At 57.8% G+C, this 110,583-nt stretch carries 113 protein-coding genes and 2 tRNA genes (2 of these 115 cut by a window edge); 62 read left to right on the forward strand and 53 right to left on the reverse strand.

Annotated features, from left to right (window positions below):
* Window positions 1-984 carry the 5' portion of a pyridoxal phosphate-dependent aminotransferase gene (locus AC2FI9_RS13095; protein ID WP_496768410.1) on the reverse strand. 117 nt of this gene lie to the left of the window's left edge, so only the first 984 of its 1,101 coding nucleotides appear in the window; the start codon lies at window positions 982-984; its stop codon lies off the left edge, out of view.
* Window positions 985-1,079: 95 nt separating this feature from the next.
* Between AC2FI9_RS13095 and AC2FI9_RS13100 the strand changes: the two genes are divergently transcribed.
* From AC2FI9_RS13100 to AC2FI9_RS13110, 3 genes are all read left to right on the forward strand, one after another.
* Window positions 1,080-2,150, forward strand: a complete 1,071-nt coding sequence (locus AC2FI9_RS13100; protein WP_496768177.1) for an SMP-30/gluconolactonase/LRE family protein — start codon at window positions 1,080-1,082, stop codon at window positions 2,148-2,150.
* 65 nt (window positions 2,151-2,215) lie between these two features.
* On the forward strand, window positions 2,216-2,998 hold the full coding sequence (locus tag AC2FI9_RS13105; RefSeq protein ID WP_496768179.1) for a crotonase/enoyl-CoA hydratase family protein: 783 nt from the start codon (window positions 2,216-2,218) through the stop codon (window positions 2,996-2,998).
* Window positions 2,995-3,366 carry a VOC family protein gene (locus AC2FI9_RS13110; protein WP_496768181.1) on the forward strand — a complete coding sequence of 124 codons (372 nt, stop codon included), beginning with the start codon at window positions 2,995-2,997 and terminating at the stop codon, window positions 3,364-3,366. Before AC2FI9_RS13105 ends, AC2FI9_RS13110 begins: the two co-directional genes overlap by 4 nt.
* Here AC2FI9_RS13110 and AC2FI9_RS13115 read toward each other — a convergent pair.
* The 4 genes from AC2FI9_RS13115 to AC2FI9_RS13130 form a co-directional block, all read right to left on the reverse strand.
* Window positions 3,363-3,695 (reverse strand): DnaJ family domain-containing protein, encoded by a 333-nt coding sequence (locus AC2FI9_RS13115; protein WP_496726024.1) that lies wholly within the window; start codon window positions 3,693-3,695, stop codon window positions 3,363-3,365. The two genes, AC2FI9_RS13110 and AC2FI9_RS13115, sit on opposite strands and share 4 nt — an antisense overlap.
* A 39-nt stretch (window positions 3,696-3,734) precedes the next feature.
* Window positions 3,735-4,898 (reverse strand): benzoate/H(+) symporter BenE family transporter, encoded by a 1,164-nt coding sequence (locus tag AC2FI9_RS13120; protein WP_496768183.1) that lies wholly within the window; start codon window positions 4,896-4,898, stop codon window positions 3,735-3,737.
* A 139-nt stretch (window positions 4,899-5,037) separates the two neighbouring features.
* Window positions 5,038-8,193 carry a valine--tRNA ligase gene (locus AC2FI9_RS13125; protein ID WP_496768186.1) on the reverse strand — a complete coding sequence of 1,052 codons (3,156 nt, stop codon included), beginning with the start codon at window positions 8,191-8,193 and terminating at the stop codon, window positions 5,038-5,040.
* Window positions 8,194-8,270: 77 nt separating this feature from the next.
* Window positions 8,271-8,588: a hypothetical protein gene (locus tag AC2FI9_RS13130; RefSeq protein WP_496768188.1), complete on the reverse strand. Its 318-nt coding sequence runs from the start codon at window positions 8,586-8,588 to the stop codon at window positions 8,271-8,273.
* A 108-nt stretch (window positions 8,589-8,696) separates the two neighbouring features.
* Here AC2FI9_RS13130 and AC2FI9_RS13135 point away from each other — a divergent pair, with 108 nt between their 5' ends.
* Window positions 8,697-10,988: a xanthine dehydrogenase family protein molybdopterin-binding subunit gene (locus AC2FI9_RS13135; protein WP_496768190.1), complete on the forward strand. Its 2,292-nt coding sequence runs from the start codon at window positions 8,697-8,699 to the stop codon at window positions 10,986-10,988.
* Window positions 10,966-12,042 carry a T6SS phospholipase effector Tle1-like catalytic domain-containing protein gene (locus tag AC2FI9_RS13140; protein ID WP_496768192.1) on the forward strand — a complete coding sequence of 359 codons (1,077 nt, stop codon included), beginning with the start codon at window positions 10,966-10,968 and terminating at the stop codon, window positions 12,040-12,042. The genes AC2FI9_RS13135 and AC2FI9_RS13140 overlap by 23 nt, the downstream gene beginning before the upstream one ends.
* A 3-nt stretch (window positions 12,043-12,045) precedes the next feature.
* On the opposite strand, the gene AC2FI9_RS13145 is transcribed toward AC2FI9_RS13140, so the two are convergent.
* Both AC2FI9_RS13145 and AC2FI9_RS13150 read right to left on the reverse strand, forming a co-directional pair.
* A complete protein-coding gene (locus AC2FI9_RS13145) occupies window positions 12,046-12,663 on the reverse strand; it encodes a hypothetical protein (RefSeq protein WP_496768193.1) in 618 nt (205 codons plus the stop codon).
* Window positions 12,664-12,915: 252 nt separating this feature from the next.
* Complete coding sequence (locus AC2FI9_RS13150) at window positions 12,916-13,491, reverse strand: GcrA family cell cycle regulator (RefSeq protein WP_496768195.1); 576 nt, start codon at window positions 13,489-13,491, stop codon at window positions 12,916-12,918.
* 126 nt (window positions 13,492-13,617) lie between these two features.
* Here AC2FI9_RS13150 and AC2FI9_RS13155 point away from each other — a divergent pair, with 126 nt between their 5' ends.
* Window positions 13,618-14,421: an ABC transporter permease gene (locus AC2FI9_RS13155; RefSeq protein WP_496740531.1), complete on the forward strand. Its 804-nt coding sequence runs from the start codon at window positions 13,618-13,620 to the stop codon at window positions 14,419-14,421.
* On the opposite strand, the gene AC2FI9_RS13160 is transcribed toward AC2FI9_RS13155, so the two are convergent.
* Complete coding sequence (locus tag AC2FI9_RS13160) at window positions 14,418-15,653, reverse strand: MFS transporter (protein WP_496740529.1); 1,236 nt, start codon at window positions 15,651-15,653, stop codon at window positions 14,418-14,420. The genes AC2FI9_RS13155 and AC2FI9_RS13160 overlap by 4 nt on opposite strands.
* 112 nt (window positions 15,654-15,765) lie before the next feature.
* Complete coding sequence (locus AC2FI9_RS13165) at window positions 15,766-16,650, reverse strand: DMT family transporter (protein WP_496768198.1); 885 nt, start codon at window positions 16,648-16,650, stop codon at window positions 15,766-15,768.
* Between the two features lie 292 nt (window positions 16,651-16,942).
* On the opposite strand from AC2FI9_RS13165, the gene AC2FI9_RS13170 reads away from it, so the two are divergent.
* Genes AC2FI9_RS13170 through AC2FI9_RS13180 form a run of 3 tightly spaced genes read left to right on the forward strand, consistent with a single transcriptional unit; the run spans window position 16,943 to window position 19,445 of the window.
* Window positions 16,943-18,130, forward strand: a complete 1,188-nt coding sequence (locus tag AC2FI9_RS13170) for an aspartate aminotransferase family protein (protein ID WP_496768199.1) — start codon at window positions 16,943-16,945, stop codon at window positions 18,128-18,130.
* Between the two features lie 28 nt (window positions 18,131-18,158).
* Window positions 18,159-19,085, forward strand: coding sequence for an ornithine carbamoyltransferase (argF, locus tag AC2FI9_RS13175; RefSeq protein WP_058276981.1), 927 nt, complete (start codon window positions 18,159-18,161; stop codon window positions 19,083-19,085).
* A gap of 12 nt (window positions 19,086-19,097) precedes the next feature.
* Window positions 19,098-19,445, forward strand: a complete 348-nt coding sequence (locus AC2FI9_RS13180; RefSeq protein ID WP_496768202.1) for a 5-carboxymethyl-2-hydroxymuconate Delta-isomerase — start codon at window positions 19,098-19,100, stop codon at window positions 19,443-19,445.
* Window positions 19,446-19,477: 32 nt separating this feature from the next.
* Here AC2FI9_RS13180 and AC2FI9_RS13185 read toward each other — a convergent pair whose 3' ends face one another.
* A complete protein-coding gene (locus AC2FI9_RS13185) occupies window positions 19,478-20,035 on the reverse strand; it encodes a ferric reductase-like transmembrane domain-containing protein (protein ID WP_496768204.1) in 558 nt (185 codons plus the stop codon).
* 47 nt (window positions 20,036-20,082) lie between these two features.
* Entirely contained in the window at window positions 20,083-20,571 is a 489-nt protein-coding gene (locus AC2FI9_RS13190; protein WP_058272225.1) for a peptidase associated/transthyretin-like domain-containing protein, read from the reverse strand.
* Window positions 20,572-20,758: 187 nt separating this feature from the next.
* Here AC2FI9_RS13190 and AC2FI9_RS13195 point away from each other — a divergent pair, with 187 nt between their 5' ends.
* The 3 genes from AC2FI9_RS13195 to AC2FI9_RS13205 all read left to right on the forward strand — a co-directional run bounded on the left by AC2FI9_RS13195 (window position 20,759) and on the right by AC2FI9_RS13205 (window position 23,711).
* Window positions 20,759-21,607, forward strand: a complete 849-nt coding sequence (locus AC2FI9_RS13195) for a phytanoyl-CoA dioxygenase family protein (RefSeq protein ID WP_496768205.1) — start codon at window positions 20,759-20,761, stop codon at window positions 21,605-21,607.
* A 111-nt stretch (window positions 21,608-21,718) separates the two neighbouring features.
* Window positions 21,719-22,669, forward strand: a complete 951-nt coding sequence (locus AC2FI9_RS13200; RefSeq protein ID WP_496768207.1) for a pirin family protein — start codon at window positions 21,719-21,721, stop codon at window positions 22,667-22,669.
* A gap of 67 nt (window positions 22,670-22,736) precedes the next feature.
* On the forward strand, window positions 22,737-23,711 hold the full coding sequence (locus AC2FI9_RS13205) for a 2-dehydropantoate 2-reductase (RefSeq protein WP_496768209.1): 975 nt from the start codon (window positions 22,737-22,739) through the stop codon (window positions 23,709-23,711).
* Between the two features lie 11 nt (window positions 23,712-23,722).
* Here AC2FI9_RS13205 and AC2FI9_RS13210 read toward each other — a convergent pair whose 3' ends face one another.
* The 3 genes from AC2FI9_RS13210 to hrpB form a co-directional block, all read right to left on the reverse strand.
* Window positions 23,723-25,201 carry an inorganic phosphate transporter gene (locus tag AC2FI9_RS13210; protein ID WP_496768210.1) on the reverse strand — a complete coding sequence of 493 codons (1,479 nt, stop codon included), beginning with the start codon at window positions 25,199-25,201 and terminating at the stop codon, window positions 23,723-23,725.
* A gap of 92 nt (window positions 25,202-25,293) precedes the next feature.
* Entirely contained in the window at window positions 25,294-25,752 is a 459-nt protein-coding gene (locus tag AC2FI9_RS13215) for an NUDIX hydrolase (RefSeq protein WP_496740516.1), read from the reverse strand.
* 110 nt (window positions 25,753-25,862) lie between these two features.
* Window positions 25,863-28,298 (reverse strand): ATP-dependent helicase HrpB, encoded by a 2,436-nt coding sequence (hrpB, locus tag AC2FI9_RS13220; RefSeq protein ID WP_496768412.1) that lies wholly within the window; start codon window positions 28,296-28,298, stop codon window positions 25,863-25,865.
* A gap of 225 nt (window positions 28,299-28,523) precedes the next feature.
* Between hrpB and meaB the strand changes: the two genes are divergently transcribed.
* From meaB to AC2FI9_RS13250, 6 genes are all read left to right on the forward strand, one after another.
* The gene (gene meaB, locus AC2FI9_RS13225; protein WP_496768414.1) at window positions 28,524-29,501 is read left to right on the forward strand and encodes a methylmalonyl Co-A mutase-associated GTPase MeaB; all 978 of its coding nucleotides are present in this window, start codon (window positions 28,524-28,526) and stop codon (window positions 29,499-29,501) included.
* 146 nt (window positions 29,502-29,647) lie between these two features.
* On the forward strand, window positions 29,648-30,790 hold the full coding sequence (locus AC2FI9_RS13230; RefSeq protein WP_496768212.1) for a Hint domain-containing protein: 1,143 nt from the start codon (window positions 29,648-29,650) through the stop codon (window positions 30,788-30,790).
* 158 nt (window positions 30,791-30,948) lie between these two features.
* A complete protein-coding gene (locus AC2FI9_RS13235) occupies window positions 30,949-31,713 on the forward strand; it encodes an alpha/beta hydrolase (RefSeq protein ID WP_496768214.1) in 765 nt (254 codons plus the stop codon).
* A 139-nt stretch (window positions 31,714-31,852) separates the two neighbouring features.
* Entirely contained in the window at window positions 31,853-32,140 is a 288-nt protein-coding gene (gene rpmB, locus AC2FI9_RS13240; RefSeq protein ID WP_058272217.1) for a 50S ribosomal protein L28, read from the forward strand.
* 408 nt (window positions 32,141-32,548) lie between these two features.
* Complete coding sequence (locus AC2FI9_RS13245) at window positions 32,549-32,899, forward strand: hypothetical protein (protein WP_496768216.1); 351 nt, start codon at window positions 32,549-32,551, stop codon at window positions 32,897-32,899.
* A 45-nt stretch (window positions 32,900-32,944) separates the two neighbouring features.
* Window positions 32,945-33,418: a copper chaperone PCu(A)C gene (locus AC2FI9_RS13250; protein WP_472724685.1), complete on the forward strand. Its 474-nt coding sequence runs from the start codon at window positions 32,945-32,947 to the stop codon at window positions 33,416-33,418.
* Window positions 33,419-33,505: 87 nt separating this feature from the next.
* Here AC2FI9_RS13250 and AC2FI9_RS13255 read toward each other — a convergent pair whose 3' ends face one another.
* Window positions 33,506-34,114 carry an HdeD family acid-resistance protein gene (locus AC2FI9_RS13255; RefSeq protein WP_496736821.1) on the reverse strand — a complete coding sequence of 203 codons (609 nt, stop codon included), beginning with the start codon at window positions 34,112-34,114 and terminating at the stop codon, window positions 33,506-33,508.
* Window positions 34,115-34,182: 68 nt separating this feature from the next.
* The gene (locus AC2FI9_RS13260) at window positions 34,183-34,878 is read right to left on the reverse strand and encodes an NAD-dependent deacylase (RefSeq protein WP_496768218.1); all 696 of its coding nucleotides are present in this window, start codon (window positions 34,876-34,878) and stop codon (window positions 34,183-34,185) included.
* Between the two features lie 28 nt (window positions 34,879-34,906).
* Here AC2FI9_RS13260 and AC2FI9_RS13265 point away from each other — a divergent pair, with 28 nt between their 5' ends.
* Window positions 34,907-35,350, forward strand: a complete 444-nt coding sequence (locus tag AC2FI9_RS13265) for a low molecular weight protein-tyrosine-phosphatase (protein ID WP_496768416.1) — start codon at window positions 34,907-34,909, stop codon at window positions 35,348-35,350.
* On the opposite strand, the gene AC2FI9_RS13270 is transcribed toward AC2FI9_RS13265, so the two are convergent.
* Both AC2FI9_RS13270 and AC2FI9_RS13275 read right to left on the reverse strand, forming a co-directional pair.
* Window positions 35,347-36,288 (reverse strand): LysR family transcriptional regulator, encoded by a 942-nt coding sequence (locus tag AC2FI9_RS13270; protein ID WP_496768220.1) that lies wholly within the window; start codon window positions 36,286-36,288, stop codon window positions 35,347-35,349. The two genes, AC2FI9_RS13265 and AC2FI9_RS13270, sit on opposite strands and share 4 nt — an antisense overlap.
* Before the next feature lie 63 nt (window positions 36,289-36,351).
* Window positions 36,352-36,660 carry a hypothetical protein gene (locus AC2FI9_RS13275; RefSeq protein ID WP_496768221.1) on the reverse strand — a complete coding sequence of 103 codons (309 nt, stop codon included), beginning with the start codon at window positions 36,658-36,660 and terminating at the stop codon, window positions 36,352-36,354.
* Between the two features lie 175 nt (window positions 36,661-36,835).
* On the opposite strand from AC2FI9_RS13275, the gene AC2FI9_RS13280 reads away from it, so the two are divergent.
* Together AC2FI9_RS13280 and lepA are read left to right on the forward strand one after the other, a co-directional pair.
* On the forward strand, window positions 36,836-37,198 hold the full coding sequence (locus AC2FI9_RS13280) for an RNA ligase family protein (RefSeq protein WP_496768223.1): 363 nt from the start codon (window positions 36,836-36,838) through the stop codon (window positions 37,196-37,198).
* A 347-nt stretch (window positions 37,199-37,545) separates the two neighbouring features.
* Window positions 37,546-39,345 (forward strand): translation elongation factor 4, encoded by a 1,800-nt coding sequence (gene lepA / locus AC2FI9_RS13285; RefSeq protein ID WP_496768225.1) that lies wholly within the window; start codon window positions 37,546-37,548, stop codon window positions 39,343-39,345.
* 100 nt (window positions 39,346-39,445) lie between these two features.
* On the opposite strand, the gene AC2FI9_RS13290 is transcribed toward lepA, so the two are convergent.
* The gene (locus AC2FI9_RS13290; RefSeq protein ID WP_480840553.1) at window positions 39,446-39,619 is read right to left on the reverse strand and encodes a hypothetical protein; all 174 of its coding nucleotides are present in this window, start codon (window positions 39,617-39,619) and stop codon (window positions 39,446-39,448) included.
* Between the two features lie 926 nt (window positions 39,620-40,545).
* Between AC2FI9_RS13290 and AC2FI9_RS13295 the strand changes: the two genes are divergently transcribed.
* The 3 genes from AC2FI9_RS13295 (at window position 40,546) to AC2FI9_RS13305 (ending at window position 41,866) form a co-directional block, all read left to right on the forward strand.
* Complete coding sequence (locus AC2FI9_RS13295) at window positions 40,546-40,899, forward strand: hypothetical protein (RefSeq protein WP_496726052.1); 354 nt, start codon at window positions 40,546-40,548, stop codon at window positions 40,897-40,899.
* 83 nt (window positions 40,900-40,982) lie between these two features.
* Window positions 40,983-41,303 carry a hypothetical protein gene (locus AC2FI9_RS13300; protein WP_058272206.1) on the forward strand — a complete coding sequence of 107 codons (321 nt, stop codon included), beginning with the start codon at window positions 40,983-40,985 and terminating at the stop codon, window positions 41,301-41,303.
* 110 nt (window positions 41,304-41,413) lie between these two features.
* Window positions 41,414-41,866 carry a hypothetical protein gene (locus AC2FI9_RS13305; protein ID WP_496707118.1) on the forward strand — a complete coding sequence of 151 codons (453 nt, stop codon included), beginning with the start codon at window positions 41,414-41,416 and terminating at the stop codon, window positions 41,864-41,866.
* A gap of 1,092 nt (window positions 41,867-42,958) precedes the next feature.
* Here AC2FI9_RS13305 and AC2FI9_RS13310 read toward each other — a convergent pair.
* Window positions 42,959-43,096 (reverse strand): entericidin A/B family lipoprotein, encoded by a 138-nt coding sequence (locus AC2FI9_RS13310; RefSeq protein ID WP_199913560.1) that lies wholly within the window; start codon window positions 43,094-43,096, stop codon window positions 42,959-42,961.
* A gap of 214 nt (window positions 43,097-43,310) precedes the next feature.
* On the reverse strand, window positions 43,311-43,652 hold the full coding sequence (locus tag AC2FI9_RS13315) for an ArsR/SmtB family transcription factor (RefSeq protein WP_108861784.1): 342 nt from the start codon (window positions 43,650-43,652) through the stop codon (window positions 43,311-43,313).
* Between the two features lie 328 nt (window positions 43,653-43,980).
* Between AC2FI9_RS13315 and AC2FI9_RS13320 the strand changes: the two genes are divergently transcribed.
* The 6 genes from AC2FI9_RS13320 (at window position 43,981) to AC2FI9_RS13345 (ending at window position 47,745) form a co-directional block, all read left to right on the forward strand.
* Window positions 43,981-44,613 carry an ATP-dependent Clp protease proteolytic subunit gene (locus AC2FI9_RS13320; RefSeq protein ID WP_108861785.1) on the forward strand — a complete coding sequence of 211 codons (633 nt, stop codon included), beginning with the start codon at window positions 43,981-43,983 and terminating at the stop codon, window positions 44,611-44,613.
* 134 nt (window positions 44,614-44,747) lie between these two features.
* A complete protein-coding gene (gene clpX / locus AC2FI9_RS13325; protein ID WP_058272201.1) occupies window positions 44,748-46,013 on the forward strand; it encodes an ATP-dependent Clp protease ATP-binding subunit ClpX in 1,266 nt (421 codons plus the stop codon).
* A 63-nt stretch (window positions 46,014-46,076) separates the two neighbouring features.
* Window positions 46,077-46,451, forward strand: coding sequence for a RidA family protein (locus AC2FI9_RS13330; protein WP_496736832.1), 375 nt, complete (start codon window positions 46,077-46,079; stop codon window positions 46,449-46,451).
* Window positions 46,452-46,530: 79 nt separating this feature from the next.
* On the forward strand, window positions 46,531-46,914 hold the full coding sequence (locus AC2FI9_RS13335) for an NADH:ubiquinone oxidoreductase subunit NDUFA12 (RefSeq protein ID WP_058272199.1): 384 nt from the start codon (window positions 46,531-46,533) through the stop codon (window positions 46,912-46,914).
* Between the two features lie 13 nt (window positions 46,915-46,927).
* The gene (gene mlaD / locus AC2FI9_RS13340) at window positions 46,928-47,380 is read left to right on the forward strand and encodes an outer membrane lipid asymmetry maintenance protein MlaD (protein WP_496740500.1); all 453 of its coding nucleotides are present in this window, start codon (window positions 46,928-46,930) and stop codon (window positions 47,378-47,380) included.
* A complete protein-coding gene (locus tag AC2FI9_RS13345; protein WP_282169164.1) occupies window positions 47,377-47,745 on the forward strand; it encodes a DUF2155 domain-containing protein in 369 nt (122 codons plus the stop codon). Before mlaD ends, AC2FI9_RS13345 begins: the two co-directional genes overlap by 4 nt.
* Here the strand turns inward: AC2FI9_RS13345 and aat are convergent.
* From aat to AC2FI9_RS13365, 4 genes are all read right to left on the reverse strand, one after another.
* Window positions 47,700-48,332 (reverse strand): leucyl/phenylalanyl-tRNA--protein transferase, encoded by a 633-nt coding sequence (aat, locus tag AC2FI9_RS13350; RefSeq protein ID WP_496768228.1) that lies wholly within the window; start codon window positions 48,330-48,332, stop codon window positions 47,700-47,702. The two genes, AC2FI9_RS13345 and aat, sit on opposite strands and share 46 nt — an antisense overlap.
* 48 nt (window positions 48,333-48,380) lie before the next feature.
* Complete coding sequence (accC, locus tag AC2FI9_RS13355) at window positions 48,381-49,730, reverse strand: acetyl-CoA carboxylase biotin carboxylase subunit (protein ID WP_058277013.1); 1,350 nt, start codon at window positions 49,728-49,730, stop codon at window positions 48,381-48,383.
* A gap of 9 nt (window positions 49,731-49,739) precedes the next feature.
* Entirely contained in the window at window positions 49,740-50,231 is a 492-nt protein-coding gene (accB, locus tag AC2FI9_RS13360) for an acetyl-CoA carboxylase biotin carboxyl carrier protein (protein WP_058272194.1), read from the reverse strand.
* Between the two features lie 150 nt (window positions 50,232-50,381).
* The gene (locus AC2FI9_RS13365; RefSeq protein ID WP_058272193.1) at window positions 50,382-50,918 is read right to left on the reverse strand and encodes a LuxR C-terminal-related transcriptional regulator; all 537 of its coding nucleotides are present in this window, start codon (window positions 50,916-50,918) and stop codon (window positions 50,382-50,384) included.
* 204 nt (window positions 50,919-51,122) lie between these two features.
* On the opposite strand from AC2FI9_RS13365, the gene AC2FI9_RS13370 reads away from it, so the two are divergent.
* The 5 genes from AC2FI9_RS13370 (at window position 51,123) to AC2FI9_RS13390 (ending at window position 57,036) form a co-directional block, all read left to right on the forward strand.
* On the forward strand, window positions 51,123-52,418 hold the full coding sequence (locus AC2FI9_RS13370; RefSeq protein ID WP_496768230.1) for a short-chain fatty acyl-CoA regulator family protein: 1,296 nt from the start codon (window positions 51,123-51,125) through the stop codon (window positions 52,416-52,418).
* Between the two features lie 76 nt (window positions 52,419-52,494).
* Window positions 52,495-52,875 carry a response regulator transcription factor gene (locus AC2FI9_RS13375; protein WP_113788253.1) on the forward strand — a complete coding sequence of 127 codons (381 nt, stop codon included), beginning with the start codon at window positions 52,495-52,497 and terminating at the stop codon, window positions 52,873-52,875.
* The gene (locus AC2FI9_RS13380) at window positions 52,872-53,174 is read left to right on the forward strand and encodes a hypothetical protein (protein ID WP_282169166.1); all 303 of its coding nucleotides are present in this window, start codon (window positions 52,872-52,874) and stop codon (window positions 53,172-53,174) included. Before AC2FI9_RS13375 ends, AC2FI9_RS13380 begins: the two co-directional genes overlap by 4 nt.
* Window positions 53,174-55,852, forward strand: a complete 2,679-nt coding sequence (locus tag AC2FI9_RS13385) for an ATP-binding protein (RefSeq protein WP_496768233.1) — start codon at window positions 53,174-53,176, stop codon at window positions 55,850-55,852. Before AC2FI9_RS13380 ends, AC2FI9_RS13385 begins: the two co-directional genes overlap by 1 nt.
* Window positions 55,853-55,929: 77 nt before the next feature.
* Window positions 55,930-57,036 carry a FliM/FliN family flagellar motor C-terminal domain-containing protein gene (locus tag AC2FI9_RS13390; protein ID WP_496768235.1) on the forward strand — a complete coding sequence of 369 codons (1,107 nt, stop codon included), beginning with the start codon at window positions 55,930-55,932 and terminating at the stop codon, window positions 57,034-57,036.
* Between the two features lie 18 nt (window positions 57,037-57,054).
* On the opposite strand, the gene AC2FI9_RS13395 is transcribed toward AC2FI9_RS13390, so the two are convergent.
* Genes AC2FI9_RS13395 through AC2FI9_RS13410 form a run of 4 tightly spaced genes read right to left on the reverse strand, consistent with a single transcriptional unit; the run spans window position 57,055 to window position 59,245 of the window.
* The gene (locus AC2FI9_RS13395; protein ID WP_108861797.1) at window positions 57,055-57,486 is read right to left on the reverse strand and encodes a protein tyrosine phosphatase family protein; all 432 of its coding nucleotides are present in this window, start codon (window positions 57,484-57,486) and stop codon (window positions 57,055-57,057) included.
* Between the two features lie 9 nt (window positions 57,487-57,495).
* The gene (locus AC2FI9_RS13400) at window positions 57,496-57,927 is read right to left on the reverse strand and encodes a DUF6691 family protein (protein ID WP_496768238.1); all 432 of its coding nucleotides are present in this window, start codon (window positions 57,925-57,927) and stop codon (window positions 57,496-57,498) included.
* A complete protein-coding gene (locus tag AC2FI9_RS13405) occupies window positions 57,927-58,349 on the reverse strand; it encodes a YeeE/YedE family protein (protein WP_496768240.1) in 423 nt (140 codons plus the stop codon). The genes AC2FI9_RS13400 and AC2FI9_RS13405 overlap by 1 nt, the downstream gene beginning before the upstream one ends.
* Window positions 58,350-58,381: 32 nt before the next feature.
* Window positions 58,382-59,245 (reverse strand): MBL fold metallo-hydrolase, encoded by an 864-nt coding sequence (locus tag AC2FI9_RS13410; protein ID WP_496768242.1) that lies wholly within the window; start codon window positions 59,243-59,245, stop codon window positions 58,382-58,384.
* A 245-nt stretch (window positions 59,246-59,490) separates the two neighbouring features.
* Between AC2FI9_RS13410 and AC2FI9_RS13415 the strand changes: the two genes are divergently transcribed.
* A complete protein-coding gene (locus AC2FI9_RS13415; protein WP_496726068.1) occupies window positions 59,491-59,706 on the forward strand; it encodes a hypothetical protein in 216 nt (71 codons plus the stop codon).
* A gap of 9 nt (window positions 59,707-59,715) precedes the next feature.
* Here AC2FI9_RS13415 and AC2FI9_RS13420 read toward each other — a convergent pair whose 3' ends face one another.
* Entirely contained in the window at window positions 59,716-59,934 is a 219-nt protein-coding gene (locus AC2FI9_RS13420; protein WP_170565420.1) for a hypothetical protein, read from the reverse strand.
* A gap of 161 nt (window positions 59,935-60,095) precedes the next feature.
* On the opposite strand from AC2FI9_RS13420, the gene AC2FI9_RS13425 reads away from it, so the two are divergent.
* Entirely contained in the window at window positions 60,096-60,362 is a 267-nt protein-coding gene (locus tag AC2FI9_RS13425) for a DUF2312 domain-containing protein (protein WP_058272185.1), read from the forward strand.
* A 13-nt stretch (window positions 60,363-60,375) separates the two neighbouring features.
* Here AC2FI9_RS13425 and AC2FI9_RS13430 read toward each other — a convergent pair whose 3' ends face one another.
* A complete protein-coding gene (locus AC2FI9_RS13430) occupies window positions 60,376-61,251 on the reverse strand; it encodes a hypothetical protein (protein WP_496768243.1) in 876 nt (291 codons plus the stop codon).
* Between the two features lie 184 nt (window positions 61,252-61,435).
* Between AC2FI9_RS13430 and AC2FI9_RS13435 the strand changes: the two genes are divergently transcribed.
* Window positions 61,436-61,511: transfer RNA gene (locus AC2FI9_RS13435), tRNA-Thr, on the forward strand.
* A 206-nt stretch (window positions 61,512-61,717) separates the two neighbouring features.
* Here AC2FI9_RS13435 and AC2FI9_RS13440 read toward each other — a convergent pair.
* Window positions 61,718-62,200, reverse strand: a complete 483-nt coding sequence (locus tag AC2FI9_RS13440; protein ID WP_496768245.1) for a hypothetical protein — start codon at window positions 62,198-62,200, stop codon at window positions 61,718-61,720.
* A 236-nt stretch (window positions 62,201-62,436) separates the two neighbouring features.
* Here AC2FI9_RS13440 and AC2FI9_RS13445 point away from each other — a divergent pair.
* Window positions 62,437-62,522: transfer RNA gene (locus tag AC2FI9_RS13445), tRNA-Leu, on the forward strand.
* An 8-nt stretch (window positions 62,523-62,530) separates the two neighbouring features.
* On the opposite strand, the gene AC2FI9_RS13450 is transcribed toward AC2FI9_RS13445, so the two are convergent.
* Both AC2FI9_RS13450 and AC2FI9_RS13455 read right to left on the reverse strand, forming a co-directional pair.
* The gene (locus AC2FI9_RS13450) at window positions 62,531-63,028 is read right to left on the reverse strand and encodes a hypothetical protein (RefSeq protein ID WP_108862396.1); all 498 of its coding nucleotides are present in this window, start codon (window positions 63,026-63,028) and stop codon (window positions 62,531-62,533) included.
* Complete coding sequence (locus tag AC2FI9_RS13455) at window positions 63,021-63,770, reverse strand: helix-turn-helix transcriptional regulator (RefSeq protein ID WP_496768247.1); 750 nt, start codon at window positions 63,768-63,770, stop codon at window positions 63,021-63,023. The genes AC2FI9_RS13450 and AC2FI9_RS13455 overlap by 8 nt, the downstream gene beginning before the upstream one ends.
* Before the next feature lie 604 nt (window positions 63,771-64,374).
* Between AC2FI9_RS13455 and AC2FI9_RS13460 the strand changes: the two genes are divergently transcribed.
* From AC2FI9_RS13460 to AC2FI9_RS13485, 6 genes are all read left to right on the forward strand, one after another.
* A complete protein-coding gene (locus AC2FI9_RS13460) occupies window positions 64,375-66,567 on the forward strand; it encodes a hypothetical protein (RefSeq protein WP_496768249.1) in 2,193 nt (730 codons plus the stop codon).
* Window positions 66,568-66,695: 128 nt separating this feature from the next.
* Window positions 66,696-68,636: a type I secretion protein gene (locus AC2FI9_RS13465; RefSeq protein ID WP_496768252.1), complete on the forward strand. Its 1,941-nt coding sequence runs from the start codon at window positions 66,696-66,698 to the stop codon at window positions 68,634-68,636.
* Window positions 68,637-68,854: 218 nt separating this feature from the next.
* Window positions 68,855-70,966, forward strand: a complete 2,112-nt coding sequence (locus AC2FI9_RS13470; RefSeq protein ID WP_496768254.1) for a type I secretion system permease/ATPase — start codon at window positions 68,855-68,857, stop codon at window positions 70,964-70,966.
* Window positions 70,963-72,315: an HlyD family type I secretion periplasmic adaptor subunit gene (locus AC2FI9_RS13475; protein ID WP_496768256.1), complete on the forward strand. Its 1,353-nt coding sequence runs from the start codon at window positions 70,963-70,965 to the stop codon at window positions 72,313-72,315. Before AC2FI9_RS13470 ends, AC2FI9_RS13475 begins: the two co-directional genes overlap by 4 nt.
* A gap of 72 nt (window positions 72,316-72,387) precedes the next feature.
* Window positions 72,388-72,759 (forward strand): rhodanese-like domain-containing protein, encoded by a 372-nt coding sequence (locus AC2FI9_RS13480; protein ID WP_496739760.1) that lies wholly within the window; start codon window positions 72,388-72,390, stop codon window positions 72,757-72,759.
* Window positions 72,760-72,859: 100 nt separating this feature from the next.
* Complete coding sequence (locus AC2FI9_RS13485; RefSeq protein ID WP_496768258.1) at window positions 72,860-73,048, forward strand: hypothetical protein; 189 nt, start codon at window positions 72,860-72,862, stop codon at window positions 73,046-73,048.
* On the opposite strand, the gene AC2FI9_RS13490 is transcribed toward AC2FI9_RS13485, so the two are convergent.
* Window positions 73,049-73,807: an alpha/beta fold hydrolase gene (locus AC2FI9_RS13490; RefSeq protein WP_496768261.1), complete on the reverse strand. Its 759-nt coding sequence runs from the start codon at window positions 73,805-73,807 to the stop codon at window positions 73,049-73,051.
* Between the two features lie 92 nt (window positions 73,808-73,899).
* On the opposite strand from AC2FI9_RS13490, the gene AC2FI9_RS13495 reads away from it, so the two are divergent.
* Window positions 73,900-74,274, forward strand: a complete 375-nt coding sequence (locus AC2FI9_RS13495) for a hypothetical protein (protein ID WP_496768263.1) — start codon at window positions 73,900-73,902, stop codon at window positions 74,272-74,274.
* A 63-nt stretch (window positions 74,275-74,337) separates the two neighbouring features.
* On the opposite strand, the gene glyA is transcribed toward AC2FI9_RS13495, so the two are convergent.
* Window positions 74,338-75,633 (reverse strand): serine hydroxymethyltransferase, encoded by a 1,296-nt coding sequence (gene glyA / locus AC2FI9_RS13500; protein ID WP_058274229.1) that lies wholly within the window; start codon window positions 75,631-75,633, stop codon window positions 74,338-74,340.
* Between the two features lie 168 nt (window positions 75,634-75,801).
* Here glyA and AC2FI9_RS13505 point away from each other — a divergent pair, with 168 nt between their 5' ends.
* Window positions 75,802-76,563: an NAD kinase gene (locus tag AC2FI9_RS13505; RefSeq protein ID WP_496768265.1), complete on the forward strand. Its 762-nt coding sequence runs from the start codon at window positions 75,802-75,804 to the stop codon at window positions 76,561-76,563.
* 258 nt (window positions 76,564-76,821) lie between these two features.
* Here AC2FI9_RS13505 and AC2FI9_RS13510 read toward each other — a convergent pair whose 3' ends face one another.
* The 3 genes from AC2FI9_RS13510 to AC2FI9_RS13520 form a co-directional block, all read right to left on the reverse strand.
* Window positions 76,822-78,255: an amidase family protein gene (locus AC2FI9_RS13510; RefSeq protein WP_496768266.1), complete on the reverse strand. Its 1,434-nt coding sequence runs from the start codon at window positions 78,253-78,255 to the stop codon at window positions 76,822-76,824.
* 91 nt (window positions 78,256-78,346) lie between these two features.
* Complete coding sequence (gene prpE / locus AC2FI9_RS13515) at window positions 78,347-80,236, reverse strand: propionate-CoA ligase PrpE (RefSeq protein WP_496768267.1); 1,890 nt, start codon at window positions 80,234-80,236, stop codon at window positions 78,347-78,349.
* Between the two features lie 274 nt (window positions 80,237-80,510).
* On the reverse strand, window positions 80,511-82,784 hold the full coding sequence (locus AC2FI9_RS13520) for an NADP-dependent malic enzyme (RefSeq protein WP_496768269.1): 2,274 nt from the start codon (window positions 82,782-82,784) through the stop codon (window positions 80,511-80,513).
* A 185-nt stretch (window positions 82,785-82,969) separates the two neighbouring features.
* Here AC2FI9_RS13520 and AC2FI9_RS13525 point away from each other — a divergent pair, with 185 nt between their 5' ends.
* From AC2FI9_RS13525 to upp, 7 genes are all read left to right on the forward strand, one after another.
* Window positions 82,970-83,674, forward strand: a complete 705-nt coding sequence (locus tag AC2FI9_RS13525; protein WP_496768271.1) for a hypothetical protein — start codon at window positions 82,970-82,972, stop codon at window positions 83,672-83,674.
* Window positions 83,637-84,740, forward strand: coding sequence for a cupin domain-containing protein (locus AC2FI9_RS13530; protein ID WP_496768273.1), 1,104 nt, complete (start codon window positions 83,637-83,639; stop codon window positions 84,738-84,740). The genes AC2FI9_RS13525 and AC2FI9_RS13530 overlap by 38 nt, the downstream gene beginning before the upstream one ends.
* Window positions 84,741-84,843: 103 nt before the next feature.
* On the forward strand, window positions 84,844-85,236 hold the full coding sequence (locus tag AC2FI9_RS13535; RefSeq protein ID WP_108860194.1) for a cytidine deaminase: 393 nt from the start codon (window positions 84,844-84,846) through the stop codon (window positions 85,234-85,236).
* Window positions 85,237-85,240: 4 nt separating this feature from the next.
* Window positions 85,241-86,548 (forward strand): thymidine phosphorylase, encoded by a 1,308-nt coding sequence (locus AC2FI9_RS13540; RefSeq protein WP_496768275.1) that lies wholly within the window; start codon window positions 85,241-85,243, stop codon window positions 86,546-86,548.
* Window positions 86,545-87,756: a phosphopentomutase gene (locus AC2FI9_RS13545; protein WP_496768277.1), complete on the forward strand. Its 1,212-nt coding sequence runs from the start codon at window positions 86,545-86,547 to the stop codon at window positions 87,754-87,756. The genes AC2FI9_RS13540 and AC2FI9_RS13545 overlap by 4 nt, the downstream gene beginning before the upstream one ends.
* On the forward strand, window positions 87,753-88,739 hold the full coding sequence (locus tag AC2FI9_RS13550; RefSeq protein WP_496768279.1) for an adenosine deaminase: 987 nt from the start codon (window positions 87,753-87,755) through the stop codon (window positions 88,737-88,739). Before AC2FI9_RS13545 ends, AC2FI9_RS13550 begins: the two co-directional genes overlap by 4 nt.
* The gene (upp, locus tag AC2FI9_RS13555; RefSeq protein WP_058274218.1) at window positions 88,736-89,368 is read left to right on the forward strand and encodes a uracil phosphoribosyltransferase; all 633 of its coding nucleotides are present in this window, start codon (window positions 88,736-88,738) and stop codon (window positions 89,366-89,368) included. Before AC2FI9_RS13550 ends, upp begins: the two co-directional genes overlap by 4 nt.
* A gap of 5 nt (window positions 89,369-89,373) precedes the next feature.
* On the opposite strand, the gene AC2FI9_RS13560 is transcribed toward upp, so the two are convergent.
* Complete coding sequence (locus AC2FI9_RS13560) at window positions 89,374-90,387, reverse strand: hypothetical protein (RefSeq protein WP_496768281.1); 1,014 nt, start codon at window positions 90,385-90,387, stop codon at window positions 89,374-89,376.
* Window positions 90,388-90,540: 153 nt separating this feature from the next.
* Here AC2FI9_RS13560 and AC2FI9_RS13565 point away from each other — a divergent pair, with 153 nt between their 5' ends.
* Both AC2FI9_RS13565 and AC2FI9_RS13570 read left to right on the forward strand, forming a co-directional pair.
* The gene (locus AC2FI9_RS13565) at window positions 90,541-91,476 is read left to right on the forward strand and encodes a DMT family transporter (protein ID WP_496739742.1); all 936 of its coding nucleotides are present in this window, start codon (window positions 90,541-90,543) and stop codon (window positions 91,474-91,476) included.
* A gap of 322 nt (window positions 91,477-91,798) precedes the next feature.
* Window positions 91,799-92,557 (forward strand): Hint domain-containing protein, encoded by a 759-nt coding sequence (locus AC2FI9_RS13570; RefSeq protein ID WP_496768283.1) that lies wholly within the window; start codon window positions 91,799-91,801, stop codon window positions 92,555-92,557.
* Between the two features lie 63 nt (window positions 92,558-92,620).
* Here the strand turns inward: AC2FI9_RS13570 and AC2FI9_RS13575 are convergent, their stop codons facing one another.
* From AC2FI9_RS13575 to AC2FI9_RS13610, 8 genes are all read right to left on the reverse strand, one after another.
* Window positions 92,621-94,822: a 3-hydroxyacyl-CoA dehydrogenase NAD-binding domain-containing protein gene (locus AC2FI9_RS13575; protein ID WP_496768286.1), complete on the reverse strand. Its 2,202-nt coding sequence runs from the start codon at window positions 94,820-94,822 to the stop codon at window positions 92,621-92,623.
* Window positions 94,815-95,303, reverse strand: coding sequence for a cupin domain-containing protein (locus tag AC2FI9_RS13580; RefSeq protein WP_496768287.1), 489 nt, complete (start codon window positions 95,301-95,303; stop codon window positions 94,815-94,817). Before AC2FI9_RS13580 ends, AC2FI9_RS13575 begins: the two co-directional genes overlap by 8 nt.
* Window positions 95,303-96,514: an acetyl-CoA C-acetyltransferase gene (locus AC2FI9_RS13585; protein ID WP_496768289.1), complete on the reverse strand. Its 1,212-nt coding sequence runs from the start codon at window positions 96,512-96,514 to the stop codon at window positions 95,303-95,305. Before AC2FI9_RS13585 ends, AC2FI9_RS13580 begins: the two co-directional genes overlap by 1 nt.
* 11 nt (window positions 96,515-96,525) lie before the next feature.
* On the reverse strand, window positions 96,526-97,164 hold the full coding sequence (locus AC2FI9_RS13590; RefSeq protein ID WP_496768290.1) for a glutathione S-transferase family protein: 639 nt from the start codon (window positions 97,162-97,164) through the stop codon (window positions 96,526-96,528).
* Between the two features lie 135 nt (window positions 97,165-97,299).
* A complete protein-coding gene (locus AC2FI9_RS13595) occupies window positions 97,300-97,512 on the reverse strand; it encodes a hypothetical protein (RefSeq protein WP_058274212.1) in 213 nt (70 codons plus the stop codon).
* Between the two features lie 54 nt (window positions 97,513-97,566).
* Entirely contained in the window at window positions 97,567-99,348 is a 1,782-nt protein-coding gene (locus AC2FI9_RS13600) for an acyl-CoA dehydrogenase C-terminal domain-containing protein (protein ID WP_496768292.1), read from the reverse strand.
* 49 nt (window positions 99,349-99,397) lie between these two features.
* Entirely contained in the window at window positions 99,398-99,799 is a 402-nt protein-coding gene (locus AC2FI9_RS13605) for a MerR family transcriptional regulator (RefSeq protein WP_058274210.1), read from the reverse strand.
* A 282-nt stretch (window positions 99,800-100,081) separates the two neighbouring features.
* Window positions 100,082-100,450, reverse strand: a complete 369-nt coding sequence (locus AC2FI9_RS13610; protein ID WP_496768294.1) for a MerR family transcriptional regulator — start codon at window positions 100,448-100,450, stop codon at window positions 100,082-100,084.
* 117 nt (window positions 100,451-100,567) lie between these two features.
* On the opposite strand from AC2FI9_RS13610, the gene AC2FI9_RS13615 reads away from it, so the two are divergent.
* From AC2FI9_RS13615 to AC2FI9_RS13625, 3 genes are read left to right on the forward strand one after another with little or no spacing between them, the layout of a single operon-like run.
* On the forward strand, window positions 100,568-100,987 hold the full coding sequence (locus AC2FI9_RS13615) for a PaaI family thioesterase (RefSeq protein WP_058274208.1): 420 nt from the start codon (window positions 100,568-100,570) through the stop codon (window positions 100,985-100,987).
* Complete coding sequence (locus AC2FI9_RS13620; RefSeq protein WP_496768296.1) at window positions 100,987-101,505, forward strand: PaaI family thioesterase; 519 nt, start codon at window positions 100,987-100,989, stop codon at window positions 101,503-101,505. The genes AC2FI9_RS13615 and AC2FI9_RS13620 overlap by 1 nt, the downstream gene beginning before the upstream one ends.
* 6 nt (window positions 101,506-101,511) lie before the next feature.
* A complete protein-coding gene (locus tag AC2FI9_RS13625; RefSeq protein ID WP_496739735.1) occupies window positions 101,512-102,828 on the forward strand; it encodes an MATE family efflux transporter in 1,317 nt (438 codons plus the stop codon).
* Here the strand turns inward: AC2FI9_RS13625 and arsC are convergent.
* The 4 genes from arsC to AC2FI9_RS13645 are packed head-to-tail and all read right to left on the reverse strand — an operon-like array spanning window position 102,825 to window position 104,984.
* Complete coding sequence (gene arsC, locus AC2FI9_RS13630) at window positions 102,825-103,166, reverse strand: arsenate reductase (glutaredoxin) (protein ID WP_496726102.1); 342 nt, start codon at window positions 103,164-103,166, stop codon at window positions 102,825-102,827. The genes AC2FI9_RS13625 and arsC overlap by 4 nt on opposite strands.
* Window positions 103,163-104,221, reverse strand: a complete 1,059-nt coding sequence (locus AC2FI9_RS13635) for a quinone-dependent dihydroorotate dehydrogenase (protein ID WP_496768298.1) — start codon at window positions 104,219-104,221, stop codon at window positions 103,163-103,165. Before AC2FI9_RS13635 ends, arsC begins: the two co-directional genes overlap by 4 nt.
* Complete coding sequence (locus AC2FI9_RS13640) at window positions 104,218-104,649, reverse strand: DUF1330 domain-containing protein (protein ID WP_496768300.1); 432 nt, start codon at window positions 104,647-104,649, stop codon at window positions 104,218-104,220. Before AC2FI9_RS13640 ends, AC2FI9_RS13635 begins: the two co-directional genes overlap by 4 nt.
* A complete protein-coding gene (locus tag AC2FI9_RS13645) occupies window positions 104,646-104,984 on the reverse strand; it encodes a DUF952 domain-containing protein (RefSeq protein WP_496768302.1) in 339 nt (112 codons plus the stop codon). Before AC2FI9_RS13645 ends, AC2FI9_RS13640 begins: the two co-directional genes overlap by 4 nt.
* A gap of 108 nt (window positions 104,985-105,092) precedes the next feature.
* Between AC2FI9_RS13645 and AC2FI9_RS13650 the strand changes: the two genes are divergently transcribed.
* From AC2FI9_RS13650 to mnmH, 3 genes are all read left to right on the forward strand, one after another.
* Window positions 105,093-106,670, forward strand: coding sequence for a bifunctional metallophosphatase/5'-nucleotidase (locus AC2FI9_RS13650; protein ID WP_496768305.1), 1,578 nt, complete (start codon window positions 105,093-105,095; stop codon window positions 106,668-106,670).
* A 140-nt stretch (window positions 106,671-106,810) separates the two neighbouring features.
* A complete protein-coding gene (locus AC2FI9_RS13655; protein ID WP_496768307.1) occupies window positions 106,811-107,476 on the forward strand; it encodes an SOS response-associated peptidase in 666 nt (221 codons plus the stop codon).
* Window positions 107,477-107,518: 42 nt separating this feature from the next.
* Complete coding sequence (mnmH, locus tag AC2FI9_RS13660) at window positions 107,519-108,571, forward strand: tRNA 2-selenouridine(34) synthase MnmH (RefSeq protein ID WP_496768309.1); 1,053 nt, start codon at window positions 107,519-107,521, stop codon at window positions 108,569-108,571.
* Here mnmH and selD read toward each other — a convergent pair.
* A protein-coding gene (selD, locus tag AC2FI9_RS13665; RefSeq protein ID WP_496768311.1) for a selenide, water dikinase SelD crosses the window boundary here: on the reverse strand, window positions 108,562-110,583 show its 3' portion. 138 nt of this gene lie beyond the right edge of the window; 2,022 of the gene's 2,160 nt are visible here — the last part of the coding sequence; its start codon lies off the right edge, out of view; its stop codon occupies window positions 108,562-108,564. The two genes, mnmH and selD, sit on opposite strands and share 10 nt — an antisense overlap.

Below are 110,583 nucleotides of genomic sequence, written 5' to 3' on the forward strand. Positions count from 1 at the left end.
CACGAAAATGCCCTGCGCAACCAGCGAGTCCAGAACCGCCTTGGCAAAGGCTCCATCCTTCCCGCAATCAATGGCAACGAAGTTGGTGGCCGAGGGCAAGGGCGCTAAACCATTCTCTCGTGCAATATGGCCAATCCGGTCACGCGCTTCGGTAATCTTGGTCTGAACATGATTTAGCCACTCGGCATCCTTCAGTGCGGCCAGCGCACCGGCCTGCGCGGCTCGGTTCATTCCGAAATGGTTGCGCACCTTGTTGAAGGCTGAAATCAGGCCGGGTGCGCCGATGGCATAGCCAACCCGCGCGCCCGCCATGCCGTACACCTTGGAAAATGTTCGCATCCGGATCACCCGCGGATCGTCTGCTGCCACAGGGGCGGCGGTACCATCAGGCGCACATTCCACATAGGCCTCGTCCAATACAAGCAAACACCCGTTGGGCAGATCGTCTAGCGCCGTCACGATATCCGCTCCGGAATGCCAGCTACCCATCGGGTTGTCAGGATTGGCCAGATACACCAGCGTGGCATCCACTTCACGTGCCTTGGCAAACAGCGCCGCCGGGTCCTCGTGGTCGTCGCGATACGGCACTTTGTGGAGCGTTCCGCCGAACCCTGCCACATGGTAGTTGAAGGTCGGGTATGCCCCATCTGAGGTGACAACCGCGTCCCCGGATCCGACCAGTAGCCGCACTAGGTAGCCCAACAGCCCGTCAATGCCTTCGCCAACCACGATGTTTTCCGACCCGACCCCATGGTGATCCGCCAATGCGGCACGCAGATCGTGGTTTTCCGGATCGCCATACATCCAGATCCCCGTTTCTGTCATTGCCGCTATGGCGCGCGGAGAGGGCCCAAACACGCTTTCATTTGCGCCCAGCCGCGCCACAAATGGCGCGCCACGCTGGCGTTCCTGCGTTTCGGGGCCAACAAACGGCACAGTTGCAGGCAGGGATTGGGCAAGCGGGGTATAGCGTGGCTCTGTCATGGGGGCAGATAAACGTAAGGTCATACGACAGGCAAGCTTGCGTTGCAGGATGCTGCTCCGCATTGTTCGCGTAACGATTAAAGGGAGGAGCGCGCATGCGCATTGTTTTGGGCTTGTTGATTGTCGGCCTCGCCTATCTGGTTTTCTGGCCGGTCCCGGTTCAACCGGTGGCATGGACCCCACCCGAAGCACCGGGTTTCACTGGTGACTTTGCGGAGAACAATGCGTTGGACCAGCTGGAGCTGATCTCGTTGCCTGACGGTGAGAAAGGCCCCGAAGACATTGCCATCATGCCCGACGGGTCCGTCTACACGACCAGCCTGTCCGGGGCTCTATACCAGATAGACGGCGAGGTCCCGGTGAAAGTTGACGACCTCGGTGGTCGGCCCTTGGGCCTGACGGTCGGTCCGGATGGGGTGCTTTACATCGCCGACAGCTTCCGCGGCATCATGCGATGGACCGGCCCCGGAACGCTGCAGCCAGTCGTGTCCGAGATAGACGGCGCGCCAGTGATCTATGCCAATCAATTGGACGTGGCGCAGGACGGGGCGATCTATTTCTCAAACTCGTCTGATCGGTTCGATCCAGAAACGATGGGTGGAACCAAACCGACCTCGGTTCTGACCATCTGGGAGCAATCGGACACAGGTTACGTTGCCCGCCACGCGCCCGATGGCACGACCGAGAAACTGGCCGAAGGCTTTGTCTATACGAACGGCGTCGCATTGTCGCCGAGTGAGGATTTTCTGCTGATCGCCGAAACCGGGCGCGCCAGAGTGCACAAGCTTTGGCTGACAGGCCCGAAGGTCGGGCAGCAAGAGGTCCTGATGGACAATCTCCCAGGCTATCCCGACAACATCGAGGCACAGGGCGATGGTACGTATTGGATGGCATTTGCCAGCCCGCGCGTGCCGAGCGAGGCACTGATGCCATACCCGTTCTTGCGCAAGGTGATCTGGCGACTGGGGCCGACGGTGCGGCCTGCGCCGATCCATCGCGGGATGATGGTGCAGTTTGACGGCGACGGGAACATCCTGCAGACCTTGCAAGACCCCGGGGGTCGGCTGGGCATCACCACGGGTGGCAAGTTGGCCGGGGGACATTTCTACGTCATGACATTGGATTCGCCCTGGTTCGGGCGCATGCCTGCGTCAAATCTGCCCTAACGTTGAGGTGGAACTGCCTGATCCATCGGGGCATTGTACCCCTAACCGGAATTGAGAGGCCTGAGATGTCACGAGTATCCGTCGAATACAAAAATCACATCGCGCACGTAACTCTGACGCGCGGCGACAAGATGAATGCGCTGGATGATGCGATGATAAAGGCCATCATTTCTGCGGGGCAGGAGGTCGCTGCCTCGGATGCGCGCGCGGTGGTGCTGTCGGGTGAAGGCAAAAGCTTTTGCGCGGGTCTGGACATGGCCAGCTTTGCGAGCATGGCGCAAACGGACCCGACCGAATGGTTGATGACCCGCAGCCACAACGACGCCAATGAGGTGCAGGAAGTTGCCTTGGTTTGGCAACGCGTGCCCGTTCCCGTCATTTGTGCCATTCAGGGTGTTGCTTATGGCGGCGGTTTGCAACTTGCGCTGGGCGCTGACATCCGGATAGCACATCCCGAGGCTAAACTCGCCGTGATGGAGATGAAGTGGGGTCTGATCCCCGACATGGGCGGGATGGTTCTGCTGCCCAAGCTGGTCCGGTCGGACGTCTTACGCCTGTTGACCTATTCGGCCCGCCCCATCGGTGCCGCGCAGGCGGCGGACTGGGGGCTGGTTACCAAACTGTCGGATGACCCACTGACCGAGGCATTGGCCTTGGCCGAAGACATCGCTGGTCAAAGCCCTTCGGCCATCCGCGCGGCCAAGCGCCTGATAGAGGTTGCGGAAGCCAAGCCTCGCACAGAGGTGCTGCTGGAGGAGTCATCAGAGCAGGCGGAGCTGATCGGCAAACCGGATCAGATGGAGGTCATTGCGGCGAATTTGCAAGGTCGCAAGCCAGAGTTCAAATGATCTCGGCGCCTGTCACACGATTGATCCTGTACGCCAAGGATATCGACAAGATGGTGCATTTCTATGAGACGCATTTTGGCTATGTAGCGCGCCGACTCAAAGGGGACCGGATTGTAGATCTTGTGCCTGACGGTGACGGGTTGCGCCTGTTGTTGCATCCGGCCAGCAAGGCCACCCGTCAGGGGCAAGCGGCGGTCAAAATCGTTTTTGATGTCGCGGACGTTGCCGAGTTTTGCAGACAAGCCGCGCAGCACGGGCTGAAATTCGGTCCGATCCACAAGGCGGATGGCTACAGTTTCGCGAATGCCAAGGATCCGTCGGGAAACTCGATTTCCGTGTCAAGCAGGGCATTTGCGCCCGGCAATTAACGCATAAAAGCCCGTCGTGCATCACGGGCCATATTGTATCGCATCTCAAGCTCGGCGATCTTTGCCATAGTCACCTTACGCTCGTCAGCGTCGGACTGCGACGCATAGGTTTTGCGCGCGGCATCCAACTCTTTCTTGATGCTGAACTCTTCGGGAAGAACGCCTGCTTGCGCCATGATCCGATGACCGGCGGCGACGGCCGGATCGGTCTGTGCCTCGGACGAACGGTCAGGCAGCGGCTGGCCTTCGCCCTCCAGCCCCTCTAACTGACCTTCGGCTCGCGCCTTTTTGATCTGGCGTTCGACCAGTTTTCCGAGCGATCCAAACATAGGTTCATACTACTCGACCAGCACAGCGGGGGAAAGCTGTCATCTGGATCGGTTGGTAACCAGATAGGCGATACCACCTGCGGCCAAACCCCAGACTGCAGCGCCCAGGCCGAAGACGGTGATTCCTGATGCGGTTATGGCGAATGTCAGAATCGCCGCTTCGCGTTCGGCGGGAACTTCTAATGCAGCAAAGGTCGCATTTGCCATCACACCAATCAGGGCAATGCCGGTCAGAGTGCCCATGAGCAATGGGTCGGCGTGGGCCGCGAACCCGGTGATCGCCACGGCAAAGACGCCAAAGACGCAGTAAAATAGGCCTGCCATAACCGCTGACCAGTAACGCTGGTTCGGGTCCGGGTAGCTGTCTTCGTTTGAACACATCGCAGCGGTAATCGCGGCAAGGCACGTGGCCGGAGCGCCAAAGGGGGCAGACAGAATACTGGCTCCTCCGACGGCTGAGAACAACTTGCCAGCAATTGGCGCATACCCAAAGCTGCGCATGACGGCGATGCCGGGTATGTTTTGCGTAGCCATGGTGACGATGAACAGCGGGATGCTGATCCCGATCGCCGATGCGACCGAGAATGTTGGAATGGTCCAGACAGGGGCGGCGACCAGATGTTCGGGCTGGACCGAACCGTCAACGGCGTTCAATACAACGACGATTGCCGCGGTAACCACTGCGGCAGGAACTGCGATCAACCGATTGATCCGCCCGGCGATAAACCACGTCAGAATGACCGGCAGCGCTTGCCAGGGCAGCTCAACTGCCGCCTTGAAGGGAATGATGCACAAGGGCAGCAAAACCCCGCCCAGCATGGCCTGCGCAAGTGTTGTCGGGATAGCGGCCGCAAGCCGTCCAAGTGGACGCCACATTCCGGCAACAACCGTCAGGGCTCCGGCGCAAAGAAATGCACCAACCGAATCAGAAAATCCGACCAATGGGGTCGCCGAAACCGCCAGAAGGGCGGCACCGGGTGTTGACCATGCCACGCTGATCGGCTGCCGGTACCAAAGGCTGACCACGATCGCCGTCACACCCATTGCAACTGCTGCCATCATCAAACCGGATGCAGCCTCAGCTTCTGAAGCACCCATTGAAACAAGGCCCTGCAGCACAATCGGGAAAGAGCTGAAAAACCCTACGACCGCCACCACAAGCCCGGTCGAAATTGTCTGCACAGGAGGGAAAGGGCGCGCCATGAAGTCCTCGGAGCTGTCTGCAGAACTTGCTAACAATTGGAAGCGGATGAAAACAAGTTGAAATGCGTCACCGCATAACAAAAACCCGCCGAGCAAACGGCGGGTTTGGGGAATTCGAGAACCTACAAAAAGAGGAAAATCAGGCGATCTCGGCCAGACGGGCCAGCGCCTCGTCCAGTTTCGCCTCTTCCTCTTCGCGGGCGGCAAGGTTGGCTTTGGCTTCCGCGACAACCTCTTCCGGGGCCGAGGCCACGAATTTCGGGTTGTTCAGACGCCCGCGCAGACCGCCCAGTTCCTTGGCCAGTTTGCCCTTGGCTTTCTCCAGCCGTTCCTTTTCCGCGCCAATGTCGATGATATCCGCCAATGGTAGGCCGAAAGATGCGCCGGGGGCGGCAATCGAGATCGTACCTTTAGGCAGCTCATCCGCTTTGGTCAGGCTGTCGATCCGCGCCAGACGTTTAATCAGCGCCTCGTTGCGGTCCCACGCGGCTTGGCCATTGGCGTCGATCTCGGTCACCAGCATCGGCACATAGAGGCCGGCTGGAACCCGCATCTGTGCACGGGCCGAGCGGGTGTTTTCGATCACCGAGATCACCCAGTTCATCTCGCGATCCGCATCCGCGTCGATCAGGTCGACCGCAGAATAGGTTGGCCAATCGGCGTGGACAGCCATTTTGGCGCGGTCGCCGGTCAAGCCCCACAGCTCTTCGGTGATGAACGGCATGATCGGGTGCAGCAGGACCATGCATTGGTCCAGAACCCAACGCATCGTGGCGCGGGTTTCGGCCTGAGCCTCGGCATCGTCCCCTTGCAGCAGTGGCTTGGACAGCTCCACGTACCAGTCGCAAACCTTACCCCAGACAAAGGCATAAAGCCCGTTGGCCGCGTCGTTGAAGCGATAGCTTTCCAGCGCCGCGTCGACCTCTTCCCGCACACGTGCGGTTTCGCCGATGATCCAGCGGTTCACCGCAGCTTTGGGCTTCAGGTCAGCCACGTTCAGTTGAGGAACGGCGTCGGTGAAGACCTCGTTCATCTCGGCAAAGCGGACAGCATTCCACAGCTTGGTGCCAAAATTGCGATAGCCGGTGATGCGTTCACGGGACAGCTTCAGCACACCGCCAATTGCTGCCATCGAGGCGTTGGTGAACCGTAGCGCGTCGGCGCCGAATTCGTCCACGATCTCAAGCGGGTCGATGACGTTGCCGGTGGTCTTGGACATCTTCTTGCCCTTCTCGTCGCGAACGAGCTGGTGCAGGTAGACGGTATGGAACGGTATCTCGTTTACCACGGCCAGTTGCATCATCATCATCCGGGCGACCCAGAAGAACAGGATATCTGCGCCGGTGATGAGCACATCAGTCGGGAAATAGCGCTCCATCTCTTCGGTCTGTTCGGGCCATCCCAGCGTGCCGATCGGCCAGAGGCCGGAGGAGAACCAGGTGTCGAGGACGTCGGGGTCGCGCCAGACCGGATAGATCAGATTGGTTGGGTCTTGTTCGACCGCATACTGAGCGAGACTTTCAGCAAACCGATGGATCGCCTCGTGTTTGTCTGAAACTTCAACAACAGATGCGTGGCTCAGCGGGCTGGGAATGTTGGCGTTGTCGTCCAGGAATTTCTCGGTGACTGCATCCAAGCTGGTTGCGCATTCCATGACATTGCCACGGTGCAGCATGCCACCTTCATTCAGCAACCGGCCCAGTTCAACCAGATCCAGGTCACCATCATCTTCGTCATCGATGAAGTCTTCTGCGGACAGGTCGAGACCATACCAAACCGGTATCTGGTGCCCCCACCACAACTGGCGCGAGATGCACCAGGGCTCGATGTTTTCCAGCCAGTGGTAATAGGTCTTCTCGCCCGACTCAGGGATGATCTTGACCGTGCCGTCCTTAACCGCATCCAGCGCGGGGCCGACGATCTTTTCGGCATCCACGAACCACTGATCGGTGAACATTGGCTCGATCACAACTTTCGAGCGGTCGCCGAAGGGCTGCATAATCGGCTTGCTCTCGACCAGCGGCACCAGTGCAGACGGGTCGTCATCTTCGCCCAGCTTGGTGCCCAGAACCGGGTCATCCGCACGGGTCATCACAGCCAGACCGTCGGCGTTGATCTCTTCGACCACTTTCGCGCGCGCCTCGAACCGGTCGAGACCCCGCAGATGGTCGGGAACGAGGTTAATCGCGTCGATCTCGTTCTCGGTGAACGCGCGACCACGTGCGTATTCCTGCGCCTTGTCCGCCTCTTCGGCGTAAGGCGCGCCATCTGCCCGCATCGCACCTTTGGTGTCCATCAGGCGGTACATCGGAATGCCGCCGCGCTTGGCGACCATGTTGTCGTTAAAGTCATGCGCGCCAGTGATCTTCACCGCGCCCGAGCCGAAATCGGGATCGGGGTAGTCATCGGTGATGATCGGAATCTGGCGGCGATGCTCTTTCGGACCAACCGGGATTTCGCAGAGTTTCCCAACGATTGGCGCATACCGTTCATCCGACGGATGAACGGCCACCGCGCCGTCGCCCAGCATGGTTTCAGGGCGGGTCGTGGCGATCGAGATGTAATCGCGCTCCTCTTCGAGGATGACGTTCCCATCCTCGTCCTTTTCGACGTAGGTATAGGTCTCACCACCAGCCAGAGGGTACTTGAAGTGCCACATATGACCGGGCGTCTCAATATTCTCGACCTCAAGGTCCGAGATCGCGGTCTCAAAATGCGGATCCCAGTTGACCAGCCGCTTGCCGCGATAGATCAGGCCCTTTTCGTACATATCGACGAAGACCTTGATGACGGCATCGTGGAAGTTGGCCGAGTTCTCGTGCCCGGTCCGCGGATCACGCGGTGCGCCCGCCATGGTAAAGGCGTTTCGCGACCAGTCGCAGGATGAGCCGAGACGTTTCAGCTGCTCGATGATCGTGCCGCCGTATTCGCCCTTCCATTCCCAAACCTTGTCAAGAAACGCCTCACGTCCCAGCTCGTTTCGGCTGGGCTGTTGGGTGGCGGCCAGCATCTTTTCCACCTGCATCTGGGTGGCGATACCGGCATGGTCCTGACCGGGCTGCCAAAGCGTGTCGAAGCCGCGCATCCGGTGCCAGCGGGTCAGGATATCCTGCAAGGTGTTGTTGAACGCGTGGCCCACATGCAATGCGCCCGTTACGTTGGGCGGCGGGATCATGATGGTAAAGCTTTCGTCGCGCGATCTGTTCGCGCCTGCCTTGAAGGCCCCGGCCTGTTCCCAGGCCTCATAAATGCGGGCCTCGGCCTCGGCCGCGTTGAATGTCTTTTCCATCGCCATAGGATGCGTCCTGCGTCAACAAATTCGGGTCAGCGCCTGCAATAGCGAATGCGTAAGGGAAGGGGAAGGGTTGTATGTTATTCAGCCCGGGCAAAGCGCGCGCGAAAGTAGACCTGAACACGCTGGTAGGCCGGTTCATGGAAATCCAGCGTCAGCAATGAGTGGTCGTTGCCGTCAAATTCCACCGTCTCAAGATGATCATCGAAAGCATCCTTCAGGGCGCCTATATGCCTTTCTGAGGCAAGTTTGTCATCGGTGTAGCGCATGACTAGGCCGTGGCCTTTCCGTGCCATGCCCGCGCGGACGTCGCCACCGACATTCACGTCGTGGGTGGCTTCGCTGCCTCTAGTCAGCAGGGCGGTGAACGGAAATACGCTGTCATGTGCCCTTGTCATGACCTGTAGGTTAACCAAAAAATGACTGGCAAGATACGGGGAAGCTGTCTGTTCGACTGGACATCGCCTTGGGCTGGGCTACGGTCGCCATCGCAGGAGGATCATCGCATGGAAAAGTTCGGCAAAAGCCAGCCCGTCAAACGGACAGAAGATCAGCGGTTTCTGACCGGGCACGGACGATACATAGACGATGATGTACCCGAAGGCGCTCTGTTCGCGGCCTTTTTTCGCAGCCCGGTTGCCCATGGTCGGATCACGGCGCTGGATCTGGATGCCGCGCGTGAGGCGGAAGGGGTGCGCCTTGTCATGACGCTGGATGATCTCTCGACTGCGGGGATCGACACTGTGATGAACGCAGCAACTGTGCAGAACCGCGATGGCTCTCAGACCCTTGCGCCTGACAGGCATATGCTGGCCCAAGACCGCGTCCGATTTGTCGGCGAACCTGTGGCTGTCGTGATCGCAGACACGCTATTGCAGGCGCGAGATGCGGTTGAGATGATCTGGATGGACACGGATGATCTGCCGGCAAAACTGGATGTCGTAGCCGGTGGCGAACCACTGCATGATCAGGTCGCCGACAATCGTGCTTTTGATTGGGGGTTGGGCGATGAAGCAGCAACCGATGCCGCCTTTCAGGCTGCCGCGCATACCGTTTCGCTGGATGTGGCCGACAACCGCGTGATCATCACCTCAATCGAGCCACGGGGATGTCAGGCCAATTGGGTCGATGGACGTTTGCACTTTGCCTATGGTGGGCAAGGCGTCTGGGCGATGCGGGGGCAGTTGGCGCAAAAGCTAAAACTGGAACCCGAGGCGATCCGTGTTACCACCCCCGATGTGGGCGGCGGGTTCGGCATGAAAGTCATGCCATATCCTGAGTATTTTTGCGTCTCAGTTGCTGCGATGAAACTCGGGCAGCCTGTTCATTGGATGTCTGACCGATCCGAGGCGATGCTGTCGGATCATCACGGTCGCGACCTGACCTCATTGGCTGAACTCGCCTTTGACGAGGACCTGAAAATCACGGCTTACCGGGTGCACAGCAAGGTAAATCTGGGTGCGTATAGCAGTCATTTCGGGCAAGCGATCCAGACCAGTCTTTTCAGCAAGGTGTTAATGGGGGTTTACGACGTTCAAACGACGTATCTGCGGGTTGAGGGGTTCTATACCAACACCACGCAAGTCGACGCCTATCGGGGGGCAGGGCGGCCCGAGGCAATCTATGTTCTGGAACGTGTCATGGATCGCGCCGCGCGCCAACTGGACGTCGATCCTTGGGATTTGCGCCGCAGGAATTTCATCCGGCCGGAAAACTTCCCCTACAAAACCGCGACCGGCGAAATCTATGACGTGGGTGATTTCGATATGGTCCTGTCCCGTGCATATGCCCAGACCCAAGGGTTCACGACGCGAAAAACTGCAGATGCGGAACGTGGTCTGATCCGGGGGCGCGGCTTGTGTTACTATATCGAAAGCATTTTGGGTGACCCTTCGGAAAACGCGAAAGTCGAGTTCTGCGAGGATGGCACGGTGAACCTTTATGTCGGCACCCAATCGAACGGGCAGGGGCATGAGACGGTCTATGCGCATTTCCTGTCAGACCAGACCGGAGTTCCGATGGACCAGATCAATGTGGTCCAGGGTGACAGCGATCAGTTGCCACATGGTGGCGGGACTGGCGGGTCACGTTCAGTCACGGTGCAAAGTACGGCCACGCTGGCGACAATTGACGTCATGATCGCCGCATTCACGCCGTATCTGGCGGATAAAATGGGAGAGGAGGAAAGTGATGTGCGTTTCGACCATGAAACCTTCCGCGCACCGGGATCAAACCTGACGCCGACGCTCACCGAGGCTGCGGAGATGGCCCGCGCCGATGGGCGCGCCGACCTGCTGAGCCATGAGGCCAGCGCCAATCTGGATGCGCGGAGTTATCCCAATGGCGCACATGTTGCCGAAATCGTGATCGATTCTTTCACAGGCGAAACATGGGTGGATCGTTATACTATCGTTGATGATTTTGGTAACCTTATCAATCCGATGCTGGCCGAGGGGCAAGTGCATGGCGGGGTGGTGCAGGGCATTGGTCAGGCGCTGACGGAACACGTTGTGCATGATGCGCAGGGGCAACTGCTCACGGCTTCGTTGATGGATTACGCCTTGCCCCGCGCGGCCGAGATACCCATGATTAAGTTTACCTCGGCGCCGGTTCCGTCAACTTCCAACCCGATGGGGATGAAAGGATGCGGAGAGGCCGGCACCGTCGGCGCGCTGGCCGCTGTGGCAAACGCGGTTCAGGATGCGCTCTGGGATTACGGGGTGCGGCAGGCGGATATGCCTTTCACACCTCATAAAGTATGGGAATTGCTGAACGATGGTTCTAACGCGGCTGAGTAAAAAGGTTCTGGGATGGCTCGGGCGGCCTTTACGGTCCGAGCACTCCGCCGAGGCGCTTCACCGCGAACCCGTCAGCCATGTGATTATCTTGGACGGCACCATGTCGACGCTTGAGCCGGGCTACGAAACCCATGCGGGCCAGACCCTGCGACTGTGCCGCGAAATGGGCAGCAAAGTGTCCGTCTTCTACGAATCCGGTGTACAGTGGGAAAGCTGGAAATCCTCGCTGGACGTGATGATGGGGCGCGGGATCAACCGCCAGATCCGCCGCGCATATGGCTATCTCGCCTCACGCTACAAACCCGGCGACCGTATCTATTTCATCGGCTATTCACGCGGCGCTTACGGTGTGCGCAGCCTTGCTGGCGTGATCGATATGATCGGTCTGCTCAAGGCTGAACATGCGACCGTTCGCAACATCAAGCAGGCCTATCGGCACTATGAATGCAATGCCAGCGGCTCGGCCGCGGCCGAATTCCGGCGGCAGTTCTGCCACGAGGATGTGGCGATCGAGATGGTCGGGGTTTGGGACACGGTCAAAGCGCTGGGCATGCGTCTGCCGCTGCTGTGGCGCTGGGCCGAGGAGCGTCACGCCTTTCACACTCACCAGCTTGGCCCGGCGACGCGCCACGGCTATCACGCCATGGCACTGGACGAGACCCGTGAGGTGTTCGAGCCGGTGTTGTGGAAATGTACCCCGGAATTCAAAGGTCATGTCGAACAGGTCTGGTTTCGCGGCACACATGGCGATGTCGGTGGCCAGTTGAACGGGTTCGAAGAGGCGCGTCCGCTGAGTAACATCTCTTTGGTCTGGATGCTGGATAAGGCAGAACTGCATGGTCTGCCGCTACCCGAAGGCTGGCGTGATCAGTTCCCGACGGATACCTCTGCCCGTTCTGTTGGAACTTGGCGTGGTTGGGGCAAGATTTTTCTGCTGCGGAAGCATCGGAAGGTGGGCCGCGACCGGTCAGAGAAGCTCCATGTCTCGGTCTCGCCGGATGAATTACCACGCTGGGTGCCGATGCCGGATTTGCCGTCGCACCCTGCGCAGTAGAACTTACTTTGGAACGCAGACGTTTCTGACCGGTTCGATCGGTGCATCCGGGCGTTCTACAAGATCGAAACGCCAATGTCTTGGAGACCAATTGTAAACCCTTTGATCGTCGGGATGATCTACGATCATCAAACCGTGAAAGTACCATTCAGACGTCGATTTGTACCCGGTTTTTGTTGTGTAGAATGAGAATCCACGTAGCCCGTGCAGGGCTTCTATCGGAGAATTCTCTGAATGTTCGGCGATGCAATAGGGTGAACCGTCCGTGATCAACCGTGCTTGCAACAAGAGCATCGGAATCGTCAGCAGGGACCAGAACGCGATCAGCGTTGAGATCGATATCCCGATTTTTGCAATCCATGATGGGTTTGGCTTCCCATCACGACCCGACCAAATGAGAAAACTCGATGCAATTGCGATCGTTAAGCTGATCCCATGTAATAGCTGAGTGTCCGAAGATAGGGCGAGCACACCGGATGCCAGTGTCAGCAGCAATCCAATCACAACTGACGAGATCGCCAGAAATACCGCTAGAGGACGCGGGATTGGACACAGTCCCAGCAAGGCAAGTCCGCCAATGCATATGGGTGTGGCGGGGATGAACCAAACGAGCAGAAACAAGCCTTGAATGAACAATAGCAGGGAATTTCTGTCCGTGTTTGGTTCGAACAATTGCGGATCTAACGGCTGCATATAGGCAGTAAAGATCAGCACAGCATAGGCGAAGAATAGGGCCTTGTATCTCAACCTTGGTTGAATAGCAGAATCTCTCGGGTTAAAAAATAACTGACCACGCGCCTTGCGATGGGTGGTCAGTTAAGAAATCAAGTTGTCAGTGCTACGCCGCAAATACCTGCGTTCACCACAAAGCACCTACCGCCGACGATCTCGACGCGAGCTCATTGGCTGGAACGCCACGCCAACATGCGCTTCGCAATAAGGTTTACCCGCTTCAACCGGCAGGCCGCAGAACCAGAAATCCTCGGTCGCGGGGTCGCCTACAGGCCATTTACAGGTCTTTTCGGTCAGTTCCATCAGCGTCAGCTTCTTGGCCTTTTTCTCGACCTCGTTGACCTTGGCCAATGCCTCGGGGCTGATTTCATTGGCAGATGGTTGTGGCGGCAGCGGTTGACCGGCCGGAATGATCTGGCGGCGGGCCGGAACAGCAGGCTTTACCTCAGCAGTAGGTGCCGGGGCCGGGCGCGCCGGTTCGGTTTTGGGCGCGGGCCTCGGCTTGGCCTCGGCCTTGGGCACGGGTGCCGGTTTTTCCTTGGGTTCGGATTTAGCCGGCGAGGCACCGGTTGCGCGATTTGACAGACCCAGACGGTGTACCTTGCCGATCACCGCGTTGCGGGTTACGCCACCCAGTTCTTTGGCGATCTGGCTGGCCGACTGGCCCTCGCCCCACATTTTCTTCAGCAGTTCTACGCGCTCGTCAGTCCAGGACATCATTTGCCTTTCAAAAGCGGAAAGCGGCCCCGGATTCGGGCCGCCTTGGGAATTCGTCTCAGCCCCCTATTCTAATCACTGCGGGCCGAGTTACAAGCGGTTCTCGAATCAGGATGAGGGCAGGTGATGCAGATTTCCGCAGATCAGAGCGAACGGCGTTTCGGAACAGTTAACTGGATGGGGCTTTACACGTTGGCCCAGCGTGAAACTCTGCGGTTTCTAGCGGTCTGGACTCAAACCCTGTTGGCGCCGCTTGTGACGGCAGGGCTGTTCCTGCTGATCTTCAATATCGCCATCGGTCCGGGGCGTCCGGATGTGATGGGGGTGCCGTTCCTGACCTTTCTGGCGCCGGGCATCATGATGATGACCGTGATCCAGAATGCGTTCGCCAACACCTCATCCTCGATGGTGATCGCCAAAGTGCAGGGAAACATCGTCGATACGTTGATGCCACCTTTGTCCCCGCTTGAGATACTGCTGGGCTATCTGGCAGGTGGGGTCGCGCGTGGTGTTCTGATCGCATGTGTGGTTGCAGTCGCACTTGCGCTGGTTTTGGGAATTTACCCGCAGAATCTGTTGTTTGCCATGATCTTCGTAGTGCTGGGCGGCGCATTCATGGGGGCCTTGGGCCTGTTCGCCGGGATTTTTGCCAACAAGTTTGATCAGATGGCGGCCATCACGAACTTCATCGTGACGCCATTGGCTTTCCTGTCGGGTACGTTTTATTCGGTCCAGGCGCTGCCTCCGGTTTTGAACCGCCTAAGTCACGTGAATCCAGTTTTCTATCTTATTGACGGCCTGCGGTACGGGATGATCGGTGTGTCCGACAGCTCACCTTGGTTGGGAATAGCAGTATGCACCGGTGCCACGCTGTTAGTCGGTGCGCTGACCTGGCAGATGCTGCGAACGGGGTATCGCCTTAAGGCTTAACTTGTCTCGGCCAGTGAACCGGGTTGAAAAGTCATTCTGGGCTTTCCCAATCGGGGGTGCAGGTTTGCGGCCACGGCCCAGGCCCCGAACAAGGCCAAGCCTCCGACTGCGAATACCCCGGCGACCGGTGAGATCAGAAGGACCAGTGATGCAACTCCGGGTGTCAGAATGCCGGAAACGTCGCGGTAACTGGAGTAGATCGCCGACATCTCAGTGCGTTCGGATGGTTTCACTGCCATGAGGAAAGGCAGACCGGCGCAAATGTCCAGAACGATAAGCCAGATGGACCCAAGAACCAACGCCGCAACCGCCGCGACCGGCCAACCCGCGATTGCCCCAGCGGTGACAAAGCAGGCTCCGCAGGCAGCAAAGCCAACGCGAACAGCCGTGCGAATCGAACGCCCCTGCACCCAGCGCAGAATAAGCGGAGCCGCGAACAGCATGGCATTGGTTGTGGACAGAAGGATACCGCCCAGTTGCTCACCCAGCCCGTTTTGAATGGCAAAGATGGGTAGGTACACCACGTAGATCCACCAGCCGCAGGATCGGATCATGGCAAAAAGATATCCCGCGACCAGACGGGGTTGCGCAAAGAAGCGCGGCAGAAAAGCCAGCGGGTTTTTCGCGGCGCCCCGCGCCTTGGTGATCAACTTTCCATTACCCAACCGCATGCGCCAGAACTGGATCAGCATGACCGCACCTGCCACCGCGCTGATGACAAACGGGGCAGGGGGCCATACCTCCAGCAATAAGACGCCGGCCATCGGGCCGCCTGCCCAGCCGAGGGCGCTGTAAAACATGCGGCTGGTCTCGCATTTGCCCAGCTCGATTTTGCTGATGTAATCTAGGACATAAGCATTGAAGCAAATGAACGTGACCACTGTCGCGACCGTGTTCAGGGCAAGCGCACCGACCACCGCCGCCGGGCTGCCCTCAATCGCCAGAAGGGCACCGCCGATGAACATGAGGCAACCGGCGGTGTACGCCCATCTGCGCGGTATGAAGCGGATCAGGAACGGCACCATCAGCCCCGCAATCAACGAGATAACGCCGACCAGAAAATACAGGAACGATACCGAAGACGCATCACCCAGCGCGCGATACATGGCCAGTGGAAAGACCGATATCAGAATGCCGCGGACAATCGCCTCGAACCCGGCAAGGATACCAAAGTCGCGGACTGACGGTGCTGGGGCATGGCGCACCCATTCGGGGATACGGCGTTCGTGCATGGGTAAACTCTCAAATCAACTGAGACCACATTGCGCCGGATAAATCCGCATTCTTCGGGGTTTGCGACATGCAGGTCGCCCCCGGGCCATGTCAGGAAAACTTTTTAGAGTTTCAGGCCTGCCGCGCCCGCGCTTCACGCCAGACAAGAATAAGTCCGCCAGTCAGAATTATGGCCGAGCCGATCATGCTGATCCCGTCCGGAATCACGCCGAATATCGCGAAATCGTAGAAAGCGGCAAAAATCAGCGTCGCATAGCTGATCGGGGCAACAAATGAGGCGTCCGCCCGCGCCATACCGTTCACAAAACACGCCTGTGCGCAGGCCATCAGCGCGCCAATACCCGCCAGCGCCGCCCATTGTTCTGAGGTGGGCATCTGAAAAACAAAGCTCACCGCGACAGAGGCAATCGTCAGGCCCATTGCGTTGTTGATTAGCAGGATCTGGATTGGGATTTCACGACCCGAGAGTTTCTTAATGAATATCAACTCCATCCCGATGACTGCGGCTGCGGTCAGTGCCAGAAGAGCGGCAGGTTGAAAGCTATCGGGTGTCGGGCGCAACAGTATCAACGCCCCAGCCAGCGCCACCGCTGCCGCCAGCCACCGCCAAGGGCCGACGCCTTCTTTCAGCAGCGGGATTGCCAACACCATTGCAAAGACCGGGTTCAGAAATGAAATCGCCGTCGCATCCGCGATCGGGATGAATGCGACCGAGGCGAACATCAGCGTAATGCCGACCCAGCCGAAACTTGTACGCCCAATATGCAGGCCCCAATGCGGACGCTGCAGGCGCGGCCGCATCACGCCGACGGCGGTGACGATCACGATAAAGGCAAACAGAAACCGCCCATGGCTGATCTGCATTGGATGCAGCGCGGGACCCAACGTGTCCGTTCCCAAGGCTTTGGCCAGCAGGGTGGTCCCGGCCAGCAACGCACTGGCGGCGGTGATCAGCACGGCCGCAAGAGGCGGATTGTGGGCTTTGGCGACAAACATATGTCAGCGGTGCGTCAGCGCATGTCAAATGGCAAGCGGCAAATGCGTCGCGCCAAGTATTTTCACTGGTTGTCAATTTCAGGGTTTTCAGGGGACGGTCGCACAGCTATACGGCTTTTCATGATCAAAAACGCACATATCCTGCGACTCCGACGCCGACGCTTCGCCGCGTAACCGGCCTCTTTGATCTATTTGCGCTGTTCAAATCGGCGCAATTTCCACCAAATCAGTTGACGAACACAGGCCGAGTGTATCACTCACAAGGCTCAAACTACCTGAAAAGGATGATCCCATGATCCCGTCCGTTCTGCCGACCTATAACCGCGCGCCCCTGACTTTCGTGAAGGGTGAAGGCGCCTGGCTGACCGAGGCGGATGGCCGACGTTTTCTGGACCTGGGCGCGGGGATCGCGGTGAATGCGCTGGGCCATGCCCACCCCGCACTGGTCAATGCCCTGACCGAACAGGCGCACGCGCTGTGGCATGTTTCAAACCTCTACCACATCCCGCAGCAGCAGGCGCTGGCCGACAAACTGGTCGAGCACACCTTTGCCGATACCGTGTTCTTCACAAACTCGGGCACTGAGTCTTGCGAACTGGCCGTGAAAATGGCCCGTAAGTACTTCTATGACAAGGATCAGCCTGAACGGGTCGAGATCATCACCTTTGATGGCTCGTTCCACGGCCGGTCGTCGGCTGGTATTGCCGCTGCCGGGTCTGAGAAGATGACCAAGGGCTTCGGTCCACTGCTGCCGGGCTTTGTTCATGTCACGTTTGGCGACCTCGATGGCGTCACCAATGCGATCACCGATAAAACCGCCGCGATCATGATCGAACCCGTGCAGGGCGAGGGCGGCATCCGTCCCGTCCCTGACGCGGAGCTCAAAGCCTTGCGCCAGATTTGCGATGACAACGGCCTGCTTTTGATCCTCGATGAGGTGCAATGTGGCGTAGGTCGTACCGGCAAGCTGTTCGCCCATGAATGGGCTGGAATTACCCCGGACATCATGATGGTCGCCAAAGGCATCGGCGGCGGCTTCCCTCTGGGTGCTGTTCTGGCCACGGAAGACGCCGCCAGCGGTATGACGGCAGGCACGCATGGCTCTACCTATGGTGGCAACCCGCTGGGCTGTGCCGTGGGTTGCGCCGTCATTGATCAGGTGGCAACGCCTGCATTCCTAGAGGGCGTCAACCGCAAGGCCGGGATGCTGCGCCAGAAGCTCGAAGGGCTAATCGCCGAGCACCCGGAGGTTTTCGAAGAAGTGCGCGGAACAGGACTGATGCTGGGCCTGAAGTGCAAAGCGCCCAATATCGACATGGTCAACGCCGGTTATGACAATGAGGTCATTACCGTCCCCGCTGCCGATAACGTGATCCGCCTGCTTCCGCCCCTGACATTGACAGAAGACGATATCGCACAAGCCCTGATCCGCCTCGACAAAGCCGCTGCGCAGGTCGAAGAGTCAATGGCCTCGGCCTAAGACACACCCGAATGAAAAGTGAACTGAAATGAACCATTTCCTCGATATCCATAAAACCGACGCGGGCGATCTGCGGACCATGATTGATCAGGCGGGCGCTATGAAACAGGCGCGCCTGGGTCGCCCAAAGGCAGCACTTGATGACGAACAGCCTCTGAAAGACCGTATGGTCGCGCTGATCTTCGAAAAACCGTCTACCAGAACGCGCGTGTCATTTGACGTAGGCGTGCGTCAGATGGGGGGGCAGACCATGGTGCTGTCGGGCAAAGACATGCAGTTGGGCCACGGTGAAACCATCGCTGACACCGCCCGCGTCCTGTCGCGCTATGTCGACATGATCATGATCCGGACCTTCGATGAGACCATTCTGACCGAGATGTCTGAATACTCGGACGTGCCAGTCATTAACGGCCTGACTGACCGCACCCATCCCTGCCAGATCATGGCGGATGTGCTGACGTTTGAGGAACACCGCGGTCCGATTGCGGGCAAGAAAGTAGTCTGGACCGGCGACGGCAACAATGTTTGCGCCTCGTTCCTACATGCTGCGGGTCAGTTCGGGTTTGATTTCACTTTCACCGGCCCGGCCCAGCTTGATCCGGAAGAAGAGTTTATGGGGCTTGCCCGTCAAAAGGGCTCGAAAATCGTGGTCGAACGAGACCCGTATAAAGCGGTTGAGGGTGCCGATCTGGTGGTCGCCGATACCTGGGTTTCAATGCACGATTCCCAGTCCGCCAAGGAACGTCGCCACAACATGCTGCGCCCCTATCAGGTCAACGCCGAGCTGATGTCACATGCAAAATCGGACGCGCTGTTCATGCACTGCTTGCCTGCCCACCGCGAAGAAGAAGCGACATCCGAAGTGATGGACGGCCCCAACTCGGTCATCTTCGATGAGGCCGAAAACCGCCTGCACGCGCAAAAGGCCGTGATGCGCTGGTGTCTGGGCGTCTGAACGGAGCCCACCATGCCTCATGTCACGCTGGAGTTTTCGCAAGGCATAGAGCAGGTCCATGATGTTCAGGCAATTTGCGATCAGCTATTTGCCTTGCTGGCTGAACATCGTGAATTCGACGCTGAAACGATAAAAATCCGCGCCATTCCGGTAGAATACTACCGTATCGGCACTGATCCCCAAAGCTTTGTCCATGCCACGCTTCTGCTGATGCAGGGTCGTGACGAGGCGACGCGCTCTGAGCTTAACGCCGACATTCTCAAGGTTTTGTCGGCGGCCTTGCCCGAGGTTGGCAGTATCACAGTGCAAGACGTTCAGATGAACCGCGCTTCCTACGCGAAACGGCTCGCCGGACCATAGCCAGTGTCGGGTTGGCACAGGCCCTGTGTTGTTCAGGTGGGTCGCCTGATATGCCAAATCCGCAATTTGGCGAGCGTCGCGACGCTCGCCAACACGACCAGACTGCACAATACCCACTTGGTCATGACCTCCATGGTACCTTCAATCATCAGGGCATGTACGACGCTGCCAATAATGGTGATAATCGCAAGGCTCGCATGACCCAACCTCCAGACACGAAACCTTAAGCCAAGGCGCTTGCGAAAAAGACCCAGAAACGCGGCTCCGAACGCGGCCCACATCGCAATCACACCCCAAGCCGAAAACGGTGTCGGTGAAACAAATAACAGAGCGTCAATAACGTCGGGCGGGCTGGTGACCCACAAACCACCGACATGGATCAGAATGGCTGCAACTAATGCCAGCCCACACCACCTATGCCAATGGCGGCTGGCAACCGGGGTCAGTCCCGGCAACAAACGGCCCGCAAGTAGCGGCTGCAACAACAGCAGACACATTGAAATAACACCGGCAAATCCGGCCGTGATGTAGATCGGTTCACGCCATGCCAGCAGAGGGCTGGCTGCGGCCGCGATAATCGGTACGGCCATGGCAAGGATCACAAAGGTCCAGATTACTAGGCTTCGACGCACTGTGGTTAGGCAGGCTGCAGAACGAAATGCGCGGCCAAGGTTTTGTCCTTGGAGCTACCCATGATTGGGCGCAGGAAAACCGTTTCGAATTCACCACTGTCATAAGCTAGATGGCCGTGTGGTTGGCCGAAGGCGGGTACGATCTGCGGCATCTCCAGTCGGAACTCACCATTGGCATCGGTCAGAGTTGCGCCGTGGCTCTGCGGGTCGCGTTCGTGGCCTTCCGTCGTATGCGCCCAGATCTGGATGCGTTGACCTGGCAGGGGGGCACCGTCACCGGCGCGTCGCACCGTGCCAGTCATCCAGAAGCCGCCGCCGCCAATCCGGTCAACGATGGGCGCGCCGGGACGGTAATTGTTGGACCCTCCGCGCATGGATGCGGTGGGGGCCACGCCACTTGCGCGCGCCGGCACCAAAAAACCTGTCGCACCCGTTGCCAGAACAGCCCCAGACGCCAAAACCAAAGAACGACGAGAGAACGTAAGACCAGGCATGCAAACCTCTCTTTTCAAGTGTTTCACCACGCCTCGACAATGCCGGGCATCCTTTCAGCGGAAAGATAGCACGATTGTTTCAGTTTCCGAGGGGTCGCGCGGCGGGGGTGACAAATTGTGAATTCCTTTGACCGTGCCCCCGCGCGAGTGCCATCCTGAAATCCGTCAGTTCGGGGAGTCCTGCACTATGATTGTCGAAGACGTTGTCTCAGACGAAGAAATCAAGGCGTTCAAGCGCGACGGTGCGGTTGTGCTGCGCTCCAGGTTCTCAGAGGATTGGCTGGCACTTTTGCGAGCCGGCATCGACGCGGATTTGGCCCGCCCAACCGATAATTTCACCCGCCATACCAAGGACCCTCGCGCACCTGCCTATTTCGAGGACTACTGGGCTTGGAATAAAATCCCGCAATTCACGCAATTCGTTCACAACTCACCTTGTGCTCCGCTTGCCGCACAGTTGCTGGGTGCACCATCGATCAATCTTGTCATGGACAACTGGTTCCTGCGTGAGGCTGGATCAACTTCGCGTCCACCGTTTCATCAGGACCTGTCCTATTTCGACTTTGAAGGAACGATGTGCGTCCTGTGGTTGCCGCTTGAGCCGGTTACCAAAGAAAACGGTATCGCCTTCGTCAAAGGCTCGCATCTGTGGGACAAGTTGTTCATGCGGGTCAGGTTCGCCGACGGGCATCCCAGCTACGAACCCACCGAGGTTGCAGGGTTGACCTATCACCCGCCGCCTGACGTCAATGCCGATCCGGGTGCATTCGATCTTTTGCAATGGGATATGAATCTGGGCGACTGCATCTTCTTCGACATGCGCACCTTGCACGGTGGGCTGTCATCAGTCATCCCAACGGAAACGGTACGCAGGTTTACGCTGCGGATGACCGCTCCGGATGGCAGGATCCGGTATCGGGGGGATTGGGCCAAGGATGAACGGGCGCAGTTCGAAGCCGAAGGATATCGCGAAGGTGATCGAATTGATGGGGCGTTTTTCCCGCAGCTTTGGCCGCGCGGGCTGGGTCTTGTCTGAATTAAGGACCGGGCTCGCACCAGTTCTGTGCATTCCTGCAAATTGAATGGCTGGTTTATCAATCCTACTCTGTATCAGTGAACTGAACGGACCGATCACAGGAGAGCAGTCATGAGTTGGAACCCCACCCAACACCCTGAGGATTCGCCTCTGGAAACGCTGATTATTCCCCGTGCCCGCGATTTGGGCGGGTTCGAAGTGCGGCGTGCGCTGCCTTCGGTCAAACGGCAACTGGTCGGCCCGTTCATCTTTTTCGATCAGATGGGACCCGCCGAGTTCATCACAGATGGTGGCATCGACGTGCGGCCGCACCCTCATATTGGCTTGGGTACGGTGACCTATCTGTATCAGGGTGAGTTCGAACATCGCGACAGTTTGGGCACCCATCAGATGATCTATCCCGGTGAGGTCAATTGGATGGTGGCTGGGCGCGGCGTGACCCATTCGGAACGCACCAGCGAAGAAACGCGCGGCAAGCGGCACAGCCTGTTTGGCATCCAGACCTGGATCGCGCTGCCCGAGGCGCATGAAGATATGCCTCCCGATTTCGAACACCACAAACAGGGCGCATTACCGCATATCCAAGACAACGGTGTCAGTGCCCGGTTGATCCTTGGTTCGGCATATGGCGAAACCAGCCCGGTGACGATGCTGTCGGATACCTTCTATCTAGACGTGCAGCTTGAACCCGGCGCCGCCTTTCCACTGCCCGACGATCATGAAGATCGTGGCGTCTACGTCACTCAGGGTTCGGTCGAGATTGCTGGTGACATGTTCGAGGAAGGTCGCATGATGGTGTTCCGCCCGGGCGACCACCTGTCGGTTAAGGCCGGTCCACTTGGCGCGCGATTGATGTTGTTGGGCGGTGCGACGTTAAACGAAGAACGGTACATTTGGTGGAACTTCGTGTCGTCGTCGAGGGAAAAGATTGAAAACGCGACGCGCGAATGGAAAGCCGCCGATTGGGCCAATGGTGCCTTCCATCTACCGCCCGGCGACGATCAGGAGTTTATTCCGATCTCAGAAGACTTGGAGCGCACTAAGCCAAGACGGGCGCGTTGACCAAGCGTCAGGGGGCCTTGTCCGAACCCGCGATACCGGCAATCCTCGTCTCAATGGGAGGGGCGCAATGAAGATCGTTATCGCAGGTGCCGGCAGCATTGGATGCTATTGCGGGGCTTTCCTGACTGATGCCGGACACTCGGTAACCCTGTTGGGCCGTCCTCGCATTCTGAACCCGATCCGCGAGAATGGCCTGACCGTTACCGATTTTTCCGGCCTGCATCTTTATGTGGCGGCCGAAAATCTAACGACGTCGGAAAACCCTGATTGCCTGATAGATGCTGAGTTGGTGATCGTTACTGTCAAAACGGCGGCCACGGCGGGTATGGCAGGTCAGATTGCGCAATTCGCGCCAACGTCTGCGCCGGTTCTGTCGTGGCAGAACGGAATGGAAAACGCCCGCGTTCTGCAGGCAGTATTGCCGGATCATGATGTTCGCGCAGGAATGGTGCCCTTCAATGTTGTGCCGCCCGAACCTGCTACTTTCCACCGCGCGACGTCCGGCGAAATCGTGATCCAATCCGGCCCGGGTGACTTGGGGCAGGCACTCAGTTCAACCAATCTGCCAGTGATCGAAAGTGACGAGATCGAAGCCGTGCAATGGGGCAAGCTGGTCATCAATCTGAACAATGCGCTGAATGCGTTGTCGGGGCTGACATTGAAGGATCAACTGCTGGACCGCAAATGGCGCTGTTTGATGGCCGATCAGATGTCCGAGGCTTTGGGCGTGCTAAAGGCCGCTGGTCATCCTGTCACGTCGACGACCCCGTTGCCTGCTTGGGTTACACCACATATCCTACGTCTTCCAACGCCATTGTTTTCCCGGATCGCCGCGCGGATGCTGACCATCGACCCCAGCGCGCGAACGTCGATGGCCTATGATCTCATGGCGGGGCGCGTTACGGAAATCGGCAGCCTGCAAGGCGAGATTGTCCGACTGGGTGCGCAACATGGGCGGCGTACGCCGATCTGCGCAAGGGTTCAGGAATTGATTGAACAGAAGCTGGACGAGAGCTTGTCACCCGATCAGATTATCCAGTGATCCGACCGCGTTCAGGTGAACGCAGTCAGGATCCAGAAGATCACCGCCGACATTGTCGCCGCCGCCGGGACCGTGATTACCCATGCGGCCACAATGGTCATGAAATGCGACCGCCGAACCAGTTTGCGCCGCCGCTGCTCTTCGCGAGCAATGCGCTGCTCGGGCGGACGGCGATCATTGCTTTTCTTGCGCCGGCGATCCTGATTCCATTCCCGGTAAAACCCAACGCCGAACACTGCGCCGACTGCAATGTGGGTCGAACTGACCGGTAGCCCAAGCCAACTTGCGACAATCACCGTGATGGCTGCCGACAAGGCGACGCAGAATGCGCGCATCGGATTTAGCTTAGTGATCTGGCTGCCCACCATCCGGATCAGTTTGGGGCCAAACAGGAACAGGCCAAACGAAATGCCAAAGGCTCCGATCACCATCACCCATGTCGGGATCGTGACTTTTGAGGCGAAATCACCGAACTCGGCGGCATGCACGATTGCCGCCAGTGGGCCAACTGCATTGGCAACGTCATTGGCGCCATGGGCGAAGCTCAGGAACCCGGCCGAGATCACCAGAGGCAATCCAAACAGTGTTTTCAGCGATTTGGTTCGGTTCTCAAGTCCTTCGGATTTGCGCCGAACCCATGGCACAGTCACGGCCCAGGCAAGAAAGCCTGAGGTCAGACCAATCAAAAGCGCAATTTCCAGATCGATTTTCACGATCCGCTTCAAGCCTTTCACCGACAAATAGGTGGCAAATGCACCAGCCATCACGGCCACAAGAATGGGTACCCAGCGGCGGGCCGCGGCGATCTTGTCGTCCTGATATTGAATTTTGGCCTTGATCAGCGCCAGAAATCCCGCAGCAATCGCGCCGCCCAAAACCGGAGAGATCACCCAGCTAGCTGCAATCGCGCTCATTGTGCCCCAGCTAACCGCGCTGAGACCCGCTGCAGCAATGCCAGCGCCCATCACACCGCCCACGACCGAGTGTGTGGTGGAAACAGGCGCGCCGACCCATGTGGCCAGATTGACCCACAGCGCTGATGAGATCAGCGCCGCCATCATCGCCCAGATAAAGACATTACTGTTCTGGACCGAAGCTGGGTCGATAATGCCCTTGGAGATGGTCGAGACGACGTCGCCGCCCGCCAGCAGAGCCCCCGCGCTTTCCGCGACGGCCGCGATGGCGATTGCCCCGCCCATGGTCAGTGCGTTCGCGCCAACCGCAGGGCCCATGTTGTTCGCAACGTCGTTGGCACCGATGTTGATTGCCATATAGGCCCCAAAACCGGCGGCCGCGATGACGATCAGCCCGCCATCGGCCCGACCGAACAGAATTGCCGCGATAAGCCCCGCCATGACAATGAATGCCAGCGCTATACCTGGTGCAAGAAGCGGTCGTGCCACGTGCACGTTTGCATGCTCAAGGCGCGAAATTCGGTGCAGATCGCTGTCCAGAGCCTGCCAGCGGTTTTTTTCGTTCGTGTTCGACATCGGTTTTCTGTGGGTGATACGGTTTAACCGGCGCGGTTAACGGTTGCCCGGTCACGTTGCAACCGGCCTCACAGAAGTTTGTTGCGAAAGCGTTACATTTGACGCAGCATTTCGCGCAGTTCTGGCTCTTGCACCAGCTCTGCGGCCTCATGCGGCGAAAACCAGCACCGTTCACGCTCGCTGACTTCGGGGAATTCCTCGGCCAGATCTTTGACATCTATGCGATACACATTGGTGCGTACGGGCTGGGCTGTGCCGTCATCCAGGATCTTGTCATAGGTGAAATGTCCGACGGCCTTGCGGCCAAGGTGTTTCACTTTCACCCCGGCTTCTTCCCATGCTTCTTCTTTGGCAGTCTCGGCCCCGTCCATGCCGTCAATCGGCCATCCCTTTGGGATGACCCAACGGCCTGTGCCACGGCTGGTGATCAACAGGACTTGCTTGTCGTCGCCGGTCCCGCGTACGCACAAGGCTGCAAACTGGACCCTGTGAGGGCGCTGGAAGAAGGGTTTGCCAACTTCTTCCCAGATATTGTTCAGCCAAGATGCCATCGATTAAGTGCCAGTACTTTTCTTAGGTTCAAGGAAAAGTGACATAACAACTATAAACCGAGGCTTCAATGCATCTATTGAACGAACGCATTTTCTGAAGCAAACGAACGTCAGGTCCGCCGCTTGGCCCGCAAGGTTGGATCGGCCTGGGTCGGATCCTCGGGCCAGGGGTGTTTTGGATATTGCGCCCGCATGTCCTTGCGCACATCCGCGTAAGATCCGGCCCAAAATCCGGGCAGATCGCGCGTGATCTGGATTGGTCGCCGCGCAGGGGACAGCAGAGTGATCTTGAGCGACTCGCCCCCGATAACCGGATGCCGGGTGACACCGAACAGTTCCTGCAGGCGGACCGAAATCTCGGGCACCGCTCCGCCATAATCAATCGGCACCTTGCGGCCCAGCGGTGTTTCAAACGATCCCGGCGCGCGACGGTCCAATTCCTGCGTTTGGGCCCAATCCAGCCGGGCACGCAGGGCAGGCAGCAGGTCAAACTTTTTCCAGTCGTCTGCACTGCGCTGACCTGACAATATGGGCAGCAGCCAGTCGTCCAGCGTTTCCATTAACCCATCCATTGAAAAGTCCGGCAGGTCGATCCCTTCGGCGCGCACCAATTCCACCCGCGCGGCCAATCGCGCAGAGGCGCCTTCCAGTCGTAACCCCAGATCACGCACTCCGTCCAGCATGGCGCGGGCGATGGCCTCGTCCGGCGCGTCCTTCCAGATACGGTCATCCAGAGTGATCGCGCCAAGGCGTTCCTGCGTGCGCGCAATGACCCGGCGTTCGCGTTTCGACCACGCGCAGCTGTCTACCCATTCGATCTGATCCGCGAACAGGTCCCGGATTTCACGCTCTGAGATTTGTGCGGCCATGCGCACCTTGGCCTCGCGCGGGTTTCCGTCCGTATCTGTCACCACAAGATAGGGCGCGGCCGCCAATGTGTCACCGTTGTCCAGCACGACGCCCTTGCCGCCGGACAGAACGTAACGTGGCACATCGCCTTTGCGACGTTGTCCAATTCGGTCGGGATAGGCCAAGGCGGCCATCGCGGCAGGGCTCAGGTCTGTCTCGTTGCTTCGTGTTTTCAGCCGCTTGCTCTCGGCTCTGATCCGTTCCAGCGCGCCCATGTTGATCTGCCACACCCGGTTGCGTTGAAAGGCGCGGGTATCGCGCAATGCCTCGAGTCGCAGCAGCAGATCTACCGGGGCACCTTTCAGTGGATCGCGTTCTGCCATCAGCGCTGCCAGCGGAGCGGCGCTTGTCCCGGCCGTCACCAGCATATGCCCCAGCCGAGGATGCAGGGGCAGGGCAGCCAAGGCCCGTCCGTGGTCGGTGATCCGCCCTTTGACATCCAACGCACCCAGCATGTTCAGCAATGTGCGGGCCTCGGCCATCGTTCCTTCGGGTGGTGGTGTCAAAAAGGCCAGGTCATCCGGTTCGGCCCCCCAAAGTGCCAGTTCCAGCGCAAGGCCCGTCAGGTCGGCGGCTTCGATTTCGGCAGGGGGGTAGGCGGCCAGCGCGCCTTCTTCCCCCTTGGACCACAGCCGGTAACACACGCCCTCGGCCACGCGCCCTGCACGACCTGCGCGTTGGGTTGCTTCGGCCCGCGTCACCCGTTCCATGACCAGACGCGACATGCCAGAACCCGGATCGAACCGCGCCCGGCGCGCCTGGCCCATGTCCACGACCACACGAATGTCGGGAATGGTCAGCGAGGTCTCGGCGATTGAGGTCGCAAGAACCACCTTTCGCCCAGTTTCTGCCGGGGCAATCGCCGCACGTTGGGCGGCAAAGGGCATTGCGCCGAACAGAGGTTTAATTGCGCAATCGCCAGGCAATCGTTTGGATAATGCGGCTTCGGCTCTGCGAATTTCGCCCTCGCCGGGCAGAAACACGAGCATGCCGCCCTCGGTTTCATGCTCGGCCTGGACGACCAGATCAATCAGAGCATCCAACCGTCTTGCCTGCGCGCCCAATGGCCGGTCCAGCCAACGGGATTCAACCGAGTAACTGCGTCCTTCGGATGTCACCACCGGCGCGTCCATCAGTTGGCCGACGGGTTCGGCGTCCAGGGTTGCGGACATCGCCAGCAGGATCAGGTCGTCGCGTAGTGCGCCCGTAACCTCAAGGCACAGGGCAAGTCCCAGGTCCGCGTTCAAAGATCGTTCGTGGAACTCGTCAAAAATCACCGCGCCGACGCCTGGCAGATCCGGTTCAGATTGCAGCATTCGGGTCAGAATGCCTTCGGTCACCACTTCGATGCGGGTTGTCTTTGAGGTTTTCGCATCGCCGCGCACGCGGTAACCGACGGTTTCACCCGCACGTTGCCCCAAAGTTTCCGCCATCCGCTCTGCCGCGGCCCGCGCAGCAAGCCTGCGGGGTTCGAGCATAATGATCTTGCCATTGCACAACCCGGCCTCAAGCATCGCCAGAGGTACCCGCGTTGTCTTGCCCGCGCCCGGAGGGGCTTGCAAAACGGCCCGGCCATTGGCCTTCAGGGCGTTAAGCAATTCGGGGATGGCGTCATCGATGGGCAGGCGTGTTGTCATTGGCGCTTTATCAGCCAACCACGGCGCAACGTCCAGTTCCGCTGTTTCCCAATGACGATGATCGCGCCGCTGCGGCATAGAGCCAGCGGCGGTCCGGTCAAAGAGGATCAACAGCAACACATAGGTGCAAAATGCAGGTTTTAGGCAGGTTTCCTGCGCGGTCCGGTCTGGACAAACCACCCGTTGGGGCGGCAAGTAGTCGTGCCGCAAAAGATCGGGGTCGGAATGGATATGGACAGCCTAGGTGATAAGATTTTGAACGGAGACCGGCGTGCGCTGGCCCGGGCAATCACTCTGGTCGAAAGTGGTCGCGCGGATCATCGGGCACAGGCGTCTGAATTGCTGGCGCATGTGGCCAAAGCCGGGCGGCAATCCCTGCGCGTTGGGTTGTCCGGTACTCCGGGGGTGGGCAAATCCACCTTTATCGAAAGCTTTGGCATGATGCTGATCGAGCAGGGCCTCCGCGTTGCGGTCCTGGCTGTCGACCCCAGTTCGACCCGTTCAGGTGGTTCTATTCTGGGTGACAAAACCCGGATGGAGCGGTTGAGTCGTGAGAAGAACGCCTTTATCCGTCCGTCCCCCAGCCAATCCCATTTGGGCGGCGTGGCCCGCCGCACCCGCGAGGCGATTGCCCTGTGCGAGGCGGCAGGGTTCGACGTGGTGCTGATTGAAACTGTAGGAGTCGGGCAGTCCGAGACCGTCGTTTCCGAAATGTCGGATCTGTTCCTTCTGTTGCTTGCGCCTGCGGGCGGGGATGAGTTGCAGGGGGTTAAACGCGGAATCATGGAAATGGCCGACATGATCCTTGTGAACAAGGCGGATGGAGATCTGAAAGCCACGGCCACCCGCACCTGTGCTGACTACGCGGGGGCTTTGCGCCTGCTGCGAAAACGCCCGCAGGACCCCGAGGGTTTTCCCAAGGCGATGACTGTTTCCGCGGTCGAGGAACATGGGCTTGACCAAGCCTGGGACGAAATGACCACTCTGTCAGGCTGGCGGCGTGAAAACGGCCATTGGGATGGCAACCGCGCGGCGCAGGCGCGGTTCTGGTTCGATCAAGAAGTGCGATACGCGCTGCTATCTCGGTTGGATACGCCGACCGCCCGCGCAGAAATGGATCGCCTTGGATCCGATGTTGGCGCAGGCAATCTTAGCCCGACGGCGGCTGCGGAACGAATGCTTAGTATCCTAGCAACACACTAGACGCCTTTTAGCGTCAGAGGTGGAGGGTGCGCCAAAATCATGTATTATGGGCAAAGATACAATTTTTGATTGTGCTGCTTCGAGGGGAAGTCGATAGTCTCGATGGTGCGCAAGTCAACAAATGAACGCGTCGGAGATAGCCGTGCATGCCCAATATCCGTGGGACAAATGGTGACGACGATATCGAAGTCACCGGCGACGAAGGTACGCTGAACGGTACGCCCCAGGGCACGCCCATTGATGATATTCGCGCCCGTGGCGGTGACGATGAGATCACGATTGTAAGCAGTACTATTTCCGGGAGTGTACGCGGCAACGCCGGAAACGATGAAATCACCGTGTTCAACGCCCAGATCGATGGGCAGATCAATGCGGGTCGCGATGCGGATACCGTCACGGTTTTTGACGTAGGCGTCGGCAATATCCGTTTGGGGCAGGGCAATGACACCCTGAACTTTATCCGAACCCAAGTCACCGGGGATGTTCAGGGCGGCGGCGGGCAGGACGCGCTGAACCTTCCGGTGGGCACAGTTGTAACCGACGCAAATTTCGGAACGTTCACCGTTGTTGTCGGGCAATCCTATTCGCTTTCCAGCGGCAGCTTCGAATTGCCCTCAGGGATCGTGGTCAACTATAGCGGGTTTGAATCCGGCACAGGGTTTTTGTGCTTTACCCGCGATACAGTAATTCAGGCACAACGTGGTCCGGTCCTTATTCAGGATCTCCGACAGGGGGATATGATCCCAACGCGGGGCAACGGGATGCAACCGATCCGCTGGATCGGGCGCCGTAAATTTGACTCGGTGGCATTGGCGGGCGACCCGAAACGTCGCCCCGTCCGCATATTGGCAGGCGCCTTGGGCAATGGGTTGCCCAAACGGGATCTGTTGGTATCACGGCAGCACAGAATGCTGGTGCAGTCGAAAATCGCAGAACGAATGTTTGGCGAGCCCGAAGTTCTGATTCCGGCGATAAAACTGACCGCGCTGCCAGGGATATTCGTTGATGCTACGGTGGACAGCGTCGAATATTACCACCTGCTTTTTGACCGTCACGAGGTTATCTTTGCCGAAAACGCCCCAAGCGAAAGCCTGTTTACCGGGCCTGAGGCGCTCATGACCCTTAGCCTGGAAGCCCGACGTGAAATATTCGATATCTTTCCGGAATTGGCGGATGTGAACCACAATCCCAACCCGGCCCGGTACATCCCTAAAGGCCCCCAACAAGCGCGCCTCGTGGCTCGGCACCTAAAGAATGAAAAACCACTGCTGCAGGGCTATAACGTATAGGGGAACGCCCCTCGGATGTTTAAATCCCCAAAAAAGCAGTTATGTAGAACCCGCCCTGAATACGTGATTGAATGAAATAGCCCGATCAGGCAGGCGATACTGGTCAAAAAAAGCGCAGTTGAAGAATGTAGCAATGTCGGATTTTTGATGGAAGTCGAATGCGTGCCACGCTTTTCAATCCAGGTCAGCCTCGCTTGTATTTCACCTTTCGCCACCGGGTGTCTGATCCGGGGCGGTTTCCGGAACCGCGGCCAGCGGCAACCTTCATACAGGCGGGATATGCGCATTTGCATGTGCAGGCTCGGCTGAATGATTGGTATGTAAACTCTGAAACACCTGAACTTGAGGCCTGCCTGTCGCGGCTGACCCAGGGAATGGAACACGTCGCGGCGATGGGCTTTTTAATGCGTGGTTACGCCGGTCTCCGCTTGGCGCGAGAGCTAAACTTGAAATATCTTCTTGCTGTTTCACCGCAGTTCTCAATTTCTGAACATCACGTGCCATTTGACCCGCGTTTCAAAAAGTGGGCGACAGACTTCGATCCTGATCTTGGGGCGCTGCCGAGTCGCTCTTATCCTGTGCGCGGCCTCATTCTGATTGATCCGTTCAACCGTGCCGATTTATTGAATGCCCGCATGGTCCAAGACGCCTTTCCCACAATGAATATCGTAAGGCTTTGCTTCACTGGTCATCCTGCGACAAAAGTTATAAGGCAAACCGGTGGATATGGCAGGCTACAGAAAATGCTGCTTCGTCAGCGGTTGTCACCGGAAAGAATGGTCCGTGTGCATCGTGCTGCGCGACTAAAAAGCCCCCGGTACTGGGCGCGTCTGGCGGCCGCAGCGGCAAAAACAGGTCGTCCTGAATTGGAAAATCACGCCCTGAAACGGCTGGGAGAATTAAATGAAAACTTGGTGCTGTGAATCCTTGGCATATGGCTTGACCCCGTCTGTGATTCCCACTACATGCATCCAACCAGTTTTCGGGCGCGACTTCGGGTTGTGCCCCTTGTGATTTGGCCGAGGGTGTAATGCCTGGCCTCCAGAAACAAAGGAAGAAACCATGTCGCGCCGTTGCGAACTGACCGGAAAAGGCCCGATGACTGGCAACAATGTCAGCCATGCCAAAAACAGAACTCGTCGTCGTTTTCTGCCCAACCTGAACGACGTTACGCTGCAGTCGGAAACGCTGGGCCGTGGCGTCAAGCTGCGCATCTCGGCGGCTGCCCTGCGTTCGGTGGACCACCGTGGTGGTCTGGACGCGTTCCTGGCGAAAGCCAAGGACGATGAGCTGTCCAACAACGCATTGAAAGTGAAAAAGGAAATCGCCAAGGCGCAAGCTTCGGCCTAAGACCTTTTTCCTGCGAGAATTCAGGCCCTGTACCTTTTGGTGCAGGGTTTTTTCGTCTTGCGCAGAGTGCTGTTCTCAATTTGGAATAAAATTTCCGCGTTGGGTGAAATTGTTCACATACCGTTTGCTCTACCCGTATTATGTTTAGGCATATTCATCTGGCGGAGTTCAACCTCATGTCGTTCAAATCATTACCTTCTTTCTCCCTACTGGCCGACTTTTTCGGCAAAACGTTTGGGGCATGTCTGCGGATGCAGCGTCGGGTGAATCGGCTGCATACGAGCCTGACAAAAGGGTCCGTCAAGCGCCCGGAACCGGATCGCTGACATTGTCCTCCCGGCCCTGGGCTTCAAGCGTGTCTGATTGCGCTTGAAGCCCGTTTTGTCTCTGGCCTATATCGGGGACAGGATGAAACCCGTTCTGAACAAAGTTCTGCCGTTTGTGCTGTCGCTGCTGGTCGTTTTGACCGGGCAGGGCGTTGCTGCATCGCGCGGTGTGGACCGGGCGGTGGGGCATATGGTGCTGTGTACCGGATCTGGTCCGGTCGTGGTCTATATGGATGCCGAAGGGCAGCCGACAAAGGCCCCGCACTTCTGTCCGGATTATGCGTTGAACCTGTTGGGCGCGGTGAGCATTGACGAACCGTCCCTGCCAGTTGCCCCGGACACCGATCGACCCATGCCATCGCGTATCGCGGAGAATCTGATCGCTCTGCCTATACCGTTTCAGCCAGCCCGGGCACCTCCTGCAAGTGTTTGATTCATTAACAATTCTTATCAAACACCAAACTACAGGAGAGGCGCTATGTCCCTCACATCCAGACTGCTGACCACCCTTGCCGCCGCAACTATTGCTACGGCTGCTTTTGCGCAGGACACGATCACCGTCGATGACGCTTATGCCCGATCATCGGGTAAAACGGCCAAAGCTGGCGCGGCCTTCATGATGATCCAGAACACCGGCGCGACCGATGACCGTTTGATCGGCGTGGAATCCGACGCTGCGGCTCGGGTCGAGCTGCACACCCATATTGTCGACGAAAATGGCGTTGCCAAAATGACCCATGTCGAAGAGGGCATTGCCATCCCGGCGGGTGAAACGCACATGCTGAAGCGCGGTGGCGACCACGTGATGTTCATGGGCCTGACAGCCCCGTTTGAGCAGGATGCAATGGTTCCCGTTACGCTGATCTTCGAGACAGCAGGCGAAGTCGAGATCGAAATTCCGGTGGATTTGGAGCGTAAGGACACCGGCGGTCACGGTTCGCATTCGAACTAGAGCTGCGCCTGAATTCGGGCCGCGCTGCGACCGTCATCTATGCGTCAGGCCGGGATATTCCCGGCCTGTTGTCGTTGTGGAAAAGGCTCAGCGGTTGACCACCCGCATCGCCACGCGGTCATGGGCGCGTTTGAAGCGCATGGCCAGCCAGAGCATTACTGCGGCAAAGGCCAGCGCCGAGAAAGCAATCGCCCAGCCGAGCGCCACCATGCCGCTGCCCGGCCAGAACAACAAAACAAGGCCGATCAACAGCGCGACAATGCCGGAGTTGCGCATGGTGGATGCGTCCGGATGTGCATCGGGCAATTGCCGCCACGCCATCAGCGAGCCTATCCCGACAATCAAAGCCCAGGCTCCCAGCAGGAAGAACGCGAGGCGCGCGACGCCTTCCGGCCAGATCAGCAGGATCAGTCCGATCAGAAGCGCCCCGATGCCGAAACCGCCAATCAGGCCACGTCGACCAAACCCCAGCAGCGTCAGGCCACCATCGAGGACCAGCAGCAGGCCCACCAGACGGATCAGCAAAGAGATGCTGCCCGTCGGCCAGAATAGCGCTGCGATCCCGAGCGCACCGGCCAGGAGTCCGCGCAGCAAGAATGTCCACCACAGGTCCGTTAGCTGATCACCAAGGGCGCCACGCGTGTCGAGGCTGTCATCATCAAGGATTTCACCTTGTTGGTTTTTTGGGTCTGTCATGGGGACCTCTCGGGTTGTTAGGGCACTAGTATAGCAAGGAAATTCGCCTCTTGTCTGCGGGTTTCGCCCTATTGCGATTTTAGGATCTGATCGACCCAGCGCGGAATGGTTTCTGTTGCGGGGCCCAGTATGACATCGTCGAAACTGGATGCGCCGGTCGACGGCTCGAGGTTCAGTTCGACAGTTCTTGCCCCGGACATCATGGCCTCGTGCACGAAGGCCGCGGCGGGATAGACCTGACCCGAAGTGCCAATGGCGGCGAAGATACTTGCGCCTGCCAGATGATCATAGATGGCGTCCATGTGATAAGGCATCTCACCAAACCACACCACATCCGGGCGCGCGGTGGGGGCTGCGCAGGCAGGGCAGGGCTCGCCCACGGCCATCTCGAGCGGTGCCGCCCAGCGGTGGCCACAGGCCGCGCAAAGCGCCCCGGCCAGCGTTCCGTGCATGTGGATCACGCCTTGCGCGCCACCGGCCTCGTGCAGGCTGTCGACGTTTTGTGTGACGATCACAACCTCGCCGGGCCAGTCCCGCTGTAGTCGGGCAAGTGCATCGTGGGCCGCGTTAGGTTGCGCTTCGGCGGCCTGTACGCGGCGGGCATTATAAAACCCGTGCACCAGCGCGGGATCACGCGCGAACCCCTCGGGCGTGGCGACGTCCTCAATTCGATGCTGCGCCCACAGGCCGCCCTCGTCACGAAACGTACCCAACCCGCTTTCCGCGGAAATACCGGCCCCTGTCAGAATGACGATCTTTTCCATCTTGGCCGTTCGCGTTACACCGTTGTTCATGACCCACCGTATCTTGTTCGTCTGTCTGGGCAATATCTGCCGTTCTCCCGCCGCCGAAGGTGTCTTTCGCACCCGCGCGCCGCATCATACTACCGATAGTGCGGGGACGTCGGGCTGGCACATCGGTGACCCTCCTTATGGGCCGATGCAAAAGGCAGCTCAGTCGCGCGGCATTAAACTGGATGATTTACGGGCGCGGCAATTCACGGCCAGGGATTTCGACAGGTTCGATCTGATCATAGGGATGGATGCCGACAACATCGCGAACATCGAGGCACTGCGGCCAGCCGGGAACGAAACCCCAGTGCGTCTGTTGACGGATTTTGCGCCACATATCGGCACAGACCACGTCCCGGACCCATACTATACACGTGACTTCGATGGAGCATTGGATCTAATCGAGGCAGCGGTCGAAGGTCTCGACGCGCATCTGCGCAGCTAGCTCATCAGCTTTAGGCGAGTGTTCAACCACGGCAATTGTGCAAGGGCAGGGTCAACAATCTGGCTTCCCATTAGGCGGCGCATCATGCCTGCGACCTCTTGCGGAACCTGACCCGACCAGTCGGTGCGAGTGAACAAGGAAATCGTCCGCGAAACGTCTCCGATCGGGGCGGGGTGCGCCTCAAGACCGTCATGGAATCTCGCCGCCCGCATATAGCCCAGCGGCGTCGTAATCGCCCAGCCGAGGCCGCGCGCGACCATCGCCATCAGCGCCAGATGAGAACCGATTTCGAACCGTTCTTCAAATTCCAGCTGCTGGCGCGCCAGATGGGCCTCAATCTGGCGGCTGATCAACTGCTCGCGGGCATAGCGCAGGAAGGGCAGATCCTGCATGGCGTTTTCGGCCCCTTTGGGCGTCACCAGAATGAAGGGATCGCGAACCAATGGGTATTCGACCACGCCTTCCAGCACCTCGCCGCTATGGGCTGACACCACAAGCTGCAGGCGCTGCGCCTCAAGTTCTTCGAACAGGTCGAGGCTAGGCAGTGTGATCAGTTTGAACTTTGACCGCGTCAGACTTTCGGCCAACAGAGTGGCCAGTCGCGGGGTCAGGTCATTGTCGAAATCGTCAATCAGGCCGATGGACAGGGTTGCAAGGTGACCCAAATCCATCACGGTCAGCTCGCTTTGGGCGATTTGCAACTCGGCCAGAACCGCCTGCGCGCGGGCCAGAAAGCTGCGCCCGGCCTGGGTCAGGCGCATCGGGCGCCGTGTGTGATCCACCAGATCGGTGCCCACTGCGTTTTCCAGATTGCGCAATTGCTGGGACACCGACGGCTGGCTGAGCCCCGTGATTTCGGCAGCCTGCGCCACCGATCCCGTCCGCGCCAGCGCCTCGAATACTTCGAGGCCGCGCAGGGTCAGCCCTTTCATAACCATCAGATATCCCTTTCGCTGCGCCTTTCTGGGGCGCAGTTCAGGTCAGGTCAAGGATTGATCAGCCTAGTTGCAGATCGCCTGCGCCATCTGACCGAAGTTCCGATACCGGTCCCACAGCGCATCGTCGCGCTGGGTCTTCGACATCTTGAGCTCTTGCGCCTGATGCGGGTCGCGGAACCACTTGGCAACGGTCTTCTGATCGCTGCGGGTCAGCGCCTGATTGGCCACCCGCTGAATGCAATTGCAGCGATCTCGCGTCGCCGCTGAGCGATCCGACGCCAAACAGGCGCGTTTGATCTGTGCTGCGTCCACTACCGGAGCCACCGCTGTCAGCGACGTGGCACAGAATGCGATTAAGAGGAACTTTTTCATGCTCATGCCTCATGTTTGCCTGCCCGGAGGGGTCTTATGCCCCTCTCGGTCTTCGCAGGAGTATGAATCAAACGGGGAAAGGGATCAATCAAACGTTGAGAAAAAGTGATTGCACGGTTTGCGAATGTCGCGTTGTCTAACCCGACTTTGCTTAGAAACCCCTCATGAGACCACTATGCTTAAGAAATACGGACGCACATTTCACTTGCCGCAATCTCCTGGCGCCACGAGTGATGACAAAATCATGTCTAGCGTTGCCGTGTTAGAGATGGCTGACGAAGTGGTGTTCACTGAAAAGATGGACGGTGAGAATACCACGATCCATAGCCTAGGCTGTCACCCCCGCAGCCTCGACGCGAGATATCATCCGTCGCGAGATTGGATGAAGGCATTTGCAGCCGGTATAGCGCCTCTACTTGCCGAGGGTGAACGAATTGTGGGCGAGTATTTGTTCGCGCGTCATTCCATCACTTATTCAGAGCTGCCGACATATTTTCTGGGATTTGCTTGGATCAAGGCTGAGGAAGTTCAACCTTGAGACGCGACGCTTTCGCGCTTTGTCGAACTTGGGGTCACAGCGGTTCCTGAACTTTATCGCGGGCGGTTTTCGGCACAGATCGCAAAGGATGTAATTGCGGGTCTCGATCTCGAAAAACAAGAGGGGTTTGTCGTTCGCACCACTGGGGCCTTCAAGGAAGAAGACATGCCCATACACCTTGCTAAATACGTACGTGAGGGCCATGTGCAAAGCGAGACGCATTGGATGAATGCAGCGCTGGTCAAAAACGGTTTGGTCTGACTGGGCCGAGAGCTTGGGAACAAAGGGTTTCCCCGCATGTCGTCCCACCTTGACCACAGCCCAATTCCGACGCATATCCCCAACCCATGACAGACCTCGCTCATATCCGCAATTTCTCCATCGTCGCGCATATCGACCATGGCAAATCCACCCTTGCTGACCGGCTCATCCAAGAGACCGGAACGGTCAAGGATCGTGACATGAAGGAACAGCTGCTCGACAGCATGGATATCGAGCGCGAGCGCGGCATCACCATCAAGGCCAACACCGTCCGCATCGACTATACCGCCGACAATGGCGAGCAATACGTGCTAAACCTGATCGACACACCCGGCCACGTGGACTTTGCCTATGAGGTCTCGCGGTCCATGCGCGCGGTCGAAGGATCGCTGCTGGTTGTGGACTCGACCCAAGGGGTCGAGGCGCAGACGTTGGCGAATGTGTACCAAGCCATCGATGCAGATCATGAGATCGTGCCGGTACTCAACAAGATCGACCTGCCTGCGTCCGACTGTGACCGCGTGGCCGAACAGATCGAGGATGTGATCGGCATCGACGCGTCCGAGGCGATTCAGGTTTCGGCCAAGACCGGGCAGGGCATCCACGAAACGCTGGAATCTATCGTCACCCACTTGCCTGCACCGCAGGGCAATCTGGACGCGCCGCTCAAGGCCATGCTGGTCGACAGTTGGTATGACGCCTATCTCGGCGTCATCGTTCTGGTCCGCATTATGGACGGCACGCTGAAAAAGGGCATGCGGGTCAAGTTCATGTCGAACAACACCCTGCACCATGTGGACCGCGTTGGCGTGTTCCGCCCTGAGATGGAGATGGTCGACAGCCTCGGCCCCGGTGAGATCGGCTTTCTCACCGCATCAATCAAACAGGTCCGCGACACTCGCGTTGGCGACACCATCACGAATGACCGCAACGGGACCGAAGAGGCTCTGACAGGCTTCAAACCCGCGCAGCCGGTGGTCTTCTGTGGCCTCTTCCCCGTCGACAGTTCCGAATTCGAAGACCTGCGCGATGCGATCGACAAACTGGCACTGAATGACGCCAGCTTCAGCTTTGAAATGGAAACCTCGGCGGCACTTGGCTTTGGCTTCCGCTGCGGCTTCCTTGGCCTGCTACACCTTGAGGTCATCCGCGACCGCATCGAACGCGAATATGATATCGAACTCATCACTACCGCGCCGTCGGTGATCTATCACGTCTACATGAAAGACGGCGAGATGATCGAGCTGCACAACCCCGCCGACATGCCCGACCCGTCCAAGGTCGACCATATCGAGGAGCCGCGCATCAAGGCGACCATCTTGGTTCCCGATGAATTCCTCGGCGACGTGCTGAAACTCTGCCAGGACCGTCGCGGCATCCAGATGGACCTGACCTATGCGGGCAGCCGCGCCATGGTCGTCTATGACCTGCCGCTGAACGAGGTCGTCTTTGACTTTTACGACCGCCTGAAATCGGTGACCAAAGGCTATGCCTCGTTCGATTATCAGATGACCGGCTATACCGAGGACAATCTGGTCAAGATGTCGGTGCTGGTGAATGACGAGCCGGTTGATGCGTTGTCAACCATGGTTCACCGCGACCGGGCTGAGATGCGGGGCCGTGCGATGTGCGAAAAGCTCAAAGACCTGATCCCGCGCCACATGTTCAAAATCCCGATCCAGGCCGCCATCGGAGGTAAGGTCATCGCGCGCGAGACCCTCTCGGCCCTGCGCAAGGACGTGACCGCCAAATGCTACGGCGGCGACGCCACGCGGAAACGCAAACTGCTGGACAAGCAGAAAGCGGGTAAGAAGAAGATGCGTCAGTTCGGGAAGGTCGATATCCCGCAGGAGGCGTTTATTAGCGCCTTAAAAATGGACAGCTAAAAGCTGGCCATTTTTACGGCGGGTGGGCGAAAGCGGTTGGCGTAGCCAACCGCGTGCCCACACCTTGAGGTAGGGAGAGCGACCTTGGCCGCTCACCCCATTACTTTTCCTTCCGAACGCCTTTGAAGGGCTTCTTGCTGGAAGTCTTGACGTCCATGAAGCGTCCGGTTTCGGTGTCACGCTTCACATAGTGACCGGATGGCGTTTTAGTTTGCGAACGGCCTTTGACCATTCCGTTGCGACGTCCATCACCTGATGGTGGGTTAGTAGCCATATTATCCTCGTTATCGAGTGTGACAGTATGGTACGCAATAAGCACAACCATCCGACAGGAAGTACCGTTGCCGCGCAGCCGCCACCGCGCTTTGGCAAGTCGAATGCCACCCAAGCGGTATGCGATTTGCTAGAAGCGGGGGGTGAGTGCATGTTCCATCATCAACATGCACTTCGTGATAGCCATCAGGCTGTGGGTTTTGGTTAACGTAATAGTTTGGCATAACGCTGCCTCGTTCAAAGTTTCAACGAGGGGCGCCTTGACTGTTTTTTGTGAATCCGTCAGGATTCACGCGTTGCAAACTGACCGCGGCAACCCCCCAAGGTTGGTGCGGTACTACAACGAAGCGCCGTCTTGGTCTGACCACCTTGGCGGCGCGATTCGTTTGTAGCTCATACCTCAGCATGGCTCGACCAAATACAATATGCAAGAGAACAAACGCAGAAACATCACCATTGGCGGTATAATCGCCCTAGATGTGCCGTTTGGAACATGTTGTGCCCCAATATAGGGGGGTTGTCAACAGATTCCTCCACAGGAAACTCCCAATTTTTCTGTATGTCGAAAAAATATGATGTTCTGCCACTATATGTAGAATCGATGGCCGGGCTAGTTGAGGAAGTATAGAGTTGACGCCGTTTCACATTTCACTTTGATCAACCCTCCCGCCCGGCGGCACCGCCGGACCGCGCCGACCCGCCCCCGTCAAACCGAAGGTTTGCCCCCGGCAAAACGGGCGGCGCGTTTGCGCCCCGGGGCTCCGCCCGTTCGGTCCTGAAACGGTCCACTGGACCGTTTCCGAGACGGGCCTCACCCCCTCGGGCCAGCGCTGCCCTCAGTCCAGCCCAGCCCCCAAATTTCTGATATCCCGCAAAAAGTGATACACTCCCTTCATTCCAAACAAGTTTTTCAAAGGGGGAAGAGTTATGGACCCACAGCTGCGTTCTCAGATTTCGATGAGCCGTCTCGACCACTATTACGACATCATGCGCACCTCGATCTTTGCCTATGTCGCTATCGCCGCGATCATCGGGTTTGGGCCCGTAGGGCTTGCTCTGCCGTTGATTGTGTTGGTGATTGCGGTGACAGCCTATGGCGTTCTAGCGGGCAAGACCGCGTTGGAAGACGTTGAAAACCTTCGGGACGACATGACCGAGGAGTTTGCGCAGACCAGTTTCGCCCGCGGGCTAAAGGCGCGGAATTTGAAAGGGTTGGTCCTGACGTCGAATGCACTGCTCTGCCTGATCGGACTGGCTGAACTCATCGCGATTGTGTTCTAGCCGAGGGTTGTGACCCACCTCACAGCCTCAACCTTCCCCACCTGCTACACTTGACCCAACGGCAACCTCGGCAGGAGGCGCAGATGTCCACATCCATGATCCCCCTTATCGCCCTCGGGTCGGCGGGTCTCTATTCCGTGGCCATGATCGCGATGAAGTTCTGGTGGAAACTCCCCGGTGTGGGTCTCGGCCTGCTGATCGTCGCGACCCTGCTGGCAGGGGCGACGCTGGAACTCGCCGCGCTGCGCGAGGAACGGCTGGGCATCATCTATACCGGCATTCTGGGGGCCGAGGTTGTTCTGATCGCCATCGCCTCATTCTTTCTGTTCGGCGAAAACTTTTCGTATCGCGAGGCGGCAGGCATCGGTCTGGTGATCCTCGGTACCGCGCTGGCCTGGGCATAAGGCAAACATTACCGGTTTGTGAAGTTTCCCTTAGGTAAGTTGCAACCTGCGCACTCCCTTCCAATCTGTACAACAGGCCAGCAACGGCCCTGAACTTTGGAGGAGAGCCCATGACCAGATATATGACTGCCGGAGCAGCCGCTCTGGCGACAAGCCTCAGCCTTGCCACGGCTTCGATGGCCGAAACCACACCTGATCTGCGCGGTGCCTGGACGGGCACTTATACCAAGGTCTCCCCGTCTCGGGTGGCCACCGGAGATGCGCCGCGCTTTCATCAGGGAGAGTGGGTGCTGGATATCCAGCAGCAGCAGGACAATCTGTTCTGGGGGCCCAGCATGTGGCGACCGGATGCTGGCACAGATTGGCGCGTGTTTGACGCCACCGGCACCATCAGTCTGGATGGGTCGGGCACCATCGGCATCGTCGAAAGCTCGGCCGATCCGCAGGTGGGTGTGAATGCGCTGGTGGATGCGCGCTATCAGGACGGCAAGATTTACGCGGATTTCCGTAGCCTGCGTCGCGGGACAACGTACAGCGTTGTGCTCGAACGTCAGGTGAACTGAAGCGTTTCCGGCCCGGCCGGCCGTAGGGGGTACTGGCTGCACCGTGTTGCAGCGCGTAGTAGGTAATCTCGGTCGGGTCGGAACGTTTCTCAAATACGGATACAGCGTCTCCTCAGGGGGGACGGGTCGGGCGGCATCTTGGTTGCAAGCGACAGGGTCCTGAACACACGGTGCCGGATTGCGGCGTTCCCCGGCATATGTGGTTTAGGGTCTCGCGAACCTTCAGCGCGGCTTAGCTTGTGGTCTGAGAGCCGTCCGGCCCCAGTTTCTCTGAACATCTCTGGCCAGGCAATGGTAAGCGCGGATCCGTCTGATTCGATGCTCTGAGGCTGTGAATACCCGCAATCGGCAACGAAATGGCCTTTGCGGGTGCAGAAAGTCAGGAAAATCGAGTCATTTCGTCGAATTCAGCGTTTTCCATTGCCAAGACCGCACGGCGTTTCGATTTCCGGAGTTATCCACAATTTTCTCCCGGCGGATATCAACACTTTATCCCCGTCTAATTCTCATGCTGCAGTGCTATTTTCTTGTCGGAACATGACCCGGATGTAACAGTTCTATTACCGCAACGGTTCTTAGGAACCAGGGTGGGACGCAAAGACCAAAGGGGGTCGAGGCAATAAGGGCAAGTCTTAGGATTAGCTTTTATATGCAGAGGCTTACCGGTGGATGGTCAGTTGAATTGGGTGTCAGACCCGGGTCAGATGATCAGACTCTCAGAAGGTCGATGCGTGCTGCAAAGCATCTTAGGATGCCGAGCAGCGGCCGTGGCCTGTAACAGGGTCTGGGCAACTGGATCGTGGCGTCCCTCGGATGCATCGACCCGGCAAGGCGTCAGGAGTATCCGCAAGGGTACATGCATGGACCGCGTCTGCGCACCTGACGCCTTTTCTTTTTCTCTGGTTTTTCCAGGCTGCCACTCTGCCCCTGCAAAACGGGAACGGGGTTCTTGTGGATGCACAAGAACCCCGAAGTGTCAGATATGCAATGCCGCGTCTATGCACCTGTGCCAAGGAGTGTAACTTGGTTGGCTGTAATCTTCAACCATATCTTGTATGTAGAAGTTGTGCTTTCACAATATCCTGAACCGCGTCAGATATTTTGCTGAACGTCAGTTGCCGCGCCTTGAATGGCATCACCTGCTTTTTCGATATCTTTGCCAGCACCTTTGGCAGTCTCGCACGCGGCGAGAGAAAACAGTGCCAACCCTACCAGAATTGCTCGGATCATCAGTACCTCCATTTGATGTTCTAAGCATGGCCTAGCAGTTTTTATTTGCTGGAACCAGTATTTTACCGCGCTGACACGGGGCATAGAAACACGAAGCTGCAGACCAAATTGACCGCATGGATTGCGAAGGCAGGGTGTGGCCGCACCAACGTTAGAATGTTCGGGTCGGAAAGACTGGAACAACGCGTCTGGTGCGGTGGAAAGATAAACGAAATCAGTCCTTTTGGTCGCCGCAGAACAGCTCGTACACCACTTCAAGCATACGGCGCGGTCTGTCGTCAGCAAGTCGGTAGTAAATAGCCTTGCCTTCGCGTCGCGGAATCACAAGGCCTTCCAGACGAAGGCGGGACAGCTGCTGCGAGACAGCCGCCTGCCGCGCGGAAAGAAGATCCTCAAGCTCGGTCACGGATTTTTCGCCAGAGACCAGATGGCACAAGATCATCAATCGGCCTTCGTGACTGATCGCCTTGAGGAAATTCGATGCGCGGGTCGCATTTCCCGCCATCCGATCGAAATCGTCAGACGTCATATTCTGTGAAATCTGAGGCAATGCCATTGGTGTTTTCCTTTTGAGCCCTGGTGTCGGGGAACTTTTGTGAGTGTTTCGCTAAAGCGGTTCGCATTGCTACACGTTCTGCGCATGAATTTCCATATGCATGGATCAAAATGACGTGATGCGAAAAGGGGAACTTACAAACAAGCGCGTCAAACCAGGCCTTGACCGCTGCTGTTTCTGTGCGTTCGACATCAGACTATCCCCCTATTGTGGGCGGTTGGAGCGCGATCTGTTGTGCCCCCCTTGCAGCCCCCCCGTGGCGACACTAAGACTCGGGTAACGTTTCTTCGGGTAATGTCCCGATCCATAGCAAAACAGGCAGGTTCTCATGTTCGATCCCGTTGACACCTATATGAATACGCTCGTTCCCATGGTCGTCGAGCAGACCAGCCGGGGTGAACGCGCGTATGATATTTTCTCGCGCCTTCTGAAAGAGCGGATCATTTTCATCAACGGCCCGATCCACGACGGGATGAGCCACCTGATCGTCGCGCAATTGCTGCATCTTGAGGCGGAAAATCCGAACAAAGAAATCTCGATCTACATCAACTCTCCCGGTGGCGTCGTCACCAGCGGTTTGTCGATTTACGATACAATGCAGTATATCAAGCCGAAATGTTCCACATTGGTGATCGGTCAGGCGGCCTCGATGGGGTCGGTTTTGCTGGCCGGGGGCGAGAAGGGAATGCGTTTCTCGCTGCCCAACAGCCGGATCATGGTGCACCAGCCCAGTGGCGGCTATCAGGGCCAGGCCAGCGACATCATGATTCACGCGGCCGAGACGCAAAAACTGAAGGATCGCCTTTATGACATATACGTGCGTCATACCGGCCAGACCAAAAAGGCGGTTGAAAAAGCGCTGGATCGTGACAACTTCATGAGCCCGGAAGAGGCGAAAGACTGGGGTCACATCGACGAAATCGTCGAAAATCGCGCCAAAATGGATGGTGACGAGGCCTAAGAATATCTCCCCACGTCTTGGGCGTGGGGACCATTTTTGAGATTGTAGCCGCCCCGGTGGTGGCCTAAGCTGCACCAACATGTGGCATGCGCGGTTCCACACAGACCGCAGGGACGAAGCCCGAAAGGTAGAACATGGCGACGAATTCAGGCGGTGACGGCAAAAACACGCTCTACTGCAGCTTCTGCGGCAAGAGCCAGCATGAGGTGCGCAAGCTGATTGCCGGCCCCACCGTCTTCATCTGTGATGAATGCGTCGAGCTGTGTATGGACATCATCCGCGAAGAGACGAAGGCCAGCGGCCTGAAATCCAGCGATGGCGTTCCAACACCCAAAGACATTTGTGAGGTGCTGGACGATTACGTAATCGGTCAGGCCACCGCTAAACGGGTTCTGTCGGTGGCGGTGCACAACCACTACAAGCGTCTGAACCACGCGCAAAAGGCAGGCAGCGATATTGAGCTGGCCAAGTCCAACATTCTGCTGATCGGTCCGACCGGCTGCGGTAAGACGCTGCTGGCGCAGACGCTGGCGCGCATTCTGGATGTGCCGTTCACCATGGCAGACGCAACCACACTGACCGAAGCCGGGTATGTGGGTGAGGATGTTGAAAACATCATCCTCAAGCTGCTGCAGTCCAGCGAATACAATGTCGAACGCGCGCAGCGCGGCATCGTCTATATCGACGAGGTCGACAAGATCACCCGCAAATCCGAAAACCCGTCCATCACGCGTGACGTGTCGGGCGAGGGTGTACAGCAGGCGCTGCTGAAGCTGATGGAAGGCACCGTGGCCAGTGTACCGCCGCAGGGCGGGCGCAAACATCCGCAGCAGGAATTCCTGCAAGTGGATACCACGAACATCCTTTTCATCTGCGGTGGTGCTTTTGCAGGTCTGGATAAGATCATCGCGCAACGCGGCAAAGGCTCGGCCATGGGCTTTGGTGCCGACGTGCGGGACAATGATGAACGTGGCGTGGGTGAGATTTTCAAGGATCTCGAGCCCGAGGATTTGCTGCGGTTCGGCCTGATTCCGGAATTCGTTGGTCGTCTGCCGGTTCTGGCAACGCTGGAGGATCTGGACGAAGATGCACTGGTCACAATCCTGACCAAACCCAAGAACGCTCTGGTCAAGCAGTACCAGCGCCTGTTCGAATTAGAAGACGCCGAGCTGGCCTTTACTGATGATGCGCTGAAGTCGATCGCCAAGAAGGCCATCGAACGCAAAACCGGCGCGCGCGGGCTGCGCTCGATCCTCGAGGATATCCTTCTGGACACCATGTTCGAACTTCCGGGCATGAAGAACGTAACCGAAGTGGTGGTGAACGAAGAAGCGGTGTCGTCTGACAAGCAACCACTGATCATCTATGCGGATGCCGCGGAATCAGCTTCGGCAGGGTAAGGCACAACAAGAATTACCAAGACGGCGCGGGATTGACCGCGCCGTTTTCTTTTGGAGGGAAGCATGAAAATCAGGCGCATTTCATCTGGCGGAGAATTCGAGGCCAAAATCGGCTATTGTCGCGCTGTTGTTGCAAATGGTTTCGTCTTTGTCGCCGGGACTTGCGCCCAAGGTGACAACGTGCCGGAGGACATTGTAGGGCAGTGCAAGTCGTCCTTGGAGGCGATTGGAAAAGCGCTGGCCGAGGCTGGAGTCGGTTTTGCGGACGTAGTTCGGGTCAATTACTATTTGCCGGACATGAATGAGTTCGAACTTTGCTGGCCGTTGTTGGTAGAAGCTTTTGGTGACAACCCACCGGCAGCGACGGTGATCGAATGCAATCTCATAACACCCGAGGACCGCATCGAAATCGAAGTGACCGCGGCTCTGCCGCAATAGAGGGTGCGGTTTTTGTGACACTGGACCTTAGCCCGCCTTTGGTCCATATCTGCGGGTACAGAAATGCCGGAGGCAGCTGATGGGAATCCTAAACAGTCTTTTGCGGGCCGTGACCTGGTGGAACGGATCCACATTGAACACGCAGATTTACACATCGCGTAAGGGTATCAAGGTCGGTGAAGACGACGAAGGCAACGTGTTCTATCACAATGCCGACGACAGCAGACGCTGGGTTATTTTCAATGGTGAGGCCGAGGCAAGCCGAGTTGACCCCGATTGGCATGGCTGGCTGCACCGCACCTGGGATGAGCCGCCGACGGACAAACCGCTGAAACACAAATCCTGGGAAAAACCGCATCAGGAAAATCTGACAGGCTCTGCTTTGGCTTATGCACCAGCAGGTTCTTTGCGCCGCCCGGACCCGGTCGAGCGTAAGGACTACGAGGCCTGGAGCCCGGAATAACACGAGGCGAGCAATGTCGAGTTATAATGCAACCGAAGTTCTGGTCGGTGGGGTCGTCTTAGCCTGTGCCGTCGCATTTGGCGTTTACGCCAGCCAATCCACCGGCCTGTCGCAAAGCAGTGGCGGCTATGAACTGGGCGCCTCTTTCCGTTCCTTGGAAGGGGTAGGCGTCGGCACTGACGTACGCCTTGCTGGTGTCAAGATCGGCACTGTAACCGGTGTAGACCTGAATCCCGAAACCTATCGCGCCGATACCACCTTCTCGATCTCTGACGGAATTCTGGTGCCGGACGACAGCGCGATTGTCATCTCATCCGAAGGGCTGCTGGGCGGCAACTTTGTCGAGATTATGCCGGGTGGTTCGCCTTTCTACTTTGAAGCGGGCGATCAAGTCGAAGATACGCAAGGTGCCGTCAGTCTGATTTCCCTGCTGGTCAAGTTTGTCGCCGGGGACGGAAGCGAATGAAGCGATTTGCCCTGATTGCAGCGTTGCTGGTCGCGACGGGGCCCACGGCCCAGCAAAAAGCCCAATCCGGTCCTGGCGCAATGCTGCGTGGTCTGGACAAGGTCAGCGGTCAGACCGTCGATGTTGAAATGCGGAATGGTCAGACACTGCCGGTTTTTGGGTTGGATGTGGCCTTGGGCGATTGTCGCTATCCAGCGGACAACCCGACCGGTGATGCGTTTGCCTATCTGACGATCTGGGAAAAAGGCAGGACAGATCAATTGTTTGACGGTTGGATGATTGCCACGTCGCCCGCATTGAACGCGCTGGACCATGCGCGTTATGACGTCTGGGTGATGCGCTGTATCACTGCATCGGGCGACTGAGGCACTGCTGCCACGAAATCTGCACTGGCATTGATCGCCTCTTCAAGCGTGTTCCGATATTGCGTGCGCGGAATCTCGATCGCTCCCAGAGACGCCAGATGAGCGGTCAGAAACTGGGTGTCAAACAAGCGAAACCCGGTTTGGCGCAAGCGATCCACGAGATAGGCCAGCGCTATTTTCGAGGCATCCTTTCGGCGGGAAAACATGCTTTCGCCGAAAAACGCCGCACCCAGTGTAACGCCGTAAACGCCGCCGACCAGTGCGTCCTCATCCCAAACCTCCAGCGAATGGGCCCGGCCCGCGAGGTGGAGTTGCTGATAAAGGTGGCGCAATTCTGCATTGATCCATGTGTCTGCCCGATCAGCGCAGCTATCTACCACTCCGGCAAAATCGCGGTTGATGCTGATGGAAAAGTCGGACTTTCGAATGCGGCGTGCGAGGCTGCGCGAGATATGAAAGCCATCCAACGGAAAAACGCCACGAAACTTGGGATCGACCCAGAACAGTCCCGGGTCATCGCGGTGCTCGGCCATCGGGAAAATTCCAATGGAATAGCCGTGTAGCAAAAGTTCAGGGGTCAGGCTCATGCGCAATACCCGGGGACCAGAGCGCAAGTGCCCTCTGGTCCTGTGGTTTTATTGGGCCATATTCGCCGCAAGCCAGTGTTCCAGCCAGTGAATGTTGTAATCACCGTTGTGGATTTCCGGCTCTTGCAGCAACGCATGGAACAGCGGCACGGTTGTATCGATACCGTCCACGATCAGTTCGCCCAATGCGCGATCTAGCCGTGCCAGCGCCTCGGCCCGGTCGCGGCCATGTACGATCAACTTGGCAATCAGCGAGTCGTAATATGGTGGAATCGAATACCCATCATACAGCGCCGAATCCATCCGCACACCCAGACCGCCGGGGGCATGAAAGGCCGAGATCCTGCCCGGGCAGGGTGAGAAGTTCGGCAGCTTTTCTGCATTGATCCGGACCTCAATGGCGTGGCCGTTGATCACAAGATCGTCCTGACCAAACGACATCGGTTCGCCAGCTGCGACGAGAATTTGTTCGCGCACCAGATCGACGCCAAAGATGCCCTCGGTCACCGGGTGTTCTACCTGCAGGCGGGTGTTCATCTCGATGAAGTAGAACTCACCGTTCTCATACAAGAACTCGATGGTTCCGGCGCCAATATAATTGATCTTGGCCACGGCGTCCGCGCAGACTTTACCGATCTTGGCGCGCTCTTCCGGGGTGATGCTGGGGCCGGGTGCCTCTTCAAACACCTTCTGGTGGCGGCGCTGCAGCGAGCAGTCGCGTTCGCCCAGATGCACAGCCTTGCCCTTGCCGTCACCAAAGACCTGGATCTCGATATGGCGGGGCGTGGTCAGGTATTTCTCGATATAGACCTCGTCATTGCCAAAGGCGGCTTTGCCCTCGGCACGTGCGGTCATAAATGCGCTTTCCATCTCATCCGCGCTCATCGCGACTTTCATACCGCGACCGCCACCGCCAGCGGTGGCTTTGATGATGACGGGGTAACCAAATTCCTCACCGATTTTCTTGGCCGTCTCCAGATCGGGCACGCCGCCGTCCGAACCCGGAACACAAGGCACACCCAGCGCCTTCATCGTGTCCTTGGCGGTGATCTTGTCGCCCATGACGCGGATGTGTTCGGCGGTGGGGCCGATAAAGGTGATGCCGTGATCTTCGACGATCTGCACGAATTCGGCATTCTCGGACAGGAAACCATAGCCAGGGTGGATCGCCTGTGCGCCAGTGATTTCACACGCCGAGATGATCGCAGGCACCGACAAGTAGCTTTGCGGGCTGGGCGGAGGGCCGATGCAGACCGATTCGTCCGCCATGCGCACATGCATCGCGTCGCTATCGGCGGTGGAGTGGACGGCGACCGTCTTAATCCCCATCTCGCGGGCAGCGCGGATGACCCGCAGGGCGATCTCGCCTCGGTTGGCAATCAGGATCTTGTCGAACATGGGACCGCCTTACTCAACGATGACCAGAGGGGTGCCGAATTCCACCGCATCACCGTCACCGACCAGAATGCGTTTGATGGTTCCGGATTTGGGCGCGTGAATGTGGTTCATGGTTTTCATCGCTTCGACAATCAGCAGTGTGTCGCCTTCGGACACCGATGCGCCGACGCTGATGAAGGAAGGTGCGCCCGGTTCGGGCTGCATATAAACGGTTCCTACCATGGGCGAGGTGACAGCGCCCGGGTGGCTGGCCGGATCTTCCTGTGCCGCCGGAGCTTCGACAGGTGCAGCGGCTGCTGCTACGGGTGCTGGTGCCGCTGCCGGTACGGCCATCTGAACAGGGGCGGGCGCGACCTGCGACATACGGCTGACGCGGACATTCAAACTGTCGTCATCACCATATTCGCGCATGACTTCCAGTTCGGTCAGGTCATTTTCGCGTAGCAGTTCGGCCAGTGCCTTGATGAATGCCACGTCCGCTTCGTGTTTGGTATCTGTCATGAGTGTCCTCGACGGTTCCCCTTTGGCCCGTCTGTTCTCGCGGGCTTTGGTCTGATTACGCAGCGTTATAAGCTATGCGCACGGTCATGAAAAGCGCAGTCTCGGCATGTCAGATGGGGGTTTTGCCCAATATTTCGAGGGGGAAACGGATTAAAGGGGCATGCCTGAGAGTTTTGCCACAAGTTCCGGTAGTTTGCGTGCGCCGAACTTCTCTAGCAAACGGGCCCGGTAAGCCTCGATCGTGCGATAACTCAGCCCCAGCTCGACGCCGATTTCCTTGGCGGACAGACCGCGGCAGGACATGATCGCAACTTCGCGTTCGCGGGTTGTCAATTCGACCAGCGGGCGGTCTTCTGAGATGTCGGAAAAGCTCCAGATGCCATGGCGAAACGGGTCGTCCGGCGTCAGGGATCGTCCGCGTGCACGGCACCAGAACAAGTCCCCGTCGCGTCGGCGCATGACCCGTTCGTCTGTGTAATATCCTGTGTCCTGCATCGCTTTAAGGCCTCGCTGTCCGATCCTCTCCCAATCCGCGACCGACGGGTAGAGGTGCAGCAGAGGCATATTGCGATACTCTGCCTCCTCGCCGCCAAAGGTGCGGGCGAATTGCAGATTGCAGCGTCGGATGATGCGGTTTTCCAACTCGACCAATCCGATGGGGGCATATTCGAAAGCTGGGTCGCTCATCCGGCTATCGTGCAAGGAATTCGGGAAAATTAGAAGAGGGTGGATTCAGATTTGGCAGATTGGGCACAGATTGGTGGGGTGGAAGGTAAGGGCCATCCGTAGTCACAGTTGTGAATGCTGTAAACGGACTATGAAAATTGGCCTTTAAGCTATAGAAACTTAATGGGAGTTTTGAAAAGACTGGATCAAATTGGGTGATGGAACATGCGCGACACGCTGACAGGTAGCCGCATTCGCGAGCGACGCCAAATCTCAGGTTTGCGGCAGGCCGAGCTTGCGCGGCAGGTTGGGATTTCGGCGTCCTATTTGAATCTGATCGAACACAACCGCCGCCGGATCGGGGGCAAGCTGCTGGTGGATATCGCCAATGCGCTGTCTGTTGAACCTTCGCTTCTTACGCAAGGGATTGAGGCTACGCTGATTTCGGCGCTGCGCGAGGCTGCTGCAGATGCGGTCGGACAGCAGGCCGAAGTGGACGCGCTGGAAGAGTTCGCAGGCCGGTTTCCTGGGTGGGCCGGAGTTCTGGCGCAGATGCATCGCCGGGTCGTCTCGCTTGAGCGCACGGTTGAAACCTTGTCCGATCGACTGACGCATGATCCACATCTTGCCGCGTCGATGCACGAGGTGCTGTCAACGGCCGCTGCCATTCGTTCAACGGCGGCGATTCTGGCCGACACACAGGAAATCGAACCCGAGTGGCGCGATCGGTTTCACCGCAACCTGCACCAGGATGCCGAACGGTTGGCTGACAGTTCCAAGTCTCTGGTGGCATACTTGGATGATTCTGAGGCGGCCGGTGACCGTCGCGGTGTACCCTCGGAGGATGCTGAGGCTTTTTTTCAGGCCAACGGCCACCATTTCCCGCAGATCGAAGCAGGCGGAAGCAGTGCGGACATTGACCTAAGCGCGATTGAATCGGCGGCAGCGCGGACTGTGACCAAGGGATATCTGGATACCTACGCCGCAGATGTCAGAGCCATGCCTCTGGACGACGTGCAAAAGGCTTTGACCGAGGCCGAGCCTGATCCGCTGGCTCTGGCGGCACGGTTTTCAGTAGATATCCCGACAGTCCTGCGGCGGCTGGCTACATTGCCCGAAGGATATCTAGGGCGGCCCACCGGGCTGGTGGTCTGTGACGCGTCCGGCAGTATCCTGTTCAGTAAATCCGTGCCGGGTTTCGCCATGCCACGCTTTGGCGAAGCCTGCCCGTTCTGGCCCATCTTTCAGGCGCTGAACAGACCATTGGTTCCGATCCGTAAACGTGTTGTGCAATTGGGGCGAACGGCGGCCGAGTTCGACTGCTATGCCTACGCGTGGCCGCAGGCGGTTTCAGGATATGACGATGCGCCGGCCTATCATTCAGTCATGCTTGTCCGAGCGGTGGAAGAGGGGGCTCCGAGCGCGCAATCCGTGACCCGGGTCGGCCCAAGCTGCCGGGTTTGCCCGAATGACGCCTGTGCATCGCGCCGAGAGCCGTCGATTTTGAGCGAAGGTTTTTGACAGTTTCCTGACAGAAGGCTTAAGCTGACGCCGACAGGTTCACGGACAGAACCTGTCATGGGGAGGAATGGAACATATGAGCCGTAAGGTTCTGTTAATTGAGGATGAGCCCAACATCGCTGAGGCCATTCGATTTTTGCTGACCCGCGAGGGATGGCACGTTGAAACGCACGCAGAAGGGTCGGATGCGATAGAAGTCATTCAGGGCGCAAACCCTGATCTGGTCATTCTGGACGTTATGCTGCCCGGCAAAAGCGGGATGGAGATTTTGCGCAACCTGCGCGAGCTTGAGGGCATGCAGCATTTGCCCGTTTTGATGCTGACAGCGCGCGGGCAATCGCGCGACCGGGAAATGGCTGAAAATGCCGGGGTCAGCCGCTTTATGACCAAACCGTTTTCCAACGCCGAAGTGCTGACAGCGGTGCGAGACCTGCACGCGCAGGCAACGCGGTCATGAACTCGGGCGAAGATCGCAAACCCCAAGGGGTCCGGCCTTCGCTATTTCTCGAGCGTCAAAGTTATCGCCGCCGCAGGTTGATGGATGCCGCGCGTCTTTTGCCCATTCTGGGGGCGGCTCTTGTTGCCATTCCGCTGCTCTGGCCAAGCCAAGGCTCATCTGATGATGGTGTGCCGCTGTCTTCAGCAGTTCTGTATATCTTCACGTGCTGGGCTTTGCTGATCATAATCAGTCTGATCTTTGGATTTGCAGCCAGACGAATGGTTGTAAGTGACGATGCCGAGGCAGAGTCGGATTGATGGCCACACTAAACGTTCTGATCCTGGTTTGCCTCGGCTATGTCGTTCTGTTGTTCGGGGTGGCTTTTGCCGCTGACCGGATGGCGGCCGCTGGCCGAGGGGCGTGGTTGCGGTCTCCGCTGATTTATACCTTGTCGCTGTCGATTTATTGCACGGCTTGGACCTTTTACGGCGCGGTCGGAAATGCTGCGCGGTCCGGGTTGGAATTTGTTACGATCTACCTTGGGCCAACGCTGGTGATGCTCAGCTGGTGGTGGGGTCTGCGCAAGCTCGTTCGGGTCGGACGCACCCAGCGGGTAACATCCATCGCAGACTTGATTTCCTCGCGATACGGAAAATCCAACACGCTGGCCATTTGCGTGACCATTCTGGCCGTTTTGGGTGGAACGCCGTACATCGCGTTGCAGCTGCAATCCATTACACTGTCTTTTTCCATCTTTGCAGAGGCTGATCCCTCGGGCCTCTACCGAGAAGGTTCCAGTGTGTTTTGGGTAGCTGCGGGCCTGGCGGTATTTGCTATCCTATTTGGCACTCGAAATCTGGACGCGAATGAGCGTCACCACGGCGTGGTCACCGCCATTGCGTTGGAATCGGTCGTCAAACTGTTCGCCTTGCTTGCGGTTGGTGTCTTCGTGGTTTGGGGGGTTGCGGGTGGGATCGGCCCGATGATGGATCGCATCGATGCCTCGGAAATCGGGCAATGGAATGTGGATGCCGGACGTTGGACGACCTTCATCTTCCTCTCGGCTGCCGCTTTCATCTGTTTACCGCGGATGTTTCAGGTGATGGTCGTTGAAAATGCGGATGAGGGGCATCTGAGAACCGCTGCTTGGGCTTTCCCGTTATATCTGCTGTTGATGAGCCTGTTTGTCGTGCCCATCGCCGTCGTGGGGCTGGATTTGATGCCCGAAGGCTCGAACCCTGACCTGTTCGTGCTGACGGTGCCCTTGTCGCAGGGGAACGACTGGCTGGCGATGCTGTCGTTTATCGGCGGGTTTTCCTCGGCCACGTCTATGGTCATCGTGACGGCAATGGCGTTGTCGACCATGGTGTCGAACCATCTGGTCATGCCGATCTGGCTAAGCACGCAAGGGGGGGCGGGTTCGGTCTCGGGTGATGTGCGCAACGTGGTGCTGATGGCGCGGCGCGTGTCCATCGCGGTCATCATGGCGCTGGGTTACTATTACTACCGCTTGTCGGGCGGTGGGGCTGCACTGGCGTCGATCGGGCTGGTGGCCTTCGCGGGCATTTCCCAGATCCTGCCAGCGCTGGTAGGAGGGTTGTTCTGGCGCGGGGCCACGCGAACCGGGGCGTTGGTGGGGCTGACGGTTGGTTTTGTGCTGTGGATTTACACCTTGTTACTACCGGGGATGGGCGGGGCAATAATGCCCGACTCGGTGTTGCAGAACGGTCCCTTCGGGTGGGGCTGGCTGCGCCCAAGGGCCCTTTTCGGGATCGAAGGAATGGACCCCATGGTCCACTCGGTCATGTGGTCGTTGGCATTGAATACGGCTGCGTTCTGCGCCGCGTCATTGTTGAGCTTTCCCAGCCCGTTGGAGCGTCTTCAGGGCGCGCAGTTCGTCAATGTTTTTGACCACTCGGTCTCACCTGCTGGTTGGACCGGGTCGGTTGCGCAAAGCGAAGACCTGATGATCATGACACAGCGCATTCTGGGCTCTGGCCCGGCGCAGGAGTTCTTTCAGCACGAGGCCGAAGCACAGGGTGGACGGACAAGCTTGCCGGAACCCACGCCGGGTTTTTTGGAAAGACTGGAACGTGAACTCAGCGGCTCGGTCGGCGCGGCCACGGCCCATGCGATGATCGGGCAGATTGTCGGTGGATCGTCCGTTTCGGTTGAGGACTTGCTTGCGGTGGCTGACGAGTCGGCGGAACTGTTGGAGTATTCCAGCCAGCTTGAGGCCAAATCCGCCGAGCTCAGCCGTACCGCGCGCCAATTGCGGGAGGCGAATACCAAGCTGACACAGATCTCGGAACAAAAAGACGGGTTCCTTAGTCAGGTCAGCCATGAACTTCGGACGCCGATGACCTCAATCCGAGCCTTTTCCGAGATCATGCGCGATACGGACGGTCTGAGTGCCGAAGAGCAAACGCGCTATGCCGCGATTATCCACGATGAGGCGCTACGACTGACTCGCCTGCTGGACGATTTGCTGGACCTGAGCGTTCTGGAAAGTGGTCGTGTGAGCCTGAATATGGGTGGGGATACCCTTGGTTCGATCCTGGATCGGGCGGTCTCAAGCGCATTGGCGGGGTCACATCCAAAACTCAGGATTCGCCGCTCGCGACCGTCCGAGCGTATTCCGTTGAACACTGATCTTGATCGGTTGGGGCAGGTCTTTATCAATCTGATTTCGAACGCGCAGAAATATTGCGACGCGGATGAACCCGTTCTGACCATTTCGGCCCATGATGTCGGGGGGCAGCTCGTCATTGATTTCACCGATAACGGCAGTGGCATCCCACCCGAAGCGCAATCGATGGTGTTCGAAAAGTTTGCCCGTGTCGGTGGGGACAAGGCGGGTGGCGCTGGTTTGGGGCTGGCGATCTGTCGCGAGATCATGCAGCGTCTGGGCGGCGAGATCAGTTATCTTCCTGGGCAGGGCGGTGCGGCCTTTCGCGTCCGCCTTCCGCTGGCGCACCGGCAAGCTGCGCAATGATACGAGCATAAAGACATTGGTAACCCGCCTCGGGTTAGACCGGATACCAGGTTCAGAAACTCAAATCGGTATCGGGCATGACGCAGTCTGTCAGCACAGCTTTGGCGCGCAAACTTTCCGCAGGACAAGAGGAACAAGGCGAAAAGCCGCGTTCCGTTCTTCGTGCCCTGCGACTGGCCTTTGCGCGAACGGCAGGGGATCGGTTCCAGCTGCCGTTATCCGTGATCGGGGCAAAGCAGTCTCTCAAAGCTCAGGACACGCTGGCTGAGGAGGTTGATGCGAACTGGATGCTGCTGCGCCTTGGCAACGCGGACGGGATGTCCGCGGCGATTTGCGTGGATATGGGGGTCGTGTCAGCGATCGTGCAAGTGCAGACAATTGGTGAAGTTATGCCGAACCCGCCAACGGCACGGGAGTACACAGATACGGATGCCGCATTGGTGGCGCCGCTGGTCGAAGACGCTTTGGCCAGGGCTGTCGCGCTGGTCGATACAGCCGCCGATCAATCCAGTCTTGCCGGTTATGAATTCCGGGCGCGGTTGGCAGATCTGCGCTCTTTGTCGCTGGCCATGGTCGAAGACGCATATCGCGTGTTTGACTTGACGGTAGAACTTGGCGGTGGGTTGCGACAGGGGCAGATCACAGTTCTGTTGCCCGATACACCGACAGAGCAGGGGGCCGATGATGAAATTCAAGTTGCTGCCGGCCCGAAGCTTGAGCAAGCGTCGGGGGTTGTCCGGGCCGAATTGAATACGGTGATCGGCAGGATGTCAGTGCCATTGGCAACCCTGTCCGGGCTGTCAGTTGGGGACGTTCTACCGTTGACCGGATCACGGCTGGACCGCGCGGAAATCCTGACAATTGGTCGAACGCGGGCTGCAATTGGACGTTTGGGGCAATGCGGTGGGATGCGCGCAGTACGGTTGAACGAATGTGCTTCGGCTGCGGCGCTGGAGCAAGCTGAAATGCCCGAGTTTCTGGAGGCACGAAGCAGCGCGCCAGTGCCGGACACTCTGAAAGATCCGATGCCAATCGATCCCGCACATGAGGTCGTGCCGATAGATGAAGTGGCATTAAACGAATTGGATAGCGATCTGGGCTTAGGCAGCCCGGATCAGATGGCGGCCGAGATTTCGCAACTGGCAGGTCTGACGGGATTGGACGACATTCCCGACCCAACCTAACCTGAGTGACAAACGTCCTTAGCCGTCAGAACCGCGCATATGCTCCAGCGCGGGGCGCAGGTTGTCCAGCATATATCCGGCTTTGGTTGTGGCCTCGAGGATCTCGTCCGCGCTCATGTGGTCGCACTGACCTAAAGCCCAAACCACTGAGCAGCGCGTGCCCGACGCGCAATAGGCTAAGACGGGGCCAGAGCAGCTTTCAGCCAATTCTCGTTGCAGGGCGACATTGCCAGGCGTCATGGTTTGGTGGGTCAGTTCCAGAACCTCATATTCCATCCCGGCCGCCCGGACAGCCTGTCCGATTGCATCCGACTGCATGGTTGGTGGAACTTCCGTATTCGGACGGTTGCAGATGACCTTAACGAAACCTGCTGCGGCGATGGCTGGGACGTCCTCGACCGTGATTTGGGGCGAGACGGCATAGCGGGGGGTTATTGGTCGAATCTCCATGGCAATTGCTTAGGCCGCGTTTGCGGATCTGTCCAGTTGCGCACCAAGTCCGGGCGCCGCAAACATTCCCGTGATCATCGCAGCCAGAAACACAGCGCCGCCAAGGCCGCCATAGGTGATGGACGCGATAGCGGGTCCGGGACACAGCCCGGACAAGCCCCAGCCCATACCAAACATCACGGAACCGATAATCAGGCGGCGATCCAGCTCGGGCGGGCTCATCTTAGGAAACTGACCACCGGTCAGCGGTCTGCGGTGGGCAGTCATTCTCCAGGCGATGAGCATCGGCAGGATCGCGCCGCCCATCACAAATGCCAGAGTGGGATCCCAGTTTCCAAACACATCCAGCCACCCCTGAACCTTGGTGGTATCGGTCATGCCCGAAATCAAAAGGCCGGCACCAAACAGAGATCCGGCCAGCATCGATATGAGAACCCGCATCAAATCAGCCCCCATACATGGCGCATCAGGGCAATTGTTGCCCCACCTGCGCCGATATAGATCAACGTCGCGATGATGCCCCTGACAGAGAATCGAGAGATACCGCATACCCCGTGCCCCGAGGTGCATCCATTGGCAATGCGCGTTCCTGCGCCAACCAAAAGGCCGGCGATGACGATCACTGTGAAATTGTCGGTCAGATGGGTCATGGGCGTAGAAGAGAGCAGGGGGCTCAAAATAAGCGGCGTCGCGATGACGCCTGCGATGAAGCTTAGGCGTTCTAACGTGCGGTCACTGCCATCAACCAGCCCGCCAAGAATCCCACTGGCGCCCATGATGCGCCCATTGCCCAGAAGGTAGACTGCAGCGCCCAGCCCGATCAGCAAGCCACCGGCAAGCCCCCAAATCCATTCAATGTACATTCGCTATCCTCAGTTCGCCCGATGGGTCTGCGTCACAACTTGTTGATCGGCACCTTCAGGAACACGTCGCCCTGTTCATCCGCAGGCGGCATCTGCCCGGCCCGCATGTTAACCTGCAAAGACGGCAGGATCAGGCGAGGCATGGGCAGGGTTGCGTCGCGGGCATCGCGCATCTCGACAAATTCCTCGATTGATTTGCCTTGGCCGATATGGACGTTCAGGGCTTTTTGCTCTCCGACTGTTGTCTCCCAGGCAAATTCATCACGCCCCGGAGCTTTGTAGTCATGGCCGACAAAGATTCGTGTCTCATCCGGTAGTGCCAGGATCTTCTGGATCGACTCGAACAGCATTTCCGAAGACCCGCCGGGAAAATCGCACCGCGCGGTGCCGAAATCCGGCATGAACAGCGTGTCACCGACAAAAGCCGCGTCTCCGATCACATATGTCATGCAGGCGGGCGTATGGCCGGGCGTGTGGAAAACATCGCCACGCATCTGCCCAACATGGAAGCTGTCGCCATCGCGGAACAAAGCATCAAACTGACTGCCGTCGCGCTGAAACTCGGTCCCTTCGTTGAAGATTTTCCCGAAAGTTTCCTGGATCGTCACGATCTGTTCACCGATACCGATCTTTCCGCCCAGTTCCTGTTGCAGATAGGGTGCCGCCGAAAGGTGGTCGGCATGCACATGGCTTTCCAGAATCCACTCGACCCTTAGCTCATTGTCGCGAACATAAGCGACGATCTGATCCGCCGAGTCGGTCTTCGTTCGGCCCGAGGCGTGATCGAAGTCCAGAACGCTGTCGACGATTGCGCAGGCCGTCCCCTCGGGTTCTTGTACGAGGTACGAGACCGTATTGGTGTCAGGGTCGAAAAACGCTTTCACAATTGGTGTCATTTGGCTCTCCGTCAGCGCGCAACTCATCATATATGTTTTTCAGAATATGATGCAACCGGCAATCTTTGATTTGATGCGTGTCAAGGCAAGTTAATCCAATTCCGATTAGAATTTAATCATTCTGCCTTAGGTTGCCGATACCGGGTGGGCGACAGGCAGTTTTCCGCGCGTTTGTTCGCCAGGATAACCAGGTCTTAAAACCGTTACCTATATCGGCGACAGTGATAGAAATTGGGAGGAATAAAATGTCTGCAAAAAGTTTGTATTCCGAAGCCGAACACCTGGAGCAAAAGCTGCAGAATGCCTGTTTTGAGACCCGGCTTGCGCTTCAGCCCAGTGTAACCAAAGTGATTGATCGGATGCGTCAGGAAGGCATGCACGTGCCATCGCGCCTGCGACACCTGGATGCGGCTTTGTGCGAAGATGTCATCGAGGCGCAGTTCGACAATATGCCGGTCTGAGGCGAAGTGTCAGCTGAACGAGATTCCCAAGATCACCAGCATCAGGCCAATCACCGAAAGAAAAAGCGACGCCAGATTCCACGGCAGGACGCCTTGAACAGCGGCGCGCAATTCATCGTCCGACAGGCCGGATTTGCGCGCTTTCATCACACGCAGGATACACCAAACCAGACCCAGCAGGCCTGCAAGTGACAGGGCGGCACCGCCCCAGGTGATGATTTCGAACATGGTTCCCCACATTTTTCCGCAAATCCTGGTTGCGCTTAGCGGATCGACCGACCGCGCACAAGCCCATCGAGGATTGGATGCTTGCAGCTCACGCGGCGGCAATGTATCCGGCTAACTGCCGTTGCTAATGCATCAGATCGCAGCCTTTTGGAGAGATAAATATGGAAGACGTGACCGAAGATCAGGCCGCCGCCAACTACCGTGTGACAGCGGGCGAGCTGCGTCAGTTCGTGGAGCGGATTGAACGCCTGGATGCCGAAAAAAAGGATCTGGCGGAACAACAGAAAGAGGTCATGGCCGAAGCCAAAGCCCGCGGTTACGACACAAAAGTGATGCGCAAGGTCATCGCGCTGCGCAAACGCGACAAGGACGATATCGCCGAAGAAGAGGCGGTACTCGAAATGTATAAGGAAGCGTTGGGCATGTGAGCCGCGCCTGGGGTCAGGGTTTCAGGACCTTCACCCCGGCCATCGTTTCCAACCTGGTCAGATCCTGCTCGTACAGTTCGGAAAATGCGTCGATGATCTCATCGCTCCAGCCGGGCAGGTCCAGCTCTTCTTCCATTTTGTCCGGTTGAGCATGGTTCGCCAGAATGTCTGCAAGAACGTCACGGGTCTCAGCCTGTGAAAGCGTCGAAACCTGGTCCAGAATCGCCTGCGCTTGTGATTGACCTTCTTCGGTCAGCAAAGAGATCAGCAGGTCATATTCATCCTTGATCGCAACGTCCGCAGCAAGCCCGCCGACGCTGCGCACAACGTCCCCCCACAGAAGCGGAATGTCCTCATTGCACCACAGGGTAATCTGCACCCCGGGGGCAAAGTCGTGAACATCTTCGATCATCTCAACCCAGCTGAGGTGACTAAGATCATTGTTGCGGATCACGTCCTCGCGCGCCTGTTCCGGTAAAGACATCAGGTATTTCGGGATAAAACTGCCGGGGTTCCTGAGCGCCAGAAACAATTCTAACTGACAATCGCTAAAGGCCTCTTCCAGAACAGACACTCGTTTGCCCGCGAAGGGATAGAATTGCCCGTCCGCGAGCACCGAATCTTTCTCACCAATGAAACCCTCACTGGAAAAAATGGCTCGCGCTACCTCTGGTTGGATCGGCAGATTGCTCCGGATGCGTTCAATCTCATCTGGCAACGGCGGTCGTGTATTTAGTGCTTGGAATGCCGGTTTGAATACTTGCCGGTAACGACGAGGGCCAAAATAAGAAACTCTATTTTGGGCCAGAGCGGCTCCATTGGTTTGCAACGATCTGAGCAGCCGCCCTTCATCGGTAAAAGCTGCGCCTGCGTGGATAGCAACCTGCATGATTGGTTCTTGTCCTTGCATTCCTGAACCTGCCTGTCGAGTTACAGGCTGTGCTGGGGACAGTCAAATATTGCCCCCCACCTAAAGGTGATCGGTCACGTCACAAGGAAAATTCAAAATCCCTAAGTTTGGATGAAAATTGAGGCTTGCAGTCCGTCAAAAGAGAAAGTAATCGACACCCAGCGCCCCTATAGCTCAGCTGGTAGAGCAACTGATTTGTAATCAGTAGGTCCGCGGTTCGAGTCCGTGTGGGGGCACCACTAACTCTCCAATATCTAAGATGCAGTAAGGTACCGGAATGACTGCACGAACAGATCGATTCTGTCTCTGTCAGATTGAGGCGCTATCTGCGCGCATGCTCTAGCTGCTATTTGGTGGCTGATTGGGCGATATCAAAATTCTGTTTCGAATGGTGCGCGACTCACTTTTCCGCTGCAGTTGGCAGCGATCCAACGGCCCCCGATATTTAGGTTAATCCGATAGTGATGCCAAAGATGTATAGGCTGGAGGGCTCGGTAATCTTTTGCATGAACTCAACCCAGTCCTCACTGTACATTCGTTCGAATTGAACGGGGTAGGCCCAAACCAGATTGTGGACCGTGAAAGTTGTCAACAAGACCCCAACTGTGCTGGCACTTGCGAACTCTTTTTGCTTGTCCCTGAGAAACATCGAAATGACCATACCCGCCAGACTGGCCATCGCGATGCCGATAAAGTCCTGCGTGTTCACTTTGCCTGCTTCCGGCACGCCCACCATTTGAAACTGAATGAAACGGGTCAGAAAAACCACCATGGAGCCAAGCGTAAATGCGCCCAAGAATGCCCCTGGATAGGCGAGGCGTTTCCAGATGTTATCGGTTTTGGGTCTGGGATTTTTCCGGGCTGTTTCTTCCGTGCGTTTATTGATTTGGGCGATACGATCTTCAAAGGACTTTTGCTCGGTGCTCACGACTTAACTCAATTGCTTTTCTGCTCTACAGCATAGTTTAACTCCAAGTGGAGGTTAAGCAAGCGTCATGCAACCCAAGAGAAAGTGATTGAAGTGCCGCGGCGATGGACGGGCAGGGGAAATGCGGGGGATACCGCGACGTTTTGATGCCGAATTTTCCCAGGTGAAACGCATTGAATTCGTGATCTGATGGCCTTACTGAGTTCCTGAGGTTCAACAGAGGCCTGGCACGCTGAGCGGGCGTGATGGAATGGTAGACATATCAGACTTAAAATCTGAAGGGCGTATGCCCGTGTGGGTTCGAGTCCCACCGCCCGCACCAGCGCATTGCTAAGCCGGAAACCCAAGATCGTTGATCAGTTTCCACATTTCCCGGTTCGCCACTGAAAGTTGGTCGACGACCTTTTCGATTTCTTTCATCGCACCTTCGTCAACCGTATCCTGGCGGCCCAGTTTGATGTCCGTCTTCCGGTCCGCAATGCGCATCAGTATTGTCTTCGGATTGCCGCTGTCTGGGTCGAAGGAATAGATGCAATGGTTGTACCTGTTCCGAATTCCCGAAAGCTTGCTGAGACGCTTCGTGTGCTCAAGGATCGGGTCACGAATGTCTGGCGGGCGGCCCTCCATCTTGGCCAGCCGCTCGACCAGATCAATTCTGGCGCGGGTCGTGTTCAGCGTCAGAAAGATGATGACTGAGGTATCCTTGTTGGTGCGGGTCAACCCGGCGATTAGGTGAATCAACAGGCTTTCCGTGTTGGTCCACATGTAGTTCAACTTGCCGACCAGCAGGATTAGGCGGTCAAATCGGGCTTCGAAATCGTCAGTCAACCGGCAGTTCTCGCGCTTCGTCCGGCGCAACCTCAAAATAGAATTGCGCGGCTGCAGTCCGGTTGCTGACACCGATCTTACCCGCCACGTTGTGCATATGAAGTTTGACCGTGTGTTCGGTGATGCCCAGGTTCGATGCGATGATCTTGTTGCTTTGACCTTTCGACACCAGTTTCAGCACCTGCTTTTCCCGGCGTGTCAGCTTGGAGTATGTCGGGTGGAGGTCGCTGGGCTTTGAAGTCGCTGCTGGCGCACCATTCGACGGCGTGGGTGAATGTGGCACGCAATCCGCAAGAAAACACGGCAGGTACAGTTCTTCATGCAACAGCAGGCGCAAAATAGATCGCCATACATCTGGCGCGACGTTCATCGGAAGGTATCCGATGTCGCCGAATTTGCTGCGATCCCACTTTTCGAACGCGAGCCGGGCAGCTTCTTCCTTGCGATAAGCAAAGGCCAAGCTGCCCGATCCCGCGATTTCCATATAGGTCTGCGGTCGGTTCACCAGGTCGTCCAGCATCATCTGGTCGACGACGACCACCTTTCCGGCCCCAACTTCCGAGCCGCTTGGCGCAGACAGCGCGTCAATTGTTTCGATCCGGCGCGTGATCACGCCAAATTCGGATTGGACACCATGGATCGTTTGATTTGAATAGAAGAGTTCTTTGCCGACGAAATTGATCGAGAATTCTTCGGGATTGTAATCGTTTTGAACAGCATCTTCCTGAATCGGAATGCCCATTGCCACGCCCCCTTTTAATTAACCCACGCCGCGAAAAATAACGGCGAAATTGTAACCAGTACTGGTAGAACGGAATTAAAGTAACTTACGCTATTGGGGCACGACTATAGCTGAAAGTACAAGTTTTATCAATGATGTGCGCCGTTCCGAAAATTCAGTTCTAATGCTTTCGTTTAGGTCGGCAGTACTTCCTCTCGCGTAAGTGGTGGAAAACAATGGGTTTCCCAAATTGTGAGATTTGACCCGCGCGATTGGCCATTGCTGCGACTGCTATTCGATCACACGAGCATTACAGTAATGAAATCAAGGCCCTGGGCGTTCTAGTCCTTTAAGATAGCTATTCACGACGCGCTCTGCGTGTAACCATGATCCCGCTTCTATTCTGAAGCCTTAATTCCTGATGTGTCCGCGAATCGCGCATTTCCGCGAGCTACTTCCGCAGACACGGCGTCGGCTAAGCCGAGAAAGGAGGGTGGGTAAAATTCACTGAACGAAACCGCACACGCGTGTTTTGCGTATGAGTGCGGCCCTTATTATTCAACTGCGCCAGTAACCGTTTTAGAGATGAGTGACGGTCAGCGCGCTTCATAAGTGGAGAACTATTATGAGTAGACGCAACCAACCGTACAACGACATTACTGCAATCGGTGAAGTTGAGGTCGAAGAGGCCCATGTTGATATCGATGCCGATATTACAGTCGAAGAAGCTCAGATTGACGCAAATCTAAATGAGCAAGAGCAAACCAACGACAACAGCGTCGACAACGAACAGAACCAGCAACAACAGCAAAAGAACAAGGTCGAAAACGAACAGGGTCAGGATCAGGATCAGGGTCAAGACCAGGATCAAACACAGTCGCAATCAAACGAAAACGGTGGTGACGACAGCAACGACAACTCGAACAGCAATGCTGTGAACATTGACTTTGGTGGTGGCGAGTGGATCCCGCGTGATGACGATCAAGTCGACCTGGATCTGGGCGACAACGCCAGCATGGGTGACGTAATAATTGCTGGTCGCGATCTTGACTATGATCCCGGCGACGACATGAACCTCAACATTTCGTTGGATGGCGAAGGAAACGATATGTCTTTTGTCAGCAATCAGTTGGCAAGCCTTGAAGACAATGACGACCTCGACAACGCTGAGGTCGGAAACTACGGCGACTTCCAGCAGAATGGCGATGCCAATGGCGGTGAAGCCAACGCTAAGGAAGGTATCGGTTCCGCAGCAAATGGCGCGAGCTCCGGCATGGGCGGCGACAGCCGCGGTGGCGACGGCTATGGTGGCAAAACCATCGGTAGCGATGCGTACGGCGAAGGCGGTCAGACCGGCAACGCAGATGCAGACGCAGAAGGCGGTTATGGTGGCCATACCGGCGATGCCGACAATGAAAACACCGGTAAAGCGCGTTCGAATTCAGAAGCGGATGGTGAAAGCGGCGGTGGCGATGGTGGCGAAGCGGGTAGCGACTCGAACGCTGACAACTCGACCGACGCTGACAACGATGCAGACAATGCAGGCGGTGACGGTGGTTATGTAGACTCTTACGCAGAGGGAGTTGGGACTGCTGATGCCGACAGCGACTCGAATGCACAAGCCGATGGTGGTGACAACGAGTCCGCGTCCAAAGCCAAAGGCTACGGCGAAACCGACAACGATGGTGACGCCTCCGGAGCAGATGGTGGCGATGGTGACGCAGATGCAGACGGCTCTGCTGACAACGCCAGCGACAACAACACCGACGCCAGTGACAATGATGCGGGTGATAATACTGCTGACGGTACAGGCAGTGGTGAATCCGACAACGATACCTCGGCGGCCGGCGGTGACGGAGAAGGCGGCTTCTCGCGTCTCGTAGAAGAAGCCATTGCGCGCCTCCAACAGGAAATCTCGGAAAGCGGAAGAGGCGACGCAGATGCCGACACCGGTAATTCCCAAGCGGATTCTGGTAGCGGTTCGTCGACAGCCGGTGATGGCAACGGTGGTGATGGCAATGCTGGAGACGCCGCTGCAGATGTCGATGGCCAGGGTGTAGGCGATCAATCCGCTTCTGGCCCGGATGTCGACCAGACCTCGGGCGACGTTGCTGGTGCTGCCGATAACGCTACTGATGCGGATGCAGATGGTGGCGACGGTGGAACCAATACAGCTAGCGGTGCCGGCGATGGAACTGGCACCGGTAGCTCAGCAGCTGACGGTGATGGTGGTGCAGGTGGAACAGGCTCTTCGGCGGCTGATGCTGACGCTGATGGCGCCGGTACAGCACAATCTGACGCGGTTGGCGGCGGTGGTGGTGCAGGTGCACTCGACTCCGTGTTCGAAGCCGATGGTTCGGCAGACAGCTTGGCTGAAGCAATCGCCGGGTACGGCGGCGCGTCGGCATCCGATAATGACTCGGATTCGTCCGCTATGAACGAAGCCACGGGTACTGCTACTAGCGGTGCTGGCGGTGCAGGCGGTGCCGGAACGGCAACGGGCGGCTCAAGCGGCCAGGCCACTGTCGACGTTATGTCCGGGGATTCCATGGGTGGTGACAGCATGGGCGGTAGCTCGGCCGGCGCATACTCGGGCGACGGCGGAGCTGGCGGAAACGCAGGAACCTGGGGCTCTAACAACGGTGGCGACGGTATCATCAACGGCGAGTCGTATGCATCTGCAGCCGCAGTTGTCGATACTTCGGCCTTCAACCAGTCGATCGTCATGGGTGCCAATGTTCTTGGCAACTCGGTCGACACCACGATGGTTGGCGGTGCGATGAATTCGAGCTTCGCAAGCGACGACACCGACGTGTAAGTCGCAGTCAGGGCCCGAATTATCGGGCCCCGACCTTCTGACGAAACCGCCGAGGCCGCGACAAGTGGCCTCGGCACAACAAACCCAAAGCGGAAATTTTAGGCCGGGGCGGGGAAAAGGAAACCGATATGTCTCTCGACAGTATTACAGAAACGATAGCGCATTTTATTGGAACCTTTGAGCTTACGATTGAACAGGCCCGGCTGAGAGATCAGTACGAAGAATTCACGGCGCTTCGGCGCAAAGTCGAACTGGATGAACTTGACGATCCGATATCCATACGGATCGCTACTGAATTAGATCTCCCACCAGGAGAATATGATCCACTCCCTTATAAACTTCTGCCTCCTCCTGCCGATCTTCCTTTGCCGCCCGTGCCTGATGGGCCGCTTGCGTTGTCAGAGATATATGTCGGTCCCAGCTTCGGACCCGATCCCTATATTCCGGATGTTCAGTTGGGGACGGCGCAGACAGCAGTATTAATTCTAGATCCACAAGTCCCACCACTCATCATTGGCTCGGCCGTGACCTACACGTTCCAGGCGATTGTCCTGAACGACAACGATGTCATCGGTCATGGCGATTTTCGCGATATCGAAATCCAAATTGCGCAAGGCGAGCAGATGCTGGATGTCGCGTTGTCGATGCACGCCATTGCAACGCCATCTCTGAACATTGAAGACTATAAGTCTCTGGAATACCTCGAAAGCCTGGCTGAGCAGATGCAGTCGCCAATGATATCCCAAATCGAAGGCGTGACCATTTACCAGTTCCACGGCGAGGACGCGATGGGCGTTATTGTGAATGGCGAAGTGGTCGAAGAAATTCCGGATTGGAACGATCTTCTGCCCGCGCATCATCAGACAGAAGACGATGAAGAAGAAGACGATACGCCAGACATGACCCCGGACGAATGGGACCGCTCGGATGATGATGAGTTCGGCGAGGGCCATACGGTTATCGCGGGCGGAAACCTTGCGGTCAACGAGGTTAACATCACTGTGGCCTGGGTCGACGCGCCCGTCATCGCAGTGGGCGGCAAGTCCGTTAACCTGACAGTGATCAGTCAGGTGGCGGTGGTGTCCGACATCGATCAGGGTGAACCCGGTGTTCAAAGTGACACCAATGTGGTTCAGGCGTCATATATCGGGACCGAAGCCAGCGAAGAGTGGTGGCAGGACGACAATGTGGCAGAGCCGGGTGCGGATCCGATTGTCTCGGTCACGTGGATACAAGGCGATTTGTGGGTCACGAACTTCATCAAGCAGGTGATCGACGCCACAGATATCGACAAGATCAACACGGAAGTCACGGCTTCGACCAGCCTGTTCACATTGGGTGACAACATTCTGACCAATGTTACAAACATCGTTGAACTGGGCAATTTCTACGATCTGATCATGATCGGTGGAAACATGATTTCGGTCGATATGCTGCACCAGACCATCGCGCTGTTGGACGATGACGTCTATGGCGCCGGCAAGCCGGAAGAGGGTGACGACAATCTGGTTATGAACCAGGCCAATCTGACGACGACCGGCGAGGACACGGTGGAAGAATTGGACATGGCCCATGCCGAGGCTATGCCGTTGCAGCAGATTGATCGCGAGGCCTTTGAAGACGCTTTGACATCCAATCCGGACTACGCCGGCATGGAGTTGCTTCGCGTACTGAAGATCGACGGCGATCTTTTGCAGGTCAATTCGGTCGAACAGGTCACATTGTTGCAGGATCAAGACGATATTTCGCTTGAAGCAGCAGCTGCTGTTGATGCCGCGGTCAACGGAGCCGGAAACGCCCTGTTGAATGCAGCCAACATCACCAAGACTGGTGTCGACTCAACCATTATGGCAGCGGGCGGCGAATATTCGGACCTGCTGTTGCATCAGGCAGCACTGATTGACATCCCCGAAGTGCCAGACGCTTCGGAGTTGGCCAATGAAGTCATTGCCATAATAATGGAAGAGACGGCTGGGATTGGCGAAAACGCTATCGCACAGGCACAATCGAACCTTACGCCTTCTGAAAATGCTAGCAACGATGATGCGATGCAAACGATGCTGGCGTGAAATTTCTACCTGATTTGGTCAATTCGTGTTAGCGTAATGACTGTATTTGTTACGAGTGTTCCGAAAGTTATAAAATGTCGATTGTATTTTCGTCGCGTCGTTCTTCTGATGCCAGCCCGCTTGATATTGAGGGCGTTGGCACGCCCACGCAGCCGCATGGCAGCGATAAATCCCTACCAAAAGCAGCTAAGACGCCAAGTTTGCGTTTGAACAAAGAAATGCGTGTACCAGATCCAGAGGACAGTCCCAAGATGACTGCGAAAAAGGACGATGCGGTTGCCGCAAAAGCTGTGAAGCCCAAAAAGCAGGCGACCAAAACCAGGTCGGAACCACCAACTCGTGCCGCGGCTTCGCCCCGGCGCGAACAGTCGCAGCCCGATCAAGATCAGAATGCCCAGGGCCGCGACGCTGGGGTGGCCGAAGAAGCCCAAAGCCCCGATCCTAACACCGCCACAGAAACGACTGCGCGGGTGACCCCCCAAACGCGCTCGAAGGGCGGTGAACACTTAGGTGCCACTATCGAGGCCAAGGCGAACGAGCCGATGCAACTCCGACAAACGGGCGGAGGTGACGGCAACGGGCCACCCCAGACATTCCACAAACGCACGCCGCCAGAGGATTTCCAAAATACTCTGCGCACCTCTCTAAAGGCGATCTGGCGCAATCTGGCATTTGTCCTGGTTCTGACCTGCGCGACCAACATCCTTATCCTTGCGATCCCGATCTACCTGTTTCAAATCAGTGACCGGGTGCTGACCAGCCGGTCTTTGGATACGCTGATCATGCTGACCGCCATTGTTGCAGGGGCTGTGATCTTTCAGGCGGCATTTGACGCGGTGCGCCGTTTTATTCTGATGCGTACAGCGGTCGAGGTTGCCGCGCGATTGGGCGCGCCCGTTCTAAGTGCGGCAGCACATGCGTCGCTGCACGGCAACGGCCGGGAATACCAGACGCTGGGCGATCTTCAGCAAGTGCGCGGATTTCTGGTGTCAGGCACATTGATCTCATTTCTCGACGTCCCCTTTGCGCCGCTGTTCATCTTGATGATCTTCCTGGTGCATCCGCAGCTGGGATCAATCGTTATCGTAACCGCGCTGTTGCTGATGACTATCGCGGTGATTAACCAGAAAATGACTGCCAAGCCATTTGCCGAGGCGAACAGATCCCAATCAATGGCGAACCTGCACCTCGACTCGATGGCGCGTAACAGCCAGATCATCAACGCTCTGGCGATGATCCCCGAGGCGGTGCGCATCTGGGGTCGCGACACGGCACAATCTCTGACATGGCAAGTACGGGCGCAGGACAGGAACGTGATCTTCGCGGCCATCTCGCGTGCGATACGCCTGCTGACACAAATTGCCATTCTGGGCTGGGGCGCTTATCTGGCGCTGCAGGGCGAGATCACTGGCGGTATGGTCATCGCCGCTTCGATCATCGCCGGGCGCGCATTTGCACCTATCGAAGGGTCGATCGAAGGCTGGAATGCATTCCTGCTGACACGTGCCGCTTTTGGGCGCATCAAGAACCTTTTGTCCAATTCGGCCCTGCAATTTGAAAAGTTGCGCCTGCCGCGTCCCGAGGGGCGCATGGATGTGGAGCGCCTTCTTTATGTTCCGGGTGGCACCAAACGTGTTGTCCTGAACGGCATCAGTTTTTCGCTTAATCCCGGCGAAACACTTGCCGTTATCGGCAATTCTGGGGCGGGAAAAACCACGTTGGGCAAAACGCTGGTTGGGTCGATCCTGCCGACCTCCGGCAGTGTTCGTCTGGATCTGATGGATATCCGCAACTGGGACCCACGTCAGTTTGGTGAGAGCATCGGTTATTTGCCGCAGGATGTTCAGCTGTTCCCCGGTACGATCAAAGACAATATCGGCCGGATGCGTGCCGACGCGACAGATGAGCAAATCCACGACGCCGCTGTTCTGGCTGATGTGCACAACATGATTGCCACGTTGCCACAAGGGTATGAAACTGTGGTTGCGGCAGATGGCTCACCGCTGTCGGGCGGGCAAAAGCAGCGTATCGCACTGGCCCGCGCTTTCTTTGGCAATCCGCGCATGGTGGTTCTGGACGAGCCGAACTCGAACCTAGACGTTGCCGGTGATCAGGCGCTGTCGCGGGCGATTGAACAGGCCAAGGAAAGCAAGATTACCGTCGTGGTGATCACCCAGAAACCGACGCTGTTGAGCGTTGTCGACAAAATTATGCTGCTGACAGATGGTCGTGTGGCGCTGTTTGGTCACCGTGAACAGGTGCTGCAACAGTTGAACGCCTCGCGTGGGAACAAACCAGGTATTCAGTCGCAGCAGGGGGGGCCAAAATGAACGAAGTTGTACCCGTAAACAATGACCCCAAGGATCCAGCAGTTTGGTATGCCGAGGTGCCGCGGTCGATCCACCGCTTTGTTACCATCGGTGTGATCTTGCTGGTTGTCTGCTTTGGCGGGTTTGGCATCTGGTCCTTTAGTGCGCCATTGGCCGCGGCGGTCATTGCGCAGGGCAGCTTTGTTGCCACAGGTCGCAATAAGATTGTTCAGCACCTCGAAGGTGGGATCATCGAAGATATCAAAGTCATCGAGGGTCAAGCCGTTATCAAAGGGCAAGTTCTTATGACCCTCGACCAGACTTCGGCCGAGTCAAACGAACGCGAACTGTTCATCCGCAAAATTCGCCTGCAAGCCATGTCCCAGCGCTTGTCCGCTGAAAACAATGAGCGCGATCGGCTTGAGTTCTCGCCGGAACTGATTGAAGCGTCGAACGATGTCGAGGTGATGGCGATCCTTGACGGGCAAAAAATAAGCTTTGATGTATCCCGTAAGACGTTGCTAAACGACATCGCTTTGCTGGAACGCAACATGGAAGCGTTGAAAATTCGCTCAAGCGGGTTCGAGGCGCAGTTGGAAAGTATGGTTCGGCGTTCGGAAATTTTGCAGGAAGAGTTCGAAACCAAACAAGCACTGTTCAAAAAAGGGTTGGTGCGTAAGGGCGACATCAACACGATCCGCCGCGTGCAGGCCGAGGCCGAGGGCCAACTGGCGCGGTTGACGGCTGAAACGGCTGAAATCAACCAGATGCTTCTGAAATACGAAGAACAGATTTCCCGCACGCGATCAGCCTATCGCGAGGCTGCGTTGGATGAATTGAGCGTGATTGCGGCTGATCTGGAAAGTGTGCGCGAAAAATCCCGGCAGGCCCGAAGCGTTCTGGACCGTGCGGTTGTGCGCGCCCCGGTTACGGGAACCGTAGTGCGATTGCACTATCATACGGCTGGCGGTGTTATCGAAACTGGTGAGCCTATCGCGGAAATCCTGCCTTCGGATGCCCCCCTGATTATCGAGGCGCAGATCCCCCGAACGGAAATCGACAGCGTCGTGATGGGGCAGCAAGCAACGGTTCGACTGGTCGGGCTTAACCAGCGTACCACTCCTGTGCTGAGCGGCGAGGTCTACTATGTCTCGGCGGACGCGCTGGTGGAAGATTCTGGAGGAATTCCGCAAGAGGTTTATCTGGCGCGCATTTCGCTGGAACCCGATGAGATGGACCGCGTGCGTGGATTTGTTCCCACACCCGGAATGCCCGCCGAGATCATGATCCAGACCGAGGAACGCACCTTTGCGGCCTATATTGCAAAGCCTGTGACAGACAGTATGTCGCGCGCCTTCCGCGAGCACTGATCGCTCTATAGACCTGCTCTTTCCCGGTTTACCGTGTTAGCCTCTGGTGAGATTCACCAGAGGGGACGCTTTATGCCATTAACCGTAGGCCAGATGATGGAGGCAGCAAACGCTGCCGTCGAACGGATCGACACAAACACAGCAAAGAAATTGATGGGGCAGGGTGCATTATTGCTGGACGTACGCGACGCGGTCGAGCTGCAGCAAACCGGCCGTGCGCAAGGCGCGCATCATATCCCACGCGGTATGCTTGAATTCCGCGCTGACGACGCGCTGAAATCCCATGACCCCGAGCTGCGCAAGGACCGCGCAATCGTGCTGTATTGCGCGGCAGGTGGTCGTGCGGCACTGGCGGGCAAGCTGTTGAAAGATATGGGGTATGAAAAGGTCTACAATATTGGTGGGTTGCCGGACTGGGTCAACGGTGGCGGCGAAGTGGCCTGATTTCTGACCTCTGTCCGTTGAAATCTGACGCAGATCAAGGCGTATAGCAGACCAGTTGTCTAAAGCGATAATCGGGCTTCTGACAAAAGGACAACTGACCATGCTACGCCTTGCCTCTATCCTGTATACTTTGATCGCAACCGCTCTGGCCAGGTCAGGCGTTATTGCTGTCCTGTCCGCAGGATTGGTGTCTACGGTTGCAATCGTTTCTGCAGCCGCAGCTGGCTGTGTGGCGGCCTTGCCAGTGTCCTGGTTGGTGGCGAAGAAACTGTACCAGAATACAGCCTGATCAGGCGTTAAGGTAGGTCCTGACCGCGGCTTCAAACTCACGAGGTTTCTCGGCGTGCAGCCAATGGCCAGCGCCGGGGATTTTCGCAAATCGTGCGGCGGGAAAATGCGCGCGGATGGTGCTGCGATGTTCGGGCAGGACGTAATCGGAATCGCCACCGGACAAAAACAGGGCGGGGCCGTTCCAGGATGCATCAATTTCCGGAAAGCCCATGATTTTGGGCATCTCGGCCGCCAGCGTGTCAAGGTTTAGAAGCCAACGCTTCCCCTTGACGTCCAGAGATTGCGTGAAAAAGCTCTGCAAAGCTTTTTCGACGCCCTGCGCTGCCAACTGTCCCTCGGCGTCCGAGCGTCTTTCAATCGTTGAAAAATCCACGGCTCGCATGGCTTCGATGAATTGGATTTGGCTGTGCGAATAAGTAACGGGCGCAATGTCCGCCACAACCAGCTTGTGCACCAATTCTCCGTGGCTCAGCGCCAGCATCATCGCAGCCTTACCACCCATCGAATGCCCGACAACATCCGCTTTGCCGCCAAGGTGCAGGATCACCTCGGCCAGATCTTCGGCCAAATCGAGATAACCGTGCTGATCTGTCCATTCGCTGTAGGCGTGGTTACGCATATCGACTGCAACGACCTGCCTTTCGTCACATAGTCGGCGCGCAATAACCCCCCAGTTTCGGGCTGATCCATACAGCCCATGCGCAATCAGCAGAGGAGCGTTTGAGGTCGGTTCACCGTGAATGATCGTGTTCAGCATTCTGGTTTGATACCTGCGTGCGTTTGAAACGACCAGCCCCCATTGTCGCCCCTGCGGGCTGAGGTTAGATTGCGCAGGCAGGAGGCAACGTCATGTCGCAAACCACAGATATCCAAAGCCAGATCGCGCAGACAGTGCAATTGCTGCGTGAAAAACTGGGTGTAAAGGACCAGACGCTGACGGCTTCGGTCCGCAAGGCCAAGCGCCGATTGCCGCGCCGCGTATACAAGCAGGCAATGTTGCTGGCGGGTGCCGAGCAAATGGCCTCGCACCCCAAGTTACGGTTGGTTTTGGACGCTCCGAAACTGGCCAAGGCATCGGAAGAAGTTCAGACCCATCTGAGCGGTATAAACCTGGCCGATCGCCGCTGGGGCTGGTTCCTGAATCTTCTGGGGGCGGTTGCTTTGGGGTTTCTGGCACTGGCGGCTTTGGCCGTGTTTGTTCTGCGCTGGCGCGGTTACATCTGACTGCATTCCCAACAAAAAACGGCGCCCATTGGACGCCGTTCTGATCTGTGATCCCTGTGTGGATTACAGGTTTGGATAGATCGGGAATTTAGCGCAAAGCTCTGCAACCTCGGCTTTGACCTTGGCTTCAACCGCGCCATTGCCGTCTTCGCCGTTGGCGGCCAGACCGTCGACGACTTCGATGATCCAATCTGCAATCTGGCGGAACTCGATCTCGCCAAAGCCGCGGGTGGTGCCGGCGGGGGAGCCCAGACGGATGCCCGACGTAATGGTCGGTTTTTCCGGGTCAAACGGCACGCCGTTCTTGTTGCAGGTGATATGCGCCCGGCCCAGAGCCTTGTCGACAATGTTGCCGGTCACGCCTTTGGGTCGCAGATCGACCAGCACCACATGGGTGTCGGTGCCGTGGGTCACCGTGTCCAGACCACCTTTGATCAGCTGGTCTGACAGCGCCTGTGCGTTCACGACGACCTGCTTGATGTAATCCTTGAACGCAGGCTGCAACGCCTCACCAAAGGCCACGGCCTTGGCCGCGATCACGTGCATCAGCGGGCCGCCCTGAATGCCGGGGAAGATGGCCGAATTCACTTTCTTAGCGATATCTTCATCATTGGTCAGGATCATGCCGCCACGCGGGCCGCGCAGGGTTTTGTGCGTGGTGGTGGTCGCCACATGCGCATGCGGGAAGGGGCTGGGGTGCTCACCCGCTGCCACCAGACCGGCGAAGTGCGCCATGTCCACGTGCAGATAAGCGCCGACCATGTCGGCGATCTCGCGCATGCGGGCAAAGTCGATCTGTCGCGGAATCGCGGAACCACCGGCGATGATCAGCTTGGGCTGGTGTTCTTTTGCCAGCGCCTCGACCTGATCATAGTCCAGCATGTTGTCTTCTTTGCGGACACCATACTGCACCGCATTGAACCACTTGCCCGACTGGTTGGGGCGCGCGCCGTGTGTCAGGTGACCGCCTGCGTCCAGGCTCATGCCCAGAATGGTGTCGCCGGGTTGGATCAATGCCTGGAACACGCCCTGATTGGCCTGAGAGCCCGAGTTCGGCTGAACGTTGGCAAAGCCGCAGCCAAACAGTTCTTTGGCGCGGTCGATGGCCAGATTTTCGGCGATGTCCACGTATTGGCAGCCGCCATAGTAACGCCGTCCGGGATACCCTTCGGCGTATTTGTTGGTCATCACCGAGCCTTGTGCTTCCATCACGGCGGCAGAGACGATGTTTTCGGATGCGATCAACTCGATCTCGTCGCGCTGACGACCCAGCTCGGATGTGATCGAGCCGAACAGCTCGGGATCACGGTCAGACAGGGACTGGGTGAAAAATCCGGTATCACGGAGATTGGCGTTCATAGGGGCTCCACATGGCTGGGTAAGAATCTTGCGGATTTCCTATCGGAAACGGTACATGCGCAAAAGCTTTAAAGCGACGAATTGGCCCGCTGCGGCGTCAAGTCTGGCTTATCGGGGAAAGGTATGGTTGTTTCGGAACCAAATGTGCAAGACCGGAAACCGCAACAAATGATCCAGAGAATCGCTTTCCTCGCCAGCGACGTCAAAGTGGCCCAAACAGCCCGCGACGTGCTGGTGAAACGTTATGGAAACGCGGCACCGCGGGATGCCGATGTGGTCGTTGCACTGGGCGGTGACGGGTTCATGCTCCATACGCTGCACAGCATGCAGCACCTGGATACACCGGTTTATGGCATGAATCGCGGCACAATCGGCTTTCTGATGAACGAATTCCACGAGGGGGACCTTATGGCCCGTCTGGGGGAAGCCGAGGAAGAAGTCATCAACCCACTGGCCATGCGTGCGATGGATCAGTCAGGTAAGATGCACGAGGCGCTGGCGATCAACGAGGTGTCGCTGCTGCGCGCCGGACCACAGGCTGCGCGCCTCAGGATAAGCGTCGATGGCCGTGTTCGTATGGATGAGCTGGTCTGCGATGGTGCACTGCTGTCTACGCCCGCCGGATCGACCGCCTACAACTACTCGGCTCACGGCCCGATTCTGCCAATTGGATCAGATGTTCTTGCTCTGACGGCTATTGCTGCATTCAGGCCACGCCGGTGGCGCGGCGCGCTGTTGCCCAAGATCGCCAAGGTGCGTTTTGATGTGCTGGATGCGGACAAGCGCCCGGTCATGGCGGATGCAGATTCGGTGTCTTTCGCTGATATCGACTGGGTTGAGATCCGCTCTGAACCTGCAATCCAGCACCGCATTTTATTCGACCCAGGGCATGGGTTGGAAGAGCGCCTGATATCCGAGCAATTCACCTAAATTTTGGGACTTACGAATTTTTTAGAAGTTGTGTGAAGCAGTTCACATGAGCTTCATTAACTTTCCGCTAATCTGATCTTGCCCGGAGAACACGTCTCGGTGGGAGTGAGTGGCCACCAAACGACGTTTTCGAACGATAGCGCAGTTTACGCGCTGGCGAGGGTAGGTGGTGCTACGCTCGTTAATGATATCTGGGCTTATTTTAGTAAGCGGACCCCGGGCACAAAAACCCGGGGTCTATTTTCGTTTTGGGTCGCACTACGTGCCCATCTTCTCCCACAACGGCAAGCACATCTGCCCGACGCGCGCCTCAATTGCGGCGGCGGCATCCACGGCCATATCTTCACGCCAGCGGCGGGCAGCGATCTGGACATTGATCGGCTGCGGGCCGCTGGGCAAATCCGCCAGCCGGGACGGAACGCAGGCGGCGGGCAGGCCAAGGAAGTTCATCGCATAGGAATAAACGGCGCATCCAAGTACCTCGTGCACCCCTTCGACGCCTTCGGTGTCCCGATCCGGCTTGAAGAATGGTTGCGGCAAGAAAGGCGACAGGACTAAAGCGTAGTCTTCCATAAACAACGACCATTCACGGGCATAGTGGGTGCGCTTGGCCAGCATTCGGATCAGGTCGGTTTCAACTATGGGCGGGAATTCCTGAAAATAGACGTCAAAGATCTCGCGGATGGTTTCAGATCCCGCCGCCTTGATGTCGCTTTGCATCAGGGTCAGGACTTCGCCCATCAAGGCGCGATACCCTGACCGACCACACTCGAATACATCCGGCGGGTCGATCTCTTCCACCAGATAGCCGGCGTCGACCAGCGCATCGCGGGCCGTGTCCAGCGCCTTGTCGACCTCGGGGTGTAGCGCATAGCCGAAGGTGTTTTTGGTGAAGGCCACTTTGATCGGATCATCCATGGCTTCACCGCGCCACGGCATTGAAACGTGAAACGGATCGCGCGGGTCGGTGGCGATCAGGCTGGGCATGGACAGATGCAGGTCCGCAGCCGAACGGGTGATCAGCCCCTGGACCGACATGGATTGTGCCAGAATTCCGCGTTCGACCTTTTGGCTGGGGTTCCACGCGGGGACGCGCCCCAGCCCTGGTTTGACTGTGACCGCGCCATTGGCCGCCGCGGGAAACCGCAGACTGCCACCGATGTCGTTGCCATGCGCCAGCGCGCCGATCCCAGCCATCACGCCCGCACCGGCCCCGCCCGAAGACCCACCGGGCGAGATATGGCGGCCCCACGGGTTATGTGTCCGACCATGCAGCGGGTTGTCTGTATCGGCGCGGAATGAGAATTCGGGCGTGTTGGTCCGCCCGATCACGATGGCCCCGGCATTCTGCAGATTGCGCACAACCGGCGCGTCGTCGGGCGCGATCACATTCTTCAGGGCAACAACACCGTTCGAGGTCGCGTACCCCTTTTGATCGACGTTGATCTTGATAGTGACGGGAACGCCATGCAACGGCCCCACGGGTGCACCGCCCGCCACGGCCGCATCCAGTTCACGCGCACGCTCCAACGCCTCGGTGCTCAGGTCTTTGACCACCGCGTTCAGGTCTGGGTTGGCCTGATGCATTCGGTCGACTGCATTCTGAGTAGCCTCCAGCGCGCTCAACTCACCGCTGCGGGTCAAGGCGGTCAGGTCGGTGGCGTTCAGACGCCAGATATCGGTTTGTGTCATGGGCCCTCGCTGTCTTGGGATGACAGTAGGGGGCTTGTTTCAGGTTGCAAGAGAAAGACATGCGGGCGACGGATCGTCGCCCGCATGTCTGCTACTGAGCGTAGCCGAGGGTTTTCAACGCGTCGGTGATCTCGTCCAGAATAGCCGGGTCATCGATGGTGGCTGGCATCTTGTAGTCCTTGCTGTCCGCAATCGACACCATCGTTCCACGCAGGATCTTGCCCGAGCGGGTCTTGGGAAGGCGGTCTACCACCACGGCTAGTTTGAACGCAGCGACCGGCCCGATCTTTTCGCGCACCAATTTGACGACGTCTTGAACCACCTCGCCATGGTCGCGGTCACAGCCTGCATTCAGGCAAAGGAACCCTACTGGCATTTGACCTTTCAACTGGTCGGTCACACCGATCACTGCACATTCGGCCACGTCGGGGTGGGCGGCCAGAACCTCTTCCATCCCGCCGGTCGACAAGCGGTGGCCAGCGACGTTGATCACGTCATCAGTGCGCGCCATGATGTAAAGGTAGCCATCCTCGTCGACCATGCCTGCATCGCCGGTCTCGTAAAACCCCGGGAACTGGTTCAGGTACGAACTTTTGAATCGTTCCTCGGCATTCCACAGCGTCGGGAGAGTGCCGGGGGGCAGGGGAAGCTTGACCGCAATCGCACCCAGCTCACCAGGTTTCATCGGATGACCGCCTTCGTCCAAAATCTGCACATCATAGCCAGGCATCGGTTTGGCGGGTGAACCCAGCTTGACCGGCAGTTCCTCGATTCCCAGTGGGTTGCCGGCGATGGTCCACCCGGTTTCGGTCTGCCACCAGTGATCGATCACCGGCACTTTCAACGCGTCTTGCGCCCATTCGATCGTATCGGGGTCAGCGCGCTCGCCCGCCAGATACAACGCGCGCAGGCAGGAGAGGTCATACTTCGCCAACATCTCGCCCTTGGGATCTTCGCGTTTGACGGCGCGGATGGCGGTTGGGGCGGTGAAAAAGCTTTTGACCTTATGCTCGGAAATCACCCGCCAGAACGTGCCTGCGTCGGGCGTGCCAACGGGCTTGCCTTCAAACACAATCGTCGTGTTGCCGTGAATCAACGGAGCATAACAAATGTAGGAGTGTCCTACGACCCAGCCCACATCCGACGCTGCCCAGAACACATCGCCCGGATCGACATCGTAGATATTTTTCATCGTCCAGTTCAGCGCCACCAAATGGCCTGCGGTCGGACGCACAACGCCCTTGGGCGCGCCGGTCGTGCCCGAGGTGTACAGGATGTATGCCGGATCATTGCCATCGACCGGAACGCATTCGGCCGGTTCGACTCCGTACTGGAAGCCGTGCCAGTTGTAGTCGCGCCCTTCAATTAATTGCGCCACTTCCTGCTCGCGCTGGAAGACCACACAGAATTCGGGCTTGTGGTTAGCCATGTCGATGGCCCCGTCCAGCAGGGGTTTGTAATGCACGACGCGACCCGGTTCCATCCCGCAGGATGCGGCGATGATCGCCTTGGGTTTGGCGTCGTCGATCCGGACAGCCAGCTCATTGCTGGCAAAGCCGCCGAACACCACCGAGTGCACGGCCCCCAGACGGGCGCAGGCGAGCATGGCCTCCAGCGCTTCGGGGATCATTGGCATATAGATGATGACACGGTCGCCCTTTTCGACGCCCTTGGCACGCAATGCCCCGGCCAGATTGGCCACGCGATTGCGCAGTTCGACATATGAAATCTCGCGCTTGGTGTGCGTGATCGGGCTGTCATAGATGATTGCGGCCTGTTCGCTGCGACCATTTTCGACATGCCGGTCGACCGCGTTCCAGCAGGTGTTCACTTTGGCATCGCTGAACCACTCATACAAAGGGGCGTTATCGTCAAACAGGGCTTTGGTCGGCGGTTGAACCCAGTCAATTGCCTTTGCAGCGTTCATCCAAAAAGCCTCTGGATCCGATTTCCAACCTTCGTAAATGTCCTGATATGCCACAGTGAACTCCTCCTAAATCTCCTTGAGAAATGTGTTATGTGGCCAGGGGGCACCGCACAAGCGAGCGCTGTGACGGAGCGTCACTTTATCGCAAAAAATTTGCAGGAATCCGCAGGCTGGCCTGCAAATTGTTGCAAATCATCGCCTTTTTGCTGACTTTTTGCGATCAATAATGCACTTTTGCAAAGTTGAATATTTTGGCGTGCAAATTATTGCCTGCTGTGATTCAAACAGGGCGCCGATACTGGCGCCCTGAATACTGTGCTCAGGTTTATTAACCGTAATGCGCTACGGGTGTACCCGCGATCGCCGCCATATTCAGCAATCCGCGCGCTGTGATCGACGGTGTCACGATATGCGCCTTGTTGCCCATGCCCATCAGGATCGGGCCGACCTCCAAGCCATCGGCCTTCATTTTCAGGATATTGCGCACTCCGCTCGCCGCATCCGCATGGGCAAAGATCAGAACGTTTGCTGTTCCTTTCAGGCGTGAGTTCGGGAAGATCCGCGAACGCAGTTCAGGGTCGAGGGCCAGATCCAGATTCATTTCACCTTCATATGTGAAATCGCGCGGCTCGGCGTCGAGGATATCCAGTGCCGCCCGCAACCTTTTGCCCGATCCTTCAGCCTGATTGCCAAACTGCGACTGAGAACAGAAGGCGATTTTAGGCTCGATCCCGAAACGCCGAACATGACGCGCGGCGCCAATGGTCGACTCGGCCAGCTCTTCTGGGGTTGGCAGCTGCCGAACATGGGTATCGGCAATGAACAGCGGTCCGTCCTCGAGGATCATCAGCGACAGCGCGCCATGCGGGTGAAGATCGCCATCGCCTAGAACCTGTTCTACGTAGTTCAGGTGCCAACGATACTCGCCGAAGGTACCGCAGATCATGCTGTCTGCCTCACCACGTTGCACCATGATGGCCGCAATGGCGGTGTTGTTTGTGCGCATGATCGCCTTGGCCAGATCCGGCGTGACACCGCGGCGCTGCATAATCTCGTGATACGAGTTCCAGTAGTCGTAATAACGCGGGTCGTCTTGCGGGTTCACAATCTGGAAGTCTTTGCCGGGACGGACCGTCAGCCCCAGCCGCTCGCATCGTGCGTTGATCACTTCGGGGCGGCCGATCAAGATCGGGGTTTCGGTTGTTTCTTCGAGAATGGCCTGGGCTGCGCGCAGAACGCGCTCGTCCTCACCCTCGGCAAACACGATCCGGCGCGAGGCCACGGCCGCAGCCTCAAAGACAGGGCGCATTAGCAGGGCAGACTTGAATACGGACTGATTCAACCGCTCTTTGTATGCCTCGATGTCCGTGATCGGGCGCTTGGCCACACCGCTTTCCATCGCGGCTTTGGCAACGGCCGAGGACACGACGCCGACAAGGCGCGGGTCAAAGGGTTTGGGGATCAGATAATCGGGGCCAAAAGTCAGTTGCTCACCTTTATAGGCCGCTGCCGCCTCGGCGCTGGTCGTCGCCCGGGCCATCTCAGCGATCCCGTCCACGCAGGCGATCTGCATTTCATCGTTGATTTCGGTCGCCCCCACGTCCAGCGCGCCTCGGAAGATGAAAGGGAAACACAAAACGTTGTTGACCTGATTGGGGAAGTCGCTGCGGCCCGTGGCAATAATCGCGTCCGGCGCGACTTCACGTGCTGCTTGCGGCAAAATTTCCGGGCTCGGATTGGCCAGCGCGAAGATGATCGGGCGCTTGGCCATTTTCTCAACCATCTCGGGCTTCAGGACGTTCGGCCCGCTGAGGCCAAGGAACAAGTCTGCATCCCCGATCACATCGTCCAGTGTCCGCAAGTCCGTTTTTTGCGCGAATTGGTCCTTATGCGGATTCATGTCCTCTTCACGGCCTTCATAAACAAGCCCGTGAATGTCGCACAGCCAGATATTCTCGCGCTTGACGCCCAGCTTGACCAGCATCATCAGGCAGGCAATTCCCGCTGCGCCGCCACCGGTTGAGACCACTTTGACGTCTTCGAAATTCTTGCCCGCAACGAACAGCGCATTCTTGGCCGCGGCACCCACGACAATGGCGGTGCCGTGCTGGTCGTCATGAAAGACAGGGATGTTCATTCGTTCCCGGCACAGCTTTTCGACGATGAAACAGTCCGGCGCTTTGATGTCTTCAAGGTTGATCGCGCCAAAGGTCGGCTCCAATGCACAAACGATATCCGCCAGTTTCTCGGGGTCGGGTTGATCGACCTCGATGTCGAAACAATCGATCCCGGCGAATTTCTTGAACAAGACGGCCTTGCCTTCCATCACCGGTTTGGATGCAAGCGCGCCAATGTTTCCCAGCCCCAGAACCGCTGTCCCGTTTGAGACGACCGCAACCAGATTCCCGCGTGCGGTATACAGCTCGGCGTTTGCAGGATCCGCTTTGATTTCCAGGCTGGCTTCGGCCACACCGGGTGAATAGGCGCGTGCCAGATCGCGGCCGTTTGCCATTGGTTTGGTCGCTTTGATTTCAAGCTTACCGGGCTTTGGGTGGGCGTGATATTCAAGCGCGGCCTGCCGCAGGCTGGGTGTGTCCGACATCGGCGACTCAACTCCTCAGAAAATTTGATTTAGTGTTAAACTATTTCCCCGGCTTTGGCTACGCTACGTCATTTTGCAACAGTTTTGCTAAAGTTCACCGACGTCCCGTTGAAAAGCGTCGTATTGCTTTTACATTCGGGCAACTTTGGAGCCAACCTAGACCTGTCGAGCACTGAAAGCCATAAATGAGCTATAAAGATGAATTTCAGGCCGGGACCGCCTTCCCGGCGGACCAGGTTGTTGTTGGTCCGGATCGCGCCGTTTACATATCGGTTTTGCTGATCGCCATCCTTGTCCTTGCCGCCGTCGGTATCTGGCCGGTTCTAGCCCTTGCTCTGAACGAAGAGGGCGGATTGTTCGAAACGATCTCGGCCGCTGCGCTGTTTGTCGCGGGCCTGGCTGCGCTCTGGCGCTATCCCGGCATAACTCGTCTTTACATCGCACTGGTCTGTCTGTTGCTGGCGGAAAGAGAGCTTGAGGCGGAAATCTATCCAGTTGACAGCCTGCCATATTGGGTCCTGAACGGTTTGGATAATTTGCTTGATATGACGCTGATCCGGGTGGTTCTGGCCGTCATCGTGATCGGAGGTGCCCTATGGCATGGAGCCCCGGCGGCTTGGCAGGCGGTAAAGCGACGGGCGCCTTTTTTCGTGATTTTCGTGCTGGCGGGATTGCTGGCGGTAACCGCTCAGCTGCTCGAGGAAGTTTCCGGAATTTACCAGGCAGATCTGTCCACACTTATGACAGTACGGCTCTTTGTTTTGGAAGAAACGCTTGAGATGTTCTTTTCGATTGGCATTTTGGCTTCTGTTCTGATCGGATGGCCAAAATCCGATGCCGAAGAGACGCTGAATGACCTCAACCAGAAACAACTGCCAGACACGCGCTGAAATCCGTCTGCCGACAGGCGAGCTGCGCGACGACATCCCGTTCTACACAAAAGTGCTCGGTATGAAGATGGATATGATCTATCCCGCCGACGATCCGCGTGTTGCCGTGTTTTCCGGCCACGGGTTGCGCCTTCGGGTCGAGAAGGACGCGCCCGAGGCCGCTGGTACGATCCGTATCCTGACAGACGATCCTGACGGTTTTGCTGATGGGCAGCGTACTTTGGTCGCGCCCAACGGCACGCGGGTTGAGATTGATGAAATGAACCCTCCGATGGTGATGCCCGAAACGGTGCATTCCTTCGTGGTGCGCAGGCTCAAGGATCAGGCCCCATGGATCATCGGGCGGGCAGGGATGCATTACCGCGATCTTGTGCCGGATCGGCTAGGTGGATCGATCATCGCCAGCCATATCCGTATACCCGATGGGGGCCCGGTGCCGGATATGGTGCATTTCCACAAGGTCGGGTTTCAACTGATTTTCTGCATCCATGGTTGGGTCGACGTCGTCTACGAGGATCAGGGCGACAAAATGCGCCTGACAGCTGGGGATTGCTTTATCCAACCCCCAGAAATCCGCCACCGGGTTCTTGAAGCCTCGAATAATGTTCAGGTGATCGAAATCGGTGTTCCCGCCGAACATGTCACCGAAATCGACCACGAGATGGACCTGCCTACGCCGAATTTCCGCCCGGACCGCGAATGGCAAGGGCAGCGTTTTGTTTATAACAAAGCCGAGAAATCAGCGTGGGGACCATTTCGCCTGCCAGGATACATCTGTCGCGACACGACGATTGCCGAGAATACCAAAGGTGTTGCAGGCGTGCAGGTCGTACGAAAAGGGCAGGGTGAACCGATCTGGGCAACGCATGACACGGATATCCATTTTACCTTCGTCATGACGGGCGAGGTAACTCTGAAAGGTGAAGGGCGCGATCCGTTCCGTTTGGAACAAGGGGATGCGTTCGTGATCCCGCCCGGTATGCGCACCAAACTGTCCGATCCTTCCGATGATGTCGAATTGCTTGAGGTTACGCTTCCGGGGATCTTCAATACCAAGCTGGGCTAAGAGGATTTTAGCCCAGGAATCTTGCGCGCGGGGGTTCAACTCCCTGCGCTCTTTCCTTTAGGGTATGATTTTCTGACCAGTTGATCAAAAACGGGGAATCGCCATGACTTTGAAAGATGCAGCACTGTCTGTTCGGGAAAAAGCCTATGCGCCTTATTCCAACTTCAAGGTTGGGGCGGCGATCCGGTCCGCATCCGGCGAGGTCCACGCGGGTTGCAACGTGGAAAACGTGGCCTATCCCGAAGGCACATGTGCCGAGGCCGGGGCAATCGCTGCGATGGTCGCTGCGGGCGAACAGGAATTGTCCGAGGTCTATGTTGTTGCCTCAAGTCCGCAACCGGTTCCGCCTTGTGGCGGTTGCCGGCAAAAGCTGGCCGAATTTGGCAAGCGGGACGTCAAGGTGACGCTGGCGACCGTGGATGGCGCCGAGTTTGTAACCACGATTGGACAATTGCTGCCGGGCGCTTTCGACGCCTCGCACATGGAGGACGTCTGATCCAATGGACGCCCGTTCGATCATTGCAAAACTGCGCCGGAACGAGGTGCCGACCGGAGATGAGCTGAACTGGTTCGCGCAAGGGTTGGCCGATGGTGGTGTCAGCGACGCCCAAGCGGGCGCTTTTGCCATGGCCGTCTGCATGGGTGGATTGGGCACCAAAGGGCGCGCCGATCTGACGATCGCTATGCGCGACAGCGGTGATGTGCTCAGCTGGGATTTCGATGGCCCGGTAATCGACAAACACTCGACCGGTGGGGTGGGGGATAGCGTAAGCCTTGTGCTCGCCCCTGCACTGGCCGAGTTGGGGGCTTATGTCCCCATGATCTCGGGCCGAGGTCTGGGGCATACTGGCGGTACCCTGGACAAGCTTGAGGCCATTCCCGGTGTCAGCACCCAGATCGGTCAGGACCGCCTGACGCAGATTTTGCGCGAAACCGGCGCGGCCATTGTCGGGGCCACGGGGCAGATCGCCCCGGCAGACAAACGCCTTTATGCGATCCGTGATGTGACGGCGACCGTTGAAAGCCTGGACCTGATCACAGCGTCGATCCTGTCCAAGAAACTGGCCGCCAGCCCCGAGGCTTTGGTGCTGGACGTCAAGGTCGGCAGCGGTGCGTTCATGAAGACGCTGGAAGATGCGCGCAAACTGGCAAAGGCCCTGTCGGAAACTGCGAATGCAGCAGGTTGCCGGACCTCGGCGGTCATCACCGATATGCACCAACCTTTGGCGCCTGCGCTGGGCAATGCGTTGGAAGTGGCCGAGGTGATGAAGGTCATGACGCAAGACCCCTATGCCCCGCTGGCCGAAATCTCGGCCGAGTTGGGCGGGGTTCTGCTGGCGGATGCCGGGATGTTCGCAACCGCCGAAGAAGGGCGCGACAAGATCACGGATGTCATCCGCGACGGTCGCGCGGCGGAACACTTTGGGCGTATGATGGCAGCCGTAGGCGCGCCGCTGCAGTTTGTTGAAAACTGGTCCCGGTACTTGCCAGAGGCCAGCGTGATCCTTGAAGTTCCGGCACCGACCAACGGACACATCACTGCGATTAACGGCGAAGCGCTGGGCCTGGCGGTAGTTGCGCTGGGCGGCGGGCGGCAGGTTGAAAACGACGTCATCGACCCGGCCGTGGGTCTGTCTGACATCGTCCGGCTAGGCGACAAAGTCGAGAAGGGTGCGCCGTTAGCAGTAATCCACGCGTCCCGGGAGGATGCCGCGCGGCAGGCCGCGGAGACCGTTCTCGGCGCGATCACGGTAGGCGCCGATGCCCCGGCAGAGCCCATCCTTGTCCACGAAAGGATTACGCCGTGACCCGCGCGTTTCTTGTGGTAATGGACTCGGTTGGCATCGGCGGCGCGCCGGATGCTGATCGGTTTTTCAATGGCGATGTGCCGGACACGGGTGCAAACACACTTGCCCATATTGCACAAGCTTGCGCCGAAGGACGGGCAGAAGACGGGCGCTCAGGCGCGCTGCACCTGCCAAACTTGGATGCGCTTGGGTTGGGGGCGGCAACGCGGTTGGCATCAGGAGCTGAAACGCCGGGGTTGGAGGTCGATCCGTCTGGGCGCTGGGGGTGCGCGAGAGAGCATTCACTGGGCAAGGATACACCTTCGGGCCATTGGGAGCTGGCCGGTCTGCCGGTGCCGTGGGAATGGCATTATTTCCCGGATACCACGCCTTCATTCCCTGCCGACCTAAGCCGGGCTGCGGCACAGGCGGCTGGAACAGACGGTATTCTGGGTGATTGTCACGCCTCGGGCACGACCATTATCGCCGATTTGGGGGCCGAGCATATACGGACCGGCTGGCCCATCTGCTACACTTCCGCCGACAGCGTGTTTCAGATCGCCGCGCATGAAGAGAGCTTTGGCCTCGACCGTCTGCTGGAGATGTGCAAAGCGCTCGCCCCGCGATTGCATGAGATGAAAGTTGGCCGCGTTATCGCACGGCCGTTTGTTGGTACACCTGAAGAGGGATTTACCCGCACCACCAACCGCAAGGATTTCGCGATCCTACCCCCCGCGCCAGTTCTGACAAATTGGGCACAAGACGCAGGCCGTCAGGTTCATGCCGTGGGCAAGATTGGTGACATCTTTTCGATGCAAGGAATCGACACGCTGCGAAAAGGGTCGGATGCCGAGTTGATGGGTCACCTGTCTGATCTGGTCGATGTGGCCGAAGAGGGTAGCCTGACCTTTGCCAATTTTGTTGAATTCGACAGCCTCTATGGCCACCGCCGCGATATCAGCGGCTATGCCCGCGCGCTAGAACGGTTCGACCGCGAAATCGGTGTGATCCTGAAAAAACTGCGCCCGGGCGATCTTATGCTTTTGACCGCCGATCACGGCAACGATCCCAGTTGGATCGGCACCGACCACACGCGCGAACAGGTGCCCGTTCTGATCGCCGGGCAAGGCACGGACCAAATCGGGGCCGTCGATTTTGCCGATGTCGCCGCAAGTATCGCACACCATCTGAACATTCCGGCACAAGGGCCGGGGAAGAGTTTTCTATGACCGTCGCAGACCTACCAAAAATCGAGTTGCACCTGCACCATGAAGGTGCAGCGCCGCCTGATTTCATCCGCCAGCTTGCGCATGAAAAACGCATAGACCTGAGCGGTATCTTTAAATCAGACGGAAGTTATGACTTCCGCGACTTCGCCCACTTTCTCAGCGTCTACGAGGCCGCCTGCGAAGTACTTAAATCGCCCGAGGATTTCCGTCGCCTGACTTTGGCCATTCTAGAGGAAAGCGCTGCGAATGGGGTGGTCTACTCGGAAACCTTCCTCAGCCCAGATTTCTGCGGCGGCGGGGATGTGCACGCCTGGCGTGACTATCTGAACGCCATTCAGGACGCGGCGGACGAGGCCGAGCGCAAGTTCGATATCACCCTGCGCGGCGTTGTCACCTGTGTTCGTCATTTCGGACCCGAGCAGGCAAAACAAAGCGCTTTTTGCGCGGCGGAAACCGCTGGTAATTGGATCACCGGATTTGGAATGGGCGGAAACGAGGGCGTCGGGACGCAGGGCGATTTCAAATGGGCCTTTGAATGTGCCCGCGAAGCTGGGCTGCGCTTGACCACCCATGCCGGAGAGTTCGGCGGCCCCGAAAGCGTTCGCGATGCTGTTCGGGACCTCGGTGTCGAACGGGTCGGCCACGGCGTGCGGGCCATTGAGGACGACGATCTGATCCGGGAACTTGTTGACCGCGAAGTCACGCTTGAAGTCTGCCCCGGTTCCAACGTGGTTCTGGGCCTGTTCCCAGATTTTGCGGCACATCCGATTGCCCGGTTGCGCGATCAGGGTGTAAACGTCACAGTTTCCACCGACGATCCGCCGTTTTTCCATACCACCATGCGGCGCGAATATGAGATGCTGCATCAGGCCTTTGGCTGGGACGCCGAGGATTTTGCGGCCCTGAACGACATAGCCCTGAACGCGGCCTTCTGCGATGATGACACCCGCGAACGGGTGAAGAAAAGACTGGAGAGAACATGAGCGAACACCTGACCGTCGTTGACCACCCGCTGGTGCAGCACAAACTGACGCTCATGCGGGACAAGGGCACCTCGACCGCCGTGTTCCGCCAGCTGTTGCGCGAGATCACCCTGCTGTTGGCCTATGAGGTCACGCGCGAACTCAAGCTGACCACCCGCCACATTGAAACACCAATGGAGGAAATGGACGCCCCCATTCTGGCGGGTAAAAAACTGGCTCTGGTGTCGATCCTGCGTGCCGGAAACGGAATGTTGGACGGGGTGCTGGAACTGGTCCCCTCGGCCCGTGTCGGGTTTGTCGGGCTGTACCGCGACGAAGAAACCCTGAAGCCTGTGCAATACTACTTCAAAGCGCCTGAAGGTCTGAAGGATCGGCTGGTCATCGCGGTTGATCCGATGCTGGCAACCGGCAACAGCTCGGCTGCGGCGATTGATTTGCTGAAAGAAGCCGGGGCGACCGATATCCGTTTCCTCTGCCTGCTGGCCGCGCCCGAAGGCGTCGCCCGCATGAAAGAGGCGCATCCTGACGTGAACATCGTCACGGCGTCGCTGGATCGCGAGTTGAACTCGAAAGGGTATATCATGCCTGGGTTGGGCGATGCCGGCGACCGGATGTTCGGCACCAAGTAACCGGCCTACTCGCCACAGATATTCTGCAGCCGGACCCAATCGCGGTCCGGCAGTACTTGCGGCAGCGGGCGCCCGGCCATCGGGTCGGCCTCGATCAGGCCGAGAGTGTCTTCCCCCGTGACATCCACAGCATAGGCATATGGCGTTGAAGGCAGCGCCGCCTGGGCGAATACCTCTAGCAAATCTTGATCGGACAAAGTTGGGCGCGGTTCTGACAAGACCTGCTCGGTATAGGTGTCAACGATCTCAGGTGTCAGTTCTCCGGTTGTCAGCAGGCGGAACGCCGTGGTCGGGCCAGTTCGATCCAGCACCTCGTCCAATGGGTCTTGTGCGGCGGCTCGCGCGCGTTCGGCGATGATGTAACCGGCAGCGATGGATGGGTCCTCGTGATCTTCGACCAATGAGCGGTTCAGCAGAATGATCCCACCAGGCAGGCCGAGGCTTGTTTGTACCCCTGCGGGCAGAATAACGACCTCTCGCACGCCGGTTCGGGCTGCCAGTTGGTCCAACGCAGCCTGCGCATCCTCTGAGGTGCACGAGACACCAGAAACCCGTTCAATCCGGTGCAGGATCGCATCCCCGATATCGTATCGCTTAATCTCGGGGACAACAGAAACGACGTGGTTTTGCAGCGCGGCTGGAACCCAAAGCAGCAATAATGCGGCAACTGCAGCAATCACACCCGCAACACTAAGCCAACGCAACCGTCCGGGATGCGGGCGCGACCGATCAATTGCCTTTTGCAAACGGTCGATCGCCGCGATCATCGTGGTCTCTGTTTCTTCCAGCTCCAGCGTTTCGTCGGGGTCGCCGTCCGGGTTGAAGATGGCTGGATAGCTTCCGGGATTCTGCCGCTCCAAAGCTGCCAGCGACCAGTGCGTCAGTGCCCGGTCGTTGAAATCAGAAATCGTCAGCGTTGCTTCGCCAATCGACACCACAACCTCGCGCCGCTGCACGTCGGGCGAGGGGCGCCACAGACCGGTGGCTTCGATCCGTTGGTACTGTTTCAGAGCCGTCATCAAGGTGAGGTTTGCTCGTTATTATTTTGCCCCAGCTTAACATGGTAAATTCAAAGGGCGCAAACCAGTTGCGCCATCTGCGATAAATGTGCTGGATACAACGACACGTGCAGGGTTGTCCTGTCGTGCCCCACCATTTTACCGAGGCGAAAGATGCAGGCGGACACTCAGACCTCACCGATACTGGCATCGGTGCTGATGATCAGCGCCATGGCGATCATCGGGGTGATCGACAATGTGGTGATCCTGTTGGCGGAAACGGTTGGCCTGTGGCAATTCCACCTGAGCCGCGCGTTGCTAATGTTGCCGCTGATCTTCGGTCTATCGCTATTGGGGCTGGGCAGTATGCGCCCGAAACGATTTGGCCCGGTGATTCTGCGCAGCGTACTGATCACCCTGGCCATGTTGTTCTATTTCGCATCGCTTGCGGTCATGCCGATTGCGCAGGCGCTGGCCGGGTTGTTCACATCGCCGATTTTTGTCCTTTTGATCTCGGCCCTGGCAATGAAGCAGCGGATTGGCCCTTGGCGTATTGTTGCGGTTCTACTGGGGTTTGCGGGAATTCTGTGCGTGCTGCAGCTTGACCCCTACGATTTCGATACTCGCAGCCTGTTGCCGGTCGCCGGGGGTCTGTTCTACGCGCTGAGTGCCGTTATCACGCGCAGCCATTGTTCCGATGAAAGCACCGTGGCGCTGCTGGCTGCGATGATCATCACGCTGGGATCGGCCGGGGCGATTGGCCTTCTGGTACTTGAGCTGTTTCCGGTGGCCGCGCCGGATGGTCCCGACGGCTTCGCCGCGCGGGGTTGGGTCTGGCAGATGCAACCTGCATTGCCGTGGATCGCAATACAGGCGGTTGGTTCCACGATTGCCGTCTTCATGTTGATCAAGGCCTATCAGGTGGGCGAGCCGTCCTATGTCGCGGTCTTTGAGTACTCGGTCATGATTTTTGGTCCGCTCTTTGCCTTTGCGGCTTTCGGGCAGGCGATCGGGCCGATGCAGATTGGCGGGATTGGCTTGATTGCAATCGCAGGTGCCCTGTTGGGATGGCGAGCAGGGCGCGAGGCTGCCCGGCCAGAACCGGTTTAGCCTTATCCTGAGGCCAGCCATTTGTTTTGGGTGGGCAATCGGGGATCATTCAGACCGGATACCGATGGGTGTAACACGACCTGCCCGATTTCAGCCGACGGGCTCAGACAGATTCGGCGGCACGGATGACCGCTGGTGTAAATTATAGTTTCCAAAAATCTGCCAATTTTTACCAATTGCGCAGTGTTGTTTAAAGAATTGTTGTTTTTCACGGCTTTAAGAGCGCAAATTGGGCGGCAATGTGTCTGAATTAAGTCGCCCATGGTTAAGTCGTGCTAGTCGTTATGAGTAGTTGTTTTTGTGTCAGAAATGGGTGCGACACGTGTTAAATGTACAGAGTGTTTTGAGTTATGAGGCCGTTCCGAACCGGGAAGTGCAGGACAATCCTGCGATTTCGCTGAACGCGCGTCGGGGTGGTTTTGTCCACGGAACTAAGATTGCGACGGATCGCGGTTGGCAGCCTGTTGAAGGACTGCAAGCAGGCGATCTGATCCGCACGATGGACAACGGGTTCAGGGCAGTCTCGCGGGTTGCGACGGATTGCATAGCAATCGCTGCCAGCGAGTCCAGGTCGGAAAACTTACCTGTCCGTGTGCCATCGGACACTTTGTATAACGGCGATCCGGTCTGGTTGATGCCAGAGCAGGGCGTGGCGTTGGACAACACCAAGCTGAGCCAGGGTCCAATCACGTTGCCGATCAGCATGCCCGTGGTGCCTGCGCGGGTTCTCAGTGGAACGTTTCGACTTTCGTCCAGCGCGCCCTCATTGCTGTTTGAGGTTTGTTCGTTGTTCTTTGAGCAAGACGAAGTGATCTATATCGAGGGTGGTTTGCGCGCCTTTTGTCCTGCGGGCCGCTTTGGGTCGAACAGCCGGCCCGCGAACGCCTCGTACAAGGTGGTCGATGCTGATCGGACCGAAGACCTGATCGACATGGTCGCGCATAGCAGGGACATTGCTGTTCTTGCGAATTCACTGGGCGCATTACCGGCTCCGATCATGCAGAACCCGATTTTTCCAGCGCGGCCTGTCATGGGTGCGCGACGTCCTGGTCGGCCGGGGCGGCCTGCTCCGATATTCTAATTTTTGTTAAGCTATTGATTAAAGAATGGCGCTGGCGCGGTAACCCGCACCAGCGTCAATTTTTTAGGCAGCTTTTGCTTCGGGGTCAAAGCGACCATAGAAGCTTTGGCCTTTCTCAGCCATCTCACGCAGCAGCGGCGGGCAGGCGAAGCGTTCGCCATACTGTGCCGTCAACTGGTCGCAGCGCTCGGCCGCGTAGGGCGTGCCGATGATGTCCAGCCAGCTGAGCGGACCACCCGACCATGGTGCAAAGCCCCAGCCAAGGATTGCGCCCACGTCGCCTTCGCGGATGTCCTCCAGAACGCCTTCTTCCAGCGCGCGGACCGCTTCCAGAACCTGTGCGAACATCAGACGTTCCTGTACTTCGATCAGGTCAGGCTGGTCCTCGGCATGCGGATATTTCTCCTGCAGACCCTTCCAGTACTCAGTGCGCTTGCCCTTTTCGTCATAGTCGAAGAAACCTGCGTTTGCCTTGCGTCCCAGACGACCCTCTTCCTCCATCCAGAAGATCAGATCATCGCCGGGGTTATCCGGATAGGCATTACCCATCGCGGCTTTGGTCGCGCGAGCAATTTTGGCGCCCAGATCAATCGAGGTCTCATCGTTCAGCTGGATCGGCCCAACGGGGAAGCCCAACTGACGCGCGGCGTTGTCGATCAACACTGGGCTGACGCCCTCGGTGATCATGCGCAGACCTTCGTTGATATAGGGAATGATGCAACGGTTGGCGTAGAAGAAACGCGCATCGTTGACCACGATCGGCGTCTTGCGGATCTGGCGCACATAGTCCAGCGCCTTGGCAACCGCGCGATCACCGGTTTCTTTACCCTTGATAATCTCGACTAGGAACATCTTCTCGACCGGTGAGAAGAAGTGAATACCGATGAACTGATCCGAGCGCACGGATGCTTTGGCCAGATCGGTGATCGGCAGGGTCGAAGTGTTCGAGGCAAAGATGCAATCCTCGGGGATAATCGCCTCGACCTTCTTGGTCATCTCGGCCTTGACGCCCACGTCTTCGAAGACGGCTTCGATGATCAGATCGCATCCTTTGAGGTTGTCCAGATCCGGGGTCGCGGTGATGCGGGCCAGCATGGCCTCTTTCTTCTCAGCCGTGACTTTGCCGCGCTTCATGCCCTTGTCGAGATAGCTCTCGGTATAGGCTTTGCCTTTGTCCGCAGCTTCCTGGTCGCGGTCCACAAGAACCACTTCCATCCCAGCCTGGGCCGACACCAGCGCGATACCGGCACCCATCATGCCTGCGCCCAGTACGCCGATCTTCTTGACCGACTGATCGGGAACACCGGCAGGACGCACGGCACCTTTTTCCAACGCTTCCTTGTTCAGGAACAGCGACCGGATCATCGCACCCGAAGAGGGGTTCATCAGGACAGAGGTGAACCAACGCGCCTCGATCTTCAGGGCGGTGTCGAAATCGACCAGCGCACCTTCGTAAACCGCGCTCAGCAGAGCCTTGGTCGCAGGGAAGGCGCCTTGGGTCTTGCCGTTTACCATCGCCGATGCACCAACGAAGTTCATGAAACCAGCAGGGTGGTAAGGCGCGCCGCCGGGCATCTTATAGCCCTTCGCATCCCACGGTTTGATGATGTCTGCGTCCTTGGCGTTCAGCACCCATTCCTTGGCTGCGGCCATCGGGTCGGCTGCGACTTCGTCAATATAACCCGCGCCCTTGGCTTTCTTGACGTCCAGCATTTTGCCTTCCAGCAGCAGCGGAGCCGCCGCAATCGCGCCAACCTTGCGGACCATCCGGGTGGTGCCACCCGCGCCGGGGAAGATGCCGACCATGATCTCGGGCAGGCCATATTTGGCCTTGGGGTTTTCGGCCGCAAAGATGCGGTGCGTGGACAGCGGCAGTTCCATGCCAATGCCTGCGGCAGTGCCGGGCAGAACGGTGGCAATCGGCTTGCCGCCCTTCTTGGTCTTGGGGTCCATGCCCGCCATCTCGATCTTACGCAGCAGTGCGTGCATCTGCATTGTGCCCTCGAACAAGCCTTTTGCCGGGTTGTCGCCCGCCTGTTCCTTCATCACTGCCAACAGGTTCAGGTCCATGCCACCAGCGAAGGACCCTTCCTTACCCGAGGTGATGATGATGCCTTTGACGTCGTCATCAGCCAGCGCCTGATCGACCAGATCGCTCAGCTGTGCCAGCCCGTCAAAGGACATCACGTTCATGGTTTTCCCGGGCACATCCCAGGTGATTGTGGCGACGCCGTCTGCGTCTTTGCTCAGAGTGAAATCAGTCATTGTCATCTCCAATCTGGTCAGCCGTCAACGGGCTGCCATCCTTGCGGGTGAAGGAGAATCCGTTCTCATCATCCTTCACCATCATGTCTAAGTCGCTGTAATATGCGGTCTCGGTCGGGGTCCGTGTTCCCACCACCAGAAAGGTCGCGGGCGCATCGGTTTTGTTCACAAGGTGATGGCCGTTGGCCTCACCTGCGGGCCAAGCGGCGCAGTCGCCGGGCTGCATCTCATGCTCACCATCGTCATCAATCAGCACGCAGGTGCCGCTGAGCATGATGGCAAATTCGTCCTGCTCCATGTGGTAATGGCGCAGCGAAGACATGCCCTGCGGTTCCAACCGCACGATGTTGACCCCGTATTGGGACAGCCCGCCTGCATCGCCCACACGCTGAACGAAACGACCTGCGGTCGCTTCAGCCAGCTTGCCGGGATAGGCCGAGCCGCCCTTGAACGGAATCTGAGAGAGATCCAGCTTGGGCATCAGACCCGCTCGATAATGGTTGCTGCACCCATGCCGGATGCAATGCAGAGCGTCGCCAGACCGGTTTCCTTGTCCTGACGCTCCAACTCATCCAGCAGAGTTCCAATGATCATCGCACCGGTTGCGCCCAGCGGGTGGCCCATAGCGATCGAGCCGCCGTTGACGTTGACCAAACCGGGGTCGACATCAAACGCCTGCTGGAAGCGCAGCACGACCGAGGCAAAGGCTTCGTTGACTTCGAACAGGTCCAGATCACTGATCTTCATACCGTTGTCGGCCAGAATCTTCTCGGTCACCGGTACCGGGCCAGTCAGCATGATGGTCGGGTCGGTGCCAATCTTGGCGGTTGCCTTGATGCGAGCGCGCGGCTTGAGGCCGTATTTCTCGCCGAACTCCTTGTTGCCGATGAGAACCGCCGCAGCACCATCCACGATGCCCGAGCTGTTGCCCGCGTGGTGGATGTGGTTGATCTTTTCCAGATGCGGGTATTTCAGCATGGCCACCTTGTCGAAGCCGGGCATCTGTTCGCCCATCATCTGGAAGGCCGGGTTCAGGCCACCAAGGCTTTGCATGTCAGTGCCGGGGCGCATGTATTCGTCGCGGTCCAGAATGGTCAGGCCGTTCTGATCCTTGATGGTGATAACCGATTTATCAAAACGGTTGTCTGCCCATGCTTCCGCGGCTCGGCGCTGCGATTCCATCGCCAACGCGTCGGCGTCGTCACGGCTAAAGCCATATTCGGTCGCGATAATGTCGGCCGAGATACCCTGCGGCACGAAGTAGGTCTCCATCGCCAGCGAAGGGTCAACCGCGATCGCTGCACCGTCGCTGCCCATTGCCACACGGCCCATCATTTCGACGCCACCTGCGATGTAAGCCTCACCTGCGCCACCTTTGACCTGGTTCGCCGCGAGGTTCACAGCTTCCATGCCGGAAGCGCAGAAACGGTTGATCGCCAGACCGGGGATCGACTGATCCAGATCAGAGGCCAGAACCGCCGAGCGTGCCAGACAGCCGCCTTGTTCCATCACTTGCGTGACGTTGCCCCAGATCACGTCTTCTACGGCGTGGCCTTCGAGGTTGTTACGCTCTTTCATCGCGTTCAGGGTCAGGGCGGACAGGCGCACCGAGGTTACCTCGTGCAGGCTGCCATCCTTGCGGCCCTTGCCGCGCGGGGTGCGCAGGGCGTCATAAATATAAGCTTCGGTCATGGGTCTTCTCCTCAAGCTCGATCCGACGGGTTGCCGGGCATCAGGTCATAGGGGTGTTTCCAGCCAGGCTGCTCGGACAAGCGAGACAGCCAGGCGTCGATATGGGGCCAGTCGGCGCGGTCAAAGCCGAATGGTTCGGGGTAATAGAGATAGCTGCAGCAGCTGAGATCGGCGTTCGTGACATCGTCGCCAACAATCCAGGCGCGGCCGTTCAGATGATCGTTCAACACTTGGTAAGCGGCCTTCAGGCGCCCTTGATTGAAAGCGATCACATCGGGATTGCGGTGCTGTTCCGGGAGGAAATTGATCAGGAAGCGGGTCAGGCCGGCCATCGAGCTGAGTTTGTGATTATCCCACAGCACCCAGCGCAGAACATCGTAATTCTCTTCCCGGTTCTTGCCACCGAACTTACCTGACTTCTCAGTCACATAGGTCTGAATGGCGCCAGACTGGCTTGTGCGGAAATCACCGTCGATCAGGACAGGTGCTTCGCCCATTTCATTCACTTCGGCGCGAAACTCGGGCGTGCGAGTTACACCTTTGAAAAAGTCGACAAAGACCGGTTCCCACTCCAGCCCGGACATTTCCAGCGCCAGCGCAGCCTTATAACTGTTTCCGCTTTCTCCGAAGCAATGAAGCATGATTGTCATGTGATCGCCCCTCCCAAGGCGCATGGTGCGAAGTCGAATTTCGCGTATTTCGAGAAAGACGAACCATAAGGCTAAGCGCCATTGGGGTTTGGCTTTCTGAAAACACGCCCACCTGATTGAAGGTGGCTGATGTTTTTACCGCTTGCGGTCATCCAGCTCCGAATTGAAGATACGCAGGCGGTGGGTCAGGTTGTCCTCGTTGATCACGCTGTTGAAATTCTCGAATAGAAACGACAGCGCCTCTCCTTCGTCCAATCCAGCATCACGCGCGAACGCTTTGAGCTTGCGATACCCGTCTTCGGTCATTGCGACGGGAAAGCGGCGGGTTAGTCGAAAACGCTTTGGCATGTGGTTCCTCCGGTAAGCTGGGTCCGGGCGATATCGCCCGGACCCAGACTGAGATCAGAAGTTCGCCGCGTCCAGAGCCATGACCGTGTCCGCGCCCGTCTGGATGCGCGCCAAATGCATGCCTGTGGCGGGCAGGCGGCGCGCCATGTAGAAGCGCCCGGTGTTGATCTTGGTCTCGTAGAACTCCTTGTCCGACGCGCCGCCATCCAGCGCATCTTGCGCGGCTTTGGCCATCTGCGCCCACATCAAGCCCAGGCAAACATGTCCGAACATGTGCATGAAGTCATAAGAACCGGACAGAGCATTGTTGGGGTTCTTCATGCCTTCCTGCATGAAGTACATGCCAGCGGCCTGCAGGTCTTTGGACGCAGCCTTCAGCGGTTCGATGAAGGCCTTGTCATAGGCTTCGTCTTTACCAGCGTTGTCTTTGCAGAAGGTCTTGACCATGTCGAAGAACGCCATGACGTGCTTGCCGCCGTCTTGCGCCAGCTTACGACCGACCAGATCCAGCGCCTGAACCCCATTGGCCCCTTCGTAGATCATCGCGATACGGGCATCGCGGGTGTATTGCGACATGCCCCATTCTTCGATGTAGCCGTGGCCGCCATAGACCTGCTGCGCCTGAACGGTCATGTCATAGCCCTGATCGGTCAAAAAGCCTTTGATGACCGGTGTCAGCAGCGAGATCAGTCCGTCCGCATCTTTGTCGTCAGACCGATGCGCCTTGTCGATCATGGTCGCGCCCCACAGGATGAACGCACGCGCACCTTCGGTGAAGCTTTTCTGGTCCATCAGGTTGCGGCGGATGTCCGGGTGCACGATCAGCGGATCAGCTGGGCCGTCCGGGTTCTTTACACCGGTCACGTCACGGCCCTGCAGGCGGTCTTTGGCGTATTCGACGGCATTCTGGTACGCGGCCTCTGCCTGAGACAGACCTTGCATGCCCACACCCAGACGCGCTTCGTTCATCATGGTGAACATGGCACGCATGCCTTTGTGCTCTTCGCCCAGCAGCCAGCCGGTGGCTTCGTCATAGTTCATGACGCAGGTCGAGTTGCCGTGGATACCCATCTTCTCTTCGATCTTGCCGACCGAAACTCCGTTACGCTCGCCCGGCGTACCATCTTCATTGACGATGAACTTGGGCACGATGAACAGGGAGACGCCCTTGATTCCTTCGGGGCCGCCGGGGATCTTGGCCAACACCAGGTGGATGATGTTGTCAGCCATGTCGTGATCTCCGGACGAGATAAATATCTTTTGGCCCGAAATCTTATAGCTGCCGTTGCCCTGCGGTTCTGCCTTGGTGCGCATCAGGCCCAGATCGGTGCCGCAATGCGGTTCCGTCAGGTTCATGGTGCCGGTCCATTCGCAGCTGACCATATTGGGCAGGTATTTGTCTTTCTGTTCGTCGGTTCCGTGCGCCAGGATCGCTGACGCCGCGCCGTGCGTCAGGCCCTGATACATCACGAATGCCTGGTTCGCAGCCGAGAACATCTCGCCAACGGCGGTGCCCAGGACGTATGGCATATTCTGACCGCCATACTCTTCCGGCATGTCGAGCCCAGTCCAGCCACCTTCTTTCATCTGCTCAAAGGCGTCTTTGAACCCGGTCGGCGTGTATACGATACCGTTTTCCAACCGGCATCCTTCGGTGTCCCCAACCACGTTCAGCGGGTGCAGAACATTGGTGGCCACTTTGCCTGCTTCTTCCAGAACGGCGCCTGTGAATTCGGCTTCAAGCTCGTTGTACCCCGGAACGTCGGAGTCCGAGATTTTCAGTACGTCGTGCAGAATGAACTGCGTATCTTTGGTTGGCGCGTTGTAGACGGGCATGTGAAGCTCCCTTTAATTCATATGTCCGGGTGGTAGGCAGGCGAGGGGGTTACTCGGCAGCCTTTTTGTCTTGTTTGACCGAGGCGATGACTTTCTCGCCCCAGCGCAACTGTTCTTTCAGGTCGTCGATCGCCTGGGTCAGTTCCTCACGGCGCGCTTCCATGTCTTCCAGACGCTCGCACGCAATTTCATAGGTGCGCGATATCTGAGTCATCTGTTGGTCGCCGACATGGTAAAGGTCCAGAAGCTGGCGAATTTCTTCCAGGCTGAACCCAAAGCGCTTGCCGCGCAGGATCAATTTCAGGCGGGCACGATCGCTTTTGGTGAACAGCCGTTTCTGGCCTTCACGGATCGGAAACAAAAGCTCTTTGGCCTCGTAGAACCGCAACGTACGGGGCGTGACATCATAGGTCTCGCACATTTCGCGGATGGTCATCAGATCTTCGGTCATGGTTTCAGCACTCTCGTCACTGGCGTCAATGAAAGTCAGTTGCGCAGTCGATGCGCACGTTACAACATGTAGATGACGTTCACGTAATGTGAACGCTGCGTCACAACAGAAGTTTACGTAACTTCCGCGCGCGTCAAGTCGCGGATTTCCGACTTTTTCGAATTTAACGTAACGGAATTTGGGGGTTCAAAAACCAAAAGAGCGACCCGGCACGCCTTAAGGCATGGTCGGACTTAGCCAGAGTTGCTACTTTTTCTGGAGCGCCATGGCGCGTCGACGGAATCACTCGAGGGATTTGGCCGTCTGGTCGCGCATCTCGGTCAGGGCATCAATCGCCTCGTCCAGTTGCTGCCGTTGCTGGTTCAGTTCGACGATCTGCTTATCCGCGACGTCGACAAAAGCGCGCATCTGGACCTCGTTGCCCTCATTTTCATAGATCAGCAGCCACTGGCGGATATCTTCCAGCGAAAATCCATACTTGCGGCCACGCAGGATCAAAGTCATGCGTGCGCATTCCCGCGGGCCATAATATCGCGATCTGCCTTCCCGATCGGGTTGCAGCAATTCGATGTACTCATAGTAGCGCAGGGTACGTGGAGTCACATCGTACTCGGCGCACATCTCTTTGAATGACAAACGGTTGTCGGACATTCCTGATCTCCTCTGGCGCAGCCTATGTTCTGTCAGCCGCAAGCGCAACCGGCGGGCTTGCTCTTTTGGCGGACACGGGCTCATAAAGGGATGAACCAAGAGAACGGATTCAAGTACATGGTCGACAAAGCCGCAATTGCGCGCCAATTCATCGAGGCGATCCCGCATGCAAAAGCGTTGGGTCTGAAGCTGACCTCAATCGGAAATGGTGAAGCAGGTATTACAATGCCGTACAGCAAAGAGCTTGTTGGCGATCCGCGCACCGGGGTGATTCATGGCGGCGCTGTATTTGCCGCATTGGACACCTGTTGTGGTGCCGCCGTCATGAGCCATCCGTCGGCTCCCGGCGGTACGGCGACAATTGACCTGAGGATCGACTACATGCGGGCGGCAACACCGGGACAGACGATAACGACCCAGGCGACATGCTACCACATCACACGGAACGTCGCCTTTGTGCGCGCGACGGCGATGGACGAAGACGAAGGTCTTCCGGTGGCCACAGCGGCAGGGTCATTCACGGTGGAGGGTTTGTAATGGCGCGTACTCGCCCCGAACCCGTCCAGGTCGTAAAACAACGCCGGGATGCGGCGCTGAACGCTATAGTCGAAGGTGTGCCCTACATCCGGTTCCTCGACATCGGCTTTGATCGCCGCGGTGATGAACTGACTGGCGTGTTGAATTTCGACCAGAAACTGATCGGCAACCCGTTACTGCCCGCATTACATGGCGGCGTCACGGCGGCGTTTCTAGAAGTCACGGCTGTCATCACGCTGAGTTGGGAGTTCTTGCTGCCCAAGATCGAAAGCGGGGAACTGAATGCCAGTGATATCGCCGACTATGAAACGGTACGTTTCCCAAAGACCGTCGATTTCACCGTCGACTATCTGCGGTCAGGCCTGCCGCGTGATGCCTATGCGCGCGCATTCATCAGCCGGGCCGGGCGTCGCTATGCCTCTGTCAGGGTCGAGGCCTGGCAAGACAATCACGCGAAGCTCTTTGCACAGGCTTCCGGGCATTTCCTGATGCCACAGCCCACTACTGACGAAAAATAGAACGCTATGCAGGACGCTTCGGCACCCATTACGCATAAGCGGGTGCTCCGGATTGCAGCGCCGATCGTATTGTCCAATGCGACGGTGCCAATACTGGGGGCGGTGGACACTGGTGTTGTGGGGCAGTTGGGGCAGGCGGCCCCGATAGGCGCTGTCGGCATGGGTGCCGTTATTCTGGCCACCATCTACTGGGTGTTCGGGTTCCTACGTATGGGGACAACCGGTCTTGCTGCCCAGGCACGTGGTGCAGGGGACACGGCGGAAACCGGAGCCTTGCTGATGCGCGGGCTGTTGCTGGGCGGCGCGGCGGGTCTGTTCTTTATATTGACGCAGGTCTGGTTGTTCTGGGGGGCGTTCGCCCTGTCTCCAGCCAGTCCAGAGGTTGAATCTCTGACCCGCGCCTATCTGGAGATCCGTATCTGGGGGGCTCCGGCTACGATCGCGCTTTTTGCCGTGACAGGTTGGCTGATCGCGGTAGAGCGCACCAAGGGTGTGTTCGTTTTGCAGATCTGGATGAACGGGCTGAACATCGTTCTGGATCTCTGGTTTGTTCTTGGCCTTGGCTGGGGCGTCGAAGGTGTCGCCATCGCGACGCTCATCGCCGAATGGACCGGGTTGGCGCTTGGTCTCTGGTTGTGCCACGACGCTTTCGCTGGAAATCAGTGGCGCGACTGGCCCAGGATCTTTGACCCAGCGCGTCTGCGCCGAATGATGCAGGTGAACGGCGACATCATGGTGCGTTCGGTGCTTTTGACCGGCGCGTTTACCACTTTTTTGTTTGTTGGTTCAGATCTGGGGGACGTCAATCTGGCGGCAAATCAGGTGCTGCTGCAATTTCTTGAGATCACGGCTTTTGCCTTGGACGGTTTCGCCTTCTCTGCCGAGGCGCTGGTGGGCAGTGCGGTCGGCGCGCGTGATCGGGCCCAGGTACGGCGCGCGTCGATCATGGCCTCGCAATGGGGCGTCGGAGGTGCGTTTGCCCTGGGTCTTGTGTTCTTTCTAACCGGACCATCCCTGATTGATCTGATGTCAACCTCACCGGAAGTACGGATTGCCGCGCGGGAGTTTCTGCTCTGGGCGGCCCTTGCGCCGGTGATCGGCGTAGCCAGCTGGATGTTCGACGGTATCTATATCGGGGCGACCTGGACCCGCGCCATGCGGCAGGCGATGATCCAGTCCGTCGCGATCTATGTGGTGGCCCTGTTCCTGCTGGTGCCGACGTTCGGCAACCATGGGCTTTGGGCCGCGCTGATGGTCCTGAACATCGTGCGCGGGGTCACGTTGGGATGGCGTTACCCTAAGCTGGAAGCGCAGATCGCCTAAAGCAGCGACAGCAGGTTTTCGGGCGGACGACCGATCGCGGCCTTATTGCTGGCCACGGCCAGAGGACGTTCGATCAGGATGGGGTTTTCCACCATCGCTTGAATCAAGTCATCGTCTGGTGTCGTTTTAGTCAGCCCCAGTTCTTTGAAGCGCTTTTCGCCCGTCCGTATCATCTCGATGGCCGGAACTCCCAATTGGGACAGCACTGCGCGCAACTCTTCGACTGACGGTGCATCCTCCAGATACTTCCGAATTTCGACCGTCGCACCGTTTTCTTCCAGCAATGCAAGTCCGGCGCGGGATTTCGAACAGCGCGGGTTGTGCCAATATTTGATCACAGCCAGTCCTCTCTTTTGCTGCCAACGGCCTGATCGACCGACGTGAAACCGTCCTGCTTCAGCAGGTCATCCAGACCTTGGGCAATCTCTGCTGCCAGCGAAATGCCGCCGTAGACCATAGCTGTATAGAACTGTACGGCTGATGCCCCGGCGCAAATCTTGGCGTATGCCTGCTTTGCTGACCCGATCCCGCCAACGCCGATCAGCGGGATTTTCCCGTCGGTCAGTTGGCTGAGCTGCGCCAGCACGTGGGTTGATTTCTGGAACACAGGTGCGCCGGACAGCCCGCCCGCTTGGCCCTTATGGGCACTTCGCAGGCCATCTCGTGACAGGGTGGTGTTGGTTGCAATCACTGCATCGACGCCGGTTTCGCGGGCCACTTCGGCGATGTCCTGCAATTCGGTCGCGGTCAGGTCGGGGGCAATCTTTAGAAAGATCGGCAGCGGACGGGGCAGAGCGTCACGGGTTTCAATCACGCCGCTTAACAGAGCAGAAAGTGCCGCCTTGCCCTGCAGATCCCGCAGCTTTTCCGTATTCGGAGATGAGACGTTGACCGTGGCAAAATCCAGATGCGCGGCGCAATGGGCCAGGACCTTGGCGAAATCGCCGGGGCGGTCGTCGCTGTCTTTGTTGGCACCCAGGTTCAGGCCAATCACCGCGTCCTTTGGACGGTCAGCCAGACGGCGGGCCATGACCTCCATGCCTTCGTTGTTGAACCCGAACCGGTTGATGGCGGCCATGTCCTGGGTCAGGCGGAACAGACGTGGTTTCGGGTTGCCGGGCTGCGGGCGCGGGGTCACGGCACCGACCTCGATAAACCCGAACCCTGCGCGAGACAGCGGCCTAAGTACCTCGCCGTTCTTATCAAACCCAGCGGCCAGTCCCACGGGGTTTGGCAAATCCAATCCCGCAACTTGAGTGCGCAGCCGAGGCGACGTCACTGGACCCGGCGCAGGAGCTAAACCGGCTTTTAGCGCCTTGATCGACAGGCTGTGTGCAGTCTCTGGATCCAAGCGGTGCAGGGCTGCCAGGCCCAGTTTTTCCGTCAGTTTCATCCGAATGCCTCTCCGACTTGGGCAGGGGCGCATCTTATTAGCCGAGAGGTCATGACCGCGGCTTGCCGGTGCACCACGGCTTTTTGATATGCAGGGTCCGTCACCATTTCCAAGAACGCGTTCGCAGAGGGATAACGGGCGATGAACACAGCGTCCCAGTCTTCGTCCTGCGGGCCGATCAGCGTTGTTTCAAACTCGCCGCGCCATAGGATCGAGGCACCAAGGCGGGCAATGATCGGTGCTGTTTCCGAGCCGTAGTTGCGATAGGCCTGCGCGCCGGACAGGCCGGCGTCGGCAAGTTCGTGCCCTGCGGGATACGCGGCATCGGTACGAAACTTAACCAGGTTCAGCATTTCGATCGGGTGGTTTCGATCGAGGTCCTTGAAGGCCTCAAACTGGGCACGCTCCGGATCGACAAATTCGGTCATTTCATTTCCTTCGGAAATTGGTGAACCGTTCCATCAAAAGGGAGGGCGTGCGACCAAACGATATCGCTCATACGAATCTGCCGGTAGAGATGCGGGAACAACGCATCACCGCGTGAGACTTCCCATTTCAGGTCGTCGCCCATCGCATCGGCGTCACATGCCAGCAGGGTCAGCCCTTCGACCCCGGCAAAATGTTTGGCGGCTGTTTCTGTCGCCTGCTTGGCAGTCGAGAAATGAACATATCCGTCAGAGACATCAATAGGCGCCCCGTCTGATGCGCCTTGCGCCTGTAACGTGGCCCATTCATCGGCCCGAAAAATTTTGTAAATCAGCATGCGGTCGTGATGCACCGGGCCACGGGTAGAATCAAGCCGGATTTCCCCCTTTGACTCTCGGCGTTGCGCGTCGCAACATCTCCGCAATTAACAATAGGGAGTTAAACTATGCTCACCCGTCTTTTGACATCTGCTGCGGTGCTCAGCCTGACCGCAGGCATGGCATTTGCCGAGTACAAACTGACGATTCTGCACACCAACGATTTCCACTCGCGTTTTGAGCCGATCAACAAGTACGACAGCGGTTGCGGTGATGAAGACAACGCCGAAGGCAAGTGTTTCGGTGGTTCCGCACGCCTGGTCACTGCGGTCGAAGAAGCACGTGGCCGTGCCGAAAACTCGATTCTGGTGGATGGTGGAGACCAGTTCCAGGGATCGTTGTTCTACACCTACTACAAGGGTAAGGTCGCGGCCGAGTTTATGAATAAGCTAGGCTACAACGCGATGACAGTGGGTAACCACGAATTCGACGACGGCCCCGAGGTTCTGCGCGGCTTTATCGACTCGGTCGATTTCCCGGTTCTGATGTCCAACGCGGATATCGCGGACGAAGAGTTGCTGACCGACAAAATCAAGAAATCGACCGTGATCGAAGTTGGCGGCGAAAAGATCGGCCTGATCGGCCTGACACCAATCGACACTGACGAGCTTGCCTCGCCCGGTCCGAATATCTCGTTCTCGGACCCGGTGCCTGCGGTTCAGGCCGAGGTGGACAAGCTGACCGGTGAAGGGGTTAACAAGATCATCGTTCTCAGCCACTCGGGCTACGGTGTGGATCAGCGCGTTGCGCAGGAAACCACCGGAGTTGACGTGATCGTAGGTGGTCACTCGAACACATATCTGTCGAATACGTCGGACAAGGCCGCTGGCCCGTATCCGACTGTGGTCAACGGCGTTCAGATTGTTCAGGCCTACGCCTATGGCAAATTCCTGGGTGAGCTGAATGTGACCTTTGACGATGACGGCAACGTGGTCTCGGCTGCTGGTGAGCCGCTGATCATGGACAACACCGTCACCGAGGATCAGGCCGCGCTGGATCGTATTGCCGAGCTGGCCGTGCCATTGGATGAAATCCGCAACAAAGTGGTTGCAAACTCTGCCGATGCCATCGAAGGCGACCGCGCTGTTTGTCGTGTTCAGGAATGCCAGATGGGCAACCTTGTGGCCGACGCAATGTTGGCACGCGTCGCGGATCAGGGCGTTAAGATTGCGATTGCCAACTCGGGCGGTCTGCGGGCTTCGATCGATCCGGGCGACGTGACCATGGGCGAAGTGCTGACCGTTCTGCCGTTCCAGAACACGCTGTCGACCTTTGAGATCAGCGGCCAGGGCGTCATCGATGCGCTGGAAAACGGCGTCAGCCAGGTGGAAGAGGTCAAAGGCCGCTTTCCGCAGGTTGCTGGCCTGACCTTCACCTGGGACCCGGCCGTTGCGCCGAACGAAGGACGTATCGCTGAGGTCATGGTTGCCGACGGAGACGGGTTTGTTCCCATCGATCCGGCCGCGACTTATCTGGTGGTCACCAACAACTACGTCCGCAATGGCGGTGACGGCTACAAGATGTTCTCGGGCGACGACAAGAACGCCTATGACTTTGGCCCCGATTTGGCAGATGTAACGGCGGAATACCTGGCCGAAAACGCGCCTTACACGCCCTATCTGGATGGGCGGATCAAGCAGAAGTAAATCTGTTTCGATATTCAACCCAAAAGGCCGCGTTTGACGCGGCCTTTTCAGTCTTATGGTCAGAAACGGCTTGATGGTGTTCCGCTCGGTATCGGTGCGGGCGACATTAACCTACAATTTCTGAAAAAGGGACAAAGCCTATGTGCGGACGGTTTGCCGTAACACTTCCCAACGATGCAATGGCGCAGCTTTTTTCGGCGCGCCCGGCTAACACTTTGCCTGCGGTGCCAAATTTCAACGTCTGCCCGACCAATCAGGTGCATGTGGTGCGCGCCGGGGAAACTGGGCGCACGCTTGATCCGCTGCGCTGGGGGTTTTTGCCCCATTGGTACAAGGCGGAAAACGCAGGACCTCTGTTGATCAACGCGCGGGCGGAAACGCTTGCCGAAAAGCCCGCCTTTCGCGCTGCATGCCGGGAACGCCGCTGCCTGATCGCCGCGACGGGGTTCTATGAATGGACTAAGACGGAACAAGGCGACAGGTTGCCATGGTACATCTTCCGTCAGGACAACGCACCGATTGCCCTTGCCGGTGTTTGGCAGGATTGGGGGCCTGAAGATGCGCGGCAGGGCACCTGCGCCATCGTCACGACGCCGGCCAACCGTCACCTCAGCGCGATCCATCATCGCATGCCTTTGATTCTGGAACCCGATGACTGGCCGCTGTGGCTGGGGGAGGCCGGAAAAGGGGCCGCGCGTCTGATGCAGCCGGGGGACGAAGATGTCCTCAGCTATCATCGCGTCAGCCCGACCGTGAATTCGAACCGCGCCAGCGGGCCGGAATTGATTGAACCGATCGAAGCTTAGGCTCGACTTTTCATTCTCAGCTTTGCGGGATAGACCTCTGACATGGTTCTGAAATTCGACAGCCTGCCCAATCTCTATGCGCATGAATTCGATACGGTGATCGACGTGCGCAGCCCGGCGGAATTTGCCGAGGACCATCTTCCCGGTGCCATTAGCCTTCCCGTTTTGGACAACGAGGAACGCGCCCGTGTCGGCACGATCTATGTTCAGGAAAGCCCCTTTCTGGCGCGCAAACTGGGGGCCGCGCTGGTGTTTCGGAATGCGGCCAATCACATCGAGAACAGCCTGTCCCATCATGAAGGCGGGTGGCAGCCGCTGGTGTATTGCTGGCGAGGGGGGCAAAGATCAGGGTCATTCACCTGGATGCTGCAACAGATCGGCTGGCGGGCCGAAGTGGTCGAAGGTGGCTATCGAACTTATCGCCGGTTGGTGAAACGGTATCTTTATGATGACCCGCTACCGCATCACCTGATTGCGTTGGACGGCTATACTGGCACGGCCAAGACCGAATTGTTGGCGCATCTTGCCGTACGTGGTGTTCAGGTTCTGGATCTGGAAGGCTTGGCTAACCATCGCGGATCCTTGCTGGGTGAAATGCCCGGCGGCCAACCCAGCCAAAAGGGGTTCGAGTCTGCCCTGTCGTCTGCGCTGTGCCGTCTGGACATGTCGCGCCCCGTGGTAGTTGAAGCGGAGTCGTCCAAAATCGGCTCTCTGATCTTGCCGCCGACGCTTTGGGCGGCCTTGCGTCAAGCCCCTCGCATCCAGATAACAGCCTCCGTTCAGGCGCGTTCGGACTACTTGGTATCCGCCTATGATGACGTTTTGTCGGGCTCTGACCGCCTCCGTGACCGCCTTTCCCCGCTGCGGTTTCACCGCGGGCATGACGTGGTGAACGGTTGGCTGGACATGATTGACGCTGGTGACAAACGCGCACTGACTCAGGCGTTGATCGAACAGCATTATGATCCTGCATATAGTAAGTCCAGCCGTGTGCGCAGGTCAGACGTTATCGCAAATATCCATGCGTCAGCGCTGGATGATGCTGGCTTGTCTGCAACAGCAGCGCAGATCGAAGCCATTCTGGGTCAGCTTTGAACGCGAAGCCCCGGCGCATCGGTCATGTGCCCAATGATTACGGCAGGATATCCCGCTTCGCGCAAAGTTTCGCAGATCATCTGTTCTTGATCTGCTGGTACCGCGGCCAGTAAGCCTCCGGCCGTCTGAGGATCATACAGCAGGTCAGCTTTGCCGCCCGTCGGTAGTTCGGGCGTAGTCGCACGATTGTCTTTGAACAAGGTTGACCGGATGCCCTGCGCGGCCAGTTCTTGCGCGCCGTCCATAACCGGAACTGCCTCTAGATCCAGGGTGGCACCGCAACCCGCGGCCTCGGTCATGCCCAGCAGGTGCCCGGCCAGACCAAATCCCGTTACATCGGTCATCGCATGTGCATCTACCAGTACTTCCGAAGCCCTGCCTTGTGGTTGCACCATATGTGCAAGAGCGGCCGCAACCCATTCACCCTTTGCCGCGCCCGCCATCTCTGCGGCCATCAGAACGCCGCTGCCCAATGGTTTGGTCAGGATCAAAGAATCACCAGGTGCCGCGCCGGACAGTGTGATCGGGTCGGCGTCGCACAGGCCAGTCAGGGTGAACCCGATCGTCATCTCGTCACCCATCGAGCTGTGCCCGCCGACAATCTCGGCCCCAGCGTTACGGATGACGTCGCTGGCCGTTGCCATGATCTCGGCCATGGTGCGATGCTGAAGGGTTGGCGACATGCGGGGCAGGATGATCGTTGCCGTGGCGGCTTGTGGGCGGGCTCCCATAGCCCAGATATCCCCGAGCGCGTGAACCGCTGCAATGCGCGTCATCAATGCGGGATCGTCCACGAAGCTGCGCAAATGGTCCGAGGTCATGACCTGCCGAGCACCCCCGGTCTGCAACAGGGCGGCATCATCGCCGGGCAGTGGAGTCACATCCGCACGAACAGGGGAGGGCAGATCGGCAAGCGCAGTATGCAGCGCACCGCGTCCGACCTTGGCACCACAGCCCCCGCACATGGGTTTGTCGCCCAAGGCTTCGGTTAAACCAGCCGCGTGATGGCGGGGTAAGGCCGGAGGCTTCATCTGCGGCAGATTGCGAAACTTGTCCATAAAACTTTGATCGATGTGGTTTTTCCATTTCCACATCAACGGCCCGCTGAACGAGGTCCCCAGCCGTTCTCCCAATGCAGACTTGCCGCCTAGTGATATGAGCTTGAGGTAATCCTTTTGCGGCTCATACCGCCGCATGGCACCTGACCCCAAGGCGGCCCTTAGGTTTTGGAACAAAACGGGGGCCTCGCGGACTGCATAGACACCTGCTTTGGGGCGGGGATTTTCGCTCAGATGTGCGCAGTCGCCCGCAGCAAAAATCGCAGTATCGCTGGACTGCAGGTGCCCGTCGACGCGGATGAAGCCGTCCTGAAGATCCAGCCCTGTATTCGTGATCCAGTCATAGGGTTTTGCACCGGCCGCACCAGTTACAAAGCTGGCCGCGATTTGACGGCCATCCTGCAGTGCGACGTGATCCTTGGCGATGTGCGAAACAGATGCCTGTTCGACCACTTCGATACCCAGATCAGCCATTGCCTTGCGAATGGTCTGCGCGGATTTGGGATGAGTCGCAGTCAGGGCATGTGCGCTGTCAATCAGGGTCAGGTGCGCGGTGCGCCCCTTGGTGCGCAAGGCAAAGGCCATAGCCATGATAAGCTCGGCACCGGCCACCCCGCCGCCGATCACAGCGACCGAGGCTTCACCTGATCTTTCCAGATATTCTACCCATCTGGCAGCAAACGGGCCCAACGGTTTGGCCGGAACCGCATGCTGGGCAAAACCCGGCACGGCGGGCATGTCCGATGTAATTCCGACATTGACTGAAGCCACGTCAAACGCCACCGGAGGACGGTCTGGCACATGAACCTCGCGCCGTTCTGGGTCGATGCCGGAAACCGCGCCCACAATGATCCGCGCGCCGGCAAAGCGGGCTAGTCTGACCAGATCTATGTTCAGGTCTTGACGTGCGTAGTGCCCGGCGACAAAGCCCGGCAGCATCCCCGAATATGGCGC

This window comes from Ruegeria sp. CDSA246 (assembly GCF_059611225.1).

What these genes read in the sequence shown, in the direction of transcription:
- AC2FI9_RS13100 (WP_496768177.1), top strand. Translation starts at nt 1,080, where the DNA reads ATGCGCATTGTTTTGGGCTTGTTGATTGTCGGCCTCGCCTATCTGGTT.
- AC2FI9_RS13105 (WP_496768179.1), top strand. Translation starts at nt 2,216, where the DNA reads ATGTCACGAGTATCCGTCGAATACAAAAATCACATCGCGCACGTAACT.
- AC2FI9_RS13110 (WP_496768181.1), top strand. Translation starts at nt 2,995, where the DNA reads ATGATCTCGGCGCCTGTCACACGATTGATCCTGTACGCCAAGGATATC.
- AC2FI9_RS13115 (WP_496726024.1), bottom strand. Translation starts at nt 3,695, where the DNA reads ATGTTTGGATCGCTCGGAAAACTGGTCGAACGCCAGATCAAAAAGGCG.
- AC2FI9_RS13120 (WP_496768183.1), bottom strand. Translation starts at nt 4,898, where the DNA reads ATGGCGCGCCCTTTCCCTCCTGTGCAGACAATTTCGACCGGGCTTGTG.
- AC2FI9_RS13125 (WP_496768186.1), bottom strand. Translation starts at nt 8,193, where the DNA reads ATGGCGATGGAAAAGACATTCAACGCGGCCGAGGCCGAGGCCCGCATT.
- AC2FI9_RS13130 (WP_496768188.1), bottom strand. Translation starts at nt 8,588, where the DNA reads ATGACAAGGGCACATGACAGCGTATTTCCGTTCACCGCCCTGCTGACT.
- AC2FI9_RS13135 (WP_496768190.1), top strand. Translation starts at nt 8,697, where the DNA reads ATGGAAAAGTTCGGCAAAAGCCAGCCCGTCAAACGGACAGAAGATCAG.
- AC2FI9_RS13140 (WP_496768192.1), top strand. Translation starts at nt 10,966, where the DNA reads ATGGTTCTAACGCGGCTGAGTAAAAAGGTTCTGGGATGGCTCGGGCGG.
- AC2FI9_RS13150 (WP_496768195.1), bottom strand. Translation starts at nt 13,491, where the DNA reads ATGTCCTGGACTGACGAGCGCGTAGAACTGCTGAAGAAAATGTGGGGC.
- AC2FI9_RS13155 (WP_496740531.1), top strand. Translation starts at nt 13,618, where the DNA reads ATGCAGATTTCCGCAGATCAGAGCGAACGGCGTTTCGGAACAGTTAAC.
- AC2FI9_RS13160 (WP_496740529.1), bottom strand. Translation starts at nt 15,653, where the DNA reads ATGCACGAACGCCGTATCCCCGAATGGGTGCGCCATGCCCCAGCACCG.
- AC2FI9_RS13165 (WP_496768198.1), bottom strand. Translation starts at nt 16,650, where the DNA reads ATGTTTGTCGCCAAAGCCCACAATCCGCCTCTTGCGGCCGTGCTGATC.
- AC2FI9_RS13170 (WP_496768199.1), top strand. Translation starts at nt 16,943, where the DNA reads ATGATCCCGTCCGTTCTGCCGACCTATAACCGCGCGCCCCTGACTTTC.
- argF (WP_058276981.1), top strand. Translation starts at nt 18,159, where the DNA reads ATGAACCATTTCCTCGATATCCATAAAACCGACGCGGGCGATCTGCGG.
- AC2FI9_RS13180 (WP_496768202.1), top strand. Translation starts at nt 19,098, where the DNA reads ATGCCTCATGTCACGCTGGAGTTTTCGCAAGGCATAGAGCAGGTCCAT.
- AC2FI9_RS13185 (WP_496768204.1), bottom strand. Translation starts at nt 20,035, where the DNA reads ATGGCCGTACCGATTATCGCGGCCGCAGCCAGCCCTCTGCTGGCATGG.
- AC2FI9_RS13190 (WP_058272225.1), bottom strand. Translation starts at nt 20,571, where the DNA reads ATGCCTGGTCTTACGTTCTCTCGTCGTTCTTTGGTTTTGGCGTCTGGG.
- AC2FI9_RS13195 (WP_496768205.1), top strand. Translation starts at nt 20,759, where the DNA reads ATGATTGTCGAAGACGTTGTCTCAGACGAAGAAATCAAGGCGTTCAAG.
- AC2FI9_RS13200 (WP_496768207.1), top strand. Translation starts at nt 21,719, where the DNA reads ATGAGTTGGAACCCCACCCAACACCCTGAGGATTCGCCTCTGGAAACG.
- AC2FI9_RS13205 (WP_496768209.1), top strand. Translation starts at nt 22,737, where the DNA reads ATGAAGATCGTTATCGCAGGTGCCGGCAGCATTGGATGCTATTGCGGG.
- AC2FI9_RS13210 (WP_496768210.1), bottom strand. Translation starts at nt 25,201, where the DNA reads ATGTCGAACACGAACGAAAAAAACCGCTGGCAGGCTCTGGACAGCGAT.
- AC2FI9_RS13215 (WP_496740516.1), bottom strand. Translation starts at nt 25,752, where the DNA reads ATGGCATCTTGGCTGAACAATATCTGGGAAGAAGTTGGCAAACCCTTC.
- hrpB (WP_496768412.1), bottom strand. Translation starts at nt 28,298, where the DNA reads ATGACAACACGCCTGCCCATCGATGACGCCATCCCCGAATTGCTTAAC.
- meaB (WP_496768414.1), top strand. Translation starts at nt 28,524, where the DNA reads ATGGATATGGACAGCCTAGGTGATAAGATTTTGAACGGAGACCGGCGT.
- AC2FI9_RS13230 (WP_496768212.1), top strand. Translation starts at nt 29,648, where the DNA reads ATGCCCAATATCCGTGGGACAAATGGTGACGACGATATCGAAGTCACC.
- AC2FI9_RS13235 (WP_496768214.1), top strand. Translation starts at nt 30,949, where the DNA reads ATGCGTGCCACGCTTTTCAATCCAGGTCAGCCTCGCTTGTATTTCACC.
- rpmB (WP_058272217.1), top strand. Translation starts at nt 31,853, where the DNA reads ATGTCGCGCCGTTGCGAACTGACCGGAAAAGGCCCGATGACTGGCAAC.
- AC2FI9_RS13245 (WP_496768216.1), top strand. Translation starts at nt 32,549, where the DNA reads ATGAAACCCGTTCTGAACAAAGTTCTGCCGTTTGTGCTGTCGCTGCTG.
- AC2FI9_RS13250 (WP_472724685.1), top strand. Translation starts at nt 32,945, where the DNA reads ATGTCCCTCACATCCAGACTGCTGACCACCCTTGCCGCCGCAACTATT.
- AC2FI9_RS13255 (WP_496736821.1), bottom strand. Translation starts at nt 34,114, where the DNA reads ATGACAGACCCAAAAAACCAACAAGGTGAAATCCTTGATGATGACAGC.
- AC2FI9_RS13260 (WP_496768218.1), bottom strand. Translation starts at nt 34,878, where the DNA reads ATGGAAAAGATCGTCATTCTGACAGGGGCCGGTATTTCCGCGGAAAGC.
- AC2FI9_RS13265 (WP_496768416.1), top strand. Translation starts at nt 34,907, where the DNA reads ATGACCCACCGTATCTTGTTCGTCTGTCTGGGCAATATCTGCCGTTCT.
- AC2FI9_RS13270 (WP_496768220.1), bottom strand. Translation starts at nt 36,288, where the DNA reads ATGGTTATGAAAGGGCTGACCCTGCGCGGCCTCGAAGTATTCGAGGCG.
- AC2FI9_RS13275 (WP_496768221.1), bottom strand. Translation starts at nt 36,660, where the DNA reads ATGAAAAAGTTCCTCTTAATCGCATTCTGTGCCACGTCGCTGACAGCG.
- AC2FI9_RS13280 (WP_496768223.1), top strand. Translation starts at nt 36,836, where the DNA reads ATGCTTAAGAAATACGGACGCACATTTCACTTGCCGCAATCTCCTGGC.
- lepA (WP_496768225.1), top strand. Translation starts at nt 37,546, where the DNA reads ATGACAGACCTCGCTCATATCCGCAATTTCTCCATCGTCGCGCATATC.
- AC2FI9_RS13290 (WP_480840553.1), bottom strand. Translation starts at nt 39,619, where the DNA reads ATGGCTACTAACCCACCATCAGGTGATGGACGTCGCAACGGAATGGTC.
- AC2FI9_RS13295 (WP_496726052.1), top strand. Translation starts at nt 40,546, where the DNA reads ATGGACCCACAGCTGCGTTCTCAGATTTCGATGAGCCGTCTCGACCAC.
- AC2FI9_RS13300 (WP_058272206.1), top strand. Translation starts at nt 40,983, where the DNA reads ATGTCCACATCCATGATCCCCCTTATCGCCCTCGGGTCGGCGGGTCTC.
- AC2FI9_RS13305 (WP_496707118.1), top strand. Translation starts at nt 41,414, where the DNA reads ATGACCAGATATATGACTGCCGGAGCAGCCGCTCTGGCGACAAGCCTC.
- AC2FI9_RS13310 (WP_199913560.1), bottom strand. Translation starts at nt 43,096, where the DNA reads ATGATCCGAGCAATTCTGGTAGGGTTGGCACTGTTTTCTCTCGCCGCG.
- AC2FI9_RS13315 (WP_108861784.1), bottom strand. Translation starts at nt 43,652, where the DNA reads ATGGCATTGCCTCAGATTTCACAGAATATGACGTCTGACGATTTCGAT.
- AC2FI9_RS13320 (WP_108861785.1), top strand. Translation starts at nt 43,981, where the DNA reads ATGTTCGATCCCGTTGACACCTATATGAATACGCTCGTTCCCATGGTC.
- clpX (WP_058272201.1), top strand. Translation starts at nt 44,748, where the DNA reads ATGGCGACGAATTCAGGCGGTGACGGCAAAAACACGCTCTACTGCAGC.
- AC2FI9_RS13330 (WP_496736832.1), top strand. Translation starts at nt 46,077, where the DNA reads ATGAAAATCAGGCGCATTTCATCTGGCGGAGAATTCGAGGCCAAAATC.
- AC2FI9_RS13335 (WP_058272199.1), top strand. Translation starts at nt 46,531, where the DNA reads ATGGGAATCCTAAACAGTCTTTTGCGGGCCGTGACCTGGTGGAACGGA.
- mlaD (WP_496740500.1), top strand. Translation starts at nt 46,928, where the DNA reads ATGTCGAGTTATAATGCAACCGAAGTTCTGGTCGGTGGGGTCGTCTTA.
- AC2FI9_RS13345 (WP_282169164.1), top strand. Translation starts at nt 47,377, where the DNA reads ATGAAGCGATTTGCCCTGATTGCAGCGTTGCTGGTCGCGACGGGGCCC.
- aat (WP_496768228.1), bottom strand. Translation starts at nt 48,332, where the DNA reads ATGAGCCTGACCCCTGAACTTTTGCTACACGGCTATTCCATTGGAATT.
- accC (WP_058277013.1), bottom strand. Translation starts at nt 49,730, where the DNA reads ATGTTCGACAAGATCCTGATTGCCAACCGAGGCGAGATCGCCCTGCGG.
- accB (WP_058272194.1), bottom strand. Translation starts at nt 50,231, where the DNA reads ATGACAGATACCAAACACGAAGCGGACGTGGCATTCATCAAGGCACTG.
- AC2FI9_RS13365 (WP_058272193.1), bottom strand. Translation starts at nt 50,918, where the DNA reads ATGAGCGACCCAGCTTTCGAATATGCCCCCATCGGATTGGTCGAGTTG.
- AC2FI9_RS13370 (WP_496768230.1), top strand. Translation starts at nt 51,123, where the DNA reads ATGCGCGACACGCTGACAGGTAGCCGCATTCGCGAGCGACGCCAAATC.
- AC2FI9_RS13375 (WP_113788253.1), top strand. Translation starts at nt 52,495, where the DNA reads ATGAGCCGTAAGGTTCTGTTAATTGAGGATGAGCCCAACATCGCTGAG.
- AC2FI9_RS13380 (WP_282169166.1), top strand. Translation starts at nt 52,872, where the DNA reads ATGAACTCGGGCGAAGATCGCAAACCCCAAGGGGTCCGGCCTTCGCTA.
- AC2FI9_RS13385 (WP_496768233.1), top strand. Translation starts at nt 53,174, where the DNA reads ATGGCCACACTAAACGTTCTGATCCTGGTTTGCCTCGGCTATGTCGTT.
- AC2FI9_RS13390 (WP_496768235.1), top strand. Translation starts at nt 55,930, where the DNA reads ATGACGCAGTCTGTCAGCACAGCTTTGGCGCGCAAACTTTCCGCAGGA.
- AC2FI9_RS13395 (WP_108861797.1), bottom strand. Translation starts at nt 57,486, where the DNA reads ATGGAGATTCGACCAATAACCCCCCGCTATGCCGTCTCGCCCCAAATC.
- AC2FI9_RS13400 (WP_496768238.1), bottom strand. Translation starts at nt 57,927, where the DNA reads ATGCGGGTTCTCATATCGATGCTGGCCGGATCTCTGTTTGGTGCCGGC.
- AC2FI9_RS13405 (WP_496768240.1), bottom strand. Translation starts at nt 58,349, where the DNA reads ATGTACATTGAATGGATTTGGGGGCTTGCCGGTGGCTTGCTGATCGGG.
- AC2FI9_RS13410 (WP_496768242.1), bottom strand. Translation starts at nt 59,245, where the DNA reads ATGACACCAATTGTGAAAGCGTTTTTCGACCCTGACACCAATACGGTC.
- AC2FI9_RS13415 (WP_496726068.1), top strand. Translation starts at nt 59,491, where the DNA reads ATGTCTGCAAAAAGTTTGTATTCCGAAGCCGAACACCTGGAGCAAAAG.
- AC2FI9_RS13420 (WP_170565420.1), bottom strand. Translation starts at nt 59,934, where the DNA reads ATGTTCGAAATCATCACCTGGGGCGGTGCCGCCCTGTCACTTGCAGGC.
- AC2FI9_RS13425 (WP_058272185.1), top strand. Translation starts at nt 60,096, where the DNA reads ATGGAAGACGTGACCGAAGATCAGGCCGCCGCCAACTACCGTGTGACA.
- AC2FI9_RS13430 (WP_496768243.1), bottom strand. Translation starts at nt 61,251, where the DNA reads ATGCAGGTTGCTATCCACGCAGGCGCAGCTTTTACCGATGAAGGGCGG.
- AC2FI9_RS13455 (WP_496768247.1), bottom strand. Translation starts at nt 63,770, where the DNA reads ATGGGCATTCCGATTCAGGAAGATGCTGTTCAAAACGATTACAATCCC.
- AC2FI9_RS13460 (WP_496768249.1), top strand. Translation starts at nt 64,375, where the DNA reads ATGAGTAGACGCAACCAACCGTACAACGACATTACTGCAATCGGTGAA.
- AC2FI9_RS13465 (WP_496768252.1), top strand. Translation starts at nt 66,696, where the DNA reads ATGTCTCTCGACAGTATTACAGAAACGATAGCGCATTTTATTGGAACC.
- AC2FI9_RS13470 (WP_496768254.1), top strand. Translation starts at nt 68,855, where the DNA reads ATGCGTGTACCAGATCCAGAGGACAGTCCCAAGATGACTGCGAAAAAG.
- AC2FI9_RS13475 (WP_496768256.1), top strand. Translation starts at nt 70,963, where the DNA reads ATGAACGAAGTTGTACCCGTAAACAATGACCCCAAGGATCCAGCAGTT.
- AC2FI9_RS13480 (WP_496739760.1), top strand. Translation starts at nt 72,388, where the DNA reads ATGCCATTAACCGTAGGCCAGATGATGGAGGCAGCAAACGCTGCCGTC.
- AC2FI9_RS13485 (WP_496768258.1), top strand. Translation starts at nt 72,860, where the DNA reads ATGCTACGCCTTGCCTCTATCCTGTATACTTTGATCGCAACCGCTCTG.
- AC2FI9_RS13490 (WP_496768261.1), bottom strand. Translation starts at nt 73,807, where the DNA reads ATGCTGAACACGATCATTCACGGTGAACCGACCTCAAACGCTCCTCTG.
- AC2FI9_RS13495 (WP_496768263.1), top strand. Translation starts at nt 73,900, where the DNA reads ATGTCGCAAACCACAGATATCCAAAGCCAGATCGCGCAGACAGTGCAA.
- glyA (WP_058274229.1), bottom strand. Translation starts at nt 75,633, where the DNA reads ATGAACGCCAATCTCCGTGATACCGGATTTTTCACCCAGTCCCTGTCT.
- AC2FI9_RS13505 (WP_496768265.1), top strand. Translation starts at nt 75,802, where the DNA reads ATGATCCAGAGAATCGCTTTCCTCGCCAGCGACGTCAAAGTGGCCCAA.
- AC2FI9_RS13510 (WP_496768266.1), bottom strand. Translation starts at nt 78,255, where the DNA reads ATGACACAAACCGATATCTGGCGTCTGAACGCCACCGACCTGACCGCC.
- AC2FI9_RS13520 (WP_496768269.1), bottom strand. Translation starts at nt 82,784, where the DNA reads ATGTCGGACACACCCAGCCTGCGGCAGGCCGCGCTTGAATATCACGCC.
- AC2FI9_RS13525 (WP_496768271.1), top strand. Translation starts at nt 82,970, where the DNA reads ATGAGCTATAAAGATGAATTTCAGGCCGGGACCGCCTTCCCGGCGGAC.
- AC2FI9_RS13530 (WP_496768273.1), top strand. Translation starts at nt 83,637, where the DNA reads ATGACCTCAACCAGAAACAACTGCCAGACACGCGCTGAAATCCGTCTG.
- AC2FI9_RS13535 (WP_108860194.1), top strand. Translation starts at nt 84,844, where the DNA reads ATGACTTTGAAAGATGCAGCACTGTCTGTTCGGGAAAAAGCCTATGCG.
- AC2FI9_RS13540 (WP_496768275.1), top strand. Translation starts at nt 85,241, where the DNA reads ATGGACGCCCGTTCGATCATTGCAAAACTGCGCCGGAACGAGGTGCCG.
- AC2FI9_RS13550 (WP_496768279.1), top strand. Translation starts at nt 87,753, where the DNA reads ATGACCGTCGCAGACCTACCAAAAATCGAGTTGCACCTGCACCATGAA.
- upp (WP_058274218.1), top strand. Translation starts at nt 88,736, where the DNA reads ATGAGCGAACACCTGACCGTCGTTGACCACCCGCTGGTGCAGCACAAA.
- AC2FI9_RS13560 (WP_496768281.1), bottom strand. Translation starts at nt 90,387, where the DNA reads ATGACGGCTCTGAAACAGTACCAACGGATCGAAGCCACCGGTCTGTGG.
- AC2FI9_RS13565 (WP_496739742.1), top strand. Translation starts at nt 90,541, where the DNA reads ATGCAGGCGGACACTCAGACCTCACCGATACTGGCATCGGTGCTGATG.
- AC2FI9_RS13575 (WP_496768286.1), bottom strand. Translation starts at nt 94,822, where the DNA reads ATGACTGATTTCACTCTGAGCAAAGACGCAGACGGCGTCGCCACAATC.
- AC2FI9_RS13580 (WP_496768287.1), bottom strand. Translation starts at nt 95,303, where the DNA reads ATGCCCAAGCTGGATCTCTCTCAGATTCCGTTCAAGGGCGGCTCGGCC.
- AC2FI9_RS13585 (WP_496768289.1), bottom strand. Translation starts at nt 96,514, where the DNA reads ATGACCGAAGCTTATATTTATGACGCCCTGCGCACCCCGCGCGGCAAG.
- AC2FI9_RS13590 (WP_496768290.1), bottom strand. Translation starts at nt 97,164, where the DNA reads ATGACAATCATGCTTCATTGCTTCGGAGAAAGCGGAAACAGTTATAAG.
- AC2FI9_RS13595 (WP_058274212.1), bottom strand. Translation starts at nt 97,512, where the DNA reads ATGCCAAAGCGTTTTCGACTAACCCGCCGCTTTCCCGTCGCAATGACC.
- AC2FI9_RS13600 (WP_496768292.1), bottom strand. Translation starts at nt 99,348, where the DNA reads ATGCCCGTCTACAACGCGCCAACCAAAGATACGCAGTTCATTCTGCAC.
- AC2FI9_RS13605 (WP_058274210.1), bottom strand. Translation starts at nt 99,799, where the DNA reads ATGACCGAAGATCTGATGACCATCCGCGAAATGTGCGAGACCTATGAT.
- AC2FI9_RS13610 (WP_496768294.1), bottom strand. Translation starts at nt 100,450, where the DNA reads ATGTCCGACAACCGTTTGTCATTCAAAGAGATGTGCGCCGAGTACGAT.
- AC2FI9_RS13615 (WP_058274208.1), top strand. Translation starts at nt 100,568, where the DNA reads ATGGTCGACAAAGCCGCAATTGCGCGCCAATTCATCGAGGCGATCCCG.
- AC2FI9_RS13620 (WP_496768296.1), top strand. Translation starts at nt 100,987, where the DNA reads ATGGCGCGTACTCGCCCCGAACCCGTCCAGGTCGTAAAACAACGCCGG.
- AC2FI9_RS13625 (WP_496739735.1), top strand. Translation starts at nt 101,512, where the DNA reads ATGCAGGACGCTTCGGCACCCATTACGCATAAGCGGGTGCTCCGGATT.
- AC2FI9_RS13635 (WP_496768298.1), bottom strand. Translation starts at nt 104,221, where the DNA reads ATGAAACTGACGGAAAAACTGGGCCTGGCAGCCCTGCACCGCTTGGAT.
- AC2FI9_RS13640 (WP_496768300.1), bottom strand. Translation starts at nt 104,649, where the DNA reads ATGACCGAATTTGTCGATCCGGAGCGTGCCCAGTTTGAGGCCTTCAAG.
- AC2FI9_RS13645 (WP_496768302.1), bottom strand. Translation starts at nt 104,984, where the DNA reads ATGCTGATTTACAAAATTTTTCGGGCCGATGAATGGGCCACGTTACAG.
- AC2FI9_RS13650 (WP_496768305.1), top strand. Translation starts at nt 105,093, where the DNA reads ATGCTCACCCGTCTTTTGACATCTGCTGCGGTGCTCAGCCTGACCGCA.
- AC2FI9_RS13655 (WP_496768307.1), top strand. Translation starts at nt 106,811, where the DNA reads ATGTGCGGACGGTTTGCCGTAACACTTCCCAACGATGCAATGGCGCAG.
- mnmH (WP_496768309.1), top strand. Translation starts at nt 107,519, where the DNA reads ATGGTTCTGAAATTCGACAGCCTGCCCAATCTCTATGCGCATGAATTC.